102 protein-coding genes and 3 tRNA genes (2 of these 105 cut by a window edge) are annotated in these 113,288 nt (G+C 64.6%); 68 read left to right on the top strand and 37 right to left on the bottom strand.

Going from position 1 to position 113,288, the window contains the following annotated elements; translation table 11 throughout:
• On the top strand, window positions 1–182 hold the end of the coding sequence (locus DDF70_RS03595) for a hypothetical protein (protein ID WP_114943490.1). 487 nt of this gene lie to the left of the window's left edge; only the last 182 of its 669 coding nucleotides appear in the window; its start codon lies off the left edge, out of view; the stop codon is at window positions 180–182.
• A gap of 649 nt (window positions 183–831) precedes the next feature.
• Here DDF70_RS03595 and DDF70_RS03590 read toward each other — a convergent pair.
• The 5 genes from DDF70_RS03590 to DDF70_RS03565 form a co-directional block, all read right to left on the bottom strand.
• Window positions 832–3,162: a bifunctional DNA primase/polymerase gene (locus tag DDF70_RS03590; RefSeq protein ID WP_114943489.1), complete on the bottom strand. Its 2,331-nt coding sequence runs from the start codon at window positions 3,160–3,162 to the stop codon at window positions 832–834.
• A gap of 456 nt (window positions 3,163–3,618) precedes the next feature.
• Window positions 3,619–3,852 carry a hypothetical protein gene (locus tag DDF70_RS03580; RefSeq protein ID WP_114943487.1) on the bottom strand — a complete coding sequence of 78 codons (234 nt, stop codon included), beginning with the start codon at window positions 3,850–3,852 and terminating at the stop codon, window positions 3,619–3,621.
• Between the two features lie 22 nt (window positions 3,853–3,874).
• A complete protein-coding gene (locus DDF70_RS03575; RefSeq protein WP_114943486.1) occupies window positions 3,875–4,213 on the bottom strand; it encodes a hypothetical protein in 339 nt (112 codons plus the stop codon).
• A 107-nt stretch (window positions 4,214–4,320) separates the two neighbouring features.
• A complete protein-coding gene (locus tag DDF70_RS03570; RefSeq protein ID WP_114943485.1) occupies window positions 4,321–4,527 on the bottom strand; it encodes a helix-turn-helix transcriptional regulator in 207 nt (68 codons plus the stop codon).
• Between the two features lie 276 nt (window positions 4,528–4,803).
• Window positions 4,804–6,084, bottom strand: a complete 1,281-nt coding sequence (locus DDF70_RS03565; protein WP_114943484.1) for a site-specific integrase — start codon at window positions 6,082–6,084, stop codon at window positions 4,804–4,806.
• 309 nt (window positions 6,085–6,393) lie between these two features.
• Between DDF70_RS03565 and DDF70_RS03560 the strand changes: the two genes are divergently transcribed.
• Window positions 6,394–6,469 (top strand) — tRNA-Ala (locus DDF70_RS03560).
• Window positions 6,470–6,508: 39 nt separating this feature from the next.
• A tRNA-Gly gene (locus DDF70_RS03555) sits at window positions 6,509–6,583 on the top strand.
• Window positions 6,584–7,086: 503 nt separating this feature from the next.
• On the opposite strand, the gene DDF70_RS03550 is transcribed toward DDF70_RS03555, so the two are convergent.
• From DDF70_RS03550 to DDF70_RS03520, 7 genes are all read right to left on the bottom strand, one after another.
• On the bottom strand, window positions 7,087–8,778 hold the full coding sequence (locus tag DDF70_RS03550; RefSeq protein ID WP_114943483.1) for a methyl-accepting chemotaxis protein: 1,692 nt from the start codon (window positions 8,776–8,778) through the stop codon (window positions 7,087–7,089).
• Window positions 8,779–8,993: 215 nt separating this feature from the next.
• The gene (locus DDF70_RS03545; protein ID WP_114943482.1) at window positions 8,994–10,691 is read right to left on the bottom strand and encodes a methyl-accepting chemotaxis protein; all 1,698 of its coding nucleotides are present in this window, start codon (window positions 10,689–10,691) and stop codon (window positions 8,994–8,996) included.
• Between the two features lie 580 nt (window positions 10,692–11,271).
• Window positions 11,272–12,159, bottom strand: coding sequence for a cation diffusion facilitator family transporter (locus DDF70_RS03540; protein WP_114943481.1), 888 nt, complete (start codon window positions 12,157–12,159; stop codon window positions 11,272–11,274).
• Window positions 12,160–12,340: 181 nt separating this feature from the next.
• Window positions 12,341–14,254: a CHASE2 domain-containing protein gene (locus DDF70_RS03535; RefSeq protein WP_114943480.1), complete on the bottom strand. Its 1,914-nt coding sequence runs from the start codon at window positions 14,252–14,254 to the stop codon at window positions 12,341–12,343.
• A gap of 64 nt (window positions 14,255–14,318) precedes the next feature.
• Window positions 14,319–16,637 carry a TonB-dependent receptor gene (locus DDF70_RS03530; protein ID WP_114943479.1) on the bottom strand — a complete coding sequence of 773 codons (2,319 nt, stop codon included), beginning with the start codon at window positions 16,635–16,637 and terminating at the stop codon, window positions 14,319–14,321.
• Entirely contained in the window at window positions 16,634–17,950 is a 1,317-nt protein-coding gene (locus DDF70_RS03525) for a FecR family protein (RefSeq protein WP_114943478.1), read from the bottom strand. The genes DDF70_RS03530 and DDF70_RS03525 overlap by 4 nt, the downstream gene beginning before the upstream one ends.
• Before the next feature lie 173 nt (window positions 17,951–18,123).
• A complete protein-coding gene (locus DDF70_RS03520) occupies window positions 18,124–18,513 on the bottom strand; it encodes a response regulator (protein WP_114943477.1) in 390 nt (129 codons plus the stop codon).
• A gap of 353 nt (window positions 18,514–18,866) precedes the next feature.
• Between DDF70_RS03520 and DDF70_RS03515 the strand changes: the two genes are divergently transcribed.
• Entirely contained in the window at window positions 18,867–19,607 is a 741-nt protein-coding gene (locus tag DDF70_RS03515) for a glutamine amidotransferase (RefSeq protein ID WP_170316021.1), read from the top strand.
• Between the two features lie 116 nt (window positions 19,608–19,723).
• Here DDF70_RS03515 and DDF70_RS03510 read toward each other — a convergent pair whose 3' ends face one another.
• A complete protein-coding gene (locus tag DDF70_RS03510; protein WP_114943475.1) occupies window positions 19,724–21,157 on the bottom strand; it encodes a helix-turn-helix domain-containing protein in 1,434 nt (477 codons plus the stop codon).
• Window positions 21,158–21,344: 187 nt separating this feature from the next.
• Between DDF70_RS03510 and aceA the strand changes: the two genes are divergently transcribed.
• From aceA to DDF70_RS03440, 14 genes are all read left to right on the top strand, one after another.
• Complete coding sequence (gene aceA / locus DDF70_RS03505) at window positions 21,345–22,664, top strand: isocitrate lyase (RefSeq protein ID WP_114943474.1); 1,320 nt, start codon at window positions 21,345–21,347, stop codon at window positions 22,662–22,664.
• A gap of 38 nt (window positions 22,665–22,702) precedes the next feature.
• A complete protein-coding gene (locus DDF70_RS03500) occupies window positions 22,703–22,912 on the top strand; it encodes a DUF4170 domain-containing protein (protein ID WP_114943635.1) in 210 nt (69 codons plus the stop codon).
• A gap of 180 nt (window positions 22,913–23,092) precedes the next feature.
• Window positions 23,093–24,007, top strand: coding sequence for a glycine betaine ABC transporter substrate-binding protein OsmF (gene osmF, locus DDF70_RS03495; RefSeq protein ID WP_114943473.1), 915 nt, complete (start codon window positions 23,093–23,095; stop codon window positions 24,005–24,007).
• 330 nt (window positions 24,008–24,337) lie between these two features.
• Entirely contained in the window at window positions 24,338–25,504 is a 1,167-nt protein-coding gene (locus DDF70_RS03490) for an ABC transporter permease (RefSeq protein WP_114943472.1), read from the top strand.
• Window positions 25,501–26,439, top strand: a complete 939-nt coding sequence (locus DDF70_RS03485) for an ABC transporter ATP-binding protein (RefSeq protein WP_114943471.1) — start codon at window positions 25,501–25,503, stop codon at window positions 26,437–26,439. The genes DDF70_RS03490 and DDF70_RS03485 overlap by 4 nt, the downstream gene beginning before the upstream one ends.
• Window positions 26,436–27,191 carry an ABC transporter permease gene (locus DDF70_RS03480; RefSeq protein ID WP_114943470.1) on the top strand — a complete coding sequence of 252 codons (756 nt, stop codon included), beginning with the start codon at window positions 26,436–26,438 and terminating at the stop codon, window positions 27,189–27,191. Before DDF70_RS03485 ends, DDF70_RS03480 begins: the two co-directional genes overlap by 4 nt.
• Window positions 27,188–27,754, top strand: coding sequence for a biliverdin-producing heme oxygenase (locus DDF70_RS03475; RefSeq protein WP_114943469.1), 567 nt, complete (start codon window positions 27,188–27,190; stop codon window positions 27,752–27,754). The genes DDF70_RS03480 and DDF70_RS03475 overlap by 4 nt, the downstream gene beginning before the upstream one ends.
• Window positions 27,751–29,991, top strand: a complete 2,241-nt coding sequence (locus tag DDF70_RS03470) for an ATP-binding protein (protein ID WP_114943468.1) — start codon at window positions 27,751–27,753, stop codon at window positions 29,989–29,991. The genes DDF70_RS03475 and DDF70_RS03470 overlap by 4 nt, the downstream gene beginning before the upstream one ends.
• A complete protein-coding gene (locus DDF70_RS03465) occupies window positions 29,992–30,441 on the top strand; it encodes a response regulator (RefSeq protein WP_114943467.1) in 450 nt (149 codons plus the stop codon). It abuts the gene before it with no gap.
• Between the two features lie 8 nt (window positions 30,442–30,449).
• Window positions 30,450–31,499: a sensor histidine kinase gene (locus DDF70_RS03460; RefSeq protein WP_114943466.1), complete on the top strand. Its 1,050-nt coding sequence runs from the start codon at window positions 30,450–30,452 to the stop codon at window positions 31,497–31,499.
• Between the two features lie 24 nt (window positions 31,500–31,523).
• Entirely contained in the window at window positions 31,524–33,638 is a 2,115-nt protein-coding gene (locus tag DDF70_RS03455; protein ID WP_162820199.1) for a sensor histidine kinase, read from the top strand.
• Between the two features lie 170 nt (window positions 33,639–33,808).
• Window positions 33,809–35,107: an amidase gene (locus DDF70_RS03450; protein ID WP_114943464.1), complete on the top strand. Its 1,299-nt coding sequence runs from the start codon at window positions 33,809–33,811 to the stop codon at window positions 35,105–35,107.
• A gap of 62 nt (window positions 35,108–35,169) precedes the next feature.
• The gene (locus tag DDF70_RS03445; protein ID WP_425374047.1) at window positions 35,170–35,568 is read left to right on the top strand and encodes a YbaN family protein; all 399 of its coding nucleotides are present in this window, start codon (window positions 35,170–35,172) and stop codon (window positions 35,566–35,568) included.
• 387 nt (window positions 35,569–35,955) lie between these two features.
• Window positions 35,956–36,294, top strand: a complete 339-nt coding sequence (locus DDF70_RS03440; RefSeq protein ID WP_114943463.1) for a hypothetical protein — start codon at window positions 35,956–35,958, stop codon at window positions 36,292–36,294.
• A 39-nt stretch (window positions 36,295–36,333) separates the two neighbouring features.
• Here the strand turns inward: DDF70_RS03440 and DDF70_RS03435 are convergent, their stop codons facing one another.
• Window positions 36,334–36,594 (bottom strand): hypothetical protein, encoded by a 261-nt coding sequence (locus DDF70_RS03435; protein ID WP_114943462.1) that lies wholly within the window; start codon window positions 36,592–36,594, stop codon window positions 36,334–36,336.
• A gap of 254 nt (window positions 36,595–36,848) precedes the next feature.
• On the opposite strand from DDF70_RS03435, the gene DDF70_RS03430 reads away from it, so the two are divergent.
• Together DDF70_RS03430 and DDF70_RS03425 are read left to right on the top strand one after the other, a co-directional pair.
• A complete protein-coding gene (locus DDF70_RS03430) occupies window positions 36,849–37,421 on the top strand; it encodes a PRC-barrel domain-containing protein (RefSeq protein WP_114943461.1) in 573 nt (190 codons plus the stop codon).
• 201 nt (window positions 37,422–37,622) lie between these two features.
• Window positions 37,623–37,910: a hypothetical protein gene (locus DDF70_RS03425; RefSeq protein WP_114943460.1), complete on the top strand. Its 288-nt coding sequence runs from the start codon at window positions 37,623–37,625 to the stop codon at window positions 37,908–37,910.
• Between the two features lie 74 nt (window positions 37,911–37,984).
• Here DDF70_RS03425 and DDF70_RS03420 read toward each other — a convergent pair whose 3' ends face one another.
• Entirely contained in the window at window positions 37,985–38,719 is a 735-nt protein-coding gene (locus DDF70_RS03420; protein ID WP_114943459.1) for a hypothetical protein, read from the bottom strand.
• Between the two features lie 325 nt (window positions 38,720–39,044).
• Here DDF70_RS03420 and DDF70_RS03415 point away from each other — a divergent pair, with 325 nt between their 5' ends.
• Window positions 39,045–39,353, top strand: a complete 309-nt coding sequence (locus tag DDF70_RS03415; RefSeq protein WP_114943458.1) for a hypothetical protein — start codon at window positions 39,045–39,047, stop codon at window positions 39,351–39,353.
• A gap of 436 nt (window positions 39,354–39,789) precedes the next feature.
• On the opposite strand, the gene DDF70_RS03410 is transcribed toward DDF70_RS03415, so the two are convergent.
• A tRNA-Ala gene (locus DDF70_RS03410) sits at window positions 39,790–39,865 on the bottom strand.
• Between the two features lie 182 nt (window positions 39,866–40,047).
• On the opposite strand from DDF70_RS03410, the gene DDF70_RS03405 reads away from it, so the two are divergent.
• The 3 genes from DDF70_RS03405 to folD are packed head-to-tail and all read left to right on the top strand — an operon-like array spanning window position 40,048 to window position 41,571.
• Complete coding sequence (locus tag DDF70_RS03405; RefSeq protein ID WP_009493530.1) at window positions 40,048–40,338, top strand: YggT family protein; 291 nt, start codon at window positions 40,048–40,050, stop codon at window positions 40,336–40,338.
• 13 nt (window positions 40,339–40,351) lie between these two features.
• Window positions 40,352–40,669, top strand: coding sequence for a DUF167 family protein (locus DDF70_RS03400; RefSeq protein WP_114943457.1), 318 nt, complete (start codon window positions 40,352–40,354; stop codon window positions 40,667–40,669).
• Window positions 40,666–41,571: a bifunctional methylenetetrahydrofolate dehydrogenase/methenyltetrahydrofolate cyclohydrolase FolD gene (folD, locus tag DDF70_RS03395; RefSeq protein ID WP_114943456.1), complete on the top strand. Its 906-nt coding sequence runs from the start codon at window positions 40,666–40,668 to the stop codon at window positions 41,569–41,571. The genes DDF70_RS03400 and folD overlap by 4 nt, the downstream gene beginning before the upstream one ends.
• Before the next feature lie 184 nt (window positions 41,572–41,755).
• On the opposite strand, the gene DDF70_RS03390 is transcribed toward folD, so the two are convergent.
• From DDF70_RS03390 to DDF70_RS03365, 6 genes are all read right to left on the bottom strand, one after another.
• Window positions 41,756–43,066, bottom strand: a complete 1,311-nt coding sequence (locus tag DDF70_RS03390) for a class I SAM-dependent methyltransferase (protein ID WP_114943455.1) — start codon at window positions 43,064–43,066, stop codon at window positions 41,756–41,758.
• A gap of 82 nt (window positions 43,067–43,148) precedes the next feature.
• Window positions 43,149–44,027 carry a sigma-70 family RNA polymerase sigma factor gene (locus DDF70_RS03385; protein ID WP_114943454.1) on the bottom strand — a complete coding sequence of 293 codons (879 nt, stop codon included), beginning with the start codon at window positions 44,025–44,027 and terminating at the stop codon, window positions 43,149–43,151.
• Window positions 44,014–44,475: a carboxymuconolactone decarboxylase family protein gene (locus tag DDF70_RS03380; RefSeq protein WP_114943453.1), complete on the bottom strand. Its 462-nt coding sequence runs from the start codon at window positions 44,473–44,475 to the stop codon at window positions 44,014–44,016. The genes DDF70_RS03385 and DDF70_RS03380 overlap by 14 nt, the downstream gene beginning before the upstream one ends.
• Before the next feature lie 128 nt (window positions 44,476–44,603).
• The gene (locus tag DDF70_RS03375; protein ID WP_114943452.1) at window positions 44,604–44,903 is read right to left on the bottom strand and encodes a CcdB family protein; all 300 of its coding nucleotides are present in this window, start codon (window positions 44,901–44,903) and stop codon (window positions 44,604–44,606) included.
• Complete coding sequence (locus DDF70_RS03370; RefSeq protein ID WP_114943451.1) at window positions 44,903–45,148, bottom strand: type II toxin-antitoxin system CcdA family antitoxin; 246 nt, start codon at window positions 45,146–45,148, stop codon at window positions 44,903–44,905. Before DDF70_RS03370 ends, DDF70_RS03375 begins: the two co-directional genes overlap by 1 nt.
• Before the next feature lie 67 nt (window positions 45,149–45,215).
• Window positions 45,216–45,446, bottom strand: a complete 231-nt coding sequence (locus DDF70_RS03365) for a DUF1674 domain-containing protein (RefSeq protein ID WP_114943450.1) — start codon at window positions 45,444–45,446, stop codon at window positions 45,216–45,218.
• A gap of 99 nt (window positions 45,447–45,545) precedes the next feature.
• On the opposite strand from DDF70_RS03365, the gene htpX reads away from it, so the two are divergent.
• The 3 genes from htpX to DDF70_RS03350 all read left to right on the top strand — a co-directional run bounded on the left by htpX (window position 45,546) and on the right by DDF70_RS03350 (window position 49,667).
• A complete protein-coding gene (gene htpX / locus DDF70_RS03360; RefSeq protein WP_114943449.1) occupies window positions 45,546–46,496 on the top strand; it encodes a zinc metalloprotease HtpX in 951 nt (316 codons plus the stop codon).
• Between the two features lie 4 nt (window positions 46,497–46,500).
• Window positions 46,501–47,823, top strand: coding sequence for a 16S rRNA (cytosine(967)-C(5))-methyltransferase RsmB (gene rsmB / locus DDF70_RS03355; RefSeq protein ID WP_281024335.1), 1,323 nt, complete (start codon window positions 46,501–46,503; stop codon window positions 47,821–47,823).
• Between the two features lie 86 nt (window positions 47,824–47,909).
• Window positions 47,910–49,667 (top strand): heparinase II/III family protein, encoded by a 1,758-nt coding sequence (locus tag DDF70_RS03350; RefSeq protein WP_114943448.1) that lies wholly within the window; start codon window positions 47,910–47,912, stop codon window positions 49,665–49,667.
• 4 nt (window positions 49,668–49,671) lie between these two features.
• Here DDF70_RS03350 and DDF70_RS03345 read toward each other — a convergent pair whose 3' ends face one another.
• Window positions 49,672–50,121 carry a cupin domain-containing protein gene (locus DDF70_RS03345; protein WP_114943632.1) on the bottom strand — a complete coding sequence of 150 codons (450 nt, stop codon included), beginning with the start codon at window positions 50,119–50,121 and terminating at the stop codon, window positions 49,672–49,674.
• A 196-nt stretch (window positions 50,122–50,317) separates the two neighbouring features.
• On the opposite strand from DDF70_RS03345, the gene DDF70_RS03340 reads away from it, so the two are divergent.
• On the top strand, window positions 50,318–51,136 hold the full coding sequence (locus DDF70_RS03340; protein ID WP_114943447.1) for a class I SAM-dependent methyltransferase: 819 nt from the start codon (window positions 50,318–50,320) through the stop codon (window positions 51,134–51,136).
• Window positions 51,137–51,222: 86 nt separating this feature from the next.
• The gene (purH, locus tag DDF70_RS03335; protein ID WP_114943446.1) at window positions 51,223–52,815 is read left to right on the top strand and encodes a bifunctional phosphoribosylaminoimidazolecarboxamide formyltransferase/IMP cyclohydrolase; all 1,593 of its coding nucleotides are present in this window, start codon (window positions 51,223–51,225) and stop codon (window positions 52,813–52,815) included.
• A 154-nt stretch (window positions 52,816–52,969) separates the two neighbouring features.
• Here purH and DDF70_RS03330 read toward each other — a convergent pair whose 3' ends face one another.
• Together DDF70_RS03330 and DDF70_RS03325 are read right to left on the bottom strand one after the other, a co-directional pair.
• A complete protein-coding gene (locus DDF70_RS03330) occupies window positions 52,970–53,644 on the bottom strand; it encodes a hypothetical protein (protein ID WP_114943445.1) in 675 nt (224 codons plus the stop codon).
• Between the two features lie 135 nt (window positions 53,645–53,779).
• Entirely contained in the window at window positions 53,780–54,667 is an 888-nt protein-coding gene (locus DDF70_RS03325) for a LysR family transcriptional regulator (RefSeq protein WP_114943444.1), read from the bottom strand.
• 200 nt (window positions 54,668–54,867) lie between these two features.
• Between DDF70_RS03325 and sdhC the strand changes: the two genes are divergently transcribed.
• The 6 genes from sdhC to zapE all read left to right on the top strand — a co-directional run bounded on the left by sdhC (window position 54,868) and on the right by zapE (window position 60,633).
• On the top strand, window positions 54,868–55,263 hold the full coding sequence (sdhC, locus tag DDF70_RS03320) for a succinate dehydrogenase, cytochrome b556 subunit (RefSeq protein ID WP_009493502.1): 396 nt from the start codon (window positions 54,868–54,870) through the stop codon (window positions 55,261–55,263).
• A gap of 12 nt (window positions 55,264–55,275) precedes the next feature.
• Window positions 55,276–55,695, top strand: a complete 420-nt coding sequence (sdhD, locus tag DDF70_RS03315) for a succinate dehydrogenase, hydrophobic membrane anchor protein (RefSeq protein WP_009493500.1) — start codon at window positions 55,276–55,278, stop codon at window positions 55,693–55,695.
• Between the two features lie 11 nt (window positions 55,696–55,706).
• Window positions 55,707–57,530, top strand: a complete 1,824-nt coding sequence (sdhA, locus tag DDF70_RS03310) for a succinate dehydrogenase flavoprotein subunit (protein WP_114943443.1) — start codon at window positions 55,707–55,709, stop codon at window positions 57,528–57,530.
• Window positions 57,531–57,652: 122 nt separating this feature from the next.
• Window positions 57,653–58,435, top strand: a complete 783-nt coding sequence (locus tag DDF70_RS03305; protein ID WP_114943442.1) for a succinate dehydrogenase iron-sulfur subunit — start codon at window positions 57,653–57,655, stop codon at window positions 58,433–58,435.
• 183 nt (window positions 58,436–58,618) lie between these two features.
• On the top strand, window positions 58,619–59,212 hold the full coding sequence (locus DDF70_RS03300; protein ID WP_114943441.1) for an AprI/Inh family metalloprotease inhibitor: 594 nt from the start codon (window positions 58,619–58,621) through the stop codon (window positions 59,210–59,212).
• A gap of 236 nt (window positions 59,213–59,448) precedes the next feature.
• The gene (gene zapE / locus DDF70_RS03295; RefSeq protein WP_114943440.1) at window positions 59,449–60,633 is read left to right on the top strand and encodes a cell division protein ZapE; all 1,185 of its coding nucleotides are present in this window, start codon (window positions 59,449–59,451) and stop codon (window positions 60,631–60,633) included.
• A gap of 288 nt (window positions 60,634–60,921) precedes the next feature.
• On the opposite strand, the gene DDF70_RS03290 is transcribed toward zapE, so the two are convergent.
• Window positions 60,922–62,184, bottom strand: a complete 1,263-nt coding sequence (locus tag DDF70_RS03290) for an Nramp family divalent metal transporter (protein WP_114943439.1) — start codon at window positions 62,182–62,184, stop codon at window positions 60,922–60,924.
• A 171-nt stretch (window positions 62,185–62,355) separates the two neighbouring features.
• Between DDF70_RS03290 and DDF70_RS03285 the strand changes: the two genes are divergently transcribed.
• The 8 genes from DDF70_RS03285 (at window position 62,356) to DDF70_RS03250 (ending at window position 72,821) form a co-directional block, all read left to right on the top strand.
• Entirely contained in the window at window positions 62,356–62,964 is a 609-nt protein-coding gene (locus DDF70_RS03285) for a TetR/AcrR family transcriptional regulator (protein WP_245435354.1), read from the top strand.
• A 240-nt stretch (window positions 62,965–63,204) separates the two neighbouring features.
• Window positions 63,205–64,167, top strand: a complete 963-nt coding sequence (gene mdh / locus DDF70_RS03280) for a malate dehydrogenase (RefSeq protein ID WP_114943438.1) — start codon at window positions 63,205–63,207, stop codon at window positions 64,165–64,167.
• 74 nt (window positions 64,168–64,241) lie between these two features.
• Window positions 64,242–65,441, top strand: coding sequence for an ADP-forming succinate--CoA ligase subunit beta (gene sucC, locus DDF70_RS03275; RefSeq protein WP_114943437.1), 1,200 nt, complete (start codon window positions 64,242–64,244; stop codon window positions 65,439–65,441).
• A gap of 12 nt (window positions 65,442–65,453) precedes the next feature.
• A complete protein-coding gene (gene sucD / locus DDF70_RS03270; protein ID WP_114943436.1) occupies window positions 65,454–66,341 on the top strand; it encodes a succinate--CoA ligase subunit alpha in 888 nt (295 codons plus the stop codon).
• Between the two features lie 56 nt (window positions 66,342–66,397).
• Entirely contained in the window at window positions 66,398–69,358 is a 2,961-nt protein-coding gene (locus DDF70_RS03265) for a 2-oxoglutarate dehydrogenase E1 component (RefSeq protein WP_114943435.1), read from the top strand.
• A 68-nt stretch (window positions 69,359–69,426) separates the two neighbouring features.
• Window positions 69,427–70,665: a 2-oxoglutarate dehydrogenase complex dihydrolipoyllysine-residue succinyltransferase gene (gene odhB, locus DDF70_RS03260; protein WP_114943434.1), complete on the top strand. Its 1,239-nt coding sequence runs from the start codon at window positions 69,427–69,429 to the stop codon at window positions 70,663–70,665.
• A gap of 122 nt (window positions 70,666–70,787) precedes the next feature.
• Complete coding sequence (gene lpdA, locus DDF70_RS03255; RefSeq protein ID WP_114943433.1) at window positions 70,788–72,188, top strand: dihydrolipoyl dehydrogenase; 1,401 nt, start codon at window positions 70,788–70,790, stop codon at window positions 72,186–72,188.
• A gap of 9 nt (window positions 72,189–72,197) precedes the next feature.
• Window positions 72,198–72,821 (top strand): thymidine kinase, encoded by a 624-nt coding sequence (locus tag DDF70_RS03250; RefSeq protein ID WP_114943432.1) that lies wholly within the window; start codon window positions 72,198–72,200, stop codon window positions 72,819–72,821.
• A 1,178-nt stretch (window positions 72,822–73,999) separates the two neighbouring features.
• Here the strand turns inward: DDF70_RS03250 and DDF70_RS03245 are convergent.
• Window positions 74,000–74,986 (bottom strand): tyrosine recombinase XerC, encoded by a 987-nt coding sequence (locus tag DDF70_RS03245; RefSeq protein ID WP_114943431.1) that lies wholly within the window; start codon window positions 74,984–74,986, stop codon window positions 74,000–74,002.
• 46 nt (window positions 74,987–75,032) lie between these two features.
• Here DDF70_RS03245 and DDF70_RS03240 point away from each other — a divergent pair, with 46 nt between their 5' ends.
• The 8 genes from DDF70_RS03240 to DDF70_RS03205 all read left to right on the top strand — a co-directional run bounded on the left by DDF70_RS03240 (window position 75,033) and on the right by DDF70_RS03205 (window position 83,674).
• The gene (locus DDF70_RS03240) at window positions 75,033–77,195 is read left to right on the top strand and encodes a primosomal protein N' (RefSeq protein WP_114943430.1); all 2,163 of its coding nucleotides are present in this window, start codon (window positions 75,033–75,035) and stop codon (window positions 77,193–77,195) included.
• A gap of 34 nt (window positions 77,196–77,229) precedes the next feature.
• Complete coding sequence (locus DDF70_RS03235; protein WP_114943429.1) at window positions 77,230–77,790, top strand: histidine phosphatase family protein; 561 nt, start codon at window positions 77,230–77,232, stop codon at window positions 77,788–77,790.
• Window positions 77,791–78,080: 290 nt separating this feature from the next.
• The gene (locus DDF70_RS03230) at window positions 78,081–78,653 is read left to right on the top strand and encodes a F0F1 ATP synthase subunit delta (RefSeq protein ID WP_114943428.1); all 573 of its coding nucleotides are present in this window, start codon (window positions 78,081–78,083) and stop codon (window positions 78,651–78,653) included.
• Window positions 78,653–80,182, top strand: coding sequence for a F0F1 ATP synthase subunit alpha (atpA, locus tag DDF70_RS03225; protein WP_114943427.1), 1,530 nt, complete (start codon window positions 78,653–78,655; stop codon window positions 80,180–80,182). The genes DDF70_RS03230 and atpA overlap by 1 nt, the downstream gene beginning before the upstream one ends.
• 54 nt (window positions 80,183–80,236) lie before the next feature.
• Window positions 80,237–81,112, top strand: a complete 876-nt coding sequence (locus DDF70_RS03220) for a F0F1 ATP synthase subunit gamma (protein ID WP_114943426.1) — start codon at window positions 80,237–80,239, stop codon at window positions 81,110–81,112.
• A gap of 21 nt (window positions 81,113–81,133) precedes the next feature.
• Window positions 81,134–82,588: a F0F1 ATP synthase subunit beta gene (atpD, locus tag DDF70_RS03215; RefSeq protein WP_114943425.1), complete on the top strand. Its 1,455-nt coding sequence runs from the start codon at window positions 81,134–81,136 to the stop codon at window positions 82,586–82,588.
• Between the two features lie 130 nt (window positions 82,589–82,718).
• Window positions 82,719–83,120, top strand: a complete 402-nt coding sequence (locus DDF70_RS03210) for a F0F1 ATP synthase subunit epsilon (protein ID WP_114943424.1) — start codon at window positions 82,719–82,721, stop codon at window positions 83,118–83,120.
• A 38-nt stretch (window positions 83,121–83,158) separates the two neighbouring features.
• A complete protein-coding gene (locus tag DDF70_RS03205; RefSeq protein WP_114943423.1) occupies window positions 83,159–83,674 on the top strand; it encodes a 2'-5' RNA ligase family protein in 516 nt (171 codons plus the stop codon).
• A gap of 159 nt (window positions 83,675–83,833) precedes the next feature.
• Here DDF70_RS03205 and putA read toward each other — a convergent pair whose 3' ends face one another.
• Window positions 83,834–86,932 carry a bifunctional proline dehydrogenase/L-glutamate gamma-semialdehyde dehydrogenase PutA gene (gene putA, locus DDF70_RS03200; protein ID WP_114943422.1) on the bottom strand — a complete coding sequence of 1,033 codons (3,099 nt, stop codon included), beginning with the start codon at window positions 86,930–86,932 and terminating at the stop codon, window positions 83,834–83,836.
• A 113-nt stretch (window positions 86,933–87,045) separates the two neighbouring features.
• Between putA and DDF70_RS03195 the strand changes: the two genes are divergently transcribed.
• The gene (locus tag DDF70_RS03195; protein WP_114943421.1) at window positions 87,046–87,507 is read left to right on the top strand and encodes an Lrp/AsnC ligand binding domain-containing protein; all 462 of its coding nucleotides are present in this window, start codon (window positions 87,046–87,048) and stop codon (window positions 87,505–87,507) included.
• A gap of 153 nt (window positions 87,508–87,660) precedes the next feature.
• On the opposite strand, the gene DDF70_RS03190 is transcribed toward DDF70_RS03195, so the two are convergent.
• On the bottom strand, window positions 87,661–88,668 hold the full coding sequence (locus DDF70_RS03190) for a TerC family protein (protein WP_114943420.1): 1,008 nt from the start codon (window positions 88,666–88,668) through the stop codon (window positions 87,661–87,663).
• 309 nt (window positions 88,669–88,977) lie between these two features.
• On the opposite strand from DDF70_RS03190, the gene DDF70_RS03185 reads away from it, so the two are divergent.
• The 3 genes from DDF70_RS03185 to DDF70_RS03175 all read left to right on the top strand — a co-directional run bounded on the left by DDF70_RS03185 (window position 88,978) and on the right by DDF70_RS03175 (window position 91,813).
• Window positions 88,978–90,090: an ABC transporter substrate-binding protein gene (locus DDF70_RS03185; RefSeq protein ID WP_114943419.1), complete on the top strand. Its 1,113-nt coding sequence runs from the start codon at window positions 88,978–88,980 to the stop codon at window positions 90,088–90,090.
• Window positions 90,091–90,248: 158 nt separating this feature from the next.
• Entirely contained in the window at window positions 90,249–91,040 is a 792-nt protein-coding gene (locus DDF70_RS03180) for an ABC transporter ATP-binding protein (RefSeq protein ID WP_425374046.1), read from the top strand.
• A gap of 5 nt (window positions 91,041–91,045) precedes the next feature.
• The gene (locus DDF70_RS03175) at window positions 91,046–91,813 is read left to right on the top strand and encodes an ABC transporter permease (RefSeq protein WP_114943418.1); all 768 of its coding nucleotides are present in this window, start codon (window positions 91,046–91,048) and stop codon (window positions 91,811–91,813) included.
• Between the two features lie 19 nt (window positions 91,814–91,832).
• Here DDF70_RS03175 and DDF70_RS03170 read toward each other — a convergent pair whose 3' ends face one another.
• The 4 genes from DDF70_RS03170 to DDF70_RS03155 all read right to left on the bottom strand — a co-directional run bounded on the left by DDF70_RS03170 (window position 91,833) and on the right by DDF70_RS03155 (window position 96,500).
• Window positions 91,833–92,828: a hypothetical protein gene (locus DDF70_RS03170; protein ID WP_114943417.1), complete on the bottom strand. Its 996-nt coding sequence runs from the start codon at window positions 92,826–92,828 to the stop codon at window positions 91,833–91,835.
• 76 nt (window positions 92,829–92,904) lie between these two features.
• Entirely contained in the window at window positions 92,905–94,041 is a 1,137-nt protein-coding gene (locus DDF70_RS03165; protein WP_114943416.1) for a CobW family GTP-binding protein, read from the bottom strand.
• A gap of 60 nt (window positions 94,042–94,101) precedes the next feature.
• Complete coding sequence (locus DDF70_RS03160; protein WP_114943415.1) at window positions 94,102–95,052, bottom strand: DMT family transporter; 951 nt, start codon at window positions 95,050–95,052, stop codon at window positions 94,102–94,104.
• Window positions 95,053–95,171: 119 nt separating this feature from the next.
• A complete protein-coding gene (locus DDF70_RS03155; RefSeq protein ID WP_114943629.1) occupies window positions 95,172–96,500 on the bottom strand; it encodes a D-alanyl-D-alanine carboxypeptidase family protein in 1,329 nt (442 codons plus the stop codon).
• A 191-nt stretch (window positions 96,501–96,691) separates the two neighbouring features.
• On the opposite strand from DDF70_RS03155, the gene DDF70_RS03150 reads away from it, so the two are divergent.
• Together DDF70_RS03150 and DDF70_RS03145 are read left to right on the top strand one after the other, a co-directional pair.
• Window positions 96,692–97,594: an EamA family transporter gene (locus DDF70_RS03150; protein WP_114943414.1), complete on the top strand. Its 903-nt coding sequence runs from the start codon at window positions 96,692–96,694 to the stop codon at window positions 97,592–97,594.
• 72 nt (window positions 97,595–97,666) lie between these two features.
• Entirely contained in the window at window positions 97,667–98,821 is a 1,155-nt protein-coding gene (locus DDF70_RS03145) for a 2OG-Fe(II) oxygenase (RefSeq protein WP_114943413.1), read from the top strand.
• Between the two features lie 7 nt (window positions 98,822–98,828).
• On the opposite strand, the gene DDF70_RS03140 is transcribed toward DDF70_RS03145, so the two are convergent.
• The gene (locus tag DDF70_RS03140; protein ID WP_114943628.1) at window positions 98,829–99,407 is read right to left on the bottom strand and encodes an LOG family protein; all 579 of its coding nucleotides are present in this window, start codon (window positions 99,405–99,407) and stop codon (window positions 98,829–98,831) included.
• Window positions 99,408–99,565: 158 nt separating this feature from the next.
• On the opposite strand from DDF70_RS03140, the gene DDF70_RS03135 reads away from it, so the two are divergent.
• Window positions 99,566–100,732: an acetyl-CoA acetyltransferase gene (locus DDF70_RS03135; RefSeq protein WP_114943627.1), complete on the top strand. Its 1,167-nt coding sequence runs from the start codon at window positions 99,566–99,568 to the stop codon at window positions 100,730–100,732.
• A gap of 168 nt (window positions 100,733–100,900) precedes the next feature.
• Here DDF70_RS03135 and DDF70_RS03130 read toward each other — a convergent pair whose 3' ends face one another.
• Window positions 100,901–101,167 carry a BolA family protein gene (locus DDF70_RS03130; protein WP_114943412.1) on the bottom strand — a complete coding sequence of 89 codons (267 nt, stop codon included), beginning with the start codon at window positions 101,165–101,167 and terminating at the stop codon, window positions 100,901–100,903.
• Between the two features lie 90 nt (window positions 101,168–101,257).
• On the opposite strand from DDF70_RS03130, the gene DDF70_RS03125 reads away from it, so the two are divergent.
• From DDF70_RS03125 to DDF70_RS03090, 8 genes are all read left to right on the top strand, one after another.
• Window positions 101,258–101,887 carry a J domain-containing protein gene (locus DDF70_RS03125; protein WP_114943411.1) on the top strand — a complete coding sequence of 210 codons (630 nt, stop codon included), beginning with the start codon at window positions 101,258–101,260 and terminating at the stop codon, window positions 101,885–101,887.
• Window positions 101,888–102,004: 117 nt separating this feature from the next.
• Window positions 102,005–102,994, top strand: a complete 990-nt coding sequence (gene cobS / locus DDF70_RS03120; RefSeq protein WP_114943410.1) for a cobaltochelatase subunit CobS — start codon at window positions 102,005–102,007, stop codon at window positions 102,992–102,994.
• 146 nt (window positions 102,995–103,140) lie between these two features.
• Window positions 103,141–105,039, top strand: coding sequence for a cobaltochelatase subunit CobT (cobT, locus tag DDF70_RS03115; RefSeq protein ID WP_114943409.1), 1,899 nt, complete (start codon window positions 103,141–103,143; stop codon window positions 105,037–105,039).
• On the top strand, window positions 105,036–106,040 hold the full coding sequence (locus DDF70_RS03110; RefSeq protein ID WP_114943408.1) for an esterase-like activity of phytase family protein: 1,005 nt from the start codon (window positions 105,036–105,038) through the stop codon (window positions 106,038–106,040). Before cobT ends, DDF70_RS03110 begins: the two co-directional genes overlap by 4 nt.
• 193 nt (window positions 106,041–106,233) lie before the next feature.
• Window positions 106,234–107,631 (top strand): circularly permuted type 2 ATP-grasp protein, encoded by a 1,398-nt coding sequence (locus DDF70_RS03105; protein ID WP_114943626.1) that lies wholly within the window; start codon window positions 106,234–106,236, stop codon window positions 107,629–107,631.
• A gap of 15 nt (window positions 107,632–107,646) precedes the next feature.
• Entirely contained in the window at window positions 107,647–108,591 is a 945-nt protein-coding gene (locus DDF70_RS03100; protein ID WP_114943407.1) for an alpha-E domain-containing protein, read from the top strand.
• Window positions 108,592–108,594: 3 nt separating this feature from the next.
• Entirely contained in the window at window positions 108,595–109,413 is an 819-nt protein-coding gene (locus tag DDF70_RS03095) for a transglutaminase family protein (RefSeq protein WP_114943406.1), read from the top strand.
• 53 nt (window positions 109,414–109,466) lie between these two features.
• Window positions 109,467–110,216 (top strand): proteasome-type protease, encoded by a 750-nt coding sequence (locus DDF70_RS03090; RefSeq protein ID WP_114943405.1) that lies wholly within the window; start codon window positions 109,467–109,469, stop codon window positions 110,214–110,216.
• 47 nt (window positions 110,217–110,263) lie between these two features.
• Here the strand turns inward: DDF70_RS03090 and DDF70_RS03085 are convergent, their stop codons facing one another.
• Together DDF70_RS03085 and rpmB are read right to left on the bottom strand one after the other, a co-directional pair.
• Window positions 110,264–110,896: a queuosine precursor transporter gene (locus DDF70_RS03085; protein ID WP_114943404.1), complete on the bottom strand. Its 633-nt coding sequence runs from the start codon at window positions 110,894–110,896 to the stop codon at window positions 110,264–110,266.
• A 96-nt stretch (window positions 110,897–110,992) separates the two neighbouring features.
• Window positions 110,993–111,283 carry a 50S ribosomal protein L28 gene (rpmB, locus tag DDF70_RS03080; RefSeq protein ID WP_114943403.1) on the bottom strand — a complete coding sequence of 97 codons (291 nt, stop codon included), beginning with the start codon at window positions 111,281–111,283 and terminating at the stop codon, window positions 110,993–110,995.
• A gap of 236 nt (window positions 111,284–111,519) precedes the next feature.
• Here rpmB and DDF70_RS03075 point away from each other — a divergent pair, with 236 nt between their 5' ends.
• Together DDF70_RS03075 and DDF70_RS03070 are read left to right on the top strand one after the other, a co-directional pair.
• Entirely contained in the window at window positions 111,520–112,395 is an 876-nt protein-coding gene (locus DDF70_RS03075) for a DUF3108 domain-containing protein (protein WP_114943402.1), read from the top strand.
• 194 nt (window positions 112,396–112,589) lie between these two features.
• On the top strand, window positions 112,590–113,288 hold the start of the coding sequence (locus DDF70_RS03070; protein WP_114943401.1) for a helicase-related protein. 2,433 nt of this gene lie beyond the right edge of the window; only the first 699 of its 3,132 coding nucleotides appear in the window; it begins with the start codon at window positions 112,590–112,592; its stop codon lies beyond the right edge, outside the window.

The raw sequence follows: 113,288 nt of genomic DNA, 5'->3' as shown, positions 1-113,288 counted from the left end.
AAATCGCTCTCGTGCCAGATGTCTATTCTTCAAAGCTGGACTTGTCGGCCTCAGCTTCCTTGCTTGCAGGACGAGGTCTATTGCTTGGCATTGACGAAGCAATGCTCGGCGGAGGTCTTACACGGTACTTCGCGTCACCGTTCGCGAAGGCCATCAAGGCGTTGGCCAAGGATCTGAACTGATCCACTCTTTCCTCATAAGAGCGCTCGTCCCCAGCCTTCGACGCATGCCTTCGCCCCGAGCCTCAGGCCGTTCTGTTTCTCAGGCTTCGCCCTCCTCTTTCCCCTCGCTCAATACCCGCTCGATCGGCCCGACCCTTCGCTCAAGCCAGAGCTTCAGAGCTTCCGGTTCTTGCGGCCCATTCGGAAGTACGAAGGCTTTCGCAAGCGGCCGACGCCCGGCAGGCTTGTAGGCACGCGACGATGGGTGGAACGTCTATAATATAATATAGTATTCCATAAACGTTCCACCCATCGTCAGATTTCCGATTGCATTCGCTTGATCGCGCGTCTGGGCGTATTCCGAGTATGCCGCCATGATATCGGCCGGGTTCGTCAGGATTGCGCCCTTCGCCCCCGCCGGGGAGTTTCGTTCTTTCGTTCTGCCATCGCTTATAGACACCCCCCGAAATGGGTCTCGAAATCGATCACCGAACGAAAGAACGAAACTCAATTTTACTCTCTCTTTTCATTACTCTATAAGGGTTTCAGGCTTAGGAGTTTCGTTCTGTCTGCCCCGAACGAAACTCGGGACGAAAGAACGAAACTCGGCCTTTGAGGCGGGTTTTGAGCAGAACGAAACTACCCAATCGAACGAAACTCCGAACGAAACTCAGGCCGCGAAATAGCGGTATCCGGGGCGCCCTGTGGCAGGCTTGTGAAGACGCGAGATAATCCGCCCTGTCATCTCGGCTTCCTCGATCAGCTCTTCACGCTCGTTCTTTTTGAGCGTGCCATTGAGCTTGTGAACGATCTTGCCCTTCGCGATGCCAGACGGCCCGGCTTTGCGCACGATTTCGAGGATTCGGTTGAATGCCCGCTGACGGTCGTTGTCGGCAACCTTGAACTCGATTTCCCGAGCGAGGGTGCAGGTCGAATACCATGCGAGGTCGATAGCCCACTTCATGACGTTGCTGGTGATCAACGGCTCTGTCGGGTTCGCGCCCACGGCGACCGTAAGGGCGAGCTTCAAGGCGTGCTCGCGAGCCCGGTTCAGAACGGGATGCGCCTTAGCGTCGAAGGCCAAAAGAGCCTGCCCGATCCGGTCGCCGAAACTCTCGGCAAGGGCCTCGGCTTCCGGGGTAAGGTCGACGACGGTTGCCTTGAATGGGCGCGCACCATGTGCCTGCTCGGAAAGATTGCCGCGCCTGTAGACCGCCTCATAAACCGCGCGACTGCCCTCAACAAGGCTGCTCGGCGGGTTGCCGCCGTTGAGCCTCGGAGTGACGCGGGCTGGCTTTGGTCCCTCGACGTTGAACAGCAGGAAGCGCGGCAAGAACCCGTCGGCACTTCGAGCCGTGCTAAGCGCCGACCAAAAGTCGTCGGGCGTCGACAATCCATAGAGGCAGAGGTTCGGGTTATAGAGCTTGACGGCCCGCGTCTGAGCATAAGCAGAGCCGCCATAGAAATCTTTGGCGCGCGAGAACATGCCGAGAATGTCGTAGCGGATCATCTCGTTATGCAAGCCGACCTTCGGGCCGTCGATCTGCCGGATAATCCCGCCGAACTCGTCTTGGATGCAGAGAATCGAGGGCTGCTCCATAAGGCTCTCGCGAAGCCCTGACGCCGACATGAAGCGCGCCGGCCCGAGAAACCGATCGAGCCCGGTTTGCTGAGCCAAGCTCATGATGCAAGCCCCGGCGTGATCCTTGCCGAAGCCCGAAGGTGCTAGGCCGACGAGATAGAGGTTTGTCCGAGCCCGAGAAGGCGTCTCGAAGCCTCGCCCGGCGAGGGCTGCCACCCATCCAAGCGCGGCGCCTAGGGCAAGCTCGCGCGACGGGTACTCGGCTGAACCCTCGATCCAATCAACAATTTCGCCGACAAGGCCGGGAGGCCGAGTGAGAGCCGATAGCGGAGCATCCGGCATAAGAGCGTCAGGCTCGGCGTCGTCGGGATCGGCGGTGTCGGGCTCGGCTTCGCTCTCGCCGCCGTCGGCCATAGCCTGAGAGCCCTCGATAACGCCTTCAGTAACAACAGGCTTGCTCTTACCCTGAACAAGCACGATTTTCGGCTGGAAGTCATACCCGAGGGCTTCTCCGAGCCACACCGCTGCTTGGTTAAGGGTCGCATCATGCGCGGCAATCACGACGTTTAGCGGCGTGTATGTCTTTTCGCCGTCGCCGAAGTCGACGATTCCCTTTCGATCGAAGCTCAGGTTCCGGCCGCGTTTGTGAAGCGGTTTTCCGCTGCTCGACGGGCGCCATTCAGCGATTGCACGCCATGAACCGTCGGGTTCGCGCCGAGGCATATAGAGACCAAGCTTCGGAACCCAAGCGCCAAGGTTCGCGAGTGCGTCTTCGTTCAGCTTACGGAAGAAGTCTCGCGCCTGGTCATCGCCGCTCTCGACGATCTCGCCCGAGCCCTCTAAGGCAGTCTCGGGATTCCAGCCGTGCGCCTTCAGCACGCCGACCAATGCCTCGAAGTGATCGGCGGTGAACTCGGGAAGCCCGTCGAGCTTCACGTCGAGAAGCGTCGCCTCGGTTGTCCATTCATAGAAGACGCCGGCCGGGTGAAGGCTCGGGGGGAGAACGGTTTGCTTGCCATGCGACAGGAAGTCTAAGACGCCGTGACCGTCAATCTTAAAGCCGCGCGAGCGAAGCCGATCGGTGTCGCCGCGATAGAAGATCGTTAGACCCTTGCGACCCTTCTTCGCGACCACGACCGGGGGCAGAACGGCGAGAATCGCCGCGACAAGCTCTTCGCGATCAATGTCGACGGCGAGCAGGCCGCGCCCGCACGCGACGCCGAGGCCGGCGCGCTCCCATTTGGTCCATTGAGCAACTTGGAAGCTACCGGGCAACTGATCGCAAAACCGATTCCATCCCTTATGAAAGCGCCACTCGTCGCCGATCAGAAGGCCGGGAATCTTGTCGCCGGGCATGATCGGAATAGCCGAAAAGCCGCGCTCGACGAGCTTCAGCCCGGCCGACGCGAAGGGCGACAAGGCGACCGGTCTATGTTGATCCGGTGCCCGAAAAATTGCATTGTGCGACACGCTCGATTCCCTAAATCGAAGCAAAAAGCCTAAGGCCCGGCGTGACGAGCTCCGGGTTCTTCGCTTCAGGCCAAGGCTTCAGAATTTGCGACGGGGTTCTCACCAGCCGGCGCAACGCGGTTTCGGAGCATCCAAACCATCACGTCTTGGACGCGGTATTGCGGGGTCCGACCGATGCGGACAAAGGCCGGGCCTTCACCCTCTCGCCGCCAGCGTTTCAAAGTCTCTGTGGATTTGCCGATAAAGCGCGCCGTTGCTTCATCCGACCACAATTGATCTTGCTCGTTCCCGGCTTGCATCGAAGACCTCGTTCACAGAAGAGCGGGCGTGATGCCCGGCTTTGACCGGATGCAACCTTGCCCGCCCTTCAATGCCCGTACGAGGTAGATTCGATATGCGGCTCGGTTACGAGACCTCGACGCCGAGCGCCGCAAGTTCGGCGTCTATCTGAGCTAGTCGCCTCTCATAATTCTCTGCAAGGAGGCCCTCAAGTTTCGGCCTGACTAGGTCAAGGAATTCTTGTGTAATCTCATACCCCGCCACTGAAACCTTCATGTGGGGCAACATTTTCGAGATATTCATTAACTCCTTTCGCTTCTCATGAAGCTTATTGATACGGCTAAGGTCCGAAATCTTCACAGGTCTTCTCCTCTGTTGGGTTTTACGCGGCCTCGGCTGATGCAAGTCGGGCTTGATCCCCGGAAAGCGCGCCCGCGATCAAGCCGACAATCGGCGCGTCGTGCCCGAAGAGATCGGCCGCGCGCATCAGTTGCTGAAAGCGTGTCCATGGGTCTGTCGGCTGCGAGGCAAGCGCCGCGAAACCCTCGACGAGGCGAGCTTGCAAAGAATGCGAAAGGTCGCTCAAGGTGTCGTCTCCGGGCGACGAAATCGAGCGCAAGAGCCGAACTGACCTTTCGGCTTCGATGTCGAAATAGGCGGTTTCGAGAGCGACGAGAGCGCGCTCGGCAGAATAGACGGTAGTAGTCGAGATAACAGTCATGTCAGCCCCCACGGCTTGAAATTGAGCAAGCGCCACCGATCGCCGGGCGGGCGTCGAGGTCGTTGCAGGTTTTTGGGAAGGTTAGTTTGGGATAGTAGCGGCGCCCGTTAGGCCGCCGCTGAAGTCGAAGTGCGTCGGTTCTCGTGGACCCAATTATCTAAGTCGGTCGCCGAGTAGCGTACGGATCGGCCGAGCTTCGAGAAGCGCGGGCCGCCGCCATAGACGCGCAGTTTATCCAAGGTCGACTTGCTCAGGCCGAGCCGCTTTGCAGCAGTCTTCACATCCAACAAGTCGCGGGGCGTGGGTGAGTTCATAACCTCCTCCAAATCGGCCGCTCTGTCGCGGCAATAGGAGGAAATTACTGGAAATTTAGTACTAATCAAGCTGTGTTAAGTATGTAACTATATTAGTCCGATTAAATCGGAGTATACATGTAAAGTAAATAAGCAAACAATTTGCATATACAGAGGATATACTAATGTATTCGGCGTCCGATTAAGTCGGAAGCGTTTGAATACAGGTTGAAAGAAAACGGAGAAAAAATTTTCCGACAATGATCGTGGGCAGCATTTCCCGGAAGAAAGTCTCACCTAGCTTTGCCTCGTCTTGAGCGGCACAACTTCGGCTTCTGGCCTGCCCTCAAGCGCAGCAGCAATAGTACCCGCAATGCGATCCGAAGCGCGGCGGAGGGGGTCAGCGTCTAAATGAGCATAACGGGCCGTTGTCGCGGCCTGTGTGTGCCCGAGCAACTTGCCAACGATCGGAAGGCCGAGGCCTCCGCCAGCACCTATGCTCGCAAAAGTATGGCGCAAGTCGTGGATGCGAACGCCAGCGAGCCCGGCATGTCGCGAGACTGCAGCCCAAATCTTCTTGAGGTCGTGCCGAGGTCTCTCGGGATCGTCGCCGAGTACGACGTAAGCCCCGGCGCGGGGCAGAGAGGCAAGGACCGCCAAAGCTGGCGCATTGAGCACAACGGGCTTCCGACCGGTTTTCGAGTCCGGCAGGAAGATCATGCCGCGCTCGAAATCAACGTATTCCCATTTCAGGTGTAAAACTTCGCGGAGCCTACATCCGGTCAGGAGTAGCAAGCGCAGTGCCGCGACAGGGTAGGGGCCGAAGACCGTCCGACGGTTCTCCGCCTTCGGAGCGTGCTTGGCTGTTGGCTTGCTCTCGTCAACTTCCCAAGCGATGCCAATCGTCTCCGCCTCGCGGATCGCATCACCCAAGCGCGCAAGCTCGTCGCTAGTCAGGAAGCGCTCACGGCCTTGCTCGGGGTATTTCTCGATCCGGCTTGCCGGATTGAAACCCTCGGGAACGAAGCCGCGCCTTTGGGCGAATCCATACATGCTCCCGATTACGGCGAGCACATAATTTGCCATTGCAGGCCTGTCTTGAAGTTTCAGATGCAGTTTCGCGACGGCCGGCCGTGTAAGCTTGTCGGCCTTTGTAGAGCCAAGCTCAGGTACGACATGGGCTTTGAGGGCGTGCTCATACCCCTCGGCAGTTGTACCCTTCCGCTTGGTGCGCACGTGGTCGGTGAGAAATGCGTCGGCCAATTCGGAAACGGTCAAGCATTTACGGGCCTCAGCCTTCTCAGCGGCCGGGTCGAGTCCATGCGCAACTGAACCAATCGCTTTCTTAGCAATCCCCCGAGCTTCGTCGGGCGTGAGCTTCCCGACGGTGCCTATAGTCAGCTTCTTAACTGGGGCCTTTCGACCATTCCCGACTCGGTAAACAACGACATAGGACATTGCGCCGTTAGACCGAACCCGAACCCCGAATCCCGTCAGATCGCTATCCCAAACCGTAAACTCGGCACCGTTCGGTTTTATGCCGTCGACAACCTTCTTCGTGAGCCGCTGATCCGCCATTCTTCTCTCCGGGGAAGCACCGGGGAAGCACCATTTGGGAAACACCGGCCATTTTGCGGAAATGAAGTAAGGATAAAAAGCATTTATTGGCAAGGTGTAAGCGGCCGCGCGGCAACTCGGGGAAACACAAAGAAACTCAAACCTTAGCATTCGTAATGAGGGGGTCGGGGGTTCGAATCCCTCTTGCGGCACCATCTTCTTCCTTGATCGACAAGGACTTAGAAGTGGGTTGCCCTAGCGGCAGGTTGCAATTATGTGTTCGGGAACACCGGGGCAGCTCGAATATAAAGGTGCTGCCCTGTCAGGTTAGGGGCCATAGCTCAGCTGGGAGAGCGCTTGCATGGCATGCAAGAGGTCGGCGGTTCGATCCCGCCTGGCTCCACCAAATCTGACGAGGTGCAAGTCTGACGAGTTGACGGAGCGTGCGGGTGTAGCTCAGGGGTAGAGCACAACCTTGCCAAGGTTGGGGTCGAGGGTTCGAATCCCTTCGCCCGCTCCATTCTCTCCCACTGCAGGACTTCATCGACAAGGCGCCCCGAGGGCGCCTTTCGCGTTTTCGGACAGAGCCAATCAAACGGGCCCATTCCATGGTGAAACGGGCCCGCGGTGACTCGAAGTCACACGTCATTGACGTTCATCCGGCTCAGCCGGTCAGGGAATACAGATTGTCAAGCTGAAGGGTGCCTCCAACGCTCAACGTTTCGGCGCGGAGGGGGTCTTCAGCCCAGGCGATATCGCGATGCGAGCCTCCATCCGTTCAGGCCGGGGCGGGTGCCCGGTTCATCGATGTTGCGGAACAGGCTTCGGTCGGGAACCCGCTCGAACAAGCATGCCGTTCCGCTCTCTGCGACGGGCCCTTCTCCAGGAGTGAGATCACGTCCCGTCGTGGAGTAAAAAGATCTCGCACCCTGCTTGTTTCAGCGTAGCGGAAAAGAAAAAAAGCCCGGATCGCGAGGACCGGGCTCTGGAGGTTCAGGCTCGAAAGGAGCGGAGAGGTTTCGCCTATGCGGCCTTGACGTCCTGGAGGAAGGTCGCGACCTCGCGGCCGAGATCGTGGGAATGGCGCGACAGTTCCTGCGCAGCGCCGAGCACCTGAGAGGCGGCCGAACCGGTCTCTCCGGCCCCGTGCTGCACATCGACGATGTTGCCGGTGACTGTTTCCGTACCGCGTGCCGCTTCCTGCACGTTGCGAGCGATCTCAGCCGTGGCCGCACCCTGTTCTTCCATGGCGGCCGCAATGGACACGGAAATCTGCGACATCTCGGTGATCGTACGGGCGATCTCCTGGATGGCCGCGACCGTCTGCTGCGTCGCCTGCTGCACCGAGGCGATTTGGCTCGAGATGTCCTCGGTCGCCCGGGCGGTCTGGCTCGCCAGCTCCTTGACCTCGGTGGCCACGACAGCGAAACCCTTGCCGGCCTCGCCCGCACGGGCCGCCTCGATGGTGGCGTTCAGTGCCAGCAGATTGGTCTGACCGGCAATCGTGTTGATGAGCTGCACCACGTCGCCGATCTTGTCCGCCATGGAGGCCAGTTCCTGAACGGTGCCGTTGGTGCGCTGAGCGCCTTCGACCGCCCGCTCGGCGATCTGCGAGGATTGCGCGACCTGGGCGGCGATCTCGCGGATCGAGATCGACAGTTCCTCGGTGGCGGCCGCCACCGTCTGCACGTTGGCCGAAGTCTGCTGGGCCACGGAGGCCACCGCAACGGACTGGTTGGTGGTCTGGCCCGCCACGTGGGTCATGGACTGGGCGGTGGCTTCCATCTCGGTGGCGGCCGAGGACAGCCCCTGCGTCAGGGCCGAGACGTTCATCTCGAAACGCTTCGTCAGCTGGTCGAGTACTTCCGCCCGGCGCATCTTGGCCTGGTTCTCGGCCTCCTGCGCGGCGGCGAGATGGCGGGCCTCGACGGCGTTGTCCTTGAACACCTGCAGCGAACGGGCGAGCGCGCCGACCTCGTCCTTGCGCTCCGTGCCGGTCACATCGACCGACAGGTCGCCGTTCGCGAGCTGGTTCATCGAACCGGCAACGCCGTTCAGCGGACGGGCAACGCCATAGACCATGATTGCCGCCAGCAGAGAGGTGGCGAGCGTCAAGCCGATGACGGAAGCGGCGATCAGTTGGGTCGATGTGAACGAGGCGAGATCGGCAGCATGGATTTTCCCCTGGTTGAGCGCCTGGACGTTAGCATCGATCCTCTGGTCGAGCATCTGCATCGCCTTGTTGCGCAAGGCTTGTCCTTCGCCTGTCGACAGCTTGAAAGCTTCTTCGCTTTCGTTGAGCTGCGTGTGGGCAATGCTGCGACCCATGACGGCGAAGTATTCCTCGATGGTCTGCTTCAGTGCCTCGTTGGAGCTGCGGATCTCGGGCGTATCGGAGAGGGCGACGAGGTTGTCGAAGTCCTTGAGAGCCGCATCCTTGGCCTTCTTGAAGAGTTCGTCATAGACCAGGATCTGCTCAACGCGCGTCTCGATGATCAGGTTCTTTTCATGAATCGCCGCTTCGTTGACGTTCGCCTTGGCGCTGAGCGCCGTGCTGCGCCGCGCAGCCTGCACATCGACGATCTGCTGGGTCGCACCTGCGAGCGTGTCGAGGCTCGATTTGGCGAAGACGATCAGTCCGATCGTCACGGCGATGAACAATGCCACCGGAATGGTCAGTTTCGTAATCAGCTTGCGATTGTTGAGCGCTCTCATTGTCGTCTCGCTATCCTGTCCGCGTCTCAGCAGACGGTGCACGGGTCCTGCGACGCGCAGGAATTTCAGGCTCCCAGGAATTAGCTCCTGTAGCTTGTGCCAAGCTGAGTTTCGAGAAACAGCATTTCGCCGGAAGGTGGATACGGCATGGGTGCGCAGCAAAAGGGCCGCTGGTTGCAGCGGCCCCATCTCCCTGCCTTGCCGTGAACCGAAATTCAGGCGGCCTTGACGCCCTGGAGGAAGGTCGCGACCTCGCGGCCGAGATCGTGCGAGTGGCGCGACAGTTCCTGCGCAGCGCCGAGCACCTGGCTTGCCGCTGCCCCGGTCTCGCCGGCTCCGTGCTGCACGTCCTCGATGCTGCCCGTGACAGCCTCGGTGCCGCGCGCGGCCTCCTGCACGTTGCGGGCGATCTCGGCCGTGGCGGCGCCCTGTTCTTCCATGGCAGCCGCGATCGAGGTCGAGATCTGGCTCATTTCGGTGATCGTGCGGGCGATCTCCTGGATGGCCGCGACCGTCTGCTGGGTGGCCTGCTGCACTGAGGCGATCTGGCTCGAGATGTCCTCGGTCGCCCGGGCGGTCTGGCTCGCCAGCTCCTTGACCTCGGTGGCCACGACAGCGAAACCCTTGCCGGCCTCGCCCGCACGGGCCGCCTCGATGGTGGCGTTCAGTGCCAGCAGATTGGTCTGACCGGCAATCGTGTTGATGAGCTGCACCACGTCGCCGATCTTGGCTGCGGTCGCGGCCAGATCCTGCACCGCCGCATCGGTGCGGCGGGCTCCGTGCACGGCCTTGTCGGCGATCTGCGAGGATTGCGCGACCTGGGCGGCGATCTCGCGGATCGAGATCGACAGCTCCTCGGTGGCGGCCGCCACCGTCTGCACGTTGGCCGAAGTCTGCTGGGCAGCCGAGGAAACGGTGACCGACTGCTGGGTGGTCTGGCCCGCCACGTGGGTCATCGACTGGGCGGTGGCTTCCATCTCGGTGGCGGCCGAGGACAGCCCCTGCGTCAGGGCCGAGACGTTCATCTCGAAACGCTTCGTCAGCTGGTCGAGTACTTCCGCCCGGCGCATCTTGGCCTGGTTCTCGGCCTCCTGCGCGGCGGCGAGATGGCGGGCCTCGACGGCGTTGTCCTTGAACACCTGCAGCGAACGGGCGAGCGCGCCGACCTCGTCCTTGCGCTCCGTGCCGGTCACATCGACCGACAGGTCGCCGTTCGCGAGCTGGTTCATCGAACCGGTAACGCGGTTCAACGGACGCGTAATGGCGATCACGACGATGGAGCCGAGCAGGGCGATCGCAATGCTCAAACCGATGACCGATGACACGATGAGCGTCGTGGAGGTGCTGGATGCGAGGGCTTCCGCATCGTCCGCTGCGCGGTCGACCGCCTTCTGATTGACGGCGATGCGCTCCGTCAGGAGGTCACGGACCTTCATGCGAAGATTGCGTCCTTCGCCGTTGGAGATTTGAAGGGCCGAAAAATCGTCGTCCTGCATGCTGTGAGCGACGCTCTTGTCCATGAGAGCGAAGTAGTTGCCAAGAGTCGCCTTGACGGTCTCGCTCGCAGCGCGACGCTCCGCAGAATCGGCAAGAGCGATCAGCTTATCGGCGTTCTGCAGCGCCAGTTTCTTGTATTGCTGAAAGACGGCTTCCGCGCTCTTGAGCCGGTCCTGCTCCGTTGAGGACAACAGGATCAGGTTCTTTTCCTGGATGCTGGCCTCGTTCACTTCGGCGTTGATATTCAGAATGGTGATCAGGCGTGCAGTTTCGACATCCGTCAGTTTCTTGGTGTCGGCACTGAGGGTATCCAATCCGTTCTTCGCGATGGCAATCAAACCGATCGTGATAGCGACAAAGATTGCTGCCGGAATCGCCAGTTTGACGATCAATTTCAGATTATTCAGAAAACGCATGGCCCCTCGACAACCTGCCCGCATCCCCGCGGGAGGCGCACGCCCCCATAGCGCACTTGTAACAGGTATTAGGCTTATAATCGCTTTGCGTCGTTCATAACATTACGGGAAATTACTTATGAGGCGCATACTAAGCAATTAAATAAGCGTGGTCTTGGATCATTTATTAAGTATTTATTTATTTTAACTTCTCGTTAATCATTGTCGATTCTGTCTTGGCCTGAAAGACACTCCGGGGAAGTGGATCCGGGTTGTCGTCGAAAACGCTGACCTGCCGCAGAGAGAAATGCTTCCACGCAGGTGGAAACAGATTTGACCTACGGATTGGCTGGCTCAGCTTCCGAGGCGGCAAGGTGTTGTCGAAACTGAAGACCGGGCCGCGAACCCATATGGACAGAGAGCAAAGTCATTGCGCCCTGAAGTCACCAATCCAGACCACGCCCGGATTGCTCGACAACGAGCGATCTCAATGGAATTAGACTTCATGCAACGGGGCATGCGCCTCTTCCGGTCCACCGCACGTCCAGCGTATCGCCGAGGAGGGTTCAGGACTGTCTGGCGCTCGCGCAAGCGTTCCGTATCAAAGGACCACGATGCCGGCGTGCTTGGCCTTGTTGTCGGGCTCCACATGGATCGTGATGAGCGCGTCCTTCACGTCATCCTTGAGGGCGCGTTCCAGACGGTCGCAGATGTCGTGGGCGTCGGTCACGCTCATGTGGCCCGGCACCACGAGATGGAAGTCGATGAAGGTCATCCGGCCCGCATGGCGCGTGCGAAGGTCGTGCGCTTCGATGGCGCCTTGGGCATTGATGGCGATGATCTCGCGAACGCGGCTCAGGGTCGCCTCGGGGAGGGCCTCGTCCATGAGGCCGCCGATGCTTTCCTTCATCAGGCCCCAGCCTGACCAGAGAATGTTGACGGCCACCAGGGCGGCGAGGACGGAATCGAGCCAATGCCATCCGGTGAAGGGAACGAGCAGGAGGCCGATCAGTACGCCCGCCGAGGTCATGACGTCCGTGAAGAGATGGCGTCCGTCGGCCACGAGGGCGGGCGAGCGCATGCGCCGTCCACGGTTGATCAGCAGCCAGGACCAGAAGGCATTGATGACGCTGGCGATGGCGTTGATCGCAAGGCCCTCCATGGGCGCATCGATCATCTTCGGCGACAGGAATCCGTAGTAGGACTCCCGCAGGATGGCGAGTGCCGCGACGATGATCAGCACACCCTCGAGAACGGCGGAGAAATACTCCACCTTATGATGTCCGTAAGGGTGGTTCGCATCCGCGGGCGCTGCACTCAGGCGCACGGCCATGAACGCCGCAATGGCCGTCACCACGTTGATGACGCTCTCCAGCGCATCCGAATAGAGCGCAATACTGCCTGTGATGTAATAGGCGGCATATTTCAGAGCGAAAACAACGGTTCCGATGAATATGCTGCCCAGGGCAAGTTTCTGAATCTTGTCCATGGCGCGATGCGTAATCAAGAGTGCTGCGGGAAACGAGGCGCCCTTATAGACCGTGTTTTTCAACGCGCAAGACCTTGTTTTTACTTGCAATTCGTTCGCAAAATCATGTCGGCGGAAAAGCGTTTCCCGTGCAAGCCGAGCCTGAGCCCAGGCAATGAACGGAGAGCCGCAAAAGGGCGGCTCATTCCGGGATGGCCGTCGCCTTGCGCAGAACCTTCCCGTAGTAGTTCGATAAGGTCGGGGCGAGCGTCTGGCAGCGCCGGACGAGTTCGAGGGCTTCCACACGGCGTCCGGCACCGATGCTGTCGAGCAGCGTGGGATGCACCTCCATCAGCTCCGCCAGCGCCGGATCCTGACGCTGCGAGGCGGGAGCAATGATGGTGAAGATGGCGGTCTTCTCGGCGCGCCCTTTCACGGCGATCCGGTCGAGCTCGATCAGCACGAAATGCTCCTGCAGCGCCTTCGCGGTCGCGGGGCCGAGAACGATGGAAACGCCGTATTCCTTCGACAAGCTCTCCAGACGCGATGCGAGGTTCACCGTATCGCCGAGGACCGAGTAATCGTAGCGCCAGCGCGAGCCCACATTGCCGACCACGCAATCGCCGGTATTGATGCCGACGCCGATGGCGAAGGAGGGCGCATCCTCGCCTTGTTCGCGCCGCAGCTCGGCATTCAGGGCTTTGACCGCGTCCAGCATGCCCATGGCGGCGCGTGCGGCGCGCAGCGGATGGTCCGGGCTCGGCAGCGGGGCGTTCCAGAACGCCATTACGCAGTCGCCGATATATTTGTCGATGGTGCCGCCTTCCGCGAGCACGGCGGCGGAAAGCGGATCGAGCAGGCGGTTGATGAGTGTGGTCAGGCGCTCCGGCTCATCCTTCAGCTTCTCCGACAAGGTCGTGAAGCCGCGCACGTCACAGAACAGGATCGAAAGATTGCGGCGCTCGCCTCCGAGCTTCAGGGCGCCCGGATCGCGCGCGAGCTGCGCCACGAGATCCGGCGAGAGATAGCGCGAGAAGGCTTCCGACACGGTGCGGCGCAGGTGACGCTCGCGGGCGTAATCGAGCCCGAAACGTGCGCCGAACACCGCCAGCGCCGCCGCCGCCGGCATGGCCGGCGGCATCCAGACCCGGCCGAAGCGGAGCACGGCCCAGGATCCGACGATGAAAAAGGCGAGCAGGAAGGCCGCCGCGAGCCCGGTTCGCCAGGAGACGCCCTGCATGGAGAAGGCTGCCGCCAGAAGTGCCCCGGCGATCACCAGAAGCGCCATGACGAGCCGAGACACGGGCAGCACGTAGAGGTTATGACGAAGGTTGTCGAGGATCGTGGCCTGCACCTCCACGCCCGCCGTGAGGGTTCCTTCGGTCAACGTATAGGGTGTCGGGAACGTATCGGGCGCGCCGATATCGGCGGAGGTTGCCTGCTTCAGGCTCAACCCCACCAGAACGACCTGATCCTTGAAGAATCCGGGCGGAAGAAAATTCGTCGGATCGAGAGCCTGATAATAGGAAGCGGTCGGGTAGGAGCGAGCCGGGCCGAAATATTGGATCAGCGCACCGTCGGAAGCGACCGCCTGCGGTTCGCCCTTCAGGCGCAGCGCTTCGGCCGCGAGACTGTCCGGCGCCTGAGGCATGCGGCGCAGATAGGCATCCCCGTCGATATCCACGGAGGCCACACCCGTTGCCGCGCCGGCATCGAGAAACGGTTCGAGCGGGCTGACGCGGGTCACCTGAACGCCTTGCGGCAGGAGCGTGGTCACGTCGTCGGCGGCTAGCACCACGTCCGGACCGAGCGCCTTCGCGAAAGTCGCGTCGGCTTCTTCCGTGGTGGGGTCGGCGAAGATGACGTCGAAGGCGATCACCTTCGCGCCAGCGGCACGCAGGCTCTCGACCAGTTTGGCGTGAAGCTCCCGGGACCAGGGCCAGCGCTGGCCGATCTCGCCGATCGACGGCTCGTCGATGGCCACGATCACGGCGCCCGGCCGCGCAGGCACGGGTGGCGAGACGACCGAGAGGATGTCGTAGAGCCGCGCCTCGATGAGATGGAAGGGCGGGAAATAGAGGACCGGCATCAGCAGGGCCGCGATGAGCCCGGCCATGGCGAAATGGCGCCAGAGCGGCCCTCTCCCGTGATCGTCCGATGTTGACCCTTGGCCGCTCACCCTAGAACCGAGCCTTGACGGAGGCCGCGACCGTACGGCCGGGAGCCGGAATGTCGAAGCCGAAATCGTAACGCTGGTCGAACAGGTTGAGCGCCGTCAGGCCGAACTGGAAGCGCCGGTCCGGCGTCTCCCAGGTGATCGCGGCATCGGTCGTCCAGTAGGATTCAAGCCGGTCGTTGTCATAGGAGCCGGACCGCTCGCCGATGAAATTCTGGGTCAGGGTGAACCGCAGGCGGCTCGGATGGACGAAGGTCACCCCGAAGCGCGCGAAGCGTTCCGGAACATAGGGGACGGGCTCTCCCACACCCTGACCGTCCCGGGCTTCCGCCGTCGCCAGGATTTTCGAAGTCGCGCCGCCGACCGTGCCGAACACGCCGATGCCATGACCCAGCCAGACATTGATCGTGGCGGCGAGCCACTCGGCGCGCGCCTTCTCGATATCTTCGAAGCTCGTCAGCGTGTTGATTCGCGGAACATTGAGGTCGTTCAGCGTTTGCCGCTGATATTCCAGGGCCGTGAAGACATGCGGGGTCCACTCGGCATCCCAGCGCAGAATAAGGCTCTTCGTCGGACCGCTTGCGGGCGTATCGTTCGGGATCAGCCCGACCGTGGTCGCGGGTGCGAGCGAGTAGCTCAGATAAGTGTCCGCATTCTCGATATAGGCCGCACGCAGCCATTGCCCCTCAAGCGGCGACACGCCGATGCCGAAGCGGGGCGACACCCAGACATCGGGATCGGCATTCTTCATATCGAGGAAAGTGCGATGGATGCCGGCCTGAGCCTCGAACCGATCATTGGGGCGCCACGAAAGATCCGCATAGGCGCGGCCTCCGCGGAAGGGGCTATCGAAGGCCGTAGCATCCTGGAGATAGTCCTCCGGTCCCGAGAACCAATATTGGTAACTCCTGCTGACGCCGTCGTATCGCACCTGACCTGCCTGAGCCTCCAGGCCGTAGCGCAGGTTGAAGTCGCCGATCCCGATGGCGTGGCTCACCGCTCCGACGACGCCATCGACGCGTTGCTTCTCCTGCCAAAGGGTGTGAATGGTCGGGAAGGTGCTGTAGTCCCACTGATCCCCGCGGTCGAGCGTATCGTTCCGCGTCGCGAAGATGGCGGTCGAGAGAACGTTCCGGTAGCCGAAGGTGTGGCTCCAGCCGGCCACGCCGAAGAGTGTCGTCTCGTCCCGCTCGATATGCTCGGTGCGGTCCAAACGGTCGACATCCGTCAGTCCCGGCCTGCCCTCGTTCGCCCAACCCATGAACATGAACCGGTCGGCGGCGTTCGGAGCCGAGCCGATGCTGAACGTGATGCCTTTTGCTCTCTCGTTATCGGCCGTCAGGTTGCCTTTGCTCTCGCCGGCGTTGGCGGACAGGCTGAAGCTCGTCGGCACAGGGTTGTTGGAGAAGCCGTTGACCAGCACGCCCGCTTCCCAGCCGACCTTGCCGCCGCGCACGATGGGCCCGCCTTCGATCTGGGTGTCGAGGAACGGCCGACGGATGGGATCGAAGCGTCCGATGCGGCCGGAAACGGCCAGCGGGTCGAGGAGCAATCCCTGAATGGAGAGGTTCAGGGCCGCGCTGTTGAGGTCCGTGCCTTCGGCAGCATCGAGGGTCGGCTCGGTCGTAAACAGGCCCGGCCTGCTGGCGATCGCCTGGTCGAAATAGCCTTGCGCCTCGAACGGATCGAAGGTCCGGTCGGCATAGAAGCGCGCCCAGTCATGCAGGTTGATGAAGCGGTAGGCCTCCACCGGATAGGAGCCGGTCTGCTTGGTGACCGAAAGGCCCGCATAGTCCCCGCCACGGTCCCGGTAGCGTCGCAGGGCTTCGCGCGCGGCGAGGATCGCCTCGTCGGCCATGTAGAGATCGAGCGCGAAGGCCGTGCGCAGGACGGGCACGATCGGAGCCCTGGGATCGAGCCGGTCGGCATTGTCGAGGGTCTGCCAGGCGAGCTCGTAATCGCCGTTCTGGAAATAGGCGTCGGCCAGGATGAGCTGATCGTTGGAACGGGCCGGATTGACGGCGGATCCGGCCAGCAGGGACTCGATGGCCTGAGCCATCTTGCCCTTCTGCAGAAGATAGCGTCCGCGGGCCGAGTAGGCCGTGGGCGGGTCGAGGGCCAGCGCCTTGTCGATGAGAACGCCCGCCTCTTCCACCCGGCTCTGATCCAGGAGGAGGATGGCCAGGTTGACGTAGGGAATCGGATTCTGCGGTTCCATCTCGATGGCGCGCCGGAAGGCGGCTTCGGCCTCGATGAAGGCGCCCCGGCCCTGTTCGAGCAGGCCGATCTGGTTGAGGAGCGAGAAGTTCGGATCGGTCTTCACGACCCTGTAGAGATCGGCCAGCGCCCCATCGATGTCGAATCCGCCTTGATCGTCGCCCCGAAGGCCACCACGTCCGGATCCGCCGGATCGAGGGCCTTGGCACGTTCATAGGCCGCATACATGTCCTCGCGATGGTCGAGATCCTGCGCGAGGGACGCCGAGAGAATGGCCAGTCCGGCATCGTTCGGGAACAGCTTCTCGGAGGCTGCAGCCTCGGCGGCTGCAGCCTTGAGGTCCTGTCGGAACCCGGTGAGATAGGCGTTGATTTCCGCCGTCCTGGGATCCCTGACCGGAACCTTCGGAGCCGGCTGCACCCGCTTCGGATCCGCCAGGGATGCGGCTGCATAGCGGCCGTACTCGGCCCAGCCGCGTCGCCGGGGATCGAGGCCCGGCTTCGCGCGTTCGAACAGCTTGATCGCATCCTGCCAGCGGCGGTCCGCGCCGGCCATGAGGGCTTCGATATAATCGGCGCGGGCGCGCTGTGCCCTGGTCATCGGGCGGTTTCGGGCTTCCGCAAGAGGAGCAGCCGCCGCGCGCCTGTTGCCGGCGTTCATGAGGCTCTCGGCGAGGACAAGCCAATCTTCCGTCGTGCGGGATCCGAGCGGCAGGGCCTCGATCCTGGATCTTTCAGCCTCGAATTGCTTGCTTCCCGAGGTTGTCGTCGGCAGGTTGATGAACACCTCGCGCATCGACATGTAGAAGAGCATCTGCTCGCGATCGTTTGGGCTGACGAGAACGAACTTCGTCGGCGCCTGACCGACGGCCGCCACGGCGCCTTCGCCCTGACGCACCGTCACCGCACCTTGCGGGTTCTTGAGCTCGACGACGCCTTCGAGCACGACGAGCGATGTCTTGCCGGCGCCGTCCACCGATAGAGACCAGTCGGTGCCGCGAATGGCCGCGACCGCGGCCGGCGTCTTGACGTCGACGCCCGAGCCGCCACGGGCGGCGCGCGCCCAGATATTGCCGCCCTGGAGGCTGAGCTGGGTCGCGTCGGCCGGGCCGCTCGCCACGTCGTTGACGGTCAAGGTCGAATTGCGCCCGACGCGGATCTGGGTCTGGTCGTTGAACAGGATCGCCAGATTGCCGATGGCGTTGGTGCGCAGGGTATCGCCGCCGACGAGGCTCTGCTGCAGCTGGGCGGCGCGCCAGAGATCCTCGCGCACGAAGCGCATCTCCTCGCCTCCCTTGGCCGCCACGATGGCACCTGCGGCGGGGGCCTGGCGCGGAACGGGAACCTGCGCCTGCGCAGCGGCAAAGGAAAGCGCCAGGACGCTTGTGGCGGCCAGAAGCCTGACGGATCGGAAAGACATGGAAGACCGGCTCGATCGAAGGGTTACCTGCTCTAACGTTACTGGAACTTAGCAGGAAGTCCCTGGGAACAAAGCCGATTCACATCATGGATGATGTGTTTTACAGCACAGGGTGAACGATTGCGGCATTCACGCCACAGATAATGACCTCAAATCGCGGAAAAGGCCGGGGTTCAAGCGGCCTTGCCGCAGGCGATCAGGAGTTTCTGCTTCAGATCGTGCTGGGCGAAGGGCTTCTGCAGGACGGGACGGTCCCGGAAAGCATCGCGGATGCCCGCGCTGCCGTAGCCGGTCGAGAAGACGAAGGGGATCGAACGCTGGGCCAGGGCTTCGGCCACCGGGTAGATCGGCTCGCCGGCGACGTTCACGTCGAGGATGGCCAGGTCGACCTGTTCGCGCGCCACAGCATCGAGGGCCGCCGACAATCGGGCTGCCGGGCCGATCACCTCGCAGCCGAAATCGAGAAGCATGTCTTCCAGGAGCAGGGAGATCGCGGCTTCATCCTCGACGACGAGAATACGCAGGCCATTGAGATCGCCGTTGCTCGTTACGCTGTCGGTCACGGGGTCACTTTCTTTTATGCTGGGATGCTGGCAGATCGCTCAGCAAAGCACGGAACAAGATGCGCTGGATCGTCCGGACTTCAAGCCTGGAATCAGGAGCTTCTATCACTTTTGCGTATCCATGCAAAAACCGCGCGCGGCCGAAACGACCTATGATATCGTTATGAGAGGATCTTAGGGCGGCAGCTCGCCTTTGCCTAGGCCTCGCTCGCCCGTCTTGCAGCCTGACGAATGCGACGACGCGGGCCAGCAATGCCCCTTGCGGAGAAGGCATCTTATCCCGAATAATCGGCTTATGTTCTCGCGTGACTGCTACCGTATCGTCATAATCGCCTTCGCATCGGATCGAAACCATGCCTAGGCGGCGACCCAAAGCACCGGTTCTCATCGTCCTGCACCAGGAGCATTCCACGCCCGGCCGGGTCGGGCGCCTGCTCATGGAGCGCGGCTATCGTCTCGACATCCGCCGTCCCCGCTTCGGCGATCCGCTGCCTGGTACGCTCGCCGAGCACACGGGAGCCGTGATCTTCGGCGGTCCGATGAGCGCCAACGATCCGGACGATTTCGTCAAGGCGGAGATCGACTGGATCGAGGTGCCGCTCAAGGAGGGCAAGCCCTATCTCGGCCTTTGCCTGGGCGCGCAGATGATGGCGAAGCAGCTCGGCGCCCGCGTCTGGGCCCATCCCGAGGGCCGGGCCGAAATCGGCTATTATCCCTTGCTGCCGACGGCGGCGGGCGAGGCTCTGAGCCAGGATTGGGGCGTGACTTGGCCGAGTCATGTCTATCACTGGCACCGGGAAGGCTTCGACTGCCCTGCCGGTGCCGAGACACTGGCGACGGGCGACGATTTCCCGACCCAGGCGATCCGGGTCGGCGAGAAGGCCTTCGGCCTCCAGTTTCACCCGGAGGTCACCCACGCGATGCTGTGCCGCTGGACGGTTCACGCCGAGGAGCGGCTGAAAATGCCCGGCGCACAGGACCGGGTTCGCCAGCTCGCCGGGCGCTTCCAGCACGACCCCCACGTCTCCCGTTGGCTCGACCGGTTCCTCGACCATTGGCTCGATGACCCCATGCCGAAGCGTCTGCGTGCGTAGAGCATCGGACCCTGATCTGGCGCATCGTCTATGGCGGGAAACCGGGTCCACTTTTCACTAACGTGGCCCTACGGGTCGCTGACGCGGCCCGCTGGGTCCGCACGATGCGCTAGGGATCACGTCGCGTCGAATTCGAAGGGCGAGATACCGCGCTTCATCTCATCGACGATCAGCGCATGCATCAGGGGAGGGGCGGCGCGCTGCGGGCAGGCGACGCGTTCGCACAGGCGGCAATTGATGCCGATGGGCGTCGCATCGGCCGATGAGAGGTCGAGGCCACGTGCATAGACGAGGCGGTGGGCGTATTTCAGCTCGCAACCGAGGCCCACGACGAACTGCGGATCGGGCGCCCCCCAGGGGTTGAAGGCGCGCCTGACCGTGCGGGCGATGGAGAACCAGCGCGAGGAATCCGGCAGCTCGATCACCTGCGTGGCCACTTGTCCGGGCGTCCGGAAGGTCGAATGCAGGTTCCAGAGCGGGCAGGTGCCGCCGAATTGCGAGAACGGGAAGCGGCCGGAGGAAAAGCGCTTCGAGACGTTGCCGGCGGAATCCACCCGCACCAGGAAGAACGGGATGCCCCTGGCTCCGGGGCGGGCCAGCGTCGTGAGCCGGTGCGCCACCTGCTCGAAGCTCGCGCCGAAACGGGCGCCCAGCACCTCCACGTCGTAGCCGAGCGCTTCGGCTGCCGCATGGAACTTGCCGTAGGGCATCATGAGGGCGCCGGCGAAGTAATTGCCGAAGGAGACGCGCAGCAGCCGCCGCGCAGGACCATCCGCGGGCTCGAGGCGGGTGGCGAGGGCATCGATGGTCTCGCGCATCTCGGCGAAGGCCAATTGGTAGGCGGCCTGGAAGGTCCTTCCGGAAGGATCGACCAATTCGGAAATCAGGAGCTGGCGCCGGTGATGGTCGTAGCGGCGTAGGGAATCCGGCATCACGTCGATGGGCATGACGCGCACGCGGATCCCGTGACGGGCGTGCAGGCGCTCGGCGATGGCGAAGAATGGCTCGTGGCCGGTCAGGGCGAGGTCCGACGCCAGGGCCTCGGCGGCCTCGTCCAGCTCGGCGAAATGGTTCTTGGCCTCGTGGATCAGTTCCCGCACCCGGTCGACCGGGTTGACCTGGGGCGCATCCTCCGCCCGGTCCCGGTCGCTGAGGCTCGGGGTCACGGCCTCCCGGGCGCCGCGCATGGCCTGATAGGCCCGGTAGAGGCGGTTGATGGCATCGATCAGCGAGGGAGCGCTCTCCACGGTTTCGCGCAGTTCGAGGCGGGCCACCGGGGTGGAGCGGAACAGAGGATCGGCGAAGACCTCCTCCAGTTCCGAGACGGTGCGTTCGTGATCGTCGTTGGCGAATTCGCGCGGGTCGAGCTGATAGGCATGGGCGAGGCGGATCAGCACCTGGGCGGTGATCGGGCGTTGGTTGCGCTCCATCAGGTTCAGGTAGCTCGGAGAGAGCCCGAGCTCCTCGGCCATGCGGGACTGGCTCATGTTGAGCTCGCGCCGCAGCCGCTTCAGACGGGGGCCCACGAAAAGCTTTCTGCTCTCATCCATATTGTAAATCTTTTTACAAGTTTACACGACCAGCCGTGTCAAAGCTTTACAGGGCGACTTTTCTTTTGAAATCCATCGTTGAAACAAACGCTTCTTCGCGGATTATGAAAGCAAGACGTCCTGCTGCTCTGCAATAATTCTGGCCTGCGGGAAAGTTTTGTCAAGAAATGTAAAAGAAAGGATCGCCATGACCAGCCAGCCGACCCCGGGTTCCCTGCAGGACCTGATCCCCGCCGCTCTCAAGGGGCGTTTCGACGGTATCCGCAGGCCCTATTCGGCCGAGGACGTTGCCCGGCTGCGCGGGTCCTTCCCTATCGCCTACACGCTGGCCGAGCGCGGGGCCCAGCGCCTGTGGCAGCTCCTGCACGAGCGCCCTTACGTCCATTCGCTGGGTGCCATGACCGGCAACCAAGCCATGCAGATGGCCCGCGCCGGCCTCGAGGCGATCTATCTCTCCGGTTGGCAGGTGGCGGCGGATTCGAACGTGGCCGGCGCCATGTATCCCGACCAGTCGCTCTACCCGGCCAATTCCGGTCCCGAACTGTGCCGGCGCATCAACCGCACCTTCCAGCGCGCCGATCAGATCGAGCATGCGGAGGGTGGCGCCAAGCGCGACTGGTTCCTGCCCATCGTGGCGGACGCGGAGGCCGGCTTCGGCGGACCGCTCAACACCTTCGAGATCATGAAGGCCTATATCGAGGCCGGCGCCGCGGGCGTGCATTTCGAGGACCAACTCGCCTCGGAGAAGAAGTGCGGCCATCTCGGCGGCAAGGTGCTGATCCCGACCTCTGCCCATGAGCGCAACCTCGTTGCCGCACGCCTCGCCGCCGACGTGATGGGCACCTCGACCCTGATCATGGCCCGGACGGACGCGGAATCGGCCAAGCTCATCACGTCCGACGTGGACGAGCGCGACCGGCCCTTCATCGAGCCCGACAGTCGCACCCCGGAAGGCTTCTACCGCCTGAAGGACGGCACCGGCCTCGATCATTGCATCGCCCGCGGCCTGGCTTATGCGGAGCTCGCCGACCTTCTGTGGTGGGAGACCTCGCATCCCGATCTCGACGATGCGCGCAAGTTCGCGGAAGCCGTCCACAAGCGCTATCCGGGCAAGCTCCTGGCCTATAACTGCTCGCCCTCCTTCAACTGGAAGAAGAAGCTCGACGACGCCACCATCGCGAAGTTCCAGCGCGAGCTCGGCGCCATGGGCTACAAGTTCCAGTTCGTGACGCTCGCCGGCTTCCACCAGCTCAATTACGGCATGTTCGATCTGGCGAGCGGCTACCGCGAGCGCGGCATGGGCGCCTATTCCGAGCTCCAGGTTCGTGAATTCGCCGCCGAGACCGAAGGCTACACGGCCACCCGCCATCAGCGCGAAGTCGGCACCGGCTATTTCGACCAGGTCTCCGTGGTCATCACCGGCGGCAAGTCCTCCACCACGGCGATGGCGGAATCCACCGAGACTGCGCAGTTCCAGACCTCGGCCAAGCTCCAGGCGGCCGAATAATCCAGCCTTTCAAACCCTTTGCACCAATGGAGATCGTCATGATGAAGTCACGTTTCTGGGTGGTCGGCGGCGAGTACACCTCCTGCGACTGCGAGACCATCGTCCAGGGCACCGAGCGGGTCGTCGGCCCCTTCGAGAGCCGCACCGAGGCCGAGCGCACCTGGCGCACCCTGTCCGAGGATCACCGCCCCCAGGCGCAGGTCCGCTTCACCATCGCCCAGGAGCCTCCGTCGACCCTGAGCGCCTGAAGAGGCCATAGCAGACGCTCACGGTCAGCCCCGCCGGAGGACGAGCGTTCCTCCGGCGGGGATCTTTTGCCGCCACACGAAGTTTTTAACCTCCGCCCACATTCTTCATGAGCCTCCCCCCTGCCTAAACGGCCCGACTGTCCTAAAAACAGCCGGGCAAGGTTTCTCAAGGGGTTTCGCATGAAGACCGTCCTCACATCGCTCACCTTTGCCGCCGCACTGGCGCTCGCTGGGGCGGGTGCCGCCAGGGCCGACGTGGTCGTCTCTTCGAAGATCGACACGGAAGGCTCGGTTCTGGGCAACATCATCCTGCTGACCCTCGAGGCCAACGGCATCAAGACCCAGGACCGGATCCAACTCGGGGCCACCCCAGTGGTGCGCAAGGCGATCACGGCGGGCGAGATCGACATCTATCCCGAATATACCGGCAACGCGGGCTTCTTCTTCAACAAGGCGGACGATCCGGTCTGGAAGGACGCGGCCAAGGGCTTCGAGATGGCCAAGAAGCTCGATTACGACGCCAACAAGATCGTCTGGCTCGATCCGTCGCCGGCCAACAACACCTGGGCCATCGCGCTGCGTAAGGACGTGGCCGATTCCAACAAGCTGAAGACCCTGTCCGAGTTCGGCCAGTGGGTGACGAAGGGCGGCAAGGTGGTGCTGGCAGCCTCCGCCGAATTCGTGAATTCGGACGCGGCCCTGCCGGCCTTCCAGAAGACCTATGACTTCAAGATGAAGCCGGAACAGCTCATCGTGCTTTCCGGCGGCGACACGGCAGCCACCATCAAGGCGGCGGCCGAGCAAACCAACGGCGCCAACGCGGCCATGGTCTACGGCACCGATGGCGGCATCGCTCCGTCGGGTCTCACGGTGCTGGCGGACGACAAGAACGTGCAGCCGGTTTATGCCCCGGCGCCGATCATCCGCGAATCCGTCCTGAAGGAGAACCCGAAGATCGCCGAAATCCTGAAGCCCGTCTTCGCATCCCTCGATCTCACCACGCTCCAGGGGCTGAACGCCCGCGTCCAGGTGGGCGGCGAGCCCGCCAAGGCGGTGGCGACGGATTACCTGAAGTCCAAGGGGTTCCTGAAATGATGGGTTTCCTGAAACGATCTGAGGCTCTGGTTTCGGAGGTGGCTCATCAACCTCCGACCTCATCCTGAGGAGGTGCGAAGCACCATCTCGAAGGATCATCCAGAGAGCACGGGAGGCGCCCTCGTGCCCGGACATCGTCCGGGATCTCGAGACGGTCACTGAAGTGACCTCCTCAGGATGAGGGCTCAGGGAAGAGCCTGCTTATGAACCAGACTCTCAGGATGAGGACTCGGCAAACAGACGGATGAGCCGTACTCTCAGGACCCAGACTGCGCGATAAGAGCCGGAAACTTTGTGAATACGATCTCTTCCCGAGCGACCGCTCCCGGCATGTCTTCCTCGCGTTCCTCCCTGTCCCTGGATCGGCTCGGGAGCGTGATCGCCATCCTGATCGGCGTTGCGCTCTTCGCCTCGCCCTTCGTCGTGTACCGGGCCAACCGCATCGTGGCCGCCGAGGGGCGGATGCTGGCCGATGCGCTGCCGTCGTCGGGCGCGGTCGGTGTGATGGTCGTGGCGCTCGGCGTGGCGTTGTGCGCGGCCTTGGTCCGCACGCCGTTGATCCGCCTCGCGGCCGCGTCCCTCGGCCTGTGTACGATCTTCCCAGCGGTCGGATGGTCGGCCGGATTCGTCACGCCGCCCGGCAACTCGTTTGCGCGCGTCTCGCCGTCCCTGGGCTTCTGGCTCCTGGCCCTGGCCTTCGCGCTGCTCGCGGCCGATGCGTTGACGCGGCTGCGCCTCTCTCCCTGGGTGAGGCTCGCCGCCCTCGCGGTGGCGGCGGGCGCGATTGCACTGCTGCTCGTCTCGGGCGCCTGGGACGACCTCTCGCTCCTCAAGGAATATGCCAGCCGGGCGGACACCTTCTGGCGCGAGGCGCGCGAGCATCTGTGGCTGGCGTTCGGATCGATGGTCGCCGCCTGCCTCGTCGGTCTGCCGCTGGGCATTCTGGGGCATCGCGTCCAGCGGTTGCGAAACGCGATCCTCCAGGTGCTCAACATCGTCCAGACGGTTCCGAGCATCGCGCTCTTCGGCATCCTGATCGCACCGCTCGGTTATCTTGCCGCGCATGTGCCCCTGGCGGCGGCTCTGGGCGTTCGCGGCATCGGGGCCGCGCCCGCCTTCATCGCGCTCTTTCTCTATTCCCTGCTGCCGGTCGTCGCCAACACGGTGACCGGATTGAAGCAGGTCCCGGCGGCCGTGACCGATGCGGCGCGCGGCATGGGATTGTCCGCGCGCCAGCGCCTGTGGCAGGTGGAACTGCCCCTGGCGCTGCCCGTCATCCTGGCCGGCATCCGCATCGTGATGGTGCAGAACCTCGGATTGGCCACCGTGGCGGCGCTGATCGGGGGAGGGGGCTTCGGCACTTTCGTGTTCCAGGGCATCGGCCAGACGGCCATCGACCTCGTGCTCCTGGGCGCGATTCCCACGGTCGCCCTGTCGTTTGCCGCCGCCATCATCCTCGATGCGATCATCGATCTGACCAGACGGGGTTCTCCATGATCGAGATCGAGCACCTCACCAAACGCTACGGCGCCACAATCGTGGTCGACGACGTGTCGCTCCGGGTCGACGAGGGAACGATCACCGTCGTTGTCGGCACGTCGGGCGCGGGCAAGTCGACCCTGCTGCGCATGATCAACCGGCTCGTGGAGCCGAGCCAGGGCCGCGTGCTCATCGACGGCCAGGACACCATGGCGATCCCGGAGGATCAGCTGCGGCACCGGATCGGCTACGTGATCCAGGGCTACGGGTTGTTCCCTCACCGCAATGTCGCCGAGAACATCGCCACCGTGCCGCGCCTTCTCGGCTGGGACAAACGGCGGATCGCGGCTCGCGTCGAGGAGCTGCTCGACCTCTTCCAGCTCGACCCGGCGGAATTCGCGAAAAAATTTCCGCACGAATTGTCAGGCGGGCAGCAGCAGCGCGTCGGCGTTGCGCGCGCCTTGGCGGCAAAGCCCGCGGTGCTGTTGATGGACGAGCCGTTCGGCGCGCTCGATCCGGTCATCCGCAGCAAGGCGCAGGACGATCTCGTCGCCATCCAGCGCCGTCTCGGCACGACGGTGGTCCTCGTCACGCACGACATGAACGAGGCGTTCCAGCTGGGCGACAGGATCGCCGTGATGGATCAGGCGCGACTCCTGCAATACGCAACGCCCGCCGAACTGCTGACGCGTCCGGCGGAGGCATTCGTCGAGCAGCTCGTGGGCACGGCTGAGCGGCCGTTCCGTCTTCTGTCCCTGCTGAAGGTGCGGGAGGCTCTGGAAGCCGGAGACGCCGAGGGAGAACCCATCCTCGTCACGGATTCCCTACGGGATGCTCTCTCGCGGCTGATCTGGGCGGGACGTGAGGCATTGCCCGTTGCTGACGCATCCGGTGCTGTCGTCGGTCGCGTCAGCGTGACGGGCATCGTGGCGCATGGGCGGTCCGTTCCATGAGCGGGCGTTCGCTGATCTGGCGCGGGGCGGCGCTGATTCTGCTGGTGCTCTTCATCGCCGCGCCGCAGCTTTTCGCCCCCGTGTTCCGGCCGCTGACCGCGAATGGCGCGCCGGCGATCTACAATCAGGGCAGCCTGCTCTCCCTGACCCTTTCGCATCTGCGCATCGTGTTCCTGGCGACGCTTGCGAGCACGATCCTGGCCCTGGGGCTCGGCGTCTTCGTCACACGGCCTTCGGGACGCGAGTTCCTGCCGCTGTCGCGCAGCCTGGTGAATATCGGGCAGACCTTCCCGCCCGTCGCGGTTCTGGCGATCGCGGTGCCGCTCGTCGGCTTCGGCGAGAAACCGACCTTCATCGCGCTGTTTCTCTACGGGCTCCTGCCGATCTTCGAGAACACGCTCACCGGCCTGATGGAAGTATCGCCGCAGACGCTCGAGGCCGCCAAGGGCATGGGCATGAACCCGCGCCAGCGCCTGTTCCAGGTGGAGCTGCCGCTCGCGCTTCCGGTGATCCTGGCGGGGATCCGCCTTTCGGTGATCATCAGCTTAGGGACAGCCACCATCGGCTCGACGGTGGCGGCCAAGGGGTTGGGCGAGGTCATCATCGCGGGCCTTCAATCCAACAACGTCGCTTTCGTGTTGCAGGGCGGATTGGTGGTTGCGCTGCTCGCGGTTCTGATCCACGACGGATTGGGAATGATCGAGCGACTCGTCGCCGCAAAGCTGGGCCGCCCTGCGGATGAGGTGACATGACGCTTCTCGAACGGTTGAAGATCGAAACCCGTGATGCGCATGATCGGATCGAGGCCGCGATGGATCTCGACCGCCGGATCGCATCGCGCGAGACTTACAGGGACCTGCTGATCCGCTTCTACGGCTTCCACAAGGCCTGGGAGGACGAGGCTACTGATCGGGCGCCCGACCGGGCCTTCTTTCAAAGCCGCTGCAAGACCCGGCTCCTCGCCGGAGATCTCAAGGCTCTAGGACTAAAATCTGACGACATCATGGGTTTGCCACAATGCCGTCCTCTCATGCCTCTGCCGGCCCCGGAAGCGGTGCTGGGGAGCATGTATGTGGTCGAGGGCTCCACGCTCGGCGGCGCCATCATTGCGCGCGAGGTGGAGAACCGGCTTGGACTGACGGCGGAAACGGGCTGTGCCTATTTCCGCAGCTATGGACGAAATGTTGCTGCCATGTGGAAGTCGTTCGGCACGGTGCTGCTCGAAGCCTCGTCGCCGGAGGCCGACGATCTGATCGTCGGGGCCGCACAGGATACCTTCACCGTGATGCATGACTGGCTGTGCGAGACCCCATGACCCTGCAAATGCAAGATATCGATCCGACCGCCTGCGAGCGGGAGCCGATCCACATTCCGGGCAGCGTCCAGCCGCACGGCATCCTTCTCGCGATCAGGCTGTCCGATAGGACGGTCGCCTATGCGAGCGCCAACCTCGCGGAGGTTTTCGGCTTCCAGGCGGCCGATGTGCTCGACCGGCCCTTCGCCCAGGTGCTGCCGGCCCTGAATGCGGAATTCGAGGCGCAGCTGGATGATCCGCCGACGGCGGGAAACTCCCGCTTCGTCCGGACCATCCGGGTCAGGACGACTCACGAGGAGCGGTTTTTCGAGGCGGTGATTTCCCGCTCGGGCGATTGCGCGATTCTCGAGCTGGAGGAGCCTCCCGTCGGTTCGGTCTCCAGCATCGATGCGCTCTATCCCACCCTGCGCCGGTTCGTGGAGCAGCTGCAGGGCGCGTCGAGCATCGAGGTCCTGTGCGGTCTGGCCGCGCAGGACATCCGCCGCATGACCGACTTCGACCGGGTGCTGATCTACCGCTTCGACGAGCAGTGGAACGGCACCGTCATCGCCGAGGACCGCAACGATGTGCTGCCGTCCTATCTCGACCTGCGCTTCCCGGCCTCCGACATCCCGGCCCAGGCGCGGGAGCTCTACCGGCGCAACCGCCTGCGCATCATTCCCGATGCCGGTTACACGCCCGTTCCCATCCAGTCGCACGATCCCGCGCCTTTGGACCTGAGCGACTCGGTGCTGCGCAGCGTCTCGCCCGTGCATCTCGAATACATGCGCAACATGGGGACGCTTGCCTCCATGTCGATCTCGATCCTGCGCGACGGTGAGCTGTGGGGCCTGATCTCCTGCCACAACAGGGATCCGAAGCGGGTCTCGCTCCAGGTGCGCAATGCCTGCGACTTCCTCACGCAGATCTTCTCGCTCCAGCTGGAGGCACGGGAGAACACGACGCTTGCCGAGGACCGCGTGCGTCTCGGCGCCGTGCAGACTCGACTCCTCGCCCACATGGCGGCCGAGGAGCATTTCATCGCCGGTCTCGTGAACCACCCGGACGACCTGATGATGCTCGCTGGTGCGCAGGGCGCCGCCGTCCTGACGCAGGACCATTGCTGGTGCCTCGGCCGAGCCCCCGACAGGGACCAGGTCCGGGCGCTCTTCGACTGGTTGTCCGAACACCACCAGGAGGATGTTTTCGCCACCGACGATCTTTCAGCAGTCTATCCGGCGGCGAAAGCCTTTGCCGACCGGGCGAGCGGCCTTCTCTCCATCTCGGTTTCGAAGGCGCATTCGAGCTACGTGCTCTGGTTCCGCCCCGAGGTCGTGCAGACCGTGAAATGGGGCGGCAATCCGCAGAAGCCCGTCCAGGAGGAGGCGGGCACTTTAAGGCTCCATCCCCGACGCTCCTTCGAGATCTGGAAGGAGACGGTGCGGGACCGTTCGCTGCCCTGGGACCGAAGCGAGGTCGAGGCGGTCAAGGAGCTGCGCAATGCCATCGTGGGCATCGTGCTGCGCCGGGCCGAGGAAATGGCGGCGCTCACGGAGGAGCTGCGCCGCAGCAACAAGGAGCTCGAGGCCTTCTCCTATTCGGTCTCCCACGACCTGCGGGCCCCGTTCCGCCACATCGTCGGCTATTCCGAGCTGTTGAAGAAGCAGGAAGCGGCCGACATGTCCGAGAAGGGCAAGCGCTACGTCGACACGATCATCGAGGCTGCCTATACGGCCGGAACCCTGGTCGACAACCTGCTGCGCTTCTCCCATATGGGCCGCACGGCCCTGAAGCCCCGGCTGGTGGACGTGGCCCGCCTCGTCGACGAGATCCGGCAGAAGCTCACGGCGGAGCAGGGCGAGCGTCGGATCCAGTGGGTCGTCGGGGACCTTCCGCCGGTGAATGCCGATCCGGTGCTGATCAGGCTGGTCTTTGAAAATCTGCTCGACAATGCGGTAAAGTACACCCGCACCCGGGAGAAAGCGCGCATCGAAATCGGCTCCGCGCGCAAGGATGGGGAGACGATCTATTTCGTGCGCGACAACGGCGTCGGGTTCGATATGAAGTACATCGACAAGCTGTTCGGCGTGTTCCAGCGCCTGCACAGGATGGAAGAATTCGAGGGGACGGGGATCGGGCTGGCCAATGTCCGCCGGATCGTCGAAAGACATGGAGGCCGGGCCTGGGCCGAGGGAGCGCTCGACAAGGGAGCGACCTTCTCCATCGCCCTGCCGGATCAGAGTGAAGGAGCCGCGTGAATGGCGGAGCTGAAACCGATCCTTCTGGTTGAGGACAACCCGAAGGATCTCGAACTGACGCTGGCGGCCCTGGAGCAGAGCCAGCTCGCAAACGAGGTCGTCGTGGTGCGCGACGGCGAGGAGGCGCTCGACTTTCTCTATCGCCGCGGCGCGCATGAAAGCCGCAACACCAGCGACCCGGCCGTGGTCCTGCTCGACCTCAAGCTGCCGAAGATCGACGGGCTCGAGGTGCTGGAGAAGGTCAAGGCCGATCCGCATCTGCGCCAGACGCCGGTCGTCATGCTGACCTCGTCGCGGGAGGAGAGCGATCTCGTACGCAGCTACGAGCTTGGCGTGAACGCCTTCGTGGTGAAGCCCGTGGGCTTCCGCGAATTCTTCGACGCGATCCAGGACCTCGGCGTGTTCTGGGCGATCCTCAACGAGCCGCCGCCGCGGCGCAACGGCGCTTAAGGCTGCCGATGGACCGGGCTTCCGTCATCTCATCCGACCGGGTGCTGCGCATCCTCCTTCTGGAGGACAGCGCGCTCGATGCCGAGCTGGTGAGAGAGACCCTGACCGATGCACGGCTGCCTATATCGGTCGAGCGGGTGGTGTCGGCGGACGAGTTCACGAGGGCGGTCCGCGATGAGACCTGGGATCTCATCCTCGCCGATTACCTTCTGCCTGCCTTCGATGGCCTGCACGCACTCGAGATCGCCCGGGAGATGTCCCGCGCCACGCCTTTCGTCTTCGTCTCCGGCGCCCTCGGCGAAGAGGTGGCCGTCGAGGCCCTGAAGCGCGGGGCGACGGATTACGTGCTGAAGGACAAGCTCGAAAGGCTGCCCGCCACCGTGCTGCGGGCCCTGGCCGAGGCCCGCGAACGCGGCGAGAAGGAGCGGGCGCAGGATGCCCTGCGGCAGATGCTCGACGAGCGCACCGCGCTCCTGCACGAACTCGATCATCGGGTGAAGAACAATCTCCAGCTGCTGCTCTCCCTGATCGGCATCGAGTACCGTCAGGCCGAGGACGGGCCCGCGCGTCAGGTGCTCGGGCGCATGAAGGAGCGCATGCAGGCCCTGGCCGCCGCGCACCGCGATCTCTACGACGGACAGGGATCGACCCGGTTCGATGCGTCGCGTTTTGCGAAAGGACTCTGCGAGGAACTGACCTCGTCGATTCCGGGCGTGAGGATCACGCCGGAATTCGAGATCGAGACCGTGGAGGTCGAAGCCGCCAAGGCCGCCGCCATGGCGCTCCTGTTCAACGAGATCGTCGTCAATGCGCTCACCCATGCCTACAAGGAGCGGCAGGGCAAGCTGAAGCTCCGGTTGCGGATCGAGGACGGCGCGCTGGTCTTCCAGATCGCCGACGATGCCTTCAGCCCGGAGGAGAAGCAGCACGCGAAGGAGAGCGCGTCCGGGACCATTCTCAAAGCCCTCGCCCGCCAGCTCAACGCGAATGTGGAATGGCCGCTCGACGATCCCGCCATCCTGGTGCGTGTCGCCATACCGGTTCGGGATGGCGGCTAGATGATCGGGCGAAGATCATACTCCGTGCGAGCGATCAGAAGCCTGTCCCAGGGCGCCCGGACCTCGTTGCGGCAGGTGCTGTGGGGACTGGTCCTGGTTCTCGCCCTGCCGACCATTCTCGTGGCGGCGGCGGGTCTCTATTCAGGCTATCGCGCCGAGCAGCAGGCCACCGATCTGCGCATGCAGGAGACCGCCCGCGCCTTGAGTCTGTTGCTCGATCGCGAAATCGAGAAATCGGTCTTGGCGCTGCAGGTCCTGGCACATTCGTCCAGCCTCGCCCGGGGAGATTTCGAGGAGTTTTACGACCGTGCTAAAACCAGTGGGCTCGAGGAGCCTTCCTGGATCGCTCTGTTCGAACCCAGCGGCCGCGTGATCTTCAACACCCGTGTGCCTTACGGCGTGAAGCTGCCAAACAGCAATCGCATGGATGCGCTGCAGCGTGTGCAGGAAACCCGCAAGCCTTATGTGTCCGACCTCTATGTGGGCTCGCTGACGGGCCAGCGCCTGATCACCATCGATGCTCCCGTCATCATCGACGAACGAGTCGCCTACATCCTGTCGCTCGCGATCACGCCGGACGTTTTTCAAGGGATCATTCGCGACCAAAGAATTGCCGACGGCTGGAACGCCGCGGTGCTCGACCGAAGCCGGAGGCTCGTGGCGCGCTCCCGGTCGCCGGAGCGCTTCGTCGGGCAGCTTGCAAGCCCCAACGTCCAGGAGGCTCTCGCGAGCGCGCAGGAAGGGCTTCTCCAGAGCGTGACGCTCGATGGCATTCCCGTGCGCACCTATTTCAGCCAGTCGCCGACCTATGGCTGGTCCTTCGTCATCAGCATCCCGGAAACGGAGCTGGCGAAATCAGCCCAGCGGTCTCTCTTCTGGCTCACGGTCCTCGGAGCGGTCATCCTCGGCGGCATCCTTCTGGCAGTTCTGCTGTCGCGCGCCATCTCCAAGCCGGTCGACCAGCTCGTGGCTGCGGCCCAGACCCTCGGCCGCGGAGGTGAGGTTTCTGACCGGGCCAGCACGCGTGTTCTGGAATTCGACACGATCAAGAGGGCGCTCGTCGAGGCGGCCGCCGGCATCCGCCACCATGAGCGGGAGCGGGAGGAGGTTCTCGCCCACATGGCCGAGAGCGAGGCGCGCCTGCGCCTGGCGCTCAATGCGGGCCATCTCGGTTCCTGGGAATACACACCCGCCACGGGCGCTCTGACGACAACACCCACGTGCCGCGCCCATTTCGGGCGTGGAGCAGACGAGCCGGTCACCTATGCGGATCTCATCGCCCAGATCCATCCCGACGACCGCGCCTTGCAGAAGGAGTCCGTCGCGCTGGCGTTGGCGGGCCGTACCGATCTTCAGGCGGAATATCGCGTGATCTGGCCCGACGGCAGCGAACATTGGATCCGCGTGAGCGGCCGGATGAGAAGCGGTCCCGACGGGCATCCGTCCATGGTCGGCGTGTCGCAGGACATCACCGAGCGCCGGCTCGCCGAAGACCGGCAGGCGCTTCTGCTGCACGAGCTCAATCACCGCGTCAAGAATACGCTGGCGACCGTTCAGTCGATCGCATCCCTGACCAGACGATCGGGCGACAACACCGATCCCGCCGCATGGAACGCCTTCATGGATCGGCTGCACGGGATGGCCAAGACCCACGATCTCCTCACGGCCACCCAATGGCAGGGCGCGCTTCTGGAAGACGTGCTGAAGAACGAGCTGGAGCCTTATCAGGACGGCATACGGCAGCGCATTCGCCTGCGCGGCCCGCGCATCAATCTGCAGCCCGGAGCCGTTCTCGCCCTGGGACTTGCCGTTCACGAACTGGCGACGAACGCCGTCAAATACGGCTCTCTCTCGGCTGCGGAGGGCAAGGTGCACGTGATGTGGGCCGTCACGTCGGGGAGCGGTCAGCCCGCGCTTCTCGTGGAATGGGTCGAAAGCGGCGGCCCGCCGGTCAACAAGCCCGAGCGCCAGGGCTTCGGCTCCAAGCTGATCCAGCGCGGTCTCGCGCAGCAGCTGGGAGGCGAGATCAAGCTCGATTTCGCGCCCGCAGGCGTCCGCTGCGTCATCACCTTCCCGATCTCGACCATGGCATCGGATCAGAGCGGCGCTGCCGAGACCCAGCAGCGCTATGCATCGTGACGTGGTGAGTGTCATTCCCGGCCGGAGCGTCAGCGGAGGGGAAGGGAATCCATAGCGGCTCGCTTGATCGTGGATCCCCTTCCCGGTCCTGCGGACCGCCGGGGATGACAGCGGAGCGCTAAAGTGTCATTTCGGATGACACTCTCAAAGTCCTCTCATCCGGTGCCCTCATGACGACGACCCGAGACAAGCTCGAAACCATTCTGGCGCGCTTTGCCGGACGCAAGGCCGACGAGCGGGTGTTTCTGCGCGTCTACGACGATGCCGCGCGCATTGCCGCCGATGCCGCCGATGCGCGTCGTCGCGCGGGTCTCACGCTCGGCCCGCTCGATGGTACCATCGTGTCGATCAAGGATCTGTTCGACGTGGCGGGCGAGACGACGCTTGCGGGTTCGATTGCCCTGCGCGATGCAGCCCCCGCCGACAAGGATGCCGCGATCGTGCGCCGTCTGCGCCAGGCGGGTGCCGTCATCCTGGGCAAAACCAACATGGTCGAGTTCGCCTTCTCGGGCCTGGGCCTCAACCCGCATTACGGCACGCCCGGCAACGCGACGGATCCCTTGCGCATTCCGGGCGGCTCATCCTCGGGAGCGGGCGTGTCGGTGGCGGAGGGCACGAGCGAGATTTCCATCGGCAGCGACACCGGCGGCTCCGTGCGTATTCCGGCGGCCCTCAACGGCGTCGTCGGCTTCAAGCCGACCGCGCACCGCGTCCCGCTCGACGGCGCGTTTCCGCTTGCGCCCAGCCTCGATTCCATCGGGCCGCTGGCACGCAACGTGCAGGACTGCGCATACGCAGATGCCGTCATGGCGGGCGAGGAGCCGCGCCCGTTGAAAGAGCGTGCCCTGGCTGGCCTGCGGATCGGCGTGCCGCGCGGGCGCCTGTTCGCGCAGACGGAATCCTTGGTGGAGCAGGCCTTCGAGACGTCGTTGAAGCGTCTGTCCGGGGCCGGTGCGCGGATCGTGGATCACGGCATCGAGGATCTGCTCGAAGCCATGGCGGACACCACCGTCACGGCGTCCATTGCGTCCATCGAAGCCTCTGAAGTGCATGCGGATTGGCTCGAATCCAAGGTCGCCGAGATCGACCCGCGCGTCCATTGGTGGATCGCGCGCAGCAGCACCGTGCCGGCGCCGATCTACATCCGCATGCTGCGCCGCAGGCATGCCCTCGTCGCTGCGATGGACGAGCGGTTGTCTCCTCTCGACGTGCTGGTGCTGCCGACCACCGCCATTTCGGCGCCGCTGATCGCCCCGCTGGAATCCGACGACAAGCTCTACAATAAGACCGACTGGCTGATCCTGCGCAACACCATGTTCGGCAACCAGTTCGATCTCACCGGCATTTCCCTGCCGATCCCCGGTACGGAGCGGCCCGTCGGTCTCATGCTGGTGGCGCGTCGTGGTCACGACCGGCGGCTTCTGGAGATTGCCGCGAGCATCGAAACGCTGCTGGCGCAAGGATCGTGAGGGGGCACGAAACGGGAGCACGGCGCGTTATGCCCGTTCCGATCCGTCCGGCGAGAGACACGATGATGCGTCCCTTCTTCCTTGGTCTCGGCTATGCAAGTCTGGCGCTCGGCATCCTGGGCATCTTTCTGCCGCTCTTGCCGACGACGCCGTTCGTTCTCCTGGCGGTCTGGTGCTTCGCCCGCTCGAATCCCGCTTTGGCCGACAAGCTTTACAACCATCCTCGCTTCGGCCCGCTTCTGACCACATGGCGCGATCAAAGGGCGATTCCGCGCCACGCCAAGATCTATGCCCTCGCGACCCTTGCCCTGTCCTATGCGTTGATCCTGTGGCTGGCGGAAGGTCGCATCCTGCCGGTTGTTCTCGCAGCCATCATGGGCAGCGTCGCCCTTTACATCGCGACACGGCCGACGCCGCGTGACAGCGCGGACGTCCTGTTGACGGATGCTCCTGATCGATAGGTTCTCGCGACGGCTTCCATAGAATTTCTTTGAACTGCAAGGCTATATAAGAGCTTCATCAATGCAAAGCTTCTTATGTTTGGCCAAGGTTGTGCCATGTTGCGGCCCAGGTTCCGGTTAGGCTGCAAGCGTCATGATTGAAGGAGCCTCCTCATGCGCAGCCTCAGCCTGTCAGTATTTCTGCTCGCGTCCGCCGCAATGCTCGCTCCGCTTCTGATCGCGCTGGCCTATGCTGTCAGCGTGCTGGCTTCAGCTTTGATGTTCCCCTGAAATTCTGTCGCTTCTTCCGTTTTCATCAAGCAATTGCCGTCAGACATACAGTTTCCCGCTTGGAACCGCGTTTATAAGCGGGCGTTGGAATGCGATTGTTGAATAGGATTTTGTCTGATGCGCAAAATTATCGTGTTGGCCCTTGCTGCAATGGGCCCAAGCCTTTTCGGTGCTTTGCCCTCCTCGGCCCAGCCTCAGTTCCAGTTCGGCATCGGGCCTGACGGTCGTCCGCAGATCGGCGTGCGCGATCCCGAGCAGGAGCGTTACGAACGTCGCGAGCGCTGGCGCGAGCGTCGAGAGCAGGAACGCGCGCGCGCCTATGAGGAGGGACGCCGCGATGCGCTGCGTGACGAGCGCCGTTACGATGGTTATGAGCGCCGCTGCCGCAACATCATCATTCGCGAAGAGGACGATTGGGGCCGCTCCGTCACACGGCGGGTTCGCCGCTGCGACTGACGATTTTCCGGATTCCCGGACACGGACGCATGCACGACGTCACGCGCGCGGATTCGCGATTTCCGCCGTAAGCCGGGGGAGCTCCTTGGTCATCCATTCCACCATCTGATCATTGGTTTTCAGATGGGCCGGCATGGGGATGAAGGGGCCATGGGACTCGTAGATCGCCACGGGATCCCGCGCGCCCAGAATGGGGTCGAGATCGTCCTCGATCTCCGGCGTGATGGTTCTGCCGCCAAACCATGTGAGCAGCAGCAGGAGCATCCCGACGGCGCCGGCCAGAACGACGAGCAAAGACATTGCCAAGTCTGCCACCGCTGGTTCTTTCCCTGAACTCCGAAGCGCGTCTTGCTTGGAAACACGAGCCTACCACCGAAAGACCAGCCCTCCAACGCCGTAAAGCGCGCGGCAAAAGGGGTGCACTCGGCCGGGATTTTTGCAGGTGCGAGGAACTGGGCTCAAGACCTTGAGGTTGAACCTGAAATCGCCTCGTGTGCGACCACGCGCCATGAGGGAAGGGATGCGTAGCGAAACCTGTCCGATGGGAGGCACCCATGAGAACGTATTACGTGTTCCAGTCCAGAACGACGCCCGAGCTGCGCGGCTTCGCGGACAACGAGGCAGGCGAGACCTTGCCCGCCGACCAGGGCCCCTGGGTGCTCGACCGGCAGATCGGCCCCGACGATGAATGGACGCTCGACGTGAGCCGGGCGGTCGTGGCCGCCGGGATCATCGAGAACGGCTTCTATCTCTGGGGACCGATCAACAGGACGGCAGCCTGGCACCCGGTGATCGAGAGCGACCGCGTGGAAGGCACGGCGGTCTACGACCCGCAGGGTACGCAGATCGGCACGATCAAGCGGCTGCTGATCGAGAAGGTGAGCGGAAAGGTCCTCTATGTCGACATGACCTTCGGGGGCTTCCTGGGCATCGGCGTGCATCACCACACGATTCCGTGGGACAAGCTGGCCTACGACAAGGAACTCGAAGGCTACCGCACCGATGTGACCGAGGCCCAGGTCCAGGGCGCCCCCGCCTTCTATGGCGACGATCAGGTCTGGCCCGACCGCAGGCGCGAGCAGGAATTGCGGGACTACTGGCACGACATCCCGAGGGGGCCGATTTGAGGTCAGGCAAACCGGAAGGCTTGCCTGGCCGCCGCGGTGGACACGCGTATTCGTCCGTGATGATGATCGTTGATCGTAGTTGTTTTTCGAGGTGCCTTGGTTTTGCCATGTCCAATTAGGATGAGGCCTCGACGAATCCATTTCATGAAACGTAAATCGAAGTAACGCGTTTGTCCTCCACGATAGTAACGTGGAGATGGAATGATGAAGAAGTCAGCTTGGCTCCTGGCGGCTGCTTTGATCGGTTCGAGTGCCGTCGTCTCGACGCCTTCCATGGCTCAAGTACAGTTCGGCATCGGCCCCGACGGCCCGAACGTCCGCGTCGGACCGGACCGCGACCGCTACGAGCGCCGCTATATCGAGCGCCGCCGCGTCTATGACCGCGACGACCTCTCGACCGGCAGCATCGACCGTTGCCGGACCGTGGTGATTCGCGAGGAAAACGACGACGGCGATACCGTCACCCGCCGCATTCGCCGCTGCCGCTAAGTCCAGCAATTGCTTCCTTGAAGGTCCGGGAAGGGTCAAGCCTCCCGGACTTTTTGCGTCATCCGATGCCGGAGCTAGGCCGCCTCCGCGCGCGCCGTCCGGTCCAACTCCACCTCGGATGTGATCGACGGCGTCACCATGCGCCCTCGGCTGATCAGGGCCACGACGTTGGAAGCCAGCGTCAGCGCGGCCCGGTCCGACCGTCCTTCCTGCAGGTAGGAGACGTAGAGCCGCATCAGCTCGACCGTGACATAGTGGAAGGCAACCTCGGACCCGCGGGCCAGCTTCATCCGCCGCGAGGCCGTCATGAGCTTGTCGAGGTAAACGGATCGCTCGACGGCCGGCTCCGCCAGAAAGCCGCTCAAGCCGCCGAACAGGTGTTCGAAGTGATCCCAGAGGAGCGCGAGGTTGCGGGCCGCCTTGTCCTGCTGGTCGGAGGCGAGCGCCTGGAACTCGGCGAGAAGCTCCCAGGCCGGATCGGCCGCCAACGCCTCCTCGGCTTCGCTGGGGATCGGCAGGAAAGGCAGAAGCGCCTGTGAGTGGGAGACCAGCCTGGGTCGCAGCGCATCCCACCCGGCCAAAACCTTGGGCACGACGATCAGAGCCGTGGCGAGAACGGTCTGGTCGAGCACGGCGCGGGCCTGGACGAGCCTCGGGCGCGCCGCCTGCCGGCACGCTTCGAGGAAGCGCCAGCGCAGAAGGCTCAGCGTCTGGAACTGCTCGAGTTTTTCGATGAGGCGGTTTTGCGGTTGGTGATCGACGGACCAGGGGAAGGTGAAATCACTTCGACGCTGAGGCGGGCTGCTCATGAGGCTGATGATCCGATCCGCAAATCGTTTTAGACGTATTCGGGTCATACAAGGCCAATCCAGGCAACTTTGAGGCTCCGTCGCCCGAACGGGTAAGTACCTTTGGTCGCAGGGGAATTTTGTCTTCTGGAAGGATTATCGAGACGCGACGGCTTCGATGCATCGGTTCCGGCAGGCACGGGCCCGGCCGGCGCAGCCTTGAACCGTGACCCGCCATGCTTAAATCCTGAGACGACCCCGATCCGGGCCCCTCTGACGCGAGCCGTGCCGGCCCTTGCGTGATGTCGGATCTCTTCCGATCCGACCGCCGGCTCAGAGGTTGAGAATGCTTCAAGAACTCCTGTCTTCCGTCGTCAGCGTGCTGATCGTCGATCCGCTCCAGGCGGAGATGAACGAACGTCTGGCTCGGATCCGCGCGCCTCAGGCGGTCATCGCCGATGTGCGAACCTGCGCCGAGGCTTCCCTGCCGAAGCTGGCCGACCGGGCGCTCGCCGACCCGCTCTGGGTCGTCACGACCACGTTCGACGTCTGGACTGGCCGCACCGCGCCCGAACAGATCCTCGGCGGCACTTCGACCCAATGCGACGCCGCCATCAAGGCCGCAAAGGTCTATCTGGAGAGCCGGGGAGCGTGAGGCGGCTGATCGCTTTGTTCAGAAGCGGCGCCGACATCCCAGCGACGAGGTCGCCTGATTCCAATCTCAAGGTTAACCGCAGATTAGGCTTCTGGGGTCAGTCTTGAGTCCGAATCCCAAAGGAGCCTCGTTATGCAAATCCTCAAGACGTCTCTGGGCCTCGTCATGGTTGCGACGGTGCTGGTCCCGTTCATCACCGTATCGACCTATGCGGCAACCATCGTGGCTGCCGCCATGATAGCGCCCTGAAGTCTTCCATATCGGCTTACTGGCGCTTGCGGGAGTTGGACCGAAAGAGCAGCCGCGTCTTGAATCATCTTGAGGGATGGTCACGCGAACAGGCCATTCCCATCCAGCAGTGAGGAATTTGTATTCTCGGCAGTCGGGAAAGCTTGGATCGGACAGGAAACATCATCGATCGCCAAGCTGAGGGACTTGGTGGAGCTGAGGGGATTCGAACCCCTGACCTCTGCAGTGCGATTGCAGCGCTCTCCCATCTGAGCTACAGCCCCGGTCGATTGAATCGAGCCAAGTGCCGGACGTTTTAGGCCCCTGGGCTTCGGTCTGTCAATCGGCCCGTGCGGGGGCGGGAGACGGGCTTCCGACGGGGCCGCAACCGGCCTAAGCGGTTATGGGTTGTTCAGCTCCGCTTCAAACGTTACATGAACGAAGCCGATCCCCCGACAGGTTTCCCATGCGCGCGCTCCTCAACGTCATTCTGCTGGCCCTGCAGCTCTATACCTATCTCATCGTTGCCTCGGCGATCCTGAGCTGGCTGGTGGCCTTCAATGTGGTCAACACCCGCAACGATGTGGTCCGTTCGATCTGGAATTTCCTCGATGCCGTGACCGAGCCGGCCCTGAGGCCGATCCGGAACATCCTGCCCAATCTCGGGGGCGTCGATATTTCGCCCATCATCCTGATCCTGTTGATCATTTTCATCCAGAACCTGATCGTCGACTACCTGATGCCGATCGCCTTCTAAAAAGGAGCCGAGCTTGGCCTGGAGCATCCGCCCCGATGGCCTCGACATCCGGGTGCGCGTGACGCCCCGGGGCGGGCGGGATGCCATCGACGGGGTCGAGATCCTGTCGGACGGTAGGCCGGTGCTGAAGGTCCGGGTCAGGGCCGTGCCGGAGGATGGGGCCGCCAACGAGGGTGTCCGGCGCCTGCTGGCCAAGGCCCTGAAGGTTCCGGCCTCGGCGGTGAGCCTCGAGGCGGGAGCCACCGCGCGGCTGAAAACGTTTTCGATCTCGGGCGAGGGGGAGGCGCTGGCCGCCGCCCTTGCCGCACTGACAGGACGGACCGATTCATGAGCGCCACCATCATCGACGGAAAAGCCTATGCGGAGGGATTGCGGTCCCGCATTGCCGGGGCGGTCGGAGCCCTGGCCGGGCAGGGCGTCACGCCCGGCCTCGCGGTGGTCATCGTCGGCGAGGATCCGGCGAGCCAACTCTACGTGAAGAACAAGGCGCGCCAGACCGTCGAGGTCGGCATGCGCTCCTTCGAGCACAAGCTGCCGGCCTCCACCAGCGAGGCGGAATTGCTCGACCTCGTCGCCCGGCTCAATGCCGATCCGGCGGTGGACGGCATCCTTGTGCAGCTGCCTCTGCCGAAGCAGATCGATGCGCAGAAGGTGCTCGAGGCCATCGATCCGGCCAAGGACGTGGACGGCTTCCATCCCATCAATGCCGGGCGCCTGATGACCGGCGTGCCGGGCCTCGTCTCCTGCACGCCGCTCGGCTGCCTGCTGCTCGCGCAATCGGTGCGGCGCGACCTGTCCGGCCTCAACGCGGTGGTGCTCGGGCGCTCCAACATCGTCGGCAAGCCGATGGCGCAGCTCCTCATCGCCCAGAGCTGCACGGTCACGGTGGCGCATTCGAAGACCCGCGATCTCCCGCAGGTCTGCCGCAACGCCGATCTCCTCGTGGCCGCCGTCGGCCGTCCCGAAATGGTGCGCGGCGACTGGATCAAGCCCGGCGCCATCGTGATCGACGTGGGCATCAACCGGGTGCCGAACCCGACCGCCGGCGAGGGCAGGACCAAGGTGGTCGGCGACGTGGCTTATGCGGAGGCGTCCAATGTCGCGTCCGCCATTACGCCGGTGCCGGGCGGCGTCGGCCCCATGACCATCGCCTGCCTGTTGCGCAACACCCTCGAGGCCGCCTGCCTTCGGCGGGGGCTCGCGATGCCGGCGGTGGATTTCGCCAGTTCTTGAGCGAGGCGCCTTCGGGCGTTCAGTTCTGCGGCGGGCTTGCTAGCGTCATGGCCGGGCTTGTCCCGGCCATCCCGATCCGAAAAGCACAACGGTTCAATCCATCGGGATCACCGGCACAAGGCCGGTGATGACGTGAGAGGGGCAGGCAGCGCGTTGTCAGGACGAGGGCAGGGTTTGGTGCCCGCTATGCCCGATACAAATCCACCCGCGACGGCGGCAGGCCCGACGGGCCGCGGGTGCGCTTGGACACGAGCGTCTGGTTCACGCCCACGGCCGCGCGCTCGAAGGCGAGGGAGCAGCCGGCGAGGTAGAGCAGCCACATGCGGGTTTTTTCCGGCCCCACGAGCGCCTCGGCCTCGGCGCGGCGGGCGTTGAGGTTTTCCCACCACAGACGCGTCGTGCGCCGGTAATGCTCGCGCCAGGCCTCCACGTCGTGCACCTCGAAGCCGTGGCGTTCGAGATTGGCGACCGACATGCCCAGGTGATCGAGCTCGCCGCCGGGGAAGATGTAGCGGGTGAGCGCCTTGTATTCGGGCTTGAGCTTCCGGAACGCCTTGTCGCTCTTCTTCGCCCGTCTGGCGATGGTGTGATGCAGATAGAGCCCGCGCGGCCTGAGCAGGCGATGCACGGCACTGAAATAGGCCGGATGGTTCTTGATCCCCACATGCTCGAACATGCCGATGGAGGAGATCTTGTCGAACTCGCCGTCCATCTGGGTGAAGTCCTTCACCAGCACCTCGACCCGGTCCTGCAGGCCTAAGCGCTGCACCTTCGCCCGCGCCAGGGCGGCCTGCTCCTCGGCGAGCGTCACGCCGGTCGCCTTCACGCCGTAATGCTGCGCCGCATGGCAGATGAGCGCTCCCCAGCCGCAGCCGATGTCGAGCAGGCGCTCGCCGGGTTTCAGCCGCAGCTTGCGGCAGATCATGTCGAGCTTGTCCCGCTGCGCGCGGGCGAGATCATCGTGCCAGTCCGGCTGGAAATACGCGCAGGTATAGACCATCTCCGGATCGAGGAAGAGTTCGTAGAACGCGTTCGACACGTCGTAATGGTAGGCGACGTTCTGCTTGTTGGTCTGGGGCTTCCCGTCCCGGGCCTCCGGCTTGTCCTCGACGCGGGCGAGGGGGCGCGGCATGTCGGCGGGCGCGCGCAGGAAGTGGTAGGCGGTTTTGAGTGCCTTGAGCTTGCTCAAGGTCTTCAGGCGCCGGCCAGCCTTCTGCGGGCGCTGGGCGGCGAGATCGAAGATGGTGCCGTTCTTCAGATCAAGCAGGCCCGCAACATAGGCGTTGAGCGCCGTGTCGAGGTTCGGGCGGCGCAGGAGAGCGGCGATCACGCTCTCGCGCCGGATGACGAGCCGCATGGCATAGGACGGCAGATCCGCCGGGATCGTCGAGCCGTCCCACAGCTCGAAGCCGAACTGGAGATCGAGCGCGCGATGCGCATCGCCCAGCAAATCCCGGAACATTTCCAGTCGTGCGGTCTCGCTCGCCCCAGCCATGAGCCCTCCCTTTTGAGGCAAGGTAGCGGGAGGCCGGCGTCGGAACAACCGGTGCTTTCGCCTATCGATGCTCCTTCAACGCTTAATGCGCGAGGTCGGACAGGTGCCTGAGTTTCTCAGGGTTCCGGACGATATAGACCCCGACGATGCGGCCATCCTCGATATCGATGGTCGTAGTCTGCACGATGCCGTCCTTCTCGAGCGTGACGAAGCCGGGCAATCCGTTGATCAGGCCCTTGTAGACAACCGGGGGCAACCGGCCTTCGTCCTTGCGCGCCACGCCCATGAAGAGGCCCGACACCCTGCGGAAGCCGAAAAGCGGGTTGAGGGCCGCGTTCCGGATGCCGCCGCCATCCGTATAGGCCACGACGTTCTCCGCCAGGAGATGTTGCAACGCCGCCAGGTCGCCGCTGCGCGAGGCGGCGAAGAAGGCATCGGTCATCCGCTCGCCTTCTTCCCGGTCGATAGGATAACGCGGCCGGTCTGCACGCACGTTCTTGCGCGCTCGCGCCGCCAACTGGCGGCAGGCCGCCGGATCCCGATCCAGGGTCGCGGCGACCTCGTCGAAGCCGAGGCCGAAGACGTCGTGCAGAAGGAAGGCCGCGCGTTCCAGCGGCGAGAGCCGCTCCAGGGCCATCATCAGGGTCAGGGACAGGTCCTCGCTCATGTCCTCGTCCCCTGCCGTCTCCAGGACCGGCTCGGGCAGCCAGGGCCCGATATAGGTCTCGCGCCTGACCCGCGCCGATTTGAGGATGTCGAGGCACAGGCGCGTGACTGTCCTGGACAGGAAGGCGCCCGGCTCGCGGATCGTGGACCGGTCCGTCTGGTGCCATCGGATATAGGCCTCCTGCACCACGTCCTCGGCCTCCGCGATGGAGCCGAGCATGCGGTAGGCCAGGCGGACCAGCCCCGGCCTGAGGGGCTGGAACCGGTCCGCCGCGTCGCCGTCAGGCGGCAGCACGGCTCGCCTCGACCGGGTGGATGGACCGGAAGCCGATGGCCAGGCGGTTCCAGGCATTGATGGCGCCGATCAGCAGGGTCAGGTTGACCTGCTCGGCGGGGGTGAAGCGCTTACTGAGTTCCTCATAATCCTCATCGGGAGCATGGGTCTCGGCCACCAGGGTCAGGGCCTCCGTCCAGGCGAGCGCCGCCCGTTCCCGCTCATTATAGAGCGGCGATTCCCGCCAGGCGTTGAGGAGATAGAGCCGTTCCTCCGTCTCGCCATTGGCGCGGGCATCCTTGGTGTGCATGTGGATGCAGTACGCGCAGCCGTTGATCTGCGAGGCGCGGGTCTTCACCAGCTCGATCAGGCTGTGCTCCAGCCCGCTGTTCTTCAGGGTCTTTTCCAGCTCCACCATCGGCTTCAGGGAGCCGGGGGCGACTTCGAAGGGAATCAACCGGGCTTTCATCGTCTTGGTCCTCGTATCTCGTGTTGCTCACGACGCTATGACGAGGCGGCGATGCCGAATGTGACATGGAGCTGAAACTTTTTCAGCTGTTTGGAACCGGAGTGAGGCTGACAGCCCTCTGAGCACTTCTAAAAGCCGAGGAACAGGACATCGAGCGCCCGCTTGATGGCGTCCTGATCGGCCGCGAGGGAGCCGACCGGGTGCTGCAGCTCACGGACCGGGATAGAGGCCATGAGCGGGATCATCACGACGAGATCACGTCCATCGAGGCGCACCAGCGGGGTCAGTTCGGTGAGAACCGGCGCCTCGCCCTTTGGGAAGAGCGGTGCGACGATGCGGGTGGCGATGGGCGCCAGGATACCAGATTGCAGATCGACCACGATTCGGTTCGAGCGGCCGACACCGGCGTAAACATCGAATTGCCCCATCAGAACTGCCGGAACTCGTCCAGGGGCAATCCGTCCCTTTCGATCATCCCGTTGTAGGAGTCGATGGCGTCCTTGTTGTCCTCCAGCCAGCGGGCCTTTCGAGCCTCCGACACCGATTGGGCCAAACCGCTCTCGCAGGCCTGGGACACATTGATGTTCAAGGCTTTCGCCTCGGCCACGAGTTCGACCGGAAGCGTGACATTGGTTGGGCGCCGGTCTCGCGCGGCTGCAGCGCGCTTGGGCATATTAAGGCCTCCGGACAATATATGCACATACGTTATGCGCATATATAGCTGGCGTAAAGCCAACGGTTTAGAAGTCGCTCGCGATGCCCTTCACTTCCCAGTCCTCGTAGCGGACGGGTTCGAGGCCGCCGCGGCCCTGAAGCTCCTTCTGCCGGGCGATCTCGGCCGCGCGGGCGTCGATTTCGAGACGGCGCTGGGCGGCTTCCTCCAGGGCCCGCTGGGCGGCGGGCGACAGGGGTTTGCCGGGGGCGGCGCCCTCGATGGGGCCGGCGGGAGGGGTATTGTCGTTCGTGCTCATGAGAGGCCTTATGCCAGATCTTCCTCTTGGGAGGGAGCTGGACCGTTCCCACATAGGGTCAAAGGATCGATATGCGTTGACCACGAGGTGGAGACCGCGATGAACACCGTCAAGACCGGAATGCTGCTGGCGGGCCTGATGGCCCTGTTCGGCGTCGTCGGCTATTTCCTGGGCGGCGGCACCGGTATGATGATCGCGCTGGGTTTCGGCTTGGCGACCAACCTCTTCGCCTATTGGAACTCGGACCGGCTGGCGCTCGCGGCCCATCACGCCGTCGAGGTCGACGAGCGCACGGCGCCGGAACTCGTCCATATGGTACGTGATCTCAGCCAGCGCGCCGGCCTGCCCATGCCGCGGGTCTACCTCATCGACAACCCGCAGCCCAACGCCTTCGCCACCGGGCGCAACCCGGAGAACGCGGCGGTCGCCGCCACCACGGGCCTCCTCGACATGCTGTCCCATGACGAGGTTGCGGGCGTGATGGCGCACGAGCTTGCCCATATCAAGAACCGCGACACGCTCATCATGACCGTGAGCGCGACCATCGCCGGCGCCATCGCGACCCTGGCGCAATTCGGCTTCCTCTTCGGCGGCCGGGGCGAGAACCGGCCGAACCCGATCGTGATGATCGGCACCGCGCTGCTCGCACCGCTGGCCGCCATGATCATCCAGATGGCGATCAGCCGCTCGCGGGAATACGATGCGGACCGGATGGGCGCCGAGATCTCAGGTCAGCCGCTGTCGCTCGCATCGGCGCTGGCCCGCATCGCGGGCGGCGTGGCGCATATCCCCAACCCCGACGCGGAGCGCCGTCCCGCCACCGCCTCGCTCTTCATCATCAACCCGCTTTCGGGCCAGGGGGTGGACAACCTGTTCTCGACCCATCCCGCGACGGAAAACCGGATTGCGGCCCTGCGCGCTTTGGCGCAGGAGATGGGCGCGTCGGCAGAGCCGCCCGGCTTCTTCGCGCAGAGTTCATCGAGTCCGTGGGGTTCCGTCAGGGGGCCTGGCGGCGGCCCGGCCGGCAGACGCCGCGGGCCTTGGGGATAGTGTTTTGAATCAAGCGGACGAACAGGCGGGGCTCGGACCCCGCCGCCTGGCCTGGATGGCCGTGACGGAGACCCTGAAGCGGCGCGTGCCGCTCGACGACGTCATGGAGGAGTTGTCGCGGGCGGAAAACCTCTCCGGCCGCGACGAGGCGCTCGCCCGCGCCATCGCCATCGTGACCTTCCGGCGCCTCGGCACCCTCGGGCGTGCCTTAAGCGAGCGGCTCAACAAGCCGCCCAAGGACGAGCGCCTGATGCATCTCCTCGCCATCGGGGCGGCGCAGATCCTGTTCCTCGACGTGCCGGACCATGCGGCCGTCGACAGCGCCGTCGAACTCGCCCAGGCCGATCCCAAGCTCCATCACGCCGGCGGCTTCATCAATGCCGTCCTGCGCCGCGTCGCCCGCGAGCGCGAGCAGATCCTCGATGAGAACGACCCCTGGCTCGACACGCCGACCTGGCTCGAGGAGCGCTGGATCGCGCAATACGGCGAGCCGCTGGCGACGAAAATCGCCGAAGCGCACCGGTCGCTGGCCTCCGTGGACCTGACGGTGAAGGGCGAGCCGGAAGCCTGGGCCGAACGTCTCGGCGGCGTTCTCCTCCCCACCGGCAGCATCCGCCTGATGGAACGCACTGCCATCCGCGAGTTGCCCGGCTTCGAGGAAGGCGAATGGTGGGTGCAGGATGCCGCCGCCGCCCTCCCGGCCCGCCTGCTCCAGGCGCAGCCCGGCGAGCGCATCGCCGATCTCTGCGCCGCGCCCGGGGGCAAGACCGCCCAACTGGCCGCCGCCGGCGCCGAGGTGCTCGCCGTCGACCGCTCGGCCAAGCGGCTGCAGCGCCTGGAGGAGAATCTGGCCCGCCTGCACCTCAAGGCGGAGACGCGCGCGCTCGATGCGGAAAAGCTCGATGCGGAGCCCTTCGACGCCATCCTGCTCGATGCCCCGTGCTCGGCCACCGGCACGATCCGCCGCCATCCGGATGTCGCCTGGACCAAGAGCGAGGAGGATATCCGCAAGCTCTCGGGACTTCAGGCCCGCCTGCTCGACAAGGCGGCGAACCTGCTCAAACCCGGCGGACGGCTGGTCTATTGCACCTGCTCGCTGGAAGCCGAGGAAGGCGAGCGGCAGGCGGAAGCCTTCCTCGCCCGCCATCCCGAATTCACCCGCAAGCCGATTGCGCCCGACGAGATCGGCGGACTGGCGGAGTGCATCACGCCGCAGGGCGACCTTCGTACCCTGCCGAGCCATCTGGTGCTGCCGGAGCATGATCGCAGCGGCCTCGACGGCTTCTTTGTCGCACGGTTTGTGCACAAGGGATCGTCAACAAGGTGAACGATCCCTTACCTGTTGTTAACCGGTCAGCAGGAACTCCTCACCTAAGTTGGCTGAGATTTGAGCGAACAAGGGGAGCGCCACGGGTGGATTTCGGGCCGGATGGCTGGCGATTGTACAGGCTTAGCCTTCGCGAGGCAGGCCGTGCCGTGCGTGAAAGCGCGGTCTGGGGCCTGTCGAGGCTCTCCAGCGCGCCCGTGCCCACGCGCCTGCTCTTCGCCCCGCAGGACCTGCGCACGGCCGATCCCACGATCGCGACCGACATCTATTCCGGTTTCTTCGCCTTTTCCGGCCGCGCCATCACCACCAGCGGGCGCTCGCCCTTCGCGTTCGCGCCGCCGAGCCGCGCTTGGGCTCAGGCGCTCTACGGCTTCGGCTGGCTGCGCCACCTGCGGGCGGCCGGCACGGCGCTCGCCCAGGCCAATGCCCGCTCCCTGGTGGACGAGTTCGTCACCTCCAAGCTCGGGGACAAGCGCATTGCCTGCAGCACGGAGATCACGGCGCGCCGGCTCATGTCCTTCATCAGCCAGTCGCCGCTGATCCTGGAGGGTGCCGACCACGCCTTCTACCAGCGCTTCCTGAAGCTGATCGGCCAGCATGTCCGCACCCTGGAGCGACAGGTCCGCGCGGGCGCGCTGCCGTTTCCGCAGCTCATGGCGGCCGTCGCACTCTGCTACGCGGGCCTGTGCTGCGAGGGCCTCGACCGGAATCTGCGCCGCGCAAGCCGCCTGCTCGCCCGCGAACTCGAACGGCAGATCCTGGCCGATGGCGGGCATGTGAGCCGCAACCCGCGCATCATGGTCGATCTCCTGTTCGATCTTCTCCCCTTGCGCCAGATGTTCGCCAGCCGCGAGGTCGATACGCCCGACGCCCTGCTCCACGCCGTCGACCGGATGCTCCCGATGGTGCGCCTGTTCCGGCACGGGGACGGCACGCTCTCCCACTTCAACGGCATGGGCGTGACGGCCGCCGACCATCTGGCGACGCTTCTCACCTATGACGACATGCGCAGCCAGCCGATCCATCACGCGCCGCATTCGGGCTACGAGCGGCTGGAGGCCGGGCGCACCCTGGTCGTCGCCGACGTGGGTGCCCCGCCGCCGCGCGCTCTTTCGCAGGATGCGGGCGCCGGCTGCCTGTCCTTCGAGTTCTCGAGCGCCGCGCAGCGCATCGTGGTCAATTGCGGGACGCCTTACATCGCGGGCGATCCGATCATCCAGGCTTCGCGTTCGACGGTGGCGCATTCCACCGCCTCCATCGACGACATCTCGTCGTGCCAGATCGTCGACAAGAAGGGCAACTGGCTGCAGCGCCGGATGTCCGCCTGGATCCTGCGCCGCATCGGCCCCGTGGTCCTCAACGGGCCCGAGCGGGTGAATGCGGAGCGCGCTGAGCGCGAGCACGTCCAGATCCTCGGCGCCAGCCACGACGGCTACAAGGCGCGCTTCGGCATCACCCACGAGCGGCGCTGGCAGCTCGCGCCCAAGGGCAACGTGCTGGAGGGCGAGGATAATTTCTGGAGCGAAGGCGGCAGCGCCGGGACTGCGCAGGCCGTGATCCGCTTCCATCTGGCGCCCGGCATCAGGGCGAGCCGCGCGCAGAACGGCCGCGTGGTGATGCTGGTGCTGCCCAACCGCGAGGCCTGGCAGTTCTCGGCCGCGCCGGTCGAGGCGGAACTGGAGGACAGCGTGTTCCTCGCCACCGCCGAGGGCATGCGCCGCACGGAGCAGATCGTGCTCACCGTCCGCCCCGGCGAAATGCCCTCCGTGCGCTGGCGCTTCGAGCGCCTGGCCCGCAGCTACAGCGCAGAGCAGTCGGCCGAGCCCGGGCCGGAGCTGATCTGATCCTTCACTCGTTCGCCTCGGGCGGCAGGAAGTCGACCTCGTGCTCGGCGGAGAGCTGCAGCACGCGCGGGATGTCGTTCAGGTCGTGCAAGGCGTCGAACAGGGACTCAAGCCTGCCCGCGGGCGAAACCCAGAACAGCGCACGAGCCGGTTTGTCCGATTTGTTGAAATAACCGTGCGGAACGCCCCGCGGCATGCGCACGAGATCGCCCACCCGCGCCTTGCTCCAGACGCCGTCGAGCTTCAGATCGAGCTCGCCTTCGAGCACCAGAATGAACTCGTCCTGCGTCGGATGGATGTGGACCGGCACATATTGCCCCGGATCGCTGTTGGTCTCGAACGCGAAGCTCGAACCGCAGGAGGCCTTCGGGAAATAGAGCTGGCCCAGGATGTTCCAGGACTTGCCCTGATATCCTTCGCCTGCCCGCGTGATGCCCTTCTCGAGATCGCTCATCGTTGTCCTCTGTCTGCGCATGACGGCCATTGCCCGGCAACATGACCGGACCGCCTTTCCGCGCGCAAATGGTCATCCGGGGTAAGATCAACCCGGCGTCGGAACACCTTCGAAAGAGCGCTGATCCCACGGTGCCCCGATCTGATATGATCCGGCAGCGTTGCGTTCCGATCCCTCGTTGCGATGGGCGCCGACCATGTCCTCCAAGTTCCATGCGAAGAGTGCCGATTCTTACGAACAGCTCATGGGCCGCTGGAGCCGGAAGCTAGCCAAGCCGTTCCTTGATTTCGCCGGATTGGAATCGGGCGAGCGGGTGCTCGATGTCGGGTGCGGCACGGGCAGCCTGACCTTCACCCTGCCGCAGGTCGCGGATGTGGCCCGTATCGATGCGGTCGATTATTCCGACGTCTATGTGGCAGCCGCGCGGGCGCGGAACACCGACCCACGGATCGGCATCGCCCAGGGGGATGTCTGCGACCTTGCCTTCGAGGACGGCGTGTTCGACCGGACGCTCGCTCTCCTGGTTCTCCATTTCGTCCCGGAATCGGAACAGGCCCTGCGCGAGATGAGCCGGGTGACGCGGCCCGGCGGGGTCGTGGCCGCCACCGTCTGGGACAGCTACGGCGGCATGCCGGTTCAACGCATGTTCTGGGACACCGCGGCCGCCGTGGATCCTTCCGCGGCGGCGATCCGCAGCGAGAACTATTTCAAGCCGCTGACGAGGCCCGGCCAGATGAAAGAACTCTGGACCAAGATCGGCCTCGTCGACGTGGCCGAGATCCCGCTCATGATCCGCATGGACTTTCAGAACTTCGAGGATTTCTGGCATCCCATCGCGGCTGGCGAGTCGCCGCTCGGAAAATACGTGACCGGCCTCGACGACGACAAACGCACGGCTTTCGAGCGTGCGCTGCGCGCCGCCTACGAGGCGGGTGAGCCGGATGGCCCACGATCCTTCGCGGCCGTGGCCCTGGCCTGTCGCGGCACCGTGCCGGAGGCGTGGCATCGGCGGTAAGGCGGCCATGCGGGTGCCGCAGGTTCCCATCCTTAGGCAGCCGTGGTATCGCGCCCGCATCTTTTTCCTTGAATGGAGCGGCCGCCATGCCGAGCGACCTCAAGCGCGTGTCCCGTGCTCTGCTTTCCGTATCCGACAAGACGGGTCTCGTGGACTTCGCCCGCGCGCTCTCCGAGCGCGGCATCGAGCTGGTGTCCACCGGCGGCACGCATAAGGCCCTGAGCGAGGCGGGCCTGCCCGTGAAGGACGTGAGCGAGCTCACGGGCTTTCCCGAGATGATGGACGGGCGCGTGAAGACCCTGCACCCGTCGGTCCATGGCGGCCTGCTCGGCATCCGTGAGAACCCCGAGCACCAGGCGGCCATGCTCGCCCACGGCATCCAGCCCATCGACCTTTTGGTGGTGAACCTCTATCCGTTCGAGGCCACGGTCGCGGCCGGCAAGCCCTATGACGACTGCATCGAGAACATCGACATCGGCGGGCCGGCCATGATCCGTGCGGCGGCCAAGAACCACGGCGACGTGGCCGTGGTGGTGGACGGCGCCGATTACGCCTCCGTCCTCGACGATCTCGCCCAGCATGAGGGCTCGGTCACGTACACCCTGCGCCGCCGCCTCGCCCAGAAGGCCTATGCCCGCACGGCCGCCTACGATGCGGCGATCTCCAACTGGTTCGCCACGGAGCTCGGCGACGAGACCCCGCCCTTCCGGGCGCTCGGCGGCTCCATCGCGGAGGTCCTGCGCTACGGCGAGAACCCGCACCAGAGCGCCGCCTTCTACCGCACACCCGAACAGCGCCCCGGCGTCGCCACTGCCCGCCAGGTGCAGGGCAAGCAGCTCTCCTACAACAACATCAACGACACCGATGCGGCCTATGAGGCCGTGGCCGAGTTCCTTCCTGAGCGCTCTGCCGCCATCGTGATCGTCAAGCACGCCAACCCTTGCGGCGTCGCCGAGGGCACGACCCTGCGCGAAGCCTATGAGAAGGCGCTTCGCTGCGATCCGGTCTCGGCCTTCGGCGGCATCGTGGCCATGAACCGGCCGCTCGATGCGGAGGCGGCGAAGGCCATCACCGAGATCTTCACCGAGGTGATCATCGCGCCCGACGCGACCGAGGAGGCGATTGCGATCGTGGCCGCCAAGAAGAACCTGCGCCTGCTGCTGGCCGGCAGCCTGCCCGATCCCCGCGCCGAAGGCCTGACGCTCCGCACGGTGGCGGGCGGCTTCCTAGCCCAGAACCGGGACAATGCGGTGGTCGAGGCCATGGACCTGAAGGTGGTGACGAAGCGTGCGCCTACCGACCGGGAGCTGGAAGACCTGCGCTTCGCCTTCCGGGTCGCCAAGCACGTGAAGTCGAACGCCATCGTCTACGCCAAGGACCTCGCGACGGTCGGCGTCGGCGCCGGCCAGATGAGCCGTGTCGATTCCTCGCGCATCGCCGCCTGGAAGGCCGCCGAGGCGGCAAAGGCCGCAGGTCTCCCTGAGACCCTCGCCAAGGGCTCGGTCGTCGCCTCCGACGCCTTCTTTCCCTTCGCGGACGGCCTCCTCGCTGCGGCTGAAGCGGGCGCCACCGCGGTGATCCAGCCCGGCGGTTCCATGCGCGACGACGAGGTGATCAAGGCCGCCGACGAGGCCGGCCTCGCCATGGTGTTCACCGGCTACCGGCATTTCCGGCACTGAGCATCGGACGCAGAAGTGGGAACCGGTTCTGCCTGTAAAGATGCGAGAACAAAGACTTAGAGCATCGGATGTGAGTTCGATTCCACGTCCGATGCTCTAACAAATTGCTCCCGAAAGCGGGTCCGCTTTCGGGAGCGAAAGCCTATCCGTCCGTTCAGTTCGCCGCGAAGCAGTAAAAGAGCCCAGCCCCGCCGGTGCTCTTCAGGGCGTCCTGGCTGCAGCCGCCCCGTGAGGCATGGGACGAATTCCAGGACTTCGCCGGCGGCGACTCGTCAAGGCCCGTGCGGTCGTGGTGCCCGAGCATCGCGGCTCCTTCCGTGCCGCTCTTCGTCCAGTTGCCGCAGGTCATGTCCTGGTTGCCGGAAAAGGCCGTGCCGTCGGGCTGCGAGCCGGTCAGCATGTCGTGCTCGTTCGGCTGGTCGCCGCGTCCCTTCACAGGCTCGCCCTTCTCGGTCAGGGCCGTCTGCTTGGTGAGATTGTTGCTGGCGCCATGCAAGTCCGCCACATCCTTGGCGATTACGACGCCCTTGGCGTTCTGCCAGGGGCCGCGCCCGATCCGATCCCTCGCGTTGACGACCGTGCCGCCGCCCGAGCTTTGCGTCGACAGATAGGCCCGCCAGATCTTCCCGCGAATGCCGGCGGCTTCGGCCAGGGACTGGCAATGCCGGTCCGCTCCTTCGAGCCCGCCCAGATCCGCGCCCTTGCCGGAACCCACGCTGGTGACGAAGAACGTGGTGTCCTGGGCGCTCTGTGCCTGAGCGGCACCCGTGGGAGCGAGGGCAAACAGCCCGATTGCGGCGATGAGCCAACCGCCATTCATGGTGTGCATCGTTTTTCCTCCGTGGTGGATTGAGGACCGCCCTTGTTCGAGACGGACGGTTCCAGAGACAATCCTGACAGGAGAATCATTCCCTGCTCACGGCGTTTTGAGGGCAGGGGAGGACCATTGCGGATGGGACGCCGGTCAGGCCTCCTTGCGCAGATGCTCCACCAGTTGCCGCGCGGAGGGCGGGAGATCCTTCAGGGAGCGGATGCAGAGGGTGAGGTCGCGGGCGGCCCACGAATCCTCCAGCTCGACCGGCACGATGGCCGTGGTGCGGGCGGCGCGGCGGGCGGTGGTTTCAGGCACGATGCCGAGTCCGACGCCTGCTTCCACCATGCGGCAGACGGCGTCGAAGCTGCGCAGCTGCACCCTGAGCCGGATCGGCTTGCCGATCCGGGTCGCCTTGCTGGCGAGGAAACGCTGGAGGGCGCTCGCCCGATCGAGGCCGACGAAATCGTGCTCCAGCACCTCGGCGAACGGGATGCTGGCGCGGGAAGCGAGGGGATGGCCCTTCGGCACCACGAGCACGAAGCGGTCGCTCCGGAACGGGTAGGTTTCCAACCGGCCCGTATCGACCGTGCCGGCCACGATGCCGAGATCGCCGACCCCTTCCGCGATCAGGCCGACGATCTCGTCGCTCAGTCGCTCTTCCAAGTCGATGGAGACATGCGGATGCTCGGCCAGGAAGGTGCCGAGCGCCTCCGGCAGGAACTCCGTGAGCGCGTTGGTGTTGGAGAGGATCCGGATCTGGCCCGTCAGCCCGCCCGTATAGGTGCCCAGGTCCTCGCGCAGGCGCTCGGCCTGGGCGAGAAGGGCGCGAGCATGCTGGAGCAGGGTCCGTCCGGCAGGCGTCGGGGTCACCCCCGCGCGGGTTCGCAGGAGAAGGGGGGCACCGAGGGACTTTTCCATGTTGCGGATGCGGGTGCTCGCCGCCGCCAGCGCCAGATGGGCCCGCTCGGCCCCGTGGGTAATGCTGCCCGCCTCGACCACATGGCGGAAGAGGCTCAGGTCCGTCAGATCGAATTGCATAGGTTTCCTTCGTCAACCGCGAAGGGAGATAAGAATAATTAAAAATTGTGCGATAAGCGACCCTGTAGCAAACTTCGCGGCTGACGAAGTGTGCCTCCTGCCGCGTGTCCGGCGGAAGGCGCATTGCGGTGTTGCCGCGCTTCCGTTACGAACCATTCCAAACTACGGGCGGCCGATACCGCTGATCAGGAGTGAACACCATGGCTGAGGCGAAAGTGGCCCCGCGGCCCCTGTCCCCGCATCTTCAGATTTACCGGTGGAGCTGGACGATGGCGATGTCCGTCGCCCACCGCATCACGGGCATCGCGCTCTATGGCGGCATCGCCCTGTTCGCCATCTGGCTCGTGGCCCTGGCCTCCGGGCCGTCGGCTTTTAACGCCGTTCAATGGTTCTTCGGCTCGCCGCTCGGCTACCTGATCCTGTTCGTCTACACCTGGATCCTGATGCACCACATGCTCGGCGGCGTGCGCCACCTGGTGTGGGATTTCGGCTACGGCATGGAGCCGGAGCAGCGCATCAACATGGCCCGCTTCACCCTCGTCGGCTCGGTCGCGCTCACGCTCGCGATCTGGGTCGTCGCCTTCATCGCCTTCTAAGGAGCAGGATCCATGGCCGACAACAGGGCTGATACCCGCGTTTCCATGCGCACCCCGCTCGCCCGCGTGAAGGGCCTCGGCGCCTCCGGGCACGGGGTCGAGCATTGGTGGCTCCACCGCGTCACGGCGGTGTCGAACGTGCCCCTCATCATCTCCTTCGTGATCATCGTCGCGGCGCTGGCGCATTCCCCGTCCTACCAGGAGGCCATCGCGGTCATCTCGCACCCGCTGGTGGCGATCATCCTGATCCTCGCGGTGATCTCGGTCGTGAACCACATGCGGCTCGGCATGCAGATCGTCATCGAGGATTACGTCCACGACAAGGGCCCGAAGATCGCGGCCGTGATCGCGAACAATTTCTACGCCGTGATCGTCGGGGTGGCCTGCCTCTATGCCATTCTCAAGGTCAGCCTCGGCCGCATCTTGCTTTAAGGAATTCACACATGGCTCAAGCAACGAACGGCGCCGCCGTCAACGGCAAGGCCTATACCATCATCGACCACACCTTCGACGTCGTGATCGTGGGCGCGGGCGGCGCGGGTCTTCGCGCCACCGTCGGCTGCTCGCAGGCCGGCCTGCGCACCGCCTGCATCACCAAGGTGTTCCCGACCCGCTCGCACACGGTGGCGGCGCAGGGCGGCATCTCCGCGTCGCTGGGCAACATGGGGCCGGACGATTGGCGCTGGCACATGTACGACACCGTGAAGGGTTCGGACTGGCTCGGCGACCAGGACGCCATCGAGTATCTCGTGCGCAACGCGCCCGCCGCCGTCTACGAGCTGGAGCACTGGGGCGTTCCCTTCTCCCGCACGGCCGAGGGCAAGATCTACCAGCGTCCCTTCGGCGGCATGACGACCGATTTCGGCAAGGGCACCGCGCAGCGCACCTGCGCGGCCGCCGACCGCACGGGCCACGCGATCCTGCACACCCTCTACGGCCAGGCGGTGAAGAACCAGACCAACTTCTTCATCGAGTATTTCGCCCTCGACCTGATGATGGATTCCGACGGCCGCTGCGTCGGCGTCGTGGCCCTCAACCAGTCCACCGGCGAGATCCACCGCTTCCGCGCCCATATGACGATCCTCGCCACCGGCGGCTACGGACGCGCCTATTTCTCGGCGACTTCGGCCCATACCTGCACGGGCGACGGCAACGCCATGGTGCTGCGCGCAGGCCTGCCGCTGCAGGACATGGAGTTCGTGCAGTTCCACCCGACCGGCATCTATGGTTCGGGCTGCCTCATCACCGAGGGCGCGCGCGGCGAGGGCGGTTACCTCACCAACTCGGAAGGCGAGCGCTTCATGGAGCGCTATGCGCCGTCCGCCAAGGACCTTGCCTCCCGTGACGTGGTCTCGCGCGCCATGACCATGGAAATCCGCGCCGGACGCGGCGTCGGCAAGAACAAGGACCACATCTATCTCCACCTCGACCACCTCGACCCAAAGATTCTGCACGAGCGCCTGCCCGGTATCTCGGAAAGCGCCAAGATCTTCGCGGGCGTCGACGTGACGAAGGAGCCGATCCCGGTCCTACCGACCGTGCACTACAACATGGGCGGCATCCCGACGAACTATCACGGCGAAGTGCTGACCCTGAAGAACGGCAACCCGGACACGGTGGTGCCGGGCCTGATGGCGCTCGGCGAAGCGGCCTGCGTGTCCGTGCACGGCGCGAACCGCCTCGGCTCGAACTCGCTCATCGACCTCGTGGTGTTCGGCCGCGCGGCCGGCCTGCGCTGCGCCGAGATCCTGGAGCCGAACGCCCGTCATGCGGACCTGCCGAAGAACGCCGACGAGCTCGCGCTCTCGCGTCTCGACAAGTTCCGCTACGCCAACGGCTCGACCCCGACTGCGGAGCTGCGCCTCCAGATGCAGAAGACCATGCAGAACAACTGCGCGGTGTTCCGCACCGGCGAGGTTCTGGAAGAGGGCCGGAAGCTCATCCACGACGTGTGGAGCGCCTCCGCCGACATCAAGGTCACGGACCGCTCGCTGATCTGGAACACCGACCTTCTCGAGACGCTGGAGTTCGACAACCTGATCGGACAGGCCGTCGTCACCATGGAAGGCGCGGCGAACCGTCAGGAATCCCGCGGCGCCCATGCCCGCGAGGACTTCACCGAGCGCGACGACAAGAACTGGATGAAGCACACGCTCGCGTGGCTCGACGACACCTCCCACAAGGTGACGCTCGATTACCGCCCGGTGCACACCTACACCATGTCGAACGACATCCAGTACATCGAGCCCAAGGCTCGCGTGTACTAACCAACACCCGTCATGGCCGGGCTTGTCCCGGCCATCCACGTCTTCTCACGCCGACACGGAGCAAAGGCGTGGATACCCGGCACGAGGCCGGGCATGACGAAGTAGAGGCAAGGTAAGACCTAATGGCCCAGTTCACCCTCCCGAAAAACTCCAAGTACACCGAAGGCAAGTCCTGGCCGAAGCCGGAAGGCGCCACGAACGTCCAGGAATTCCGCATCTACCGCTGGAACCCGGACGACGGGCAGAACCCGCGCATCGACACCTATTACGTCGACCGGGACGATTGCGGCCCGATGGTTCTCGACGCGCTGTTGTGGATCAAGAACAACGTCGACTCGACGCTGGTCTTCCGCCGCTCCTGCCGCGAGGGCATCTGCGGTTCCTGCGCCATGAACATCATGGGCGGCAACACGCTCGCCTGTACGCTCGGCATCGACGATTGCGCGTCGGATTCCATCAAGATCTATCCGCTGCCGCACATGCCGGTGCTGAAGGATCTTGTGCCGGACCTGACGAGCTTCTTCGCCCAGCACGCCTCCGTCGAGCCCTGGCTCCAGACGGAGACGCCCGCGCCCGAGACCGAGTGGCGCCAGACGCCGGAGGAGCGCTCCAAGCTCGACGGCCTCTACGAGTGCATTCTCTGCGCCTGCTGCACCACCTCGTGCCCGAGCTACTGGTGGAACGGCGACCGTTTCTTGGGCCCGGCAGCCCTGCTCCAGGCCTATCGCTGGCTGATCGATTCCCGCGACGAGAACACCGGCGAGCGCCTCAACAACCTGCATGATCCGTTCCGGCTCTATCGCTGCCACACGATCATGAACTGCGCCAACACCTGCCCCAAGGGCCTGAACCCGGCAAAGGCCATCGCCGAGGTCAAGAAGATGATGGTCGCGCGAGTCGTGTGACGTTGCGTCGGTGACGCTTCCTTGCAACAACTTCACGAAAAGGCGCCTCGGGCGCCTTTTTTTGTCGCGCGCTATCCCATATGTCGAAGCCGGAACAATGTTGGCCTGGGTTCATATTCCTCTTTGTAGCCTGGGCTGCGAGAGAACCCGTCCGAACGGACGCCCACGCATGCGAGGACCAAGATGACGAAGCCGCTGTGGCTGACCACTGCTGTAATCTGCTCCGCCCTGGCGCTCGGCGCGTGCTCCTCAACCCGCCTCAGCGGTCCGCCGGTCCGTGGCGCAGCGGCGGCACCGATCACGGAGGCTCCGCCGGTCGAGGCCGTCCCGTCGGGACCCGTCGAGGCTTCCCCGCTGCCGCCGATTGCCGGCGCGCCGATCGCTCCCGGCATGACCACTCCCCCGGCCGGCGGAACGGAAATCGCCGGCCTGCCGCCCGCGCCTCCGCCGCCGACCATCGGCGGGCCGGCCCCTGCGGCGGCTCCCGCCCCGGCTCCGACGAACCGCACCGCCATGGTGGGCAACTGGAGCGTCCAGACCTCCGGTGGTTCGTGCCGGGTCCAGCTCTCGAGCACGCCGGCCCTCGATCTCTACCGCGCTTCCGCATCCGGCTGCTCCAACCAGGACCTGTCCAAGGTCAATGCCTGGGATTATCGCGACGGCGAGGTCTATCTCTACCAGACCGGCGGTTCGGTGACGGCGCGCCTGCGCGGATCCTCCTCGTCGCTCAGCGGCGTTCTCGCCAAGTCCGGCGCGCCGCTCAGCCTGACGCGGTGATGACCGGCGAAAAACTCGTCCGCCTTTCGTGAACGAGCCTCCACGTCATGGCCGGGCTTGTGCCGGCCATCCCGATGAAGTGAAACGCCGCGCCTTTCCGATCGAGATCACCGGCACAAGGCCGGTGATGACATAGTGGGTAAGTGGTCGACTAAGCTTTGAGAACTGGCCGTTTTTCAACGTAATCACCCTCAAGACGTTTGCGCTGCAAGGCGGGGAGGGGTATCGGTCATCCCGTGAACGACACCTCCTTTTCCTCGCCCCATTCCATCACGGCCCGTTACAACGCCCTGGTCACGTCGGGCGCCATCGAGCGCGACCCGGCGCAGGTGGCCCTGCTCAAGCGGCTGGAGACGCTAGCCGAGAGCCTCGCCAACCATCGCCTCGCCCGCAAGCCCAGCGCGCTCGGCTGGCTGTTCGGCAAGAAGAGCGCGGAGACGCCCAGGGGGCTTTACGTCTGGGGCTCGGTCGGGCGCGGCAAGACCATGCTGATGGACCTGTTCTTCGAGGCGCTGCCCGTGCGGCGCAAGCGCCGGGTGCATTTCCACGCCTTCATGGCCGACGTGCACGGGCGCATTCACGAGTACAGGCAGAAGCTGAAAAACGGGACGGTCACGGGCGACGATCCCATCGCGCCCGTGGCGGAGAGTTTGGCCCAGGAGGCCTGGGTGCTCTGCTTCGACGAGTTCACCGTCACCGACATCGCCGACGCCATGATCCTGGGGCGCCTGTTCACGGCGCTTTTCGCCCATGGGGTCGTGGTCGTCGCCACCTCCAACGTGGAGCCGGACCGGCTCTACGAGGGCGGCCTCAACCGTTCGCTCTTCCTGCCCTTCATCGGGCTTCTGCAGGAGCGGATGGCCGTGGTGAAGCTCGAGTCCCGCACGGATTTTCGGCTCGAGAAGCTCGCGGGCAGCCCCGTCTTCTATGCGCCGGCCGACCACCACGCGCACCTTGCGCTCACCCGCGCCTTCAAGAGCCTGACGGGCCGCGACAGCGGCAAGCCCGTGACCCTGACCGTCAAGGGACATCCCGTCGAAGTGCCCCAGGCCGCAAGCGGCGTGGCGCGCTTCTCCTTCGCGGATCTCTGCTCCAAACCACTTGGCGCCTCCGATTACCTCGCCGTGGCCGAGGAGTTTCACACGGTCGTGCTCGAAAACATCCCCGCCATGTCCTTCGAGCGGCGCAACGAGGCGAAGCGCTTCATCCTGCTCATCGACGCCCTCTACGACGCCCATGTGAAGCTTCTCGCCTCTGCCGAGGCCGAGGTCCATGAGCTCTACCACGCCGACAGCGGCCGGGAAGCGTTCGAGTTCGACCGCACGGTGTCGCGCCTGATCGAGATGCGGTCCGAGGAATACCTGTCCCTTCCGCATGGTCGGGAAAAGTCCGGCAGCTCCGAGGGACTGGCCGAAACTTAAAGGACCATGCAAAACCCACCGCCCACATCCTGAGAGTCTGACTCGTAAAGCACCGGGACCTCTCCTCCCCCTTGTGGGGAGGGTTAGGGTGGGGGTGTCGGCGCCACGCTGGTCCAGTTCAGCGCCGACACCCCCACCCCGGCTGCGCCACTTGATGAGCCAGCCTCTCAGGGTGAGGCTCTCAGGGCAGGGGCGGAACACGGTTATGTCCGATGTTCTAAGTTTTTGTTTTATCGCATCTTTGCACGCAAAACCGGTTCCCACTTTTGCGTTCGATGTTCTAGCGGCTCAACTCAGGAACAGGCTGGCGATGAGGGCGAAGATGGTCAGCCCCATGAGCGCCGTCGCGCCCCATCCGAGCCAGGCGAGCCAGCTCTCCACGGTATAGTCCCCCAACACCCGCCTGTTGGTGACGATGCCCATCATCATGGCCATGATCGGGGCGGCCGCGATGCCGTTGATGACGGCGCTCCACAGAAGCAGCTTGATGGGATCAATGCGCGAGAACGCGAGAAGAATCCCAAGGCATGTGGCGGCGCCGAGGATCAGGTAGAAGCCGCGCGCCTTCATCACGGTGGATTCCAGGCTGCTGCGCCACCCGAAAGCGTCGGCCGCCGCATAGGCGGCCGAGCCCGCGAGAACCGGCACGGCCAGCAACCCCGTCCCGATGATGCCCGCGGCGAACACGAAGAAGGTGAAGGGTCCCGCGATGGGGCGAAGGGCTTCGGCGGCCTGGGACGCCGTTTGAATATCGGTGACGCCGCCTTCGTGCAGGGTCGCGGCCGTCGTGACGATGATGAAGAAGGCGACGAGGTTGGAAAAGATCATTCCGATCCAGGTGTCGATGGTGATCCCCTTTAGCCGCGCCTGTGCCCGCTGGGGCGAGCGCCTGAAGCTGTTGCTGTGCTTCAGCCTGTCCTCCTCCACTTCCTCCGCCGCCTGCCAGAAGAAGAGGTACGGGCTGATGGTGGTGCCGAGGATCGCGACGACGAGAAACCAGTAATCCGAGCTGAAGGAGAGGCGCGGGACGAACGTCGCCGTGAACACCTCGCTCCACGGCACATGGATGCTGAAGGCCGCCGCCACATAGGCGAAGAGTGCGAGTGTCAGGCCTTTCAGATAGGGTGCATAGCGCCTGTACGAGATGAAGACTTCGCAGATCAGGCAGAAGAGTCCGAAGGCGGCGGCATACACGTGAGGAGGGCCGCCCGTCAGCATTCGCAAGGCCTCGCCCATGGCCGCCAGATCGGCTGCGATATTGATGATGTTCGCGCCGCAGAGCAGGGCGATCAGCCCGAACACGAGAGGGCGCGGATAGACGGCCCGGGCATTGGCCGCGATCCCGCGTCCCGTGACCGCGCCGATGCGGGCGCTGACGATCTGAATGGTGGTCATGAAGGGCGTGGTGAGGAACACCGTCCACAGCAGGCCGAAACCCGTCTGGGCGCCGGCCTGGGAATAGGTGGCGATCCCGCTCGGGTCGTCATCCGCCGCCCCTGTGATCAGGCCAGGACCCAGCAGGTTGAAGAGGGATCGGCGATGTTTCGGCACGGGTTACGTCACAAAGGAGCCTGGGTGCTGATCACTCAAGGGTCCGGACAGTAGGCGCGATGGGACACAGGTCCGTCAAGTGGAACCATTCTGGCCCGGCATCCTCACTTCGTGCTAACGAGGCCCCGATCGATCCCGCTTCACGCAAGCGGCCGCCCCGGACCGGATGTCATGAAGAACGTGCGCCATACGATGCCTGTGGAGACACGGCTCCTCAACATCGCCGCCGATCAGCTGCGTCGCCACGGCTCCAAGCACGTCACCGTGGTCGGTATCGCAGACGCGTCCGGCATGACCCATGCCAATGTCTACCGCTACTTCGCCAACAAGGCGGCCCTCATCGACGCGGTCGCCGGGCAATGGCTGCGGAGGATGGAGGCGACCATCGCGGACGTCGCGGATTCCCCCGATCCCGCCGACGACAAGCTGGAGCGCCTGATCCAGGCCTGGGCGCGCATCCACCGGGATCTCCTGAAGGAAGACCGGCATCTGTTCGACGTCTATTGCTCGGCCACCGAGACCTCCCGCCCCCTCATCCGCAAACACCGGTCCCGGATGCGCCTGCTGATCGACCGGGTGCTTGACGAGGGGATCGCGACGGCCAAGTTCGACCCCCGGGACCGAGAGAAAGCTCACGGTTTCATCACGGATTCCGTCTATCGTTTCATCAATCCCCTGACCGTGCGGCTGGACGCCGAGGTGCCCCAGGACATCCTCGACCAGCGCCTCGCGACCATGATCCGGGTCGTCCTGCGGGCGCTGGCGAACGGTAGCGTGTAACATGAGTTACAAAATCTGTAATTTGTAACAGAAAAATTCAACGACCTTCGACAGGCTCAAGCCGCTGTAAACGCGAAGTATTTTAGAACCGTTAGGCTTGCCGAGACTTTCCCAGGGCCGGAATGCCTTGCCTGTTAACCTTTTGGTCGCTTGATGACCGCCCATCTCTCATGGCAAACAGCGCCACCTCAAAAAGGCGGTGCCTCAAATAAGGCCCTTGCCAAAACCCAAGGACAGACCATGGCCCGGAAAAAGATCGCGCTCATCGGTGCAGGCCAGATCGGCGGAACCCTCGCCCATCTCGTCGGCTTGAAGGAACTCGGCGACGTCGTTCTCTTCGACATCGCGGAAGGCATCCCCCAGGGCAAAGGTCTCGACATCGCTGAATCCGCGCCGGTCGACGGTTTCGACGCCAAGTACAAGGGTGCGAACGACTACTCGGCCATCGAAGGCGCCGACGTGATCATCGTGACCGCCGGCGTGCCGCGCAAGCCCGGCATGAGCCGTGACGACCTCATCGGCATCAACCTGAAGGTCATGGAAGCGGTCGGCAACGGCATCAAGCAATATGCCCCGAACGCCTTCGTCATCTGCATCACCAATCCGCTCGACGCCATGGTGTGGGCGCTCCAGAAGTTCTCCGGCCTGGCTCCTGAGAAGATCGTCGGCATGGCCGGCGTGCTGGATTCGGCCCGCTTCCGTCACTTCCTGGCCGAGGAGTTCAACGTGTCGGTCGAGGACGTGACCGCCTTCGTGCTCGGCGGCCATGGCGACGACATGGTGCCGCTCGTGCGCTACTCGACGGTCGCCGGCGTTCCGCTGCCCGATCTCGTGAAGATGGGCTGGACCTCCCAGGAGAAGCTCGACGCCATGGTCGAGCGCACCCGCAAGGGCGGCGGCGAGATCGTCAACCTTCTCAAGACCGGCTCCGCCTTCTACGCGCCGGCCGCGTCCGCCATCGCCATGGCCGAGAGCTACCTCAAGGACAAGAAGCGCGTCCTGCCCTGCGCGGCCTATCTCAACGGCCAGTACGGCGTGAAGGACATGTTCGTGGGCGTTCCGATCGTGATCGGCGAGAACGGCGTCGAGCGCATCGTCGAGGTCGAGTTCTCGGCCGACGAGAAGGCCATGTTCGAGAAGTCCGTCGCCTCGGTGCAGGGCCTCGTCGACGCCTGCAAGCAGATCAACTCGGCTCTGGCCTAAAATTCCTCAAGACGTCGGGGCCGGGCGTTCAGCCCGGTCCGCACGCCTTCAACCGCTGACGCGGAGAGAAACGAATGAACATCCATGAATATCAAGGCAAAGCGGTTCTGAAGGAATTCGGTCTGCCCGTCTCCCGCGGCAAGGCCATCTTCTCCGCCGACGAGGCCGAGGCCGCCGCTAAGGAACTCGGCGGTCCGCTCTGGGTCGTGAAGTCCCAGATCCACGCGGGCGGTCGCGGCAAGGGCAAGTTCAAGGAAGCCGCTGCCGGCGAGAAGGGCGGCGTGCGCCTCGCCAAGTCCGTCGAAGAGGTGAAGGAATTCGCCAAGCAGATGCTCGGCAACACCCTGGTGACGATCCAGACCGGCGAGGCCGGCAAGCAGGTCAACCGCCTCTATATCGAAGACGGCTCGGACATCGAGACCGAACTCTACCTCTCCATGCTGGTGGACCGCGCCACGGGCCGGGTCGCTTTCGTCGTCTCGACGGAAGGCGGCATGGATATCGAGCAGGTCGCCCACGACACTCCTGAGAAGATCCTGACCTTCTCGGTCGATCCGGCCACCGGCGTGATGCCCCACCACGGCCGCACGGTCGCCAAGGCGCTGGGCCTGAAGGGCGCGCTCGCCAAGGAAGCCGAGGATCTGGTGACCAAGCTCTACACGGCCTTCATCGCGAAGGACATGGAGATGCTGGAGATCAACCCCCTGATCGTCACCAAGGACCAGCACCTCAAGTGCCTGGACGCGAAGATCTCCTTCGACGGCAACGCCCTCTATCGTCATCCCGACATCGTCGCGCTGCGCGACATCACGGAAGAGGACGAGAAGGAAATCGAGGCCTCCAAGTACGACCTCGCCTATATCGCGCTCGACGGCACCATCGGCTGCATGGTCAACGGCGCGGGCCTCGCCATGGCGACCCTCGACATCATCAAGCTCTACGGCGAGGAGCCGGCGAACTTCCTCGATGTCGGCGGCGGCGCGTCAGAGGAGAAGGTGACGGCGGCGTTCAAGATCATCACGGCCGATCCGAACGTGAAGGGAATCCTCGTCAACATCTTCGGCGGCATCATGAAGTGCGACGTCATCGCCCGCGGCGTGATCGCCGCCGTGAAGGCTGTCGGCCTGCAGGTTCCGCTGGTGGTCCGCCTCGAGGGCACGAATGTGGAAGAGGGCAAGCAGATCATCCGCGAATCCGGCCTCAACGTGATCCCGGCTGACGATCTCGACGACGCCGCCCAGAAGATCGTGAACGCCGTGCGCGGCGGAAAGTAAGGTTTCGAGCTGATGTCCATCCTCATCAACAAAGACACCAAGGTCATCTGCCAGGGCTTCACCGGCAAGAACGGGACCTTCCACTCCGAGCAGGCCATCGCCTACGGCACCAAGATGGTCGGCGGCACCTCGCCCGGCAAAGGCGGCTCGACGCACCTGAACCTGCCCGTGTTCGACACGGTCATGGAAGCGCGCGAAGCGACCGGCGCCGACGCTTCGGTGGTCTACGTTCCGCCGCCGGGCGCGGCTGATGCCATCTGCGAGGCGATCCAGGCCGAGATCCCGCTCATCGTCTGCATCACCGAAGGCATCCCGGTGCTCGACATGGTGCGCGTGAAGCGGGCGCTCGAAGGCTCCAAGTCGCGCCTCATCGGCCCGAACTGCCCGGGCATCGTGACCGCGGGCGAGTCGAAGATCGGCATCATGCCGGCCAACATCTTCAAGCCCGGCTCCGTCGGCATCGTGTCGCGCTCCGGCACGCTCACCTACGAGGCCGTGTTCCAGACCACCAATGAAGGCCTCGGCCAGACCACCGCGGTCGGCATCGGGGGCGACCCGGTGAAGGGCACCGAGTTCATCGAGATGCTCGACATGTTCCTCTCCGATCCCAAGACCGAGTCGATCGTCATGATCGGCGAGATCGGTGGCTCGGCCGAGGAAGAGGCGGCCGAGTTCATCGCCCGCGAGGCCAAGAAGGGCCGCAAGAAGCCGATGGTCGGCTTCATCGCCGGCCGCACGGCTCCTCCCGGACGCCGCATGGGCCATGCCGGCGCCATCATCTCCGGCGGCAAGGGCGGCGCGGAAGACAAGATCGCCGCCATGGAGGCCGCGGGCATCCGCGTGTCCCCGTCGCCGGCACGACTCGGCAAGACCCTGGTCGAGGTTCTCAAGGGTCGATAACGAACAGGCCGCCCCGACGATGGGGCGGCCAAACAGCTTTTGGATTGTAGGTTGCCATGGCACGCCAAGACGCCAACGAAAACTTCCTGAACACCGCTTTCCTCTATGGGGCGAACGCGTCCTACATCGAGGAACTCCAGGCCCGCTACGAGAAGGATCCCGGCTCGGTCGACGCCGAATGGCAGGCCTTCTTCGGCGCCTTGAGGGACGACAAGCAGGCTGTCGAGAAGGCGGCCAACGGCCCCTCCTGGGAAAAGCAGAACTGGCCGATCCCTGCCAATGGCGAGCTGATCTCCGCCCTCGACGGCAACTGGGCCCAGGTCGAGAAGGCGGTCGGCGACAAGATCAAGGCGAAGGCGGAAGCCAAGGGCGTCGAGATCAGCCAGATCGACGTGCAGCAGGCGACCCGCGACTCCATTCGCGCCATCATGCTGATCCGCGCCTATCGGGTGCGCGGCCACCTGCATGCGAAGCTCGATCCGCTCGATATCAACCCGCGTCCAAACGACCAGGAACTGCACCCGTCCCATTACGGCTTCACGGAAGCCGACTGGGACCGCAAGATCTTCCTCGACAACGTGCTCGGCCTTGAGTTCGGCACGATCCGCGAGATCGTCGCGATCCTGGAGCGCACCTATTGCCAGACGCTCGGCGTCGAGTTCATGCACATCTCCGACCCGGTCGAGAAGGCCTGGATTCAGGAGCGCATCGAAGGTCCCGATAAGGAAATCACCTTCACGATGGAAGGCAAGCGCGCCATCCTCAACAAGCTCGTCGAAGCGGAAGGCTTCGAGAAGTTCCTGGACGTCCGCTACACCGGCACCAAGCGCTTCGGCCTCGACGGCGGCGAGTCGCTCATCCCGGCGCTCGAGCAGATCATCAAGCGCGGCGGCAATCTCGGGGTGAAGGAGATCGTGTTCGGTATGGCCCATCGCGGCCGTCTCAACGTTCTCACCCAGGTGATGGGCAAGCCGCACCGGGCCTTGTTCCACGAGTTCAAGGGCGGCTCCTTCGCGCCCGACGACGTGGAAGGCTCGGGCGACGTGAAGTACCACCTCGGTGCTTCTTCGGACCGCACCTTCGACGGCAACAACGTCCACCTGTCGCTGACCGCCAATCCCTCGCACCTCGAGATCGTCGATCCCGTCGTGCTCGGCAAGGTCCGCGCCAAGCAGGACCAGCACGGCTGCACGCCCGACAACCGCACGGCCGTGATGCCGCTGCTCATCCACGGCGACGCCGCTTTCGCCGGTCAGGGCGTGGTGGCGGAATGCTTCGGATTGTCCGGCCTGCGCGGTCATCGCACCGGCGGCTCGATTCACTTCATCATCAACAACCAGATCGGCTTCACCACCGATCCACGGTTTTCGCGCTCCTCGCCTTATCCGTCGGACGTGGCGAAGATGGTCGAGGCGCCGATCTTCCACGTGAACGGCGATGACCCGGAGGCCGTCGTGTTCGCCGCCAAGGTGGCGGCCGAGTACCGCCAGCGCTTCCAGAAGCCCGTCGTCATCGACATGTTCTGCTACCGCCGCTTCGGCCACAACGAGGGCGACGAGCCGGCCTTCACCCAGCCGCTCATGTACCGCAAGATCCGGTCGCACCCGGCGATCGTCGAGCTCTACTCCAAGAAGCTCGTCGACGAAGGCGTCGTCACCGAGGCCGAGGTCGAGGAGATGAAGTCGAGCTGGCGTTCGAAGCTCGACGCCGAGTTCGACATCGCGGCCAACTACAAGCCCAACAAGGCCGATTGGCTCGACGGCCGCTGGTCCGGGCTCAAGGCGGTCCGCGAGGACCAGGACGATCCGCGTCGCGGCCAGACCGGCGTGTCGACCGAGACCCTGCAGCAGATCGGCAAGGCGCTCACCACGATCCCGGAGGGCTTCCACGTCCACCGCACGATCCAGCGCTTCCTCGACAACCGCAAGAAGATGCTGGAGACCGGCGAAGGACTCGACTGGGCGATGGCCGAGGCCCTCGCCTTCGGCTCGCTCCTGATCGAAGGCCACCGCGTGCGCCTCTCCGGCCAGGACGTGGAGCGCGGCACCTTCTCGCAGCGCCACTCGGTTCTCACCGACCAGGAGAACGAGGAGCGCTACACCAACCTCAACCACATCACCGAGAACCAGGCCCGCTACGAGGTCATCAACTCGATGCTGTCGGAAGAGGCGGTGCTCGGCTTCGAGTACGGCTACACCCTGTCGGAGCCCAATGCGCTGACCTTGTGGGAAGCGCAGTTCGGCGACTTCGCCAACGGCGCCCAGGTGGTGTTCGACCAGTTCATCTCCTCGGGCGAACGCAAGTGGCTGCGCATGTCGGGTCTCGTCTGCCTGCTGCCGCACGGCTACGAGGGCCAGGGTCCGGAGCATTCCTCCGCCCGCCTCGAGCGCTTCCTCCAGATGTGCGCCGAGGACAACATGCAGGTGGGCTACTGCTCGACGCCCGCCAACTACTTCCACATCCTGCGCCGCCAGCTGAAGCGCGACTTCCGCAAGCCGCTGATCCTGATGACGCCGAAATCCTTGCTGCGCCACAAGCGCTGCACGTCCAGCCTCGCCGACATCGCGGAGGGAACCTATTTCCACCGTGTGCTGCAGGACAGCGCCCAGGGCGCATCCGAGGGCATCAAGCTGGTGAAGGACGACAAGATCCGGCGCGTGGTGATCTGCACGGGCAAGGTCTATTACGACCTGCTCGAGGAGCGCGAGAAGCGGGGCATCGACGACGTCTACCTGCTTCGCGTCGAGCAGCTCTATCCGTTCCCGGCCAAGTCCGTGGCGGCCGAGTTGTCCCGCTTCAAGAAGGCCGACGTGGTGTGGTGCCAGGAAGAGCCCAAGAACATGGGCTCCTGGATGTTCGTCGAGCCCTATCTCGAATGGGTGCTCAAGACGGCGGGCTCCAAGGTGGACCGCCCGCGCTATGTGGGACGCCCCGCCTCCGCGGCGACCGCGACCGGCCTCATGTCCAAGCATACGGCTCAACTGCAAGCCTTCCTCGACGAGGCTTTCGCGGCTTAAAAACCGCGAAAGTCCTCTCCCCATTCCGAGGGGCTTAACCTCAAGCCCCGCAAGACCCAAAGACGACCATGGCAACCGAAATCCGCGTACCCACCCTTGGCGAATCCGTGTCAGAGGCCACCATCGGCCGCTGGTTCAAGAAGCCCGGCGACCCCGTGAAGGCCGACGAGCCCGTGCTCGAGCTCGAGACCGACAAGGTGACGCTCGAGGTCAACGCTCCCGCGAGCGGCACCCTCGGCGACATCGTGGCCAAGGACGGTGAGACGGTGAGCCCCGGCGCGGTGCTCGGCTCCATCGTCGAAGGCGGTGCTGCGGCGGCTCCCGCCGCATCCAAGGCAGAAGCGCCCAAGGCTGCTCCTGCCCCCGTCGCTGCTGCTCCCGCTCCTGCCCCGGCTGCCGCTGCCCCCGGCGCCGCCAAGGACCACGGCCCGGCCGTCGCCCGTCTCGCGGCCGAGAGTGGCGTGAGCCCGGCGGGCGTCGCCGGCTCCGGCAAGGACGGCCGCGTGACCAAGGGCGACATGCTCGCCGCCATCGCAACGGGCGGCGCTTCGGCTGCCGCGCCGGCTGCTCCCGTTCAGGTGCGTGCTCCCTCGGCTCCGGTCGATGCGGAGCGTGAAGAGCGCGTGAAGATGACGAAGCTTCGTCAGACCATCGCGCGCCGCCTGAAGGACGCGCAGAACACCGCCGCCATGCTCACCACGTTCAACGACGTGGACATGAGCGCGGTCATGAACCTGCGCAGCCAGTACAAGGACGTGTTTGAGAAGAAGCACGGCACCAAGCTCGGTTTCATGGGCTTCTTCACCAAGGCGGTGATCCAGGCACTCAAGGACGTCCCGGCGGTGAATGCCGAGATCGACGGCCAGGATCTCGTCTACAAGAACTACTACCATATCGGCATCGCGGTCGGCACCGAGAAGGGCCTCGTGGTTCCGGTGGTGCGCGATGCGGACAATCTCTCGATCGCCGACATCGAGAAGAAGATCGCCGATTTCGGCCGCCGCGCCCGTGACGGCAAGCTCTCCATCGACGAGATGCAGGGCGGCACCTTCACGATCACCAACGGCGGCATCTACGGCTCGCTGATGTCGACGCCGATCCTCAACGCGCCGCAATCGGGTATTCTCGGCATGCACCGCATCGAGGAGCGTCCGGTGGTCCGCAACGGCCAGATCGTCGTGCGCCCGATGATGTATCTCGCGCTCTCCTACGATCACCGCATCGTCGACGGCAAGGAAGCCGTGACCTTCCTCGTGCGCGTCAAGGACGCGCTGGAGGATCCGGCCCGCCTCGTTCTGGATCTGTAAGTTTTTCACCATGTCTGTCATGGCCGGGCTTGTCCCGGCCATCTCGATCGGAGGGGCTCCGTGCTTCACCGTATCGGGATCACCGGCACAAGGCCCGTGATGACGAAGTGAGGGGTAAATCAATGTCCTACGATGTTATCGTCATCGGCACCGGCCCCGGCGGCTACGTGGCCGCCATCCGGGCCGCGCAGCTCGGCCTGAAGACCGCCGTCGTCGAGAAGCGCAAGACCCATGGCGGCACCTGCCTCAATGTGGGCTGCATTCCCTCGAAGGCCCTGCTGCACGCCTCGCACATGTTCGAGGAAGCGCGCGATCATTTCGCCGGCCTCGGCATCGGCGTGTCGGCGCCGACCCTCGACCTCAACACCATGCAGGCCTTCAAGCAGGAAGGCGTCGACGGCAACACCAAGGGCGTCGAGTTCCTGCTCAAGAAGAACAAGATCGATGCCTTCATCGGCACCGCGCGCATCGCGGCTCCCGGCCAGGTGGAAGTGACGGGCGAGGACGGTTCGAACCAGATTCTCGAGACCAAGAACATCATCATCGCCACGGGTTCGGACGTGACCCGCCTGCCCGGCATCGAGATCGACGAAAAGATCGTGGTCTCGTCCACGGGCGCGCTCGAACTCGAGAGCGTGCCGAAGCGCCTCGTGGTCATCGGCGCCGGCGTGATCGGCCTGGAGCTCGGTTCCGTGTGGCGCCGCCTCGGTTCCGAGGTGACGGTGGTGGAATATCTCGACCGCATCCTGCCCGGCATGGACGGTGAGGTCGCCAAGAACTTCCAGCGCATCCTCGCCAAGCAGGGCTTCCAGTTCAAGCTCGGCTCCAAGGTCACCAAGGTGGAAAAGACCGCCACCGGCGCGACGCTCACCTTCGAGCCGGCCGCCGGCGGTGCGGCTGAGACCATCGAGGCCGACGTGGTGCTCGTCGCCATCGGCCGCGTGCCCTACACGCAGGGCCTCGGCCTCGATCACGTGGGCGTCCAGCTCGACAATCGCGGCCGCATCCAGACGGATTCGCATTTCTCCACCAACGTGACCGGCATCTACGCCATCGGCGACGTGATCGCCGGCCCCATGCTCGCCCACAAGGCGGAGGACGAGGGCGTTGCCGTGGCCGAAATCATCGCCGGCAAGGCGGGCCACGTGAACTACGACGTGATCCCGAGCGTGGTCTACACGTTCCCCGAGGTCGCCTCCATCGGCAAGACGGAGGAGGAACTGAAGGCCGCGGGCGTCGCCTACAACGTCGGCAAGTTCCCCTTCACGGCCAACGGCCGTGCCAAGGTGAACCGCACCACGGACGGTTTCGTGAAGATCCTGGCCGATGCGAGCACCGACAAGGTGCTCGGCGTCCACATCATCGGCCCGGAAGCCGGCAACCTCATCCACGAGGCAGCGATCACCATGGAGTTCGGCGGTTCGTCGGAAGACATGGCCCGCACCTGCCACGCGCATCCGACGCTTGCGGAAGCTGTGAAGGAAGCCGCTTTGGCGGTGGAGAAGCGCGCCATCCATATGTAATATGGATTCATGGCAAAGCTTCACTTCATCCATTCGGTGATGAATGCAGGCAAGACGACCCATCTCCTGCAGGTTCGTTACAACTACATCGAGAACGGCGGCCACGTGCTGCTGTTCACGAGCCTAATCGACGACCGTTTCGGTGTCGGCAAGGTGAAGTCCCGCATCGGCCTCGAGGCCGATGCGATCCCGCTGCGCAAGGACGAGGATATCGCGGCCATCGTCGCGGCGGAGCATGCCAGGAAGAAGGTGACGGTCGTTCTGATCGACGAGGTCCAGTTCATGACGGCCGATCAGGTCCGTCAGCTGGCCTGGATCGTCGACGAGCTCAAAATTCCCGTCATGGCCTATGGGCTGAAGAACAACGTGTACGGCACGCTGTTCAGCGACGCCATCGCGACCATCATGGCGCTGGCCGAGGATTTTCAGGAGATCAAGCAGCTCTGCCATTGCGGCCGCAAGGCCACGATGATCCTGAAATACGACCGCAACGGCGAGGCCGTGCGCTCGGGCGAAGTGGTGGAGATCGGCGGCGAGGGCCGCTACGTGTCCGTCTGCCGTCCCCACTGGACGCAAGGCGATATCGGCCCCGCCGCGCGCCAGCTGCTCGCGCATCCGATCGCGGCGGAGTAGCCGACGAGAGGGTGTTACGACGCGACAGTGTGATCCCGTGTACGAAGTGCGGGACTGAGACCCCCGCGCGTCATGGCCGGCCTTGTGCCGGCCATCCCGCTTGTGTGAAGCACCGTCCTGCTCTCCTCCCCCTTGTGGGGAGGAGGTGGGGGTGTGAGCGATAGCCTATGAAGGTCTGGCGCCGACACCCCCACCCCGGCTGCTTGCGCAGCCACCCCTCCCCACAAGGGGGAGGGAAGCACCCGCGCCGCTTGACGAGCCAGCCTCTCAGGATGAGCGTTGGAGAGGGGGCTGAGAGGAGCGCTCCCTTTCCATCCTCTCCCCCGTCATGGCCGGCCTTGTGCCGGCCATCCCGATTGGAAAGGCGCACTCTTCCGATCGGGATCACCGGCACGGGTCCCCGGATCAAGTCCGGGGAGGTGATGACGTCGAGACGGTGGTTGGCTGGACGCAATGTTCCCACTTTGTTCTTGACAGCGGGCTCAAGCTCGGCTATATCATTGCCCATCCCCGCCCGCCGAGGGGCGCGCTTCGCGAGGCGTCACGAGTGTCGGGGCAGGGAGCGGGCCTGCCCGCCGGTCACGCAGCCGGCGGACAGGAGGCCCTTGGTGCCTGTGGGCTGCCAAGTCGAAACGCCTAAAAATCCCGCGTGCGAGGCGCCGTCCGGCTCTTCCACTCAACCCTAGCATCGAGCCGGCGGCCTCTCGCACCTCCCTCGAGCCCTGCAGGCTCGCAGCGCAAGCTGCGGGCCCACAGGTGCTGGCTCTTTGATATCAGACACACCCGCCGTCATCCCGAGGTCGCGCAGCGGAACCCGGGACCCAGAGCCGCCGACGGTGCAAAACGAGACGCAACGCGGCTCGTCCTGTCTTGAGACGTCGCGGTTATGGGTTCCCGCCTGCGCGGGAATGACACCGGGATCGTTACGCGAGCCGTCATGGCCGGCCCTGTGGCGGCCCTCTCGATCCGAATGGCGCTGCGCTTCAATCCATCGAGATCACCGGGACAAGCCCTGTGATGACGGCGAGGGTGTCGGTTGGGCGGAGCATTTGACGCACCGGGTTCGGCCGTAGGGCGAAGCAAGACCAACCCTCTCCCCCACAAGGAGCGAGGGCAACCCAGTCCCTATCCGGTACATGCCGGCGGAGCGGCCGCGCATCCCGAATGGCGCCTGACGCTCACTTCACCCGTGCCCGCGGATGCGCCCCGTTGAAGGCATCCATCAATCGTGCCGCATCCACCTTCGTGTAGAGCTGCGTGGTCGAGAGCGAGGCGTGGCCGAGGAGTTCCTGGATGCCGCGCAGGTCGCCGCCCCTGGCGAGAAGATGCGTCGCGAAGGAATGGCGCAGGGCATGGGGCGTGGCGCTGTCCGGCAGGCCGAGCGCTCCACGCAGCTCCTCGACGGCGAGCTGGATGATGCGCGGCGAGAGAGGACCTCCCCGCGCCCCGACGAAGAGCGGGCCCTCGGGCGGAATCGCATAAGGGCAGAGCTGCAGGTATTCCTCGACGGCACGCCGGATCGGCGGAATCACCGGCACGCTGCGCATCTTGCCGCCCTTGCCGGTGACCGTGACCGTGTCGGTGCCGTCCACCGGCGCATCGCGCCGCTGGAGGCCGAGCGCCTCCGAAATGCGCAGGCCCGCCCCGTAAAGCAATGAGAGCACGGCGGCATCGCGGGCCAGGATCCAGGGTTTTCGGTCCTCGGACGCCCGCGTGTCGGCGTTCGTCAACGCGACGGCCGAGGAGGCGGAGAGGGGACGCGGCAGGTTCTTGTCCACCTTCGGGGTGCGAATCGCGGCAAAAGCCGAGGCCGTGCCGTGGCCCTCCCGCTCCAGGTGCCGGGCGAAGGAGCGCAGGGCCGCGAGCTGGCGCATGAGCGAGCGGCTTCCGACCGAATCCATCCGCCGTGCCGCCAGGAAGGAGCGAATGTCCATCGGCTTCAGGCTCAAGATGCCCTTGACGCTCGGCGGCTCGCCGAGATGGTTGGTGAGAAAGGCGAGGAACTGGCGCAGATCCCGCGCATAGGCCTCGACGGTCTTCGCCGAGAGCCGCCGCTCCTTGGCCAGGGAAGCGAGCCAGGCCATGGCCTCGCGGCGGGTGTCATCCGCGCCGGGAAGGACCAGATCGAGAACATTTTGTGTGGCGCTGCTTGACATGAGTCCCATTTATGCAAGGGCAGAACCGTAGCACTCACAGGTTAACTCCTTATCGATGACAAGCCGCATCGCCGATGTCCTCATCCCGCTGGCGCTGGACACGGCCTATTCCTATGCCGTGCCGGATGGCCTCCCTGTCGAGGAAGGCGATGTCGTGCAGGTGCCGCTCGCCAACCGCGAGGTGGCCGGGGTGGTCTGGGCAATGCGGGACGGGCAGGGGGGCAATCTCAAGAAGGTGACAGGCGTCATCGAGGCGCCGAACCTGTCGCCCCGGATGCGCAAGTTCCTGGACTGGATCGCCTGGTACACCCTGGCGCCCAAGGGCTCGGCCCTCGCCATGGGGCTGAAGATCCCGGATCCGGACCGGCAGGAGGTCGTCCGCGTCGGCGTGAAGCTCGCCGGATCCCTGCCGAAGCGTATGACGCCCGCGCGGCAGAAGGTCATGGAGGTCGCCCAGGATGGAACCGTGCGGCTGAAAAGCGAACTGGCCCATGCGGCCGGGGTCAGTGCGGGCGTGGTCAACGGTCTCATCGACGAGGGCGCCCTGGAGACTGTGGCGCTTCTGGCCGAGCCGGTCGCCGAGACGCCCGATCCGGCCTTCGGCCACACCGCTCTCTCCGACGGCCAGCGCGAGGCGGCCGATGAGCTCGTCGCCGCCATGGGCGAGGAGCATGCCCCCGTGATCCTGCTCGAAGGCGTCACGGGTTCCGGCAAGACGGAGGTCTATTTCGAGGCGGTGGCCGAGGCCGTGCGGAGCGGCCGGCAGGCGCTGATCCTCATGCCGGAAATCGCGCTGACGGCCCAGTTCCTCGACCGGTTCGCCGCCCGCTTCGGCGTGAAGCCGGCCACCTGGCATTCCGGCGTCACGGGCCGCAAGCGAGAGCGCCTCTATGCGGCCATCGCGGCCAATGAGGTGAAAGTGGTGGCCGGAGCCCGCTCGGCCCTCTTCCTGCCATATGCGGATCTCGGCCTCATCATCGTCGACGAGGAGCACGAGACCGCCTACAAGCAGGACGATGGCGTCCACTACCATGCCCGCGACATGGCGGTGGTGCGCGGCAAGATCGAGAACGCCCCCGTGGTGCTGGCCTCCGCGACGCCCTCCATCGAGAGCCGGGTCAATGTGGAGCGCGGGCGCTACCGCCACGTGAAGCTACCGGAGCGATTCGGCGGGCGCTCCATGCCGCAGATCAGGGCCGTGGACCTGCGCAAGGAGGCCATTCCGAAAGGCCGCTGGCTCTCGCCGACCCTTGTGTCGGCCGTGGAAGACACGGTCGCAAAGGGCGAGCAGGCGTTGCTCTTCCTCAACCGGCGGGGCTATGCGCCGCTCACCCTCTGCCGGGCCTGCGCCCATCGCTACGAATGCCCCAACTGCTCGTCCTGGCTGGTGGAGCACCGCTTCCGGCGTTCCCTGGTCTGCCACCATTGCGGCCATGTGGAACGGACCCCTCATGCCTGCGTGGAATGCGGCAGCGTCGATTCGCTGGTGCCCTGCGGGCCCGGCGTGGAGCGGATCGCCGAGGAGGCGACCGAGCTGTTCCCGGATAAGCGCTGCATCGTCCTGTCCAGCGACTTCCCGGGCGGCACGGAGCGCCTTCGGGCGGAGCTGGCGGCCATCGCGGCGGGCGAGTTCGACATCGTGATCGGCACCCAGCTCGTCGCCAAGGGGCACAATTTCCCGCTCATGACCCTGGTAGGCGTGCTCGATGCCGATATCGGTCTCACCTCGGGCGATCCCCGCGCCGCCGAGCGCACCTTCCAGATGCTCCAGCAGGTCACGGGCCGCGCCGGCCGCGGCGAGAAACCCGGACGAGCCCTGGTCCAGACCTGGCAGCCGGACCATCCGGTGATCGCGGCTCTCATCTCCGGCGATGCCGAGCGGTTCTACGAGGAGGAGACCCGCGTCCGGGAGATGGCAGGCCTGCCTCCCTTCGGACGGCTTGCCTCCCTGATCGTTTCGGCGGAGGAACGGGAGGCGGCCGAGGCCCATGCCCGCGCCATGGCCCTCGTCGCCGAGCCCCCGCCCGGGGTGACGGTGCTCGGCCCTGCCGAGGCGCCGCTCGCCCTGATCCGTGGCCGTTACCGCTTCCGGCTCCTGGTGAAGACCGAGCGGGAGGTGGATCTCCAGGCCTACCTGCGCGGCTGGATGGCCCGCTGCCCGAAGATCCGCGGCAACACCCGCGTATCCATCGACGTGGATCCGCAGAGCTTTTTGTGATCAAGAGAAAGCTTCATCACTAAGACAAGGCCCCATGACCAAGATCGTCCACTGCATCCGCCACGGCCAATCCACCTTCAACGCCCATTACGCCGAACATGGCGAGGATCCCGGGCATTTCGATGCCCGCCTGACCGAGCTCGGCCTGCGCCAGGTGGCCGAGCGGGCGCCCGAACTGCGCCCGAACCCTTATGAACTTATCGTGACCTCGCCGCTCACCCGGGCCATCCAGACCACCCTGGGCCTGTTCGGCGATCATCCGGCCCGGCCGACGATCCTGGTGGAATGCCTCCACCGCGAGCACCTGGAGAGCAGCTGCGACGTCGGCAGCGCCGTCTCCGACCTGTCGCGGGAATTTCCCCACCTGTCCTTCGGGCACCTGGACGAGGTGTGGTGGCACAATGAGGGCGAGATCAACGAGAGGGGTTTCGTCACCGAGCCTGCCCATGTGTTCGAGGAGCGGGTCGAGCGGTTCCGGGGCTGGCTCGCGGAGCGGCCGGAGACGATGATCGCCGTGGTGGGACACGGCACCTTCTTCAGCAGGCTCACCGGCCGGTTCCTCGCCAATTGCGAGGTTGCCACCCTGGAGCTTTGAGGCTCTCAACGCGGGGCGATGCCAAAAGCCCAAGAGGGACGGGGAGCAGCTTTCGCCCGATAGGAGGCGGCTCCTGACCTTTACCTTAACCGGACGCCCGGTTTTTTCCAGGCAAGACAGGGCCTAGCTCGCCTTGCGCCTTAGAAAAACCCATGCTAGTGCACCCTCGCCCGGCAGGTGGATACGGCTTCCGCTCCGGGCTCATTTCCACACCTGACGGGTTTCCCGAGGGCCTCGTTCTAAAGGCCGTCCCGGTCTGAGACCCGTTACGATACGAGAGAGACGGTTACGTGGCGCAAAGCGGTTCGCAAGAAGGACCCCTCCTGTCGGGCGTAGCATTGCGCTATGCTTCGGCGCTGTTCGAACTCGCCCGGGAAGCGAATGCCGTGGATGCCGTCGCCGGCGACCTCGCCCGCTTCGACCAGCTGATCCGCGGCAGCGACGACTTGCAGCGCCTGATCCAGAACCCCATCTTCACGGCAGAAGAGCAGTCGGGCGCGATCGGAGCCATTCTCGACAAGGCCGGCATTTCGGGTCTCGCAGGCAATTTCATCCGCCTCGTCGCGTCCAAGCGCCGGCTCTTCGCGCTTCCCGACATGATCCGCGCCTTCCAGAACCTCGTGTCCGACGCGAAGGGCATCGTTCGGGCGCAGGTCATCCTGGCGGAGGCGCCGTCCGACACCGTTCTCAACGAAATCAAGGCGGCGCTGCGCGACGTCGCCAAGGCTGACGTCTCCGTCGACGTCAAAATCGACCCGAGCCTCATCGGCGGTCTCATCGTGAAGATGGGGTCCCGCATGGTGGATGCCTCGGTGCGCACCAAACTCAATTCCATTCGTCTAGCGATGAAAGAGGTCCGCTGATGGACATTCGAGCCGCTGAGATCTCCGCGATCCTCAAAGAGCAGATCAAGAACTTCGGTACCGAGGCTGAAGTCACCGAAGTCGGACAGGTCCTGTCCGTCGGTGACGGCATTGCTCGTTGCTACGGCCTCGACAAGGTCCAGGCCGGCGAGATGGTCGAATTCGAGAGCGGCGTGCGCGGCATGGCCCTCAACCTCGAGACCGACAACGTCGGCGTCGTGGTGTTCGGCTCCGACCGTGAGATCGCCGAAGGCCAGACCGTGAAGCGCACCGGCGCCATCGTGGACGTGCCGGTCGGCAAGGACCTGCTCGGCCGCGTCGTCGACGCGCTCGGCAACCCCATCGACGGCAAAGGCCCGATCCAGGCCACCGAGCGCCGCCGCGTGGACGTGAAGGCCCCCGGCATCATTCCGCGCAAGTCCGTGCACGAGCCGATGGCGACGGGCCTCAAGGCCATCGACGCCCTGATCCCGGTCGGCCGCGGCCAGCGCGAGCTGATCATCGGCGACCGCCAGACCGGCAAGACCGCCGTCGCACTCGACACGATCCTGAACCAGAAGCCGCTGAACCAGGGCAACGACGAGTCGCAGAAGCTGTACTGCGTCTACGTGGCCGTCGGCCAGAAGCGCTCCACGGTCGCCCAGTTCGTGAAGGTGCTCGAAGAGAACGGCGCGCTGGAATACTCCATCGTGGTCGCCGCGACCGCTTCCGATCCGGCCCCGATGCAGTTCCTGGCGCCCTTCGCCGGCTGCGCCATGGGCGAGTTCTTCCGCGACAACGGCATGCATGCCGTGATCGTGTATGACGACCTGTCCAAGCAGGCCGTCGCCTATCGTCAGATGTCGCTCCTGCTGCGCCGTCCGCCGGGCCGCGAGGCTTATCCGGGCGACGTGTTCTACCTGCACTCCCGCCTGCTCGAGCGCGCTGCAAAGCTCAACGACAGCCAGGGCGCGGGCTCGCTCACCGCTCTGCCGGTCATCGAGACGCAGGCCAACGACGTGTCGGCCTACATCCCGACCAACGTGATCTCGATCACCGACGGCCAGATCTTCCTTGAGACGGACCTGTTCTACCAGGGCATCCGCCCGGCCGTGAACGTCGGCCTCTCGGTGTCGCGCGTGGGCTCCTCGGCCCAGACGAAGGCGATGAAGAAGGTCGCAGGCAAGATCAAGGGCGAGCTGGCGCAGTACCGCGAGATGGCGGCCTTCGCGCAGTTCGGCTCCGACCTCGACGCCACCACGCAGCGCCTGCTGAACCGCGGTTCGCGCCTGACCGAGCTTCTGAAGCAGCCGCAGTTCTCGCCGCTGAAGATGGAAGAGCAGGTCGCCGTGATCTACGCCGGCGTGAACGGCTACCTCGACAACCTGCCGCTCAACCGGGTGCGCGCGTTCGAGGACGGTCTGCTCTCGCTCCTGCGCGGCAAGCACGCCGATATCCTGGAAGCCATCCGCGCTTCCAAGGACCTGTCCAGCGACTCGGAAGCGAAGCTCAAGGACGTCGTCCAGAACTACGCCAAGTCTTTCTCGTAAAGACTTGGGTTCACGTAAGATCGAACCGGGACACCGGAGAGGTAGGGCTGCTCGATGCCGAGCTTGAAAGACCTTCGTAACCGCATCGCCTCGGTCAAGGCGACGCAGAAGATCACCAAGGCCATGCAGATGGTGGCCGCCGCGAAGCTGCGCCGCGCGCAGACCGCGGCGGAAGCCGCGCGTCCCTATGCGGAGCGCATGGCGGTGGTGCTCGGCAACATCGCGTCCGGCATCACCGTCGGGCCGGAAACGCCGCGTCTGCTGGCCGGCACCGGCTCAGATCGCGTTCACCTGCTGATCGTCTGCACCGCAGAGCGTGGTCTCTGCGGTGCCTTCAACTCCTCGATCGCCCGCCTCGCCCGCGACCATGCCAACCGGCTGCTCGCCGAGGGCAAGACGGTCAAGATCGTGTGCGTCGGCAAGAAGGGCTACGACATCCTTCGTCGCCAGTTCGCCGAGCAGATCATCGAGTTCGTGGATCTGCGCGCCGTGCGCCAGATCGGCTTCGAGCAGGCGGACATGATCGCCCAGAAGGTGCTCGCCCGCTTCGAGGCCGGCGAGTTCGACGTGGCGACCCTGTTCTACTCGCGCTTCCGCTCCGTGATCGCCCAGATCCCGACCGCGCAGCAGATCATCCCGGCCCAGATCGAGGCCAGCGCCGGTGGTTCCACCGACGCTGTCTACGAGTACGAGCCCGAGGAAGGCGAGATCCTGACGACGCTCCTGCCGCGGAACCTCACCGTGCAGATCTTCCGAGCGCTGCTCGAGAACGCCGCTTCCGAACAGGGCGCCCGCATGAGCGCCATGGACAATGCGACCCGCAACGCGGGCGAGATGATCAAGAAGCAGACGATGACCTACAACCGGTCCCGTCAGGCGATGATCACCAAGGAACTGATCGAAATCATTTCGGGCGCCGAGGCGCTCTGACGAATCCGAGAGGAGCCTCACATGGCAAACACCGCTACCACCGCCGGTAAAGCGACCGGTCACATCACGCAGGTCATCGGCGCCGTCGTCGACGTGCAGTTCGAAGGCCACCTGCCGGAGATCCTCAACGCTCTCGAGACCACGAACGGCGGCTCCCGCCTCGTGCTCGAGGTGGCGCAGCAGCTCGGTGAGAGCACCGTCCGCTGCATCGCCATGGACACCTCCGAGGGTCTCGTGCGCGGCCAGGAAGTCACCGACACCGGCGCGCCGATCTCGGTGCCCGTCGGCGCCGCCACGCTCGGCCGCATCATGAACGTCATCGGCGAGCCGGTTGACGAAGCCGGCCCGATCGTCGGCGAAGGCACCCGCGCCATCCACCAGCCGGCTCCCTCCTATGCCGAGCAATCCACCGAGGGCCAGATCCTCGTGACGGGCATCAAGGTCGTCGATCTGCTCGCTCCCTACGCCAAGGGCGGCAAGATCGGCCTCTTCGGCGGTGCGGGCGTCGGCAAGACCGTGCTGATCATGGAGCTCATCAACAACGTCGCGAAGGCACACGGCGGCTACTCCGTGTTCGCCGGCGTCGGCGAGCGCACCCGCGAGGGGAACGACCTCTATCACGAGATGATCGAGTCCAAGGTGAACGTGGATCCGCGCGAGGCAGGCTCGGCCGCCGGCTCCAAGTGCGCTCTCGTCTACGGCCAGATGAACGAGCCCCCGGGCGCCCGCGCCCGCGTCGCGCTCACCGGCCTGACCGTCGCCGAGAACTTCCGCGACCAGGGCCAGGACGTGCTGTTCTTCGTGGACAACATCTTCCGCTTCACCCAGGCGGGCTCCGAGGTGTCGGCGCTTCTCGGCCGTATTCCTTCGGCCGTGGGCTACCAGCCGACCCTGTCCACCGACATGGGCGCCCTGCAGGAGCGCATCACCACCACCACCAAGGGCTCGATCACCTCGGTGCAGGCCATCTACGTGCCCGCTGACGACCTGACCGACCCGGCCCCGGCGACCTCCTTCGCCCACCTCGACGCTACGACCGTTCTGTCGCGCTCGATCGCCGAGAAGGGCATCTACCCGGCCGTGGACCCGCTCGACTCGACCTCGCGCATGCTCTCGGCCGCCATCGTCGGCGAGGAGCACTACAACGTCGCCCGTCAGGTCCAGCAGGTGCTGCAGCGCTACAAGGCGCTCCAGGACATCATCGCGATCCTGGGCATGGACGAGCTGTCTGAAGAGGACAAGCTCACCGTCGCCCGCGCCCGCAAGATCGAGCGCTTCCTCTCGCAGCCGTTCCACGTCGCCGAAGTGTTCACCGGCTCGCCTGGCAAGCTCGTCGCGCTCGAAGACACCATCAAGGGCTTCAAGGGTCTGGTCGACGGTCAGTACGACCACCTTCCGGAGGCGGCCTTCTACATGGTCGGCACCATCGACGAAGCCGTCGAGAAGGCCCAGCGCCTCGCTGCCGAAGCGGCTTAATCGTCATCAAGCGACATCCCGGCGCTGTGCACGCACGCTCCGGGATGTTCTTGTCCAAAAGTACTTTTCGAAGCGTATCTCCCAAACGATTCCCGGCCGATCACCGGCGATGGGATGACGAGGAGCTCAGATGGCTACCTTCACTTTCGAACTCGTCTCTCCCGAGCGCGTGCTGTTCTCCGGCGAGGTCGATGCCGTGGTGCTGCCGGCGACCGAAGGCGACATGACGGTTCTGGCCGGCCATTCGCCCCTGATGACGACCCTGAAGACCGGGTTCCTCGTCGTCACCAGCACGCCGGGCAACGGACGGCGGGTTCTCGTCCGCGGCGGCTTCGCCGACGTGAACCAGAACAGCCTCACGGTCCTCGCCGAGCGCGCGCTCCCCGAGGAAGAGATCACGCAGGACATCCTCGACCAGGAAATCCTGACCGCCGAAATGCACTACGATGCCACCAACGAACCGGCCGCCAAGCACGTGGCCGAAGCGGCCATCGCGCAACTGCGTGAAGCCAAGGCGGCACTCAACTTCTGAACCTGAAACAACCCGGCCACGAGCCGGGTTTTTCTTTGATGGACCAGCCCGCACCGCTCATTCTCACGCTCCAGTTCGACGAACGCTCCTTCGCCTTCTTCGATGCGCAGAGACGCCGCTACTTTCCATCCGAGCGCAATTTCATTCCGGCCCACCTGACGCTGTTCCACGCCCTCCTGGGCGAACACCTGTCGCGGATCGAGCAGGACATCGAGACCCTCTCATCGCACCACCGACCTTTCAGTCTCGACGTCACGGGCCTGCGTCCCCTGGGGCGTGGCGTCGCCTACGCGCTCGCATCCAACGAGCTGACGCATCTGCGCCGCGAATTGGCGGTGACTTGGAACGACTGGCTCAAGCCGCAGGACCGCCAGAACCATCAGCCGCATGTGACGGTGCAGAACAAGGTCCATCCATCCGCCGCACGAGCACTTCTGGAGGAGCTGCGCGACGACTTCCGGCCTTTTCAGGTCGAAGCTGTGGGGCTGAAGCTGTGGTGGTATCGCGGCGGGCCGTGGGAGAAGGTGCGGAGCTTTGGCTTCGTGTGGCCATGACACCGCACGTCATCACCGGCCTTGTGCCGGTGATCTCGATTGACTGAAGCGCTGAGCCTCACCGTATCGAGATGGCCGGCACAAGGCCGGCCATGACGTCGCGGGGACGCCAACGTATGACTCGACCTTATCCCGCGCGAGCGGGAGTCCGTCCGTGCCTCACTCTCCCATGGCGATCAGGTTGGCGTTGCCGCCGGCGGCTGCCGTGTTGATCGTCACCGTCTGCTCGGTCGCGAAGCGCAGGAGGTAATGCGGACCACCGGCTTTCGGACCCGTGCCCGATAGTCCATGTCCGCCGAAGGGCTGCACGCCGACCACAGCGCCGATCATGTTGCGGTTCACGTAGACGTTGCCGACCGCCAGGGCCTGCACGACCCGCTCGACCGTCGCATCGATGCGGGAATGGACGCCCAGCGTCAGGCCATAGCCGGTGCCCTCGATGGCGCGCAGCACCTCCTCCAGACGTTCCGCCTTGTAACGCACCACGTGGAGCACGGGACCGAACACCTCCTGGGCGAGATCGTGCGGTTTATTCAGCTCGAAGATGTGTGGCGCCACATAGGTGCCGGTCGCGGGAGCCTCACCGGCATAGTGCACTTTCGCGGAGCGCTTCATCGCCTCGATATGCGCGTCGAGCTTGTCCTTCGCCTCGCGGTCGATCACCGGACCCACATGGGTCGAGACCTCGCGCGGGTCCGCGATCTTCAGCTCGCGGGCGTTGCCGGCAATCATCTCGATCATGCGGTCGGCCACGTCGTCCTGCACGCAGAGCAGGCGAAGGGCCGAGCAGCGCTGGCCGGCCGACCGGAAGGCGGACATCACCACGTCGTCGGCGACCTGCTCGGGCAGAGCGGTGGCGTCGACGATCATCGCGTTGATACCGCCCGTTTCGGCGATCAGCGGCACGATGGCCGCGTCCTTGCTCGCAAGCGTGCGGTTGATGGTGCGGGCGACCTCCGTCGAGCCGGTGAAGACGACGCCTGCGACATCCCTGTGTTCCACGAGACGCGCACCCACGCGTCCGTCGCCGGGCATGAGATGAAGAGCCGTCTTCGGCACACCCGCCTCATGCAGGATGCGCACGGCGAAATCGGCGATCAGCGGCGTCTGCTCGGCGGGCTTCGCCACCACGGCATTGCCCGCCATCAGGGCGGCGCTCACCTGGCCGAGGAAGATGGCAAGCGGGAAGTTCCAGGGAGAGATCGCCACGAACACGCCGCGACCGCGCAGGCGCAGCACGTTGCTCTCGCCCGTCGGCCCGGGCATTGCCTCGCCCGCACCGAACAACGTGCGGCCCTGCACGGCGTAATAGCGCAGGAAATCCACGGCCTCGCGCACCTCGGAGAGGGCATCGTCGAGGGTCTTGCCCGCTTCCACCTGCAGGAGGTGAACCAGGGCGCCGCGGCGCTCCTCCAGGAGATCGGCCGCGCGCTGGAGAGCCCTGCCGCGGGTCTTCGCATCGGTGCGGCTCCAGGCTGCGAAACCGGCCTGCGCGGCCGCCATGGCACGGTCGGCCACCTCCGGCGAGGCTTCCGTCACTTGGCCGACCACGGTGCTGCCGTCGATGGGGCTCACGACCGGACGCGTTGCGCCCGACGCCGCCTTGCCGTCGATCAGCGGCTCGGCCTTGAAGTTCTGCTGCCGACCCATCCCGATCTCGGCGAGGAACGCATCGAGAGAGGCGCGATGGCCGAACTCGACGCCCCTCGAATTCGCACGCTCAGGGCCATAGAGATCGCGCGGCAGGGGCAGTTTGGGATGACGCGGCTTGTCGGCAGACACGATGATGTCGGCGGGGCGCTTCAGCAGCGCCTCGACCGGCACGTTCGGATCGGCCGCCACCGACACGAAGGATGAATTCGCGCCGTTCTCCAGCAGACGCCGCACGAGATAGGCCAGCAGGTCGCGATGGCCGCCCACCGGCGCGTAGGCGCGGCAGGCCAGGCCCGGATTGTCCTCGAGCAGGCGCGCATAGAGCGCCTCGCCCATGCCGTGCAGGCGCTGGAACTCGTAGCCCTCCGTGCCGCCGGCTCGCTCGATGATGGATGCGACGGTGAGCGCGTTGTGCGTGGCGAATTGCGGATAGATGTGCGGGCGTAAGGCGAGCATCTTCTCGGCGCAGGCGATGTAGTGCAGGTCCGTCATCGCCTTGCGGGTGAAGACCGGGTAATCGTCGAGCCCGCGCTCCTGGGCCCGCTTCACCTCCGTGTCCCAATAGGCGCCCTTCACGAGGCGCACCATCATCTGGCGGTCGTACTTCTCGGCCATGGCCGCGATGGCATCGACCACCGAACCGGCGCGCTTCTGATAGGCCTGGATGGCAAGGCCGAAACCTTTCCAGTCGGCCAGCGACGGATCGGCCAGCACGGCCTCGATCACCTCGAGCGAGAGTTCGAGCCGGTCGGCCTCTTCCGCGTCGACGGTGAAGTTGAGATCGTAGGACTTGGCCTTTTGCGCCAGCTCGATCACGAGCGGCACCAGCTCGCGCATCACCCGTTCGCGGCTCGTGGCCTCGTAGCGCGGATGGAGGGCCGAGAGCTTCACCGAGATGCCCGGGCGGTTGGGCAGCGGCTCGTTGCCGGCGGAGCGGCCGATGGCGTCGATGGCGGAGGCGTAGGACTCGAAATACCGGCGCGCATCCTCGGCCGTGCGGGCGCCTTCGCCCAGCATGTCGAAGGAATAGCGGTAGATCCGGCCTTTGGACGAAGTGGCGCGCTTGAGCGCCTCCTCGATGGTCTGGCCGAGCACGAAATGGTTGCCCATGACCCGCATGGCCTGGCGGGTGGCGGTGCGCACGGCCGGCAGGCCGAGGCGCTTGGTGAGCTGGCCCAGGATGCTCTCCGGCGTCTCGCCGGGTTGGATGATCCGCGCCGTGATGCCGAGCGCCCAGGCCGAGGCCGAGACAAGAAACGCATCGGACTTCGCCTCGTGGCCAGCGAAATCGGCTTGGCCCAGCTTGTCCTCGATCAGCCGGTCGGAGGTGGCGGCATCCGGCACCCGCAGCAGAGCCTCGGCGAGCACCATGAGGGCGAGGCCCTCCTTGGTGGACAGCGCATATTCCCGCAGCATCTCCTCGACGCCACCGAGGCCGCCGCCCTTGGCACGGATCGCCTCGATCAGGCGGGTGGCCTGTGCGTCCACGCGCTTCTCCCGCTCAGCCGAGAGGCGGGAGCTCGCAAGAAAGCGGGTCGCGAGGGCCTTGTCGTCTTCTGCGAAGGGCGGGTTGAAGGGCAGGGGGGCGCTGGGGGCAGGGCTCATGGACAATCCTCTGGATGTTTTCCGGAATATATGAGGCCGAGAGCCGTGTTTCGATGGCGAAATTGGCAGAATTGCCTTAGAAACAACGCCGGAAAACTCAAAGAGCCGTGAGAATGACGGATTTGGACCGGATCGATCGCAAGATCCTCAAGGCCCTCCAGGCGGACGGCCGCATCGCCACCGTGGAGCTGGCCGAGAAGGTGGGGCTGTCGCCGACCTCCACGGGGGAACGCGTGAAGCGCCTGCAGCGCGAAGGCGTCATCGCCGGCTACGGCGCGAGACTCGATCCGCACCGGCTCGGGCTCGAACTGCTGGTCTTCGTGGAGGTCTCCCTCGACAAGACGACGCCCGACGTTTTCGAGAAATTCGCCGCCGCCGTGAAGCGGGCACCCGAGGTTCTCGAATGCCACATGGTGGCGGGCGGCTTCGATTATCTGGTCAAGACCCGCGTCGCCGACATGGCCGCCTATCGCCATTTCCTCGGCGAAATCCTCCTGGCGCTTCCGGGCGTGAAGGAGACGCGCACCTATGCGGTGATGGAGGAGGTGAAGAGCGACGGGATGCTGCCGGTGTGATTTGCCGCGTTCTCTTATGTCATCACCGGCCTTGTGCCGGTGATCTCGATCGGAAAAGCGCTGAGCCTCATAAAATCGGGATGGCCGGGACTAGCCCGGCCATGACGTGGTGGGGATCGTTGCCGATACGAGGTCGGCGACGATGGAGTTGCCTTACTCGGAAATCGCCTCCGGCTCGTTCTTCGTCTTCCAGAGGGAGAAGACGACGCCGCCTGCGATCAGGGCGAAGGTGACGCCGAGCGAGATCGTCGGGTCGAGCTTGCCGACGAGCTGGTTCCAGAAGATCTTGCCGCCGATGAAGACGAGCACCAAGGCGAGAGCGTATTTCAGGTAGTGGAACCGGTGCACCATGGCTGCGAGGGCGAAGTAGAGCGCCCGCAGGCCGAGGATCGCCATGATGTTCGCGGTGTAGACCACGAAGGTGTCCGTCGTGATGGCGAAGATCGCCGGCACCGAATCGACCGCGAAGATCAGGTCGGCCACGTTGATCACCACGAGGGCGAGGAAGAGCGGCGTCGCCCAGGTGACGATCCGGCCCGTCTTCGGATCAGGCTCCCGCACGAAGAAGTGCTGTCCGTGAAGCCGGTCCGATACCCGCATGTGCCGGCGCAGGAACCGCACCATGGCGTTGTCGTCGATGTTCGGCTCGCTCTCGGGCACGAGCAGCATCTTGACCCCGGTCACGATGAGGAACGCGCCGAAGAGATAGAGCATCCAGGCGTATTCCTGCACGAGGGCCGCACCCACGGCGATCATGATGCCGCGCAGGACGATGACGCCGATGATGCCCCACACCAGGGCCCGGTACTGGTATTTCCGGGGGATCGCGAAATAGCTGAAGATCAGCGAGATCACGAAGACGTTGTCGATGGACAGGGACTTCTCGATGAAGAAGCCCGTGAAGTAGGCGACACCCGCATGGCTGCCGTCCTGGGTCACCAGGAGGCCGGTCTCGAACGACCACCAGATATAGGCGCCGAAGAGCGCCGCGATGCCGATATAGAAGGCGGACAGGAGAAGGCTCTCCTTCACGCCGAGTTCCCGGTCCTTCCTGTTCAGGACACCGAGATCGAAGGCGAGAAGAAACACGACAAGGCTCAAGAAAGCCGTCCACATCCAGACGGGCTTTCCCAGCCATTCCACGAGAAGGAATTCTGGCATAACCGGACCTATGATTGCTTTTTCGTACAAGCATCGGCTCCGACATCACAGTCGTGTGCGCACGTCCTGCCAGAGGGGCCCGGTCGCCGATGGGTGTCACGTGGGAAGCCCGCCCGCGACCGTCAAGGGTCTCAAAGCATCGGACCCAAAAGTGGGAACCGGTTTTGGGTGAAAAGATGCTCACGAACAGACATTCACGCCCGACACCCCTGGGCCCCCGGCTCGACTGCTCAATTTTCCGTCAGATGCCTGCCCCAAGGGCATTGATGCCCGGGCAAGAGACTTGACCCCGGGGGGCGATCTGGTTGCATGGTCGAGAACCGGGCAGGCGTCCAGGAAGAGCGCCACGAGGGTCCCGACCATAAAAAAGCAGAGGTGACGGTAATGTTTGCGGATCGTGCGACGAAGGCGACGTGGATCAGGGGGATGCTGGCCGGAGCGGCCGTGCTCCTCGGCTCCGCCGCGGCCCAGGCTCAGACCCCGGTGCGGTTCTCCCTGGACTGGCGCTGGGAGGGGCCGGCCGCCCCCTTCGCCGTTGCGATCGACAAGGGCTACTTCAAGGCCGAGGGGCTCGACGTGACCATCGACCCGGCGGCAGGCTCCCGCGAGCCGATCTCGCGCGTGGCTTCCGGCACCTACGATGCGGGCTTCGGCGACGTGAACTCTCTCGTGCGCTTCCGCGACGAGAATCCCGGCACGGACATCAAGGCCGTGATGGTGATCTACGACCGTCCGCCCTTCGCCGTCATCGGGCGCAAGAGCCGCGGCGTCACCAAGGAAGTGTCGAGCCTGCAGGGTAAGAAGTTCGGCGCTCCGGCGGCCGACGGCGCCTACGCGCAATGGCCTATCTTCAAGGCGGTCAACAAGATCGACGATTCCACCATGAAGTTCGAGAACGTGGGCTTTCCGGTCCGCGAGCCCATGCTGGCGCAGGGCGAGGTCGATGCGGTGTTCGGCTTCTCCATGTCGTCCTACATCAACCTGAAGTCCCGCGGCGTGCCGGCGGACGACATCGTCGTGATGCTCATGAGCGATTACGGTGTCGATCTGTACGGCAACACCATCATCGTCTCGCAGAAATTCGCCCAGGAGAAGCCGGAGGCCGTGAAGGGCCTGCTGCGCGCGATCATGAAGGGCGTGCAGGACACGGTGAAGGATCCGTCGAGCGCGGTGGACTCGGTGATCAAGCGCAACGACGTGGCCAAGAAGGACGTGGAACTCGAGCGCCTCAAGATGGTGCTGGAGCAGAACATGATCACGCCTTGGGTCAAGGAGAAAGGCTTCGGCGGCATCGACAAGGACCGCTTCGCCAGGGCCCTCGACCAGATCGGCCTGACCTTCACCTACAAGACCAAGCCCGAAGTCGGCGCCGTATTCACGGAGGAATTCCTGCCTGCGGCTGACCAGCGCAAGGTGAACTGAGACTTCTCTTGCCCTGCCCTTGAGGGGGAGGGTCGCGAGCATAGCGAGCGGGGTGAGGTGAGAAGCGCAAACATCAACCAATGTCGCGCTGCCATCCTACCTCGTCTCTTCGAGCCGATCCTCCCCCTCAAGGGCAGGATGTCATCACGGAGCGCCTTTTGCCGGCCTTTGTCGACATTCACGACGTCACCCATGTCTATGCGAGGGCCGAGGACGGCCTGCCCGCGGTCAGGAACCTCAATCTCAATGTGAACGAGGGCGAGTTCGCTGCCATCGTCGGCCCTTCGGGCTGCGGCAAGTCCACGCTCATGAAGCTCGCGACCGGCCTGCAGTTTCCACGCGAGGGAACCGTCATCGTCGATGGCAGGCAAGTGGGAGCTCCTGTCAAGCTGGCTGGCATGGCCTTCCAGAACCCGACCATGCTGCCCTGGCGCACCACCCTCGACAACATTCTCCTGCCGCTCGAGATCGTGGAGCCGCACCGCTCGCGGCTGCGCCGCCACAAGACGAAGTACGTGGCCAGGGCCGAGAGCCTGCTGGAACAGGTCGGGCTCAAGGGGCAGGGACATAAATTTCCCTGGCAGCTTTCCGGCGGAATGCAGCAGCGCGCTTCTCTCTGCCGCGCGCTGATCCACGAGCCGAAGCTCCTGATGCTCGACGAGCCCTTCGGCGCGCTCGACAGCTTCACCCGCGAGGAATTGTGGTGCGTGATGCGCGACCTCCACGCGGCCCAGAAGGTCACGATCATTCTCGTCACCCACGATCTGCGCGAGGCCGCGTTCCCGTCGGACCGGATCTTCTGCATGAGCGCGCGGCCGGGCCGGATCGTCGCCGAGCGGGAGGTCGAGTTCCCGCGGCCGCGCGATCTCGAGATCACCTACACGCCGGTATTCTCCGCTCTGGTCCATGAATTGCGCGGGCATATCGCGCAGGCGCGCAAGGCGGCTTGAGGCTCATGAAAACCAAGAACCAGCTCGCCCTCGCTCCCTGGGTCTTCACCATCGGGTTCTTCCTGCTGTGGGAGATCGTCTGCCGCGTCCTGAAGGTATCGAGCTTCATCCTGCCGGCGCCCTCCACGATTCTTCTCGCCGTGTGGGAGTATCGGACCCAGCTCGCCTACCACGCCATGCACACCCTTTGGATGACGCTGGCCGGCTTCGGCCTCGCGGTCGGCTTCGGCCTGCTGCTCGGCATGGTGCTCGGCTCCTCGCGGCTCATCAATGCGGGGTCCTATCCGCTGCTCGTGGGCTTCAACTCGATCCCGAAGGTGGCCGTGGTGCCGATCCTCGTGTTCTGGTTCGGGGTCGGCTGGGTGCCGCCGGTGCTGACGGCCTTCCTGATCTCGTTCTTTCCCATCGTGGTGAACGTGGCGACCGGGATCTCCACGGTGGAGCCGGAAATGGAGGACGTGCTGCGCGCGCTCGGCGCCTCGAAGCGGGACATCGTGCTCAAGGTCGGCGTGCCCCGCGCCATGCCGTATTTCTTCGGCTCGCTGAAGGTCGCGATCACGCTCGCCTATGTGGGCTCCGTCATCGGCGAGCAGAATGCTTCCAATGTGGGCATCGGCAACCTGCTCACCCGCGCATCCGCAGCCTTCGAGGTGCCGCTCGTCTGGGCTGCCCTCGTGGTGCTCGCGGTGCTCGGCGTCGTCATGTACGCGATCACCGCTTACGTGGAACGCTCCATGACCGGCTGGGCGCAACGCTCGCAGATGGCGGCTTGAGATCGGATCGTTTCCGCTCTCATTTATCCGGCAGGGCCGTACCGGCCTTGTGCGCTTCGGTGAGGCTCCAGGTCAGGGTGATCTTGACGCTGCCCTTGTAGGAGGCGTTCGCCAGCGGGAGAACGACGATCGGTCGGGTCAGGTTAATCGTCTCGCTCTTCGTTCCGGCAATCGGTGCCCCGTTCAGAGCTTTGCCCACCCAGGCGCCGATTTCGCCAGGAACGGTCGCGCTGACGCTACCAGCGTTCTTCTGCATGGCGGCGGCCTCCGGAAACAGGAAGCCCGGGAGGAAGAGCGTCCCGGCTTCCTCGTTCACGACCGACATCGGGTAGGACAGGCAGAGCGACGGCTTGGACTGTGCGATGTCGAACTTGATCTCATGGTTCCACGGCTTCGATGCGCCCACGTCCGACACGGAGCCTTGGCTGATGTCGTTGCGGGTGGCCCTGAATTTGCCAGGACAGCCTTCGAGGCCGAACCATTGCCGATAGACCGCCTTCTCCTCTTCCTGGGGCCCAGAAACATCCGGCACGCCGGGCCTCATGGTAGCGCCGGGAGGCGGGGACATCAGGCCGGGATTTGATTGCATCACGGCGGCCTTGATGCAGGCTTCGTCGCCCTTGCACTTGGCATAGGCCTGCATGATCGCCTGGTTGACCTGCTGCTGCATGGCGGCGTTCGGAGGCGCGGTGGGTGCCAGAGCCCTGTTCCGCTCCTGAATCTTCTGCATGTTGGCGATGTGCCGGGCGCTGCTGTCCTGCGCCTTGCGCATGGAATCCGGATCGAGGGGATTCATGGCATCGAGGCTGTCGCTCGGTTCCAGGACGGTCGCCAGGAAGAAGCGCTCCGAGATCGTTCCCTTCTCGGAACTGACCTTGGTCTGCCATCCTTCCGAGCCCTCGACGCGTACGTCGATCTTCAGGATGCGCGGTCCCGGCGGCTGCTTTGCATGAGCCGGAACGGCCACGGCGGTGCCGCACAGAAGAACGGCTCGGAGGAATTTCGAAACCCGCATCGCAAACAAGCCTTACAGAATCACCAGAATGGATCCGGTATAACCTATCTGTCCGGCGGAGTCTGCGGCAGGTTCGTCAGCGCCTGAGAGACAAAGGATTGTCGGAGAGCGCCGCCGCGTCGGGCTCGTCGACGGCCGGCCGGCCGAGAAAGGCGTTCCAGAGCTTTTCCACCGTGTCGCGCTCCAGGTCGTCCACGATGAAGACGATGCGGCTGCGGCGATCATCGCTCGGCCAGCGCGGCAGCACGGCAGGCACATGGACCACATGCTGCACGCCGTGGATGACGACCGGGTGCTCGGGGTCCTCGGCCAGGGCCACGAGCCCTTTCACGCGCAGCAGCTTCGCGCCTTGGGACGAGCGCAACAGGTCCAGGAACATGTCGAGCGTGCCCTGTCGGATCGGCTCATCGCTCGTGAGGCAGAAGGCGCGGATCTTCTCGTCGTGCCGGTTCACGTCGTGATGATGGTGATGATCGTGGCCGTGATGGTCGTGATGGCCGTGCTGATGGGCGTGGCTCTTGCGCTCCGCCTCCTCCACGGCCTCCGTCTTCAGCCATTGGGCCACGTCGGCGATCTTGCCGTCGAGGCCGAAGAGGCCGCCCGAGATGACCGCCTCGGCCGGCGCATCCGCTTCCAGGAGAGCGGCGCCGGGATTGAGCCGGTGCAGCCGCTCGCGCAGCCGGTCGAGGCTCCCCTTATCTTCGACGAGATCGGTCTTCGTGATGACGATCCGCTCGGCAACGGCAGCCTGCTTCACGGCTTCCCGATGGGCGTCCAGGGTAGCGGCTCCGTTGAGCGCATCGACCACCGTCACCACGCCCTCCACCGCGTAGCGCATCGAGAGATAAGGGTGGTAAAGCACCGCATGAAGGATCGGCGCGGGGTCGGCGAGGCCCGTTGTCTCGATGATCACGCGCTTGAACGGCAGGATGCGGTTATTGTCGCGCTTGCGCAGGAGATCCTCGAGCGTCGCGATGAGGTCGCCGCGCACCGTGCAGCAGAGGCATCCGGCGGAGAGCAGCACCATGCCTTCGTCGACGGTCTCCACCAGCAGGTGATCGAGACCGATCTCGCCGAACTCGTTCATGATGACCACGGTGTCGCGCAGGGCTGCATCCTTCAGGAGCCGGTTGAGCAGCGTCGTTTTCCCGGAGCCCAGGAAGCCGGTGAGAATGGTGAGCGGGATCGGCGGGGGAGGGGTCATGGTCGTCATCGTATCAATCCGCAATCGGCACTAAAGCATCGGGCGTGAATTCGCATTCACGTCCGCTGTTCAAGTTTCTGTTTCCCGCATCTTTTCACGTAAGACCGGTTTCCATTTTTGCGTTCGACGCGCCGGAGCGCCCTTCAGGCGTCGTTGCTCCAAGAGAACGTTGGCCATGATGGCGGCCAACACAAGGGCCCCGCCGGCGATTTGCAGCGGTGACAGGCTTTCGTTAAGGATAAGGGCCGAGGACAGGGCCGCTATCACCGGCTCGGCGCAGAAGACGATCCCGGCCGCCACCGCCGTGACGCGGCCGAGCGCCAGGAACTGCAGGACGAACCCACCGATGTAGCCGACGATCGTCATCGTGACCGCGAAGGGAGCCAGTGCCAGGATCGATGGCGGCGCCAATTGTCCGACGGTGAGGCTGATGAGGATTGCGGTGGGCAGGATGATCAGCTGAATCCAGAACACCTTCGCCACCACGCTCGTCCTCGTGCAGCGCGCTGCGGCGAAGAACTGGATGGCCGTGGCGATGCTGGCGCCGAAGGCGAGGGCCAAGCCGCGCCAGTCGAGATCGGAGAAGGCAGGTCCCACCACCAGACAGACGCCGAGGGTCGCGACGGCGACGATCCCGACCAGGGACGGCGTCAGCGGCGTCCTCTCCACGAGGGGGCTCGCGAGGACGATGATGATCGGATAGGTGTAGAAGACGACCGCCGCGACCGTCACTGGAATGAAGGCGACGGAGGACAGATAGCCGATGCCCTGCAAGGCGCTGGAAATGCCGAGGAGGAGCAGCTTTCCCCGCTCCTCCCGCGCCATGGCGAGCGAGCTTCTTGCGACAGCCGCCACTATGCCCACCAGCACCAGCATCAGGAGAACCCGATAGACCACGATCGCCGAGCCGCTGGCTCCGGCAAAGGACGCCATACGGGCATAGACGATGTTGAAGCCGTAGAGGCTGGCCGAGGCGAGGGCGAAGAGGAGACCGTCGGCGGGGGAGGAGGAGCGGGTCATCAGGCACGCGGACTATTCAGGACACCGCACCGTTCGCGCGGATCGGTCGCGAAAGCAAGGGACCAAGCAAAACGCCCGGTCGATGACCGGGCGTTGCAGAGGGATGGTCGTCTCGCGGATCAGTTCGCGACGGCTTTAGACTTCGCCCCGGCATCGGCTTTCTGGGGAGCCTTCGCGGCGGGTTTCGAATCGGACTTGCCGTTGCCGGTGACGGGCTTGACCGAGACACTGGTCCGCGATTGGTCCTTGCCCTTTGCCGTAGCCTTCACGGGTTCCTTGTCGGTAGCCTTCTTGGAAGCGGTAACCTTCTTGGTCTTTGCCTTGCGGGCCTGCTCGGCGGCGTCTTCCGCGGCGGCCTGGGCGGCGAGCTCGGCCTCGGACGGAGGATTGAGACCGATCCAGACGCGTTCCGGCTGAACCGCCGCGCGAGGGCCGAGCACGGTGCGTGTCGGCTTCTCGGGCGTGTCGCCTGCGAAAGCCATGACCTCGGAGGAGAACAGGTTCGGGATGTTGCTGTCCGTGTCGGCGACGGCCGGAGCGTCCTCTTCCTGCGGCATCGGCCCACGGCGGTCGCAGATGACGGGGCGCATGTCCGGAGGGGTGGTATTGCTGGAAACCGGGAGGGCCGCGAGCTCCGGATTGGTGAAGTTCACCTTGCTGCTAAAGCCGCGGTCGAACAGCTCTGCCGCCTTGATCGTGCGCTCGTTGGCCGATTGGGCGCCGAGCACCACCGTGATGAGATGGCGGCCGTTGCGCGTGGCGCTCGCCACCACGTTGAAGCCGGCCGAGCAGATGAAGCCGGTCTTCATGCCGTCTGCGCCGGGATAGCGGCCGATGAGACCGTTCGTGTTGCGCATGATGCGCCGGCCGAACTGCACCGCCCCGATGTCGAACAGCTCCCTGTCCTGCGGAAATTCGAGCAGCAGCGCCCGGGCCAGAACCGCCATGTCGCGGGCCGAGGTCTGATTGCGATCGTCGGGCAGGCCGTGCGGATTGACGAAATGACTGCTGACCATGCCGAGGCGCTGGGCGTGGGCGTTCATCAGATCCGCAAAGCCGTCGATCGAGCCGCCGATATTCTCCGCGATGGTCGCGGCGATGTCGTTCGCGGACTTCACCATCATGATCTTGAGGGCGTTGTCGAGGCGGATCTGGGTGCCGGGCTTGAAGCCCATCTTGGACGGAGGCAGGGCGGCGGCGCCGTCGGTGACGGTGAGCAGCGTCTCCATGCTCATCTGGCCGGAGCGCACCTTGTCGAGGGCGACATAGGCCGTCATCAGCTTGGTGATCGACGCCGGAAACCAGGGGTCGGTCGCCCGCTCCGCGTGCAGGACGCGGCCCGATTCGAGTTCAACGACAAGAGCAGGGCCGCCGGCCGCCAGCGCCGAGCCGCTGAGCAGGGCGGCAAGGGCAAAGGCTGTCGCGCGGAGGGCACGGCTAACGTTCATGCGGAACGACTCCTTGGCTTCGTCCAACGATAGGAGAGGATCTCGATGAGGCCCCGCCTGTCAGCTGGGCCATTTGTAGGGCCAAACCTCAACCTTGGCTAGGTTGGCCGGTTTTTTGACGGTTTATACCGCCCTTCTTAACAAAATTCGTGTCAAGAGAGTGGCAAGAGCAGCGCGGTTTGAAGATCGATATGAATACATCCCTTCTCTGGATACCGGTGACCTTGGCGGCTGCGGCGGCGCAGACCGGGCGCAATGCGACGCAGCGGCGCCTGACCGAGACCATCGGAACCGTGGGCGCGACCCAGGTTCGCTTCCTCTACGGATTTCCATTCGCCCTCTTGGCGCTGGTCGTTGTGAACCTCGTGACCGGAGAGGTTGTTCCAGGGCCCAATGCGAACTTCCTGGCTTACGCCCTCGCCGGTGCCACGACCCAGATCCTCGCCACCGCCCTCATGCTGGCCGCCATGCGCGAGCGCGCCTTCTCGGTCGTCACGGCCTACACCAAGACCGAGCCGGTCCAGGTGGCCCTGTTCGGGCTGGTTCTCCTGGGGGATCATCTGACGCCGGCCATGGGGCTGGCCATCGTGGTCGCAACCTCGGGTGTTGTGCTCATGTCCGTGAAGCCGGGCACGAGCCTCACGTCCTCGGGCGCGAAGCCCGTTCTCTTCGGCCTCGCGTCCGGGGCCTTCTTCGCCCTGGCAGCCATTGGCTTTCGCGGCGCCATCCTGTCGCTCGACCAGGGCTCCCCGCTGATCCGGGCCTCCACGACTCTTGTCTGGGGTCTGGGCCTGCAGACGGCCATCCTCCTGATCTGGCTCGGGATCTTCGACCGCAAGGCCCTCATGGCGAGCTTTGCCGCCTGGCGTCCCTCCCTGGGAGCGGGGTTCCTGGGAGCGCTGGCCTCCCAGTTCTGGTTCATCGGCTTCGCGCTCACGACCGCCGCCAATGTGCGGACGCTCGCTCTCGTCGAAGTCCTGATGGCGCAGGCCGTGTCCCATCGCTTCCTGGCGCAGGCGACGACCCGGCGGGAGCTGGCCGGAATGCTGCTGATCCTCGCGGGCGTGGGTTTGCTGCTCCTTGCGCAACGTTAGCTTGTCGCTGCGGCACCGGCATGTTAACGAACAAAATTACATAACTTGAAACTTTGTTCGGACCTGTCTCCCATGACCGATGCCGCTGTATCCGAGAACGTTCAACCGGCCTATCGCATCCTCCAGGTCGGAGATCCGGCGCCCTGGTTCAAGCAGAACTCGTCCAGCAATCCGCAGTTCAGCTTCGATACGGTCGCCGGACGCTACATCGTCCTGTGTTTCTACGGGACGGGTTCGGACGAAGCCGGCCAAGCGACTCTGGCCTCGTTCCAGGAAGAGCACCGGGACCTGTTCGACGACGACAAGGTCGCGATCTTCGGCGTGAGCGTCGATCCGTCGGACGACACGGAGGCGCGGGCCAAGCAGATCATCCCCGGCATTCGTCATTTCTGGGACTTCGACGGTGCTGTCGGGCGCCTCTACGGGGCTCTTCCGCGCAACACGGCGCCGGGGCAGTCGGGCATCCCGATCCGCCGCTTCTGGATGGTGCTCAATCCGACCTTACGCGTGCGCGCCGTCTTCCCGTTCGAACAGGACGGCAGCGACCGAGAGAAGGTCATGGCTTACCTGCGCGCGCTGCCGCCGGTAGACCAGTTTGCCGGGTTCGAGATCCCGGCCCCCGTGCTCGTCATTCCGGACGTATTCGAGCCCGAGTTCTGCAAGCACCTGATCGGCCTCTACGAACGGCATGGCGGCGAGGAATCGGGCTTCATGCGCGAGGTCGACGGCAAGACCATCGCCATCCATGACGCAAGCCACAAACGGCGCAAGGACTACACGATCGAGGATGAGAACCTGATGCGGCAGGTGCAGCACCGCATCGTCCGTCGCATCAATCCGGAGATCGAGCGGGTGCACTTCTTCAAGCCGACCAGGATGGAGCGCTACATCGTGTCCTGCTACGCGGCGGAGGACGGCGGGCACTTCCGCGCGCATCGCGACAACACGACGAGCGGCACGGCCCATCGCCGCTTCGCGGTCTCGATCAACCTCAACGGCGATTTCGAGGGCGGCGAAGTCAGCTTCCCGGAATACGGGTCGCGCAGCTACAAGGCTCCCCCGGGCGGTGCCGTGGTGTTCTCGTGCCCGCTGCTCCATGCCGTGTCGCGCGTGACCAAAGGACGCCGCTTCGCCTTCCTGCCCTTTCTCTATGACGATGAGGCGGCCAAGATCCGGGAGGCCAACAACGCCCGTCTCGGCGAGGGCGTGAGCGCCTACAGAGCTTGAATGCGGATCAGCGCTCGCCCGCCTTGATCCACTTGTCGACCTTCGGCGGTTCGTAGGCGCGGACCGCCGCGATGAGGGCGGCAGGCTCCCGCTCGACGATCAGCATCGCCCGGTGGATCGGCTTCACGAAACCGCGCTCGACCACGTCGTCCAGAAAATCGGTCAGCTTGTCGTAGAAGCCGCCCGCATTCAGGAGCGCGCAGGGCTTGCGGTGGTAGCCAAGCTGCGCCCAGGTCCAGACCTCGAACAATTCCTCGAAGGTGCCTAAGCCCCCGGGCAGGGCGATGAAGCCGTCGGAGAGCTCCGCCATCAGGGCCTTGCGCTCGTGCATGGAGCCCACCACCCGTAGATCGCTTAAAGAGCGATGGGCGATCTCCTTGTCCACCAGCGCCTGCGGCATCACGCCGATCACATGGCCGCCCTTTTCGAGCGCCGCATCGGCGACCGCGCCCATGAGACCCACCGAGGCGCCGCCATAGACCAGCTCGATTCCCTGGACTGCCAAGGTCTCGCCGAGCGACTGCGCCGCTGCGAGATAAACCGGATCCTGGCCGCTGCTGGATCCGCAGAAGACACACAGGCGCATGGAGTTTCCCTTCTTGATTCGCGTCATCCATCGATGAACGACAGGAACGGGACGGGCTCAAGGCCCTGATGCGGACCCGAGCGTCGAATGTGCGACTTGTGGAAGGCTCCAAAGAGGGCCACCTTGTCTTCAACAACACGATCCCCGAGGAGACATCCATGACTGCCTGCATCGTCGGCTGGGCCCATACCCCCTTCGGCAAGCTCGACACCGAGTCGGTCGAAAGCCTGATCGTCCGCGTCGCCAACGAGGCGCTGGACCATGCGGGCCTTGGGCCCGAGGATGTGGACGAGGTGGTGCTCGGCCATTTCAACGGCGGCTTCTCGGCCCAGGATTTCACCGCCTCCCTGGTGTTCCAGGCCAGCGACCGGTTCCGCTTCAAGCCGGCGACCCGGGTCGAGAATGCCTGCGCGACCGGTTCCGCCGCCGTGCATCAGGCGATCAAGACCATCGAGGCCAAGCGGGCCAAGACTGTGCTCGTGGTCGGCGTGGAACAGATGACGAAGACGCCGGGGCCGGAGATCGGCAATATCCTGCTCAAGGCCTCCTACCTGCCGGAGGACGGCGGCACGCCGGGCGGGTTCGCCGGCGTGTTCGGCAAGATCGCAGGAGCCTATTTCCAGCGCTACGGCGACCAGTCCGATGCGCTTGCCCTGATTGCCGCCAAGAACCACAGGAACGGCGTCGACAATCCCTATGCGCAGATGCGCAAGGATCTCGGCTTCGAGTTCTGCCGCGCGGAGAGCGAGAAGAACCCATACGTCGCCGGTCCCTTGAAGCGCACCGATTGCTCGCTCGTCTCCGACGGCGCCGCCGCCCTGGTCCTCGCCGACACCGAGACGGCGCTGCGGATGAAGCGCGCGGTGGCCTTCCGGGCGACGGCCCATGCGCAGGATTTCCTGCCCATGTCGAAGCGCGACATCGTCCAGTTTGAGGGCTGCGCGGAAGCCTGGCGGCGGGCCCTGTCGCAGGCCGGTATTCAGATCACCGATCTCTCCTTTGTCGAGACCCATGACTGCTTCACCATCGCGGAACTGATCGAGTACGAGGCCATGGGCCTGACGGCGCCCGGACAGGGCGCGATTGCCGTCAAGGAAGGCTGGACGAACCGGGACGGCAAGCTGCCGGTGAACCCTTCCGGCGGCCTGAAGGCCAAGGGCCACCCCATCGGGGCGACCGGCGTGTCCATGCACGCGCTCTCCGCCATGCAGCTCTGCGAGGAGGCGGGCGGCATCCAGGTGAAGAACCCGACCCTCGGCGGCATCTTCAATATGGGCAGCGCGGCCGTGGCGAATTACGTGAGCGTGCTCGAGCGGATCAAGTGACGATGCCGTACGGCTTCGCCGTCTCGGTGCCGAGTCGTCGATCGGTTTTTAACACCCTCCACGTCATCACCGGCCTCGTGCCGGTGATCCCGATCGGAAAGGCACAGCGCTTCACCGTATCGGGATGGCCGGGACGAGCCCGGCCATGACGGATCCGGCGGTTTTCGCCTATTCCCCCGGCGCCTTGGCCTGAATCGCCAGGGCGTGCAGACCCCTGTCGAAGGCGCCTTTCAGAACTTCGTTCACGAGCCTGTGACGCTCGACCCGGCTCTTGCCGGAGAAGGCTTCCGACACGATATAAACCTGGAAATGAGTTTCCCCGCCTTCCCGCCACCCGGCATGGCCGTGATGCTTTTCTGATTCGTCGATGACGGTCAGGTCGGTCGGCTGCAGGTTTTCCTGCAAAGTCTGTGTGATCCAGTGCTGAAGGGTCATGCTGATTTGTAAAACCTTTTTGAACGGGTCTGCGGCGAAAAGCGTTCAGGCCTTGGCTCAAGGCCCCAAGCCACTCATAATCACTGAATCATGGATCTCAACTCGCCTCTTTTCGACCGCATCCGGATCAAGCCTTCCTGCGAAGAGCCGCAGGAGGCCAAGGGACCCGTCTGCGAACATCCGTCCTGCAAGGCGGCAGGAGAATTCCGCGCGCCCAAGGGGCGGGACCGGGAGGGCCAGTATTGGCGCTTCTGCCTCCAGCACGTGCGCGAGTACAACGCCTCGTACAATTATTTCGCCGGCATGTCGGATTCGGCCGTCGCGGCCTTCCAGAAGGATTCCATCATCGGCCACCGCCCGACCTGGACCATGGGCATGAATGCGTCCGGCCAGGGCGAGGAGCGCGAGGCCAAGGCCGAGCCGCGCGACTGGGGCTATTTCGATCCCCTCGGGATTCTCAAGGGCGAGGATTTCACCCAGGCCCGCACCAGCCGGGCCCGGCCCGAGCCCAAGCGTCCGCGCTACAGCGGTGCAGTGCGTCGGGCGCTCGACATCCTCGGGCTCGACGAGACCGCCGACGGGCCCGCCATCAAGGCCCAGTACAAGTCCCTGGTGAAGCGCTTCCATCCGGATGCCAACGGGGGAGATCGATCCTTCGAGGAGCGCCTGCGCGACATCATCAAGGCGCACGATGCCCTCAAGAGCGCCGGCCTGTGCTGAAAGCGGTATCCTTTTAGGCAAGGCAGCCAAGCGCATTAGGAAATTGCGCCATTCCGTCATGGAGGTTAAGAAGCCCATGACGTTTTCGAGACAAACTTCAAAGACCGAGAGGCCCCTATGACGGCACAATCCGAGACAGCGACCCTTCTGCCTGACATGAAGGTGTCCGTGCGACAGGTCTTCGGGATCGACTCGGATCTGGAAGTTCCGGCCTTTTCCCAGGCCGAGCAGCACGTGCCCGATCTTGATCCCGATTACCTCTTCGACCGGGATACGACGCTTGCCATCCTGGCCGGCTTCGCGCGCAACCGCCGCGTCATGATCACGGGCTATCACGGCACCGGCAAGTCGACCCATATCGAGCAGGTGGCGGCCCGCCTCAACTGGCCCTGCGTGCGCGTGAACCTGGACAGCCACGTGTCGCGTATCGACCTCGTCGGCAAGGACGCCATCGTGCTCCAGGAAGGCAAGCAGGTCACCGCCTTCCAGGACGGAATTCTCCCCTGGGCCCTGCAGAACAACGTGGCCCTCGTGTTCGACGAATACGATGCCGGCCGCCCGGACGTGATGTTCGTGATCCAGCGCGTGCTGGAGCAGTCGGGCAAGCTCACCCTGCTGGACCAGAAGCGCGTGATCCGTCCTCATCCGGCCTTCCGCCTCTTCGCCACCGCCAACACGGTGGGTCTGGGTGACACCTCGGGCCTCTATCACGGCACGCAGCAGATCAACCAGGGCCAGATGGACCGCTGGTCCATCGTCACGACGCTCAACTACCTGCCGCACGACAAGGAGGTGGACATCGTCCTCTCCAAGGCGAAGCACTACCAGGAGGACGCGTCCGGCCGGGACATCGTCAACAAGATGGTGCGCGTGGCCGACCTCACCCGCTCGGCCTTCATGAACGGCGATCTCTCGACCGTCATGAGCCCGCGCACGGTGATCACCTGGGCCGAGAACGCCGAGATCTTCGGCGATACCGGCTTCGCCTTCCGCGTGACGTTCCTCAACAAGTGCGACGAGCTCGAGCGCACCCTCGTGGCCGAGTTCTATCAGCGCTCCTTCGGCAAGGAGCTGCCGGAGAGCGCCGTGAATATGGTGCTGAGCTAATTAACGATCAGGCATCCTCATCCTGAGGAGCGTAGCGTCTCGAAGGACGAGGATGCCGGGTCCAGAGTTCTCTGGAAACGCCCTCGTCCTTCGAGACGGCCTATGGCCTCCTCAGGATGAGGGCTTATCGGAAGCGACAAGCAAAAATGTCCATCTCGAACCGCAAGCCGGGTGAGAAGAAGGAAGCGCCGGCGGAGCCGCTGAAGCGCTCCATCGCCGGCACCATGAAGGCGATCGCCCGCAAGCCCGACCTCGAGGTCGCCTATGCGTCCGACCGTCCGGTCCTCATGGGGCAGGACAAGGCGCGCCTGCCGGAGCCGCCCCGGCGGCTGACCTCCCAGGACGTGGCGATCCTGCGCGGCAATGCCGACGCCATGGCGCTGCGGCTGGCCTGCCACGACACAACCCTCCACCGGAAGCTCGCCCCCGAGGGCCAGGCCGCCCGTGCGGTGTTCGACGCGGTCGAGCAGGCGCGCGTGGAATCCATCGGCTCGCGGCGCATGGCCGGCATCTCGTCCAACATCTCTGCCATGCTGGAGGACCGCTACCATCGCGGCGGAAAATACGAGGAGATCACCGATCGGGCCGATGCGCCGCTCGAGGATGCGCTCGCCCTCATGGTGCGCGAGCGCCTGACCGGCGCGAAGCCTCCCGCATCGGCCGCCAAGATCGTCGATCTCTGGCGCGATTTCATCGAAGATCGCGCCGGGCACGATCTCGACGGTCTGCTCAAGAACATCGAGAACCAGCGCAGCTTCGCCCGCAACATCCGCGACATGCTCTCCTCCCTTGACATGGCCGACGAGGCGGCCCTCGATTCCGAGGACGAGGAGGACGAGGACGAGAACGAATCCGAGGAGCAGGAGCAGCAGGGCGAGGGCGAATCCGAGCAGGAGAGCCAGGGCGACCGGGCCGAGGTGGAAACCAGCGAGGATTCGAGCGACGAGATGGAGGACGGCGCGACGGAAGAGGCCGATTGTCCTTCCGGCGAGATGCCCGAGGAATCCGAGGAAGCGGACTCGGAGGATGCAGGCGAATCCTGGCGTCCGCCCTCGCGCTCCAACGAGGCTCGGGGACCCGACTACAAGGCTTATACCAACAAGTTCGACGAGGTGATCCACGCGGAGGATCTCTGCGATGCGGACGAGCTGACGCGCCTTCGCGCCTATCTCGACAAGCAGCTCGCTCATCTGCAGGGCGTGGTCGGACGTCTGGCGAACCGTCTTCAGCGCCGCCTGATGGCGCAGCAGAACCGATCCTGGGAATTCGACCTCGAAGAGGGTACCCTCGATCCCGTGCGCCTGCCGCGCATCATCATGGATCCGTTCCAGCCCCTCAGCTTCAAGCAGGAGCAGGACACGAACTTCCGCGACACGGTGGTGACGCTGCTCCTCGACAATTCCGGCTCCATGCGCGGGCGCCCGATCACGGTTGCTGCCACCTGCGCGGACATTCTCGCCCGCACGCTCGAGCGCTGCGGCGTGAAGGTCGAGATTCTCGGCTTCACCACGCGCGCCTGGAAGGGCGGGCAGTCCCGCGAGATGTGGCTGCAGAACGGCAAGCCTGCCAATCCCGGCCGCCTCAACGATCTGCGCCACATCATCTACAAGTCGGCGGATGCGCCCTGGCGCCGCGCGCGCAAGAACCTGGGCCTGATGATGCGCGAGGGCCTGCTCAAGGAGAACATCGACGGCGAGGCACTCGACTGGGCGCACAAGCGCCTGCTCGGCCGTCCCGAGCAGCGGCGCATCCTGATGGTGATCTCGGACGGTGCACCGGTGGACGACTCGACCCTGTCGGTCAATCCCGGCAACTATCTCGAGCGGCATCTGCGCTTCATCATCGAGGAGATCGAAACCCGCTCTCCCGTGGAGCTCATCGCCATCGGCATCGGCCACGACGTGACGCGCTATTACCGCCGTGCGGTGACCATCGTCGATGCGGAGGAACTCGGCGGCGTCATGACCGAAAAACTGGCGGAGCTGTTCGAGGAGAATGCCGCGCCCCCGTCCCGCGGCGCACCCCGCCGCAGGGCCGTCGCTTGAGGCTGACACGGCGCAACTTCCTGATCGGCGGCGGTGCGGCCGCCGCGACCCTGGCCTGTACGGGCGTCGCTCTGGCGCAGCGGCCGCAGGCCCTCAGGGGCGCGACCTCCATCGACGTGGAGGCGCGCCCGATCAGCCGCCTCTCCACGACCGATCCCGATCGCTCCCGCTTCGGCGCCCTGATGTTCCGCTCCGGGGTCGAGCTGCGCTCGCGGGTCCCGGCCTTCGGCGGCTTCTCCGGCCTCTGGCGCTCGCCCGAGGGACAGGACCTCATTGCGCTTGCCGACAACGCCCAGGTGCTGAAAGCCCGGGTCGAGACATCGGACGGACGGCTCTCGGGCCTGTCGAACCCGGTTTTGTCTCCGCTGATCCTGAGCAACGGGGTTCCGTTGCGGCGTTCGCGCTACTACGACACGGAGAGCTTCGCGCTCGCAGGCAACGCCGCCTATGTCGGCGTCGAGCGCAACCATGCAGTGATCAAGTTCGAGCGCACGGAAACCGGCAGCATCATCCGGGGCGCTCCCATTCCCGTCCCGCAGGCGGTGAAGGATCTGCCGAGCAACGGCGGCCTGGAGGCCCTTGGCGTCGCTCCCCGGCATTCGCCGTTGAACGGAGCGCTCGTGGGAATCGCGGAAGGCGGCAGCGGCTTCATCCTGACGGGCCCGCGGCAGGGCGCCTTCGAGGTCGCTCTCTCCGGCGGCTATTCGGTGACGGATCTCGCTTTCCTGCCCGACGGCGATGCCCTGATCCTGGAGCGCCGCTTCTCGCTCTTCGGCTTTTTCGGCTGCCGCCTCCGCCGCATCGAGGCGGGCGCGCTGAAGGCAGGAGCCCGTGTCGACGGCGACGTTCTCTACGAGAGCGAAGCCTCGCATCAGGTCGACAATATGGAGGGGTTGGCGATCCATAGGGAAGGCCGTGACACCGTTCTGTCCCTGATCTCCGACGACAACTTCAGCTCTCTGCAAAAAACCGTGCTGCTCGAATTCTCCCTTCTCGGCTGACGCTGCCTTACGCATAGGCATTCGCCTTTTTTCTCATCATTCTTTGCCTGCCTCTATCCCTTCGTCTCGCTTGAAGCCCTAGGTTTTAGGCAACTAAGCTTCCTTCATGCGGGCCCGATGCCAATCTTTGCGCCGGGTGTCCGCCTTGAGAGGCCAAGGAGACGCAGTGGCGGCACGGGCGATCTTCGATGAAATGAGCGGCCATGACGGTGAAAGCCGGGATGCCTACCGCATTCTTCAGGACTGGCTGAAATCCGCCCCTCCGCAATTGCTGGAATATCGCCGTGAAGAGGCGGAGCTCTTCTTCCGCAGGGTCGGCATCACCTTCGCGGTCTACGGCAACACGGAAGCCGAAGAGCGGCTGATCCCCTTCGACATCATCCCGCGCATCCTGTCCGGCAAGGAATGGAAGCGGCTCTCGCAGGGCCTCGAACAGCGTGTGAAGGCGCTCAACCTCTTCCTGAAGGACATCTACGGGCCGCGGGAGATCCTGCGCGCCGGGATCGTTCCGCCGGAGCTCGTCTATCTCAATCCCTATTACCGCCCGCAGATGCACGGGCTGTCCCTGAACAGCGACATCTACGTGCAGGTGGCGGGGATCGACATCGTCCGGGTCGACGACCAGGATTTCTACGTGCTCGAGGACAATCTGCGCACGCCCTCCGGCGTCTCCTACATGCTGGAGAACCGGGAGGTGATGATGCGCCTCTTTCCCGAGCTCGTGGGCATGCAGCGCATCCGACCGATCGAGAACTATGTCGACGAACTTCTGGGCACTCTCAAATCCGTCGCTCCGGCGTCGAGTCCATGGGACCCAACCGTCGTTCTCCTCACCCCCGGTTCGCTGAATTCCGCCTATTACGAGCACAGCTTCCTGGCCGACCGCATGGGCGTGGAACTGGTCGAGGGGCGCGATCTCTTCGTGCGCGACGACATGGTCTACATGCGCACCACCGAGGGGCCGAAGCGCGTCGACGTGATCTACAGCCGCATCGACGACGACTTTCTCGACCCGCTGGTGTTCCGTCCCGATTCCGCCCTGGGCGTGCCGGGCCTAATCGCGGCTTATCGCGCGGGGAACGTCGCCATCGCCAATGCGCCCGGAACGGGCGTTGCCGACGACAAGGCCATGTACTCCTACGTGCCCGACATCGTGCGTTTCTACATGGGCGAGGAGCCGATCCTGAAGAACGTGCCGACCTGGCGCTGCCGCGAGCAGGAGGCGCTGTCCTACGTGCTCGACAACCTCCACGAACTCGTCGTGAAGGAGGTCAACGGCTCGGGCGGCTACGGCATGCTGGTGGGGCCGCATGCGAGCGCGCAGGCGCGCGAGCATTTCAAGGCCCGGATTCTCGCCAATCCCGACAATTACATCGCCCAGCCGACCCTCGCTCTCTCGACGAGCCCGATCTTCACCGAGAAGGGGCTGGCGCCCCGCCACGTGGATCTTCGTCCCTTCGTCCTGACGGGTCGCGACGGCGTCAGGCTCGTGCCTGGCGGGCTCACCCGCGTGGCGCTGACGGAGGGCTCGCTCGTGGTCAATTCGAGCCAGGGCGGCGGGACCAAGGACACCTGGGTGCTGAGTGAATGAGCGGGAGCGTTTCGCGTGCTGAGTCGTGATGCCGACAGCCTCTATTGGCTCTCCCGCTACGTGGAGCGGGCCGAGAACACGGCGCGCATTCTCGATGTCGCCTATCGCATGGCGTCGATGCCGATCTCGTATAACGGCGTCGAGACCAACGAATGGGAATCGGCCCTCATCACGGCTGGCGGCATCGATCAGTTCCGTGCCGTCCACGGGGATGCGACGCCCGAGAACGTGATCGAGTTCCTGGCCTTCTCGGAGGCCAATCCGTCGAGCATTCAGAGCAGCTTCGATACGGCGCGGCAGAATGCCCGCTCCGTGCGGTCCGCGCTGACCTCCGAGATGTGGGAGGCGATCAACTCCGCCTGGCTGGATCTGCGCCGCTACCGGTCGAAGAAGATCAATGTCGAGGATCTTCCCCGTTTCCTGAACCTCGTGAAGGAAGCCTCGCTGCGCTACGACGGCTCCGCCATGCGCACCATGCTGCGCAACGACGCCTATTGGTTCTCGCGGCTCGGCGTCTATATCGAGCGCGCCGACAACACCGCGCGCGTTCTGGACGTGAAGTATCACGTGCTCCTGCCGCAGGACGCGGCGGTGGGCGGTGGCATCGATTATTACCAATGGGCCGCCATCCTGCGCTCGGTCTCGGCGCTGGTGAGCTATCAATGGGTCTATCACCAGAACCTGCGGCCCTGGCTCGTTGCGGACCTGCTCATCCTGCGCGAGGAGATGCCGCGCTCGCTCGCTGCCTGCTACGCGTTCCTGTCGCGTCACCTCGACGACATCTCCCACCGTTACGGAACGTCAGGCGCGGCGCAGCGTCAGGCGAGGGCGACCCATGCGCGCCTCGCGAACCAGAACATCGAGGATATCTTTCAGCACGGCCTGCACGAGTTCCTGCAGGACTTTCTTGCCGAGAACAACAGGCTCGGGCAGGCCATCACGAACCAGTATCTCGGCTGACCCATGCGCATCCGCATCACCCACGAGACGGTCTATCACTACAGCGAGCCCGCCAAGTCGGCGATCCAGCTCCTCCGTCTGACCCCGCGCGGCTGCGACAGCCAGACGGTCCTGTCCTGGAACATCGACATGGAGGGCGATGCCCGGCTGATGCGCCGGGAGGACTGGTACGGCAATATCGTCCACAGCCTCTCCGTCTCTGGCCCCGTGAGCCAGATCACCCTGCATGTGGCCGGAGAAGTCGAGACCACTGATACGGCCGGAATCATCAAGGGAGGGGTGGAGCGCTTTCCGCCGATCTTCTACCTGCGGGATACGCCGCTGACCCGGGCCGATGCCGCCATTCGCGAATTCGCGGAGCTCACGGCGGGCCGCTTCACCAATCCGCTCGATCAGGCCCATGCTCTCCTGAGCGCCATCCCCGAGCGCCTGCGCTTCGACACGCAAGCCACCAGCGCCACGACGACGGGAGCCGACGCTTTCGCGGCGGGCCATGGGGTGTGCCAGGACTTCACCCATGTTTTCCTGAGCGCGGCGCGCGCTCTGAAGATCCCGGCCCGCTACGTCTCGGGCTATCTGCACAAGCCCGGCGAGGCCGAGCAGGAGGCGGGTCACGCCTGGGCGGAGGCCTATCTTCCGGACCTCGGCTGGGTGAGTTTCGACCCGGCCAATGCTGTTTCCGCAACGGAACATTACGTCCGATTGGCCATCGGGCTCGATTATCTTGATGCGGCCCCGGTTCGAGGAAGCTATTACGGTATCACCCGTGAAGCGCTCGATGTTCGATTGAGGATAGAAAGCGCCCGTCAATCACAGGCGTGAGAATGGCCTCGACAACAGAGCAACTCGACCAGAAGGCCCCAGGAGGAACACCCATGACGTATTGTGTCGGCATCCTGGTGCGGGATGGCCTCGTCATGATCGCGGACACGCGCACCAATGCGGGTGTCGACAACATCGCGACCTTCCGCAAGCTGCACCTGTTCGAGAAGCCCGGCGAGCGCATCATCACGCTGGCGACTGCCGGCAACCTGTCGGCCAGCCAGTCCGTCATGTCCCTTTTGACCGAGGGGCTTGAAAACCCCGAAACCGGCGTGGTCGAGACGCTCCTGACGGTGCCCACCATGTTCAAGGCGGCCCAGCTCGTCGGCCGTGCCATCCGTCAGGTCTACGAGGTGGACGGGGTCGAGATCGAAAAGCGCCAGATGACCTTCGATGTCACCATGCTGCTCGGCGGGCAGATCGGGACAAGCCCCATGCGGCTCTATCAGGTCTACGCGGCCGGCAATGCCATCGAGGCCACTGTCGATACGCCCTTCCTTCAGATCGGGGAGCCGAAATACGGCAAGCCGATCCTCGACCGGGCCATCTCCCACGGCACGAGTCTCGTGGAGGCCTTGAAGCTCGGTCTCATCTCCATGGATTCGACCCTGAAGTCCAATCTGGGTGTCGGCCTTCCCATCGACATCGTCGTCGCCAAGCGCGATGCGCTGAAGGCGCAGGTGACCTATCGGATCCAGGAGGACGAGCCGTATTTCCGGGACCTGCGCGAGCGCTGGTCCGCCGCGCTGCGCGCGGCCCATCAGGCCATTCCTCACCCGCCCTATGCGGAAGAGGTCCTCTGACCGGAGATCATCTGCCAGGCAGCCGACTTTATTCGAACGACGACGGCTCAAGCGGTCTGGTGGTGATGCTTCGCCTCGTAGCGCATGAGCTTCAGGACCGCCCCATAGGGGGCAATCGCGATCGCCGCGAGCGCGAGCTTCACCAGGTAGTCGGCCACGGCCAGATTGGTCCAGGGCAGGGCGATGCACTGATCCGCGATGCCCACCTGACCGAGCGCGTCGCTGATGGTGAGGCCAAGGCCGGGGACCACGCCGCAATAGAAGGAGAAGGAGAAGAAGATCGCCGTATCGAGGCCCGACGAGATCACGGAGGACACGAAGGGCGGCATCCACCAGGCATGGCCGCGCAGGCGGAAGAAGATCTGGATATCGAGAAGCTGGGCCACCAGGAAGGCCGCCCCCGAGGCGATCGCAATGCGGGGCGACGCGAGGATGACCGAGAGCACAACCGCCAGCGCGAAGCCGGCATAAACCACGCGCCGAGCGCCTTTGGGGCCGAAGCGCCGGTTGGACAGGTCGGTGACCAGGAACGAGAACGGATAGCTGAAGGCGCCCCAGGTCAGGTAGTTGTCCAGGCCCAAGTGCTGGAAGGGATACTGGACCAGGATGTTCGACGAGAGGACGATCAGTGTCATCGCCGCGAGGGCAATGAGAAAGTCGCGGCGGTCGATCTGGGTCATGAGCGGCCTCTCGTGAGCCAACAGCTAAGGCTTAACACAATGCAAAACGGGCGGCACCGAGGCCGCCCGCAAAGCCGATTCATTGGCGCTTCCAGATCAGCTCGCAGCGGCGAGCTTCTTCTCGATCTCGCGCTTCACGGCGAGGGCGGTCGTGGAGAGCTCTCCAGCCTTGGCCTTGGCCAGGAAGGCGTCGAGGCCGCCGCGATGCTCGACCGAGCGGAGCGCATTGGCGGAAATGCGCAGGCGCACGGAGCGCTGCAGGGTGTCAGACTGGAGCGTGACGTTGCAGAGGTTCGGCAGGAACTTCCGCTTCGTCTTGCGGTTCGAGTGGCTCACCAGGTGGCCACTCAGCACGGCCTTGCCGGTCAGTTCGCAACGGCGCGACATGGGTTCAATCCTATTCGTCTATGAAGGGTCGCGACCACGATTTCGCGGGTTTGCTGATCGCAGATCCCGCGCGGCCGGACACCAGAAGTCCTTGGAAGGTAGGAGCCTATAGGCCAAAAAAGGGGAGGACGTCAAGAAAGACTGCGATGCTCCATCTCGTTTTTTTGAAACACCATGGTCATGATTTATACCGAATCACGTGCGATGCAACGGAATAGACTATCAGGATAGCCTTCATGCGCCCCATCGCCTCAGCTCTCGTGACCCTGGCCTTCGCCGGATCGGGCTTGCTCGCGCAAGTCCAGACCGCGCCGGCCCAGACCCTGAAGGTGACTTACGACATCACCCTGGCCGGCCTGCCCCTGGGCAAGGCGGACCTCTCGTCGTCCTTCAAGGGGGCGAAGTACGAGATGGAGGGACGGGCAAAGCTGACCGGGCTCGCCATGATCCTGACCGGCGGCCGGGGCGAAGCCAACGCGTCCGGCACCCTGGACGGCGACGCACCGCCCCGTTCGAACAACTTCTCCGTGGTGTCGAAGACCTCCGACAATCAGCGTGTCGTCCGCATGGGGATCAAGAGCGGCCGGGTGGCCCAGGTCGAGATCGACCCGCCCCTGGAGCCGAAGCCCGACCGTGTTCCCGTCAAGGCGGCCGACAAGAACGGCGTGGTTGATCCCATGAGCGCCCTGCTCATGCCCGCCATGCCGTCGAAGAGCCTGACCGACCCGGCCAATTGCGACCGCACCCTTCCGGTCTTCGACGGCGCCTCACGCATGAACGTGGTCCTCTCCTATGCGGAGACGAAGAAGGTCGAGGTGCCGGGCTATTCCGGACCTGTCCTCGTGTGCAATGCCCGCTACGTGCCGATCTCCGGTCATCGGAGCGAACGCCCGGGCACCAAGTTCATGCAGGACAACAAGGACATGTCCGTCTGGCTGGCGCCCGTCGAGGGACCGCGCGTGCTCTTTCCGGTCAAGGTCTCCGTGCGCACCATGATCGGCATGGGCGAGATGCAGGCCTCCCTCTGGTCCCTGGAGGACGGCAAATCGTCTGCGCCGGCGCGCAAGGCCATGAAGGCCGATGAGACCATCAAGGCCGAGGCGGTTCAGTAAGTCCTGAAAATCCCACGCGATTCATGCTGTTTCAGGTAGCGAAAGCGCTCCGCAGCACCATATAAGGGGCTAACCGCAGCCTGCCGTGCGCGCTCGAGGCTGCTCCGTAGGGAAGGCTCCTGGCGCCGGTCTCCGGCTCTAAAGCCTCTCGGCTCTCACTCCGGGACCTTTTCAGCATCACCCGTCATCCAGGCATGTCCCGTCGCTCCCTCCCTCCGCAAGTGCGTGCGCGCGGCGTGACCGCCGTGCTCGGCCCAACCAATACCGGTAAGACCCACCTGGCCATCGAGCGCATGCTCGGCCACGACAGCGGCATGATCGGCCTGCCCCTGCGCCTGCTCGCGCGCGAGGTCTATAACCGCGTGGTGGAGAAGGCGGGGCACCACAACGTCGCCCTGGTGACGGGTGAGGAAAAGATCAAGCCGGACCGGCCGCGCTACTGGATCTCCACCGTCGAGGCCATGCCGCGGGACCTCGATCTCGCCTTCGTGGCCGTAGACGAGATCCAGCTCGCCAGCGACCTGGACCGGGGCCACGTGTTTACGGACCGCCTGCTGAACCAGCGCGGGCGCGAGGAGACGCTCCTCATCGGCTCGGCCACCATGCGGCCCCTGATCGAGGCGCTGATCCCCGGCGTGCACGTGGTCACGCGGCCGCGCCTGTCGAAGCTGTCCTTCGCGGGCGAGAAGAAGGTGTCGCGCCTGCCCCGCCGTTCGGCCATCGTGGCCTTCTCGGCCGAGGAGGTCTACGGCATCGCCGAGCTGATCCGTCGTCAGAGCGGCGGTGCGGCCGTGGTGCTGGGAGCCCTGTCGCCCCGGACCCGCAACGCCCAGGTCGAGCTCTACCAGAACGGGGACGTGGATTACCTCATCGCCACCGATGCCATCGGCATG

It is taken from the genome of Microvirga calopogonii (assembly GCF_003347665.1).
Classification (GTDB): Bacteria; Pseudomonadota; Alphaproteobacteria; order Rhizobiales; family Beijerinckiaceae; genus Microvirga; species Microvirga calopogonii.
Note: the sequence above shows the minus strand (reverse complement) of the source record. Positions and strands in the feature narration are given on the sequence as shown.

What these genes read in the sequence shown, in the direction of transcription:
- DDF70_RS03575 (WP_114943486.1), bottom strand. Translation starts at nt 4,213, where the DNA reads ATGACTGTTATCTCGACTACTACCGTCTATTCTGCCGAGCGCGCTCTC.
- DDF70_RS03570 (WP_114943485.1), bottom strand. Translation starts at nt 4,527, where the DNA reads ATGAACTCACCCACGCCCCGCGACTTGTTGGATGTGAAGACTGCTGCA.
- DDF70_RS03565 (WP_114943484.1), bottom strand. Translation starts at nt 6,084, where the DNA reads ATGGCGGATCAGCGGCTCACGAAGAAGGTTGTCGACGGCATAAAACCG.
- DDF70_RS03550 (WP_114943483.1), bottom strand. Translation starts at nt 8,778, where the DNA reads ATGAGAGCGCTCAACAATCGCAAGCTGATTACGAAACTGACCATTCCG.
- DDF70_RS03545 (WP_114943482.1), bottom strand. Translation starts at nt 10,691, where the DNA reads ATGCGTTTTCTGAATAATCTGAAATTGATCGTCAAACTGGCGATTCCG.
- DDF70_RS03540 (WP_114943481.1), bottom strand. Translation starts at nt 12,159, where the DNA reads ATGGACAAGATTCAGAAACTTGCCCTGGGCAGCATATTCATCGGAACC.
- DDF70_RS03535 (WP_114943480.1), bottom strand. Translation starts at nt 14,254, where the DNA reads ATGGCCGGGCTCATCGCGGCCCTGCTGATGCCGGTCCTCTATTTCCCG.
- DDF70_RS03525 (WP_114943478.1), bottom strand. Translation starts at nt 17,950, where the DNA reads ATGTCTTTCCGATCCGTCAGGCTTCTGGCCGCCACAAGCGTCCTGGCG.
- DDF70_RS03515 (WP_170316021.1), top strand. Translation starts at nt 18,867, where the DNA reads ATGCCTAGGCGGCGACCCAAAGCACCGGTTCTCATCGTCCTGCACCAG.
- DDF70_RS03510 (WP_114943475.1), bottom strand. Translation starts at nt 21,157, where the DNA reads ATGGATGAGAGCAGAAAGCTTTTCGTGGGCCCCCGTCTGAAGCGGCTG.
- aceA (WP_114943474.1), top strand. Translation starts at nt 21,345, where the DNA reads ATGACCAGCCAGCCGACCCCGGGTTCCCTGCAGGACCTGATCCCCGCC.
- DDF70_RS03500 (WP_114943635.1), top strand. Translation starts at nt 22,703, where the DNA reads ATGATGAAGTCACGTTTCTGGGTGGTCGGCGGCGAGTACACCTCCTGC.
- osmF (WP_114943473.1), top strand. Translation starts at nt 23,093, where the DNA reads ATGAAGACCGTCCTCACATCGCTCACCTTTGCCGCCGCACTGGCGCTC.
- DDF70_RS03490 (WP_114943472.1), top strand. Translation starts at nt 24,338, where the DNA reads ATGTCTTCCTCGCGTTCCTCCCTGTCCCTGGATCGGCTCGGGAGCGTG.
- DDF70_RS03485 (WP_114943471.1), top strand. Translation starts at nt 25,501, where the DNA reads ATGATCGAGATCGAGCACCTCACCAAACGCTACGGCGCCACAATCGTG.
- DDF70_RS03480 (WP_114943470.1), top strand. Translation starts at nt 26,436, where the DNA reads ATGAGCGGGCGTTCGCTGATCTGGCGCGGGGCGGCGCTGATTCTGCTG.
- DDF70_RS03475 (WP_114943469.1), top strand. Translation starts at nt 27,188, where the DNA reads ATGACGCTTCTCGAACGGTTGAAGATCGAAACCCGTGATGCGCATGAT.
- DDF70_RS03470 (WP_114943468.1), top strand. Translation starts at nt 27,751, where the DNA reads ATGACCCTGCAAATGCAAGATATCGATCCGACCGCCTGCGAGCGGGAG.
- DDF70_RS03465 (WP_114943467.1), top strand. Translation starts at nt 29,992, where the DNA reads ATGGCGGAGCTGAAACCGATCCTTCTGGTTGAGGACAACCCGAAGGAT.
- DDF70_RS03460 (WP_114943466.1), top strand. Translation starts at nt 30,450, where the DNA reads ATGGACCGGGCTTCCGTCATCTCATCCGACCGGGTGCTGCGCATCCTC.
- DDF70_RS03450 (WP_114943464.1), top strand. Translation starts at nt 33,809, where the DNA reads ATGACGACGACCCGAGACAAGCTCGAAACCATTCTGGCGCGCTTTGCC.
- DDF70_RS03445 (WP_425374047.1), top strand. Translation starts at nt 35,170, where the DNA reads ATGATGCGTCCCTTCTTCCTTGGTCTCGGCTATGCAAGTCTGGCGCTC.
- DDF70_RS03440 (WP_114943463.1), top strand. Translation starts at nt 35,956, where the DNA reads ATGCGCAAAATTATCGTGTTGGCCCTTGCTGCAATGGGCCCAAGCCTT.
- DDF70_RS03435 (WP_114943462.1), bottom strand. Translation starts at nt 36,594, where the DNA reads ATGTCTTTGCTCGTCGTTCTGGCCGGCGCCGTCGGGATGCTCCTGCTG.
- DDF70_RS03430 (WP_114943461.1), top strand. Translation starts at nt 36,849, where the DNA reads ATGAGAACGTATTACGTGTTCCAGTCCAGAACGACGCCCGAGCTGCGC.
- DDF70_RS03425 (WP_114943460.1), top strand. Translation starts at nt 37,623, where the DNA reads ATGATGAAGAAGTCAGCTTGGCTCCTGGCGGCTGCTTTGATCGGTTCG.
- DDF70_RS03420 (WP_114943459.1), bottom strand. Translation starts at nt 38,719, where the DNA reads ATGAGCAGCCCGCCTCAGCGTCGAAGTGATTTCACCTTCCCCTGGTCC.
- DDF70_RS03415 (WP_114943458.1), top strand. Translation starts at nt 39,045, where the DNA reads ATGCTTCAAGAACTCCTGTCTTCCGTCGTCAGCGTGCTGATCGTCGAT.
- DDF70_RS03405 (WP_009493530.1), top strand. Translation starts at nt 40,048, where the DNA reads ATGCGCGCGCTCCTCAACGTCATTCTGCTGGCCCTGCAGCTCTATACC.
- folD (WP_114943456.1), top strand. Translation starts at nt 40,666, where the DNA reads ATGAGCGCCACCATCATCGACGGAAAAGCCTATGCGGAGGGATTGCGG.
- DDF70_RS03390 (WP_114943455.1), bottom strand. Translation starts at nt 43,066, where the DNA reads ATGGCTGGGGCGAGCGAGACCGCACGACTGGAAATGTTCCGGGATTTG.
- DDF70_RS03380 (WP_114943453.1), bottom strand. Translation starts at nt 44,475, where the DNA reads ATGAAAGCCCGGTTGATTCCCTTCGAAGTCGCCCCCGGCTCCCTGAAG.
- DDF70_RS03375 (WP_114943452.1), bottom strand. Translation starts at nt 44,903, where the DNA reads ATGGGGCAATTCGATGTTTACGCCGGTGTCGGCCGCTCGAACCGAATC.
- DDF70_RS03370 (WP_114943451.1), bottom strand. Translation starts at nt 45,148, where the DNA reads ATGCCCAAGCGCGCTGCAGCCGCGCGAGACCGGCGCCCAACCAATGTC.
- DDF70_RS03365 (WP_114943450.1), bottom strand. Translation starts at nt 45,446, where the DNA reads ATGAGCACGAACGACAATACCCCTCCCGCCGGCCCCATCGAGGGCGCC.
- htpX (WP_114943449.1), top strand. Translation starts at nt 45,546, where the DNA reads ATGAACACCGTCAAGACCGGAATGCTGCTGGCGGGCCTGATGGCCCTG.
- DDF70_RS03345 (WP_114943632.1), bottom strand. Translation starts at nt 50,121, where the DNA reads ATGAGCGATCTCGAGAAGGGCATCACGCGGGCAGGCGAAGGATATCAG.
- DDF70_RS03340 (WP_114943447.1), top strand. Translation starts at nt 50,318, where the DNA reads ATGTCCTCCAAGTTCCATGCGAAGAGTGCCGATTCTTACGAACAGCTC.
- purH (WP_114943446.1), top strand. Translation starts at nt 51,223, where the DNA reads ATGCCGAGCGACCTCAAGCGCGTGTCCCGTGCTCTGCTTTCCGTATCC.
- DDF70_RS03330 (WP_114943445.1), bottom strand. Translation starts at nt 53,644, where the DNA reads ATGCACACCATGAATGGCGGTTGGCTCATCGCCGCAATCGGGCTGTTT.
- DDF70_RS03325 (WP_114943444.1), bottom strand. Translation starts at nt 54,667, where the DNA reads ATGCAATTCGATCTGACGGACCTGAGCCTCTTCCGCCATGTGGTCGAG.
- sdhC (WP_009493502.1), top strand. Translation starts at nt 54,868, where the DNA reads ATGGCTGAGGCGAAAGTGGCCCCGCGGCCCCTGTCCCCGCATCTTCAG.
- sdhD (WP_009493500.1), top strand. Translation starts at nt 55,276, where the DNA reads ATGGCCGACAACAGGGCTGATACCCGCGTTTCCATGCGCACCCCGCTC.
- sdhA (WP_114943443.1), top strand. Translation starts at nt 55,707, where the DNA reads ATGGCTCAAGCAACGAACGGCGCCGCCGTCAACGGCAAGGCCTATACC.
- DDF70_RS03305 (WP_114943442.1), top strand. Translation starts at nt 57,653, where the DNA reads ATGGCCCAGTTCACCCTCCCGAAAAACTCCAAGTACACCGAAGGCAAG.
- DDF70_RS03300 (WP_114943441.1), top strand. Translation starts at nt 58,619, where the DNA reads ATGACGAAGCCGCTGTGGCTGACCACTGCTGTAATCTGCTCCGCCCTG.
- DDF70_RS03285 (WP_245435354.1), top strand. Translation starts at nt 62,356, where the DNA reads ATGAAGAACGTGCGCCATACGATGCCTGTGGAGACACGGCTCCTCAAC.
- mdh (WP_114943438.1), top strand. Translation starts at nt 63,205, where the DNA reads ATGGCCCGGAAAAAGATCGCGCTCATCGGTGCAGGCCAGATCGGCGGA.
- sucC (WP_114943437.1), top strand. Translation starts at nt 64,242, where the DNA reads ATGAACATCCATGAATATCAAGGCAAAGCGGTTCTGAAGGAATTCGGT.
- sucD (WP_114943436.1), top strand. Translation starts at nt 65,454, where the DNA reads ATGTCCATCCTCATCAACAAAGACACCAAGGTCATCTGCCAGGGCTTC.
- DDF70_RS03265 (WP_114943435.1), top strand. Translation starts at nt 66,398, where the DNA reads ATGGCACGCCAAGACGCCAACGAAAACTTCCTGAACACCGCTTTCCTC.
- odhB (WP_114943434.1), top strand. Translation starts at nt 69,427, where the DNA reads ATGGCAACCGAAATCCGCGTACCCACCCTTGGCGAATCCGTGTCAGAG.
- lpdA (WP_114943433.1), top strand. Translation starts at nt 70,788, where the DNA reads ATGTCCTACGATGTTATCGTCATCGGCACCGGCCCCGGCGGCTACGTG.
- DDF70_RS03250 (WP_114943432.1), top strand. Translation starts at nt 72,198, where the DNA reads ATGGCAAAGCTTCACTTCATCCATTCGGTGATGAATGCAGGCAAGACG.
- DDF70_RS03245 (WP_114943431.1), bottom strand. Translation starts at nt 74,986, where the DNA reads ATGGGACTCATGTCAAGCAGCGCCACACAAAATGTTCTCGATCTGGTC.
- DDF70_RS03240 (WP_114943430.1), top strand. Translation starts at nt 75,033, where the DNA reads ATGACAAGCCGCATCGCCGATGTCCTCATCCCGCTGGCGCTGGACACG.
- DDF70_RS03235 (WP_114943429.1), top strand. Translation starts at nt 77,230, where the DNA reads ATGACCAAGATCGTCCACTGCATCCGCCACGGCCAATCCACCTTCAAC.
- atpA (WP_114943427.1), top strand. Translation starts at nt 78,653, where the DNA reads ATGGACATTCGAGCCGCTGAGATCTCCGCGATCCTCAAAGAGCAGATC.
- DDF70_RS03220 (WP_114943426.1), top strand. Translation starts at nt 80,237, where the DNA reads ATGCCGAGCTTGAAAGACCTTCGTAACCGCATCGCCTCGGTCAAGGCG.
- atpD (WP_114943425.1), top strand. Translation starts at nt 81,134, where the DNA reads ATGGCAAACACCGCTACCACCGCCGGTAAAGCGACCGGTCACATCACG.
- DDF70_RS03210 (WP_114943424.1), top strand. Translation starts at nt 82,719, where the DNA reads ATGGCTACCTTCACTTTCGAACTCGTCTCTCCCGAGCGCGTGCTGTTC.
- DDF70_RS03205 (WP_114943423.1), top strand. Translation starts at nt 83,159, where the DNA reads ATGGACCAGCCCGCACCGCTCATTCTCACGCTCCAGTTCGACGAACGC.
- putA (WP_114943422.1), bottom strand. Translation starts at nt 86,932, where the DNA reads ATGAGCCCTGCCCCCAGCGCCCCCCTGCCCTTCAACCCGCCCTTCGCA.
- DDF70_RS03195 (WP_114943421.1), top strand. Translation starts at nt 87,046, where the DNA reads ATGACGGATTTGGACCGGATCGATCGCAAGATCCTCAAGGCCCTCCAG.
- DDF70_RS03190 (WP_114943420.1), bottom strand. Translation starts at nt 88,668, where the DNA reads ATGCCAGAATTCCTTCTCGTGGAATGGCTGGGAAAGCCCGTCTGGATG.
- DDF70_RS03185 (WP_114943419.1), top strand. Translation starts at nt 88,978, where the DNA reads ATGGTCGAGAACCGGGCAGGCGTCCAGGAAGAGCGCCACGAGGGTCCC.
- DDF70_RS03175 (WP_114943418.1), top strand. Translation starts at nt 91,046, where the DNA reads ATGAAAACCAAGAACCAGCTCGCCCTCGCTCCCTGGGTCTTCACCATC.
- DDF70_RS03170 (WP_114943417.1), bottom strand. Translation starts at nt 92,828, where the DNA reads ATGCGGGTTTCGAAATTCCTCCGAGCCGTTCTTCTGTGCGGCACCGCC.
- DDF70_RS03165 (WP_114943416.1), bottom strand. Translation starts at nt 94,041, where the DNA reads ATGACGACCATGACCCCTCCCCCGCCGATCCCGCTCACCATTCTCACC.
- DDF70_RS03160 (WP_114943415.1), bottom strand. Translation starts at nt 95,052, where the DNA reads ATGACCCGCTCCTCCTCCCCCGCCGACGGTCTCCTCTTCGCCCTCGCC.
- DDF70_RS03155 (WP_114943629.1), bottom strand. Translation starts at nt 96,500, where the DNA reads ATGAACGTTAGCCGTGCCCTCCGCGCGACAGCCTTTGCCCTTGCCGCC.
- DDF70_RS03150 (WP_114943414.1), top strand. Translation starts at nt 96,692, where the DNA reads ATGAATACATCCCTTCTCTGGATACCGGTGACCTTGGCGGCTGCGGCG.
- DDF70_RS03145 (WP_114943413.1), top strand. Translation starts at nt 97,667, where the DNA reads ATGACCGATGCCGCTGTATCCGAGAACGTTCAACCGGCCTATCGCATC.
- DDF70_RS03140 (WP_114943628.1), bottom strand. Translation starts at nt 99,407, where the DNA reads ATGCGCCTGTGTGTCTTCTGCGGATCCAGCAGCGGCCAGGATCCGGTT.
- DDF70_RS03135 (WP_114943627.1), top strand. Translation starts at nt 99,566, where the DNA reads ATGACTGCCTGCATCGTCGGCTGGGCCCATACCCCCTTCGGCAAGCTC.
- DDF70_RS03130 (WP_114943412.1), bottom strand. Translation starts at nt 101,167, where the DNA reads ATGACCCTTCAGCACTGGATCACACAGACTTTGCAGGAAAACCTGCAG.
- DDF70_RS03125 (WP_114943411.1), top strand. Translation starts at nt 101,258, where the DNA reads ATGGATCTCAACTCGCCTCTTTTCGACCGCATCCGGATCAAGCCTTCC.
- cobS (WP_114943410.1), top strand. Translation starts at nt 102,005, where the DNA reads ATGACGGCACAATCCGAGACAGCGACCCTTCTGCCTGACATGAAGGTG.
- cobT (WP_114943409.1), top strand. Translation starts at nt 103,141, where the DNA reads ATGTCCATCTCGAACCGCAAGCCGGGTGAGAAGAAGGAAGCGCCGGCG.
- DDF70_RS03105 (WP_114943626.1), top strand. Translation starts at nt 106,234, where the DNA reads ATGAGCGGCCATGACGGTGAAAGCCGGGATGCCTACCGCATTCTTCAG.
- DDF70_RS03095 (WP_114943406.1), top strand. Translation starts at nt 108,595, where the DNA reads ATGCGCATCCGCATCACCCACGAGACGGTCTATCACTACAGCGAGCCC.
- DDF70_RS03090 (WP_114943405.1), top strand. Translation starts at nt 109,467, where the DNA reads ATGACGTATTGTGTCGGCATCCTGGTGCGGGATGGCCTCGTCATGATC.
- DDF70_RS03085 (WP_114943404.1), bottom strand. Translation starts at nt 110,896, where the DNA reads ATGACCCAGATCGACCGCCGCGACTTTCTCATTGCCCTCGCGGCGATG.
- rpmB (WP_114943403.1), bottom strand. Translation starts at nt 111,283, where the DNA reads ATGTCGCGCCGTTGCGAACTGACCGGCAAGGCCGTGCTGAGTGGCCAC.
- DDF70_RS03075 (WP_114943402.1), top strand. Translation starts at nt 111,520, where the DNA reads ATGCGCCCCATCGCCTCAGCTCTCGTGACCCTGGCCTTCGCCGGATCG.